The organism is Bacillus sp. BR3(2024), assembly GCF_039134555.1.
Lineage (GTDB): Bacteria > Bacillota > Bacilli > Bacillales > Bacillaceae_G > Bacillus_A > Bacillus_A cereus.
The window spans coordinates 2,465,859-2,581,201 of the sequence record NZ_CP152433.1; the positions used below are offsets into that span (position 1 = coordinate 2,465,859).

Below are 115,343 nucleotides of genomic sequence, written 5' to 3' on the forward strand. Positions count from 1 at the left end.
TGCGGATTCCTTTAATGTTACCAAGTTTGCATTAAAAGAAAATATATATAACGACATAACAATTGAAGACTTCACTTTTAAAAAATCATTTAATGAATCAGAGGTTTTCCACTTTAAATTAAACGACCGAAATATTATGCAGGTAATTGACGGGATGTATAGCAGTTTCGGGAAATTGCTTGCATCTTCCATTGATTATTATAAAAGAAAAAATAATAAACGCTTACTTATTAAAGGTGATTTTTTAAGAGCGCAAGATCCGGAAACCCAAGCGGCGATTGATGAAATGTTTGAAGGGCAGTTGAAAAATTGGTTTAACGCAGATAAAGCTGGCTCAGCTTTTCAATTACAAGATGGTTATGTAATCGAAGATATGAGCGATAGCAAAAATGGCGTATCAAATAATAGTACAAGTCGTGATGTTAGCGATTTGATTAATGACATATTTAATTATGTAGCCATTGCCTTCCATGTTCCAATCGGGATTTTGAAAGGTGATGTCGCGGATATTGAGAAACAAATGGATTCATTTTTAGCTTTTTGTATTAATCCGATTGCTGAATTGATTCAAGATGAATTTAACCGGAAGATGTATAGCAAAGAAGAGTATATAGAACGCACATATTTAAAGATTGATACAACGAAAATTAAGGTTGTTGATATTACGAAACTAGCAACAGCATTAGATAAGCTCTTTGCAATTGGTGGTTTATCTATCAATGATATCTTAATTATTCTTGGTAGAGAGCCAATTGAAGAGGAATGGGCAAATAAACGCTTTGTTACAAAGAATTATCAAGAAGCCGATTCTTTGGAAGGAGGTGAGGAGAATGGAGGTAACTAAGATGTATAAAAATGATGCATTTAAAAAGTACTTAAACTTGGAAAAACCAAAGAATGAAGGAGAAAATGATATTTATGTTTACGGTACAATCGGTGAAAGTTGGTGGGAAGAATCCGTTTCGGCTAATGCGATTAAACGTAAATTAAATAATGTCAAAGATGGCGACATTCATCTATATATTAATTCATTTGGCGGTAGCGTATTTGATGGTATATCAATTTACAACCAATTAAAAAGGCATTCCTCAAAAGTCATTGTTCATGTTGATGGTATTGCAGCGTCGGCAGCATCATTAATTGCTATGGCTGGGGATGAAATTATTATGCCAGCGAATGCAATGCTAATGGTCCATCGGGCGTCTACATTTGCATGGGGTAATAGAGAAGTATTTGAACAACAATTAAATGCACTTGATAAGATCGATCAGTCCGTTACAAATACTTACATGAAACGTTTTGTAGGTGAACGTTCTGAAATGGAAGACTTATTAAAAAATGAAACATGGTTAACCGCAGAAGAGTGTAAGGCGTTTGGTTTGTGTGATGAAATTGCGGATGAAACAGAAGAGCCTAACGAAGAACCAAGTCCAGAAGATGTGAAAAATAATTTACTTCAGAAATACACAGCAAAGGCAGGACAAAAAACGTCAAATCAAGTTGAAGGCGTTGAAGAGCCTAAAAAACCAATAACTAATATGATGATGAACTACTTGGAAAATAACAAGTAGTTCTTTTATTTTGGAGGGAGAATCATTTATGACGATTAAAAATCTAGATCGTGTAGATAACAGTATGGAAGACGTGAAAGACGAATTTAAAGCAGCAATTGAAAAGAATGATAATGAAGCATATGCAAAAGCCATGACGAAAATGGCAAATGTAATTCAAACAAACATTTTGAATGAAGTTACGCCAGCGGTTCAAACTGAAATTGCAAGTAATTTAAATAATCAAGCGGTATTAAACTCCCGTGGATTACATGCTTTAACTAACGAAGAGCGCTCATACTACAATGAAGTAATCGCAAGTGGTGAAGCATTTGCAGGAGTCGAAAAATTAATTCCAGCGACAGTTATTGATCGCGTGTTTGAAGAGTTAGTAAGAAATCGTCCTTTACTTCAAGCAATTGATTTTATTAATGTAACAGGATTAACAGAATGGATTATGAAGAAAGGAGAAATTCCAGCAGCATGGTGGGGGAAATTATGCGATGACATTAAACAGGTCATTGATGAAGGATTTGAGAAAGTTCAATTAAACCTTTATAAATTAAGCGCATATATTCCTGTTTGTAAAGCGATGTTAGATTTAGGTCCAGAATGGTTGGATCGTTATGTTCGTACAGTTTTGATGGAATCTATGTATATTGCTCTTGAACAAGCTGTAATTAGTGGTACGGGTAAGGAACAACCTATTGGCATGATGAAAAATTTAGACGGGGCTGTAGTTGGTGGGATTTATCCAGATAAAACAGCAGTTGCATTAAATGATTTATCGCCCAAAACATTAGGTAAAGAAATTATGGCCCCTCTAACAAACAACGGAAAACGAAATGTAGCAAATGTAATTATGGTTGTAAATCCTATGGATTATTGGGCACGTATTTTTCCATCTATTACTTTCCAAAATGCGAATGGAGAATATGTTCAAAACACAGCTATTCCTATTCAATTTATTCAATCAACAGAAGTTCCTAATGGAAAAGCGGTAACTGGGATGGCGAAAGATTACTTTCTAGGAGTGGGCTCTACACAAAAAATTGAATTCTCAGATGAAGTGAAATTCATCGAAGACGAGCGTGTATATATTGGTAAACAATATGCAAATGGTCGTCCGAAGGATAATAAATCGTTCCTTGTGTTTGATATTAGTAAATTAGGAGAGAAAGCAAGTACTACAACGGCTTAATGGTTAGAAGGTGATGCAAATGGATAATCTTTTGCAAGAATTAAAAGACGTTCTTAAAATCACATGGAATGAAGAGGATGCTAGTTTAATAAAACTTTTGGAAAAAGGAGAGGCGTATTTGTTGGGTTTAACAAATGCGTCTTTTGATTTTTCAAAGGAGCTAACACCGAAAGATTTGTTGTTAGAACGGTGTCGGTATGTCTATAACAATGCAGGTGATGAGTTTGAAAAGAATTATAAAAATGAATTATCCAGGCTTATTTTAGATGTGGCTTTAGGAAAAGTTGGTGTAATCAATGGTTCTAAAATCGTATAGAGAAACCTTAAATGACGGATTTCTACAATATGGATATAAAAAAACAGAGCGTTCAGAAGAGGGAAAAAGAATAGGTGAGAAGTTTCGTGAAGAAGGAAAGCTTGCCTATAAAGTGATGTCTTTACGGGACAGTGATTATAAAATGGTGGGCGTTTTAACAACGGGATTAGATTTAAAAGTTAAAACACTGTATCCACCTTCCTTTAGAAAGATAAATAAAAATAAACTTAAGGTATTAATGGATGGAATCGAATATGACGTGATTAAAGCGGATCATGATTCTAACAAACAATACCTTTTCTTTTATTTGCAGCAGGCGGTGAAATCTCGTGAATGAAAAATCTAAAAAGCTTATGAAGGAGCAGAGAAGTGGCATTAAAAAAGCTCTTGAAGACGGATTTAAGCTTTTAGTTGTTGAGGATGAACTAGCAGAAGATGAGGAATCGCAATTAACAGAAGAGGGATACAACTGTTTTATTTTGGAATATGGTGAGTTTCAACCGTCGTCTAATGAGCGTACAATTTCTCAAAGCATATATGTTAGTTATTTATCGGAAAATCAATCGAATTTAGATGAGCAGGTCATTGATATTATTTCGTGGGTTGGCAAGGTGAAAATGGTATCCTTTGTAGTTTCTAAAAGCGATCGCCTTCAAGTGAAAGATACAGATCGTTTTATTGATCGTGTTGTTTTTACATTTAAGAGGGTGATTCCAATTGAGTGCATTTGAGCTTGAATATGAAGCAATAGAAAAGCTTGAAGAAAAAATGCGGTTATTACCAAATAAGATGGAACCTACAATCAATACCATCCTCCACACAGACGGTATACGAATTGCAATAGAAGAGATTACAAAGCTGATTCCGGTATCTCGTTCTAAATGGAGTGTTCGAAATAAAACCCATGCCAAAGATAGCAACTGGTCCAAAAGCGAAAAGATGAATTTAGGTTTTAGGATATTAGCCCGTGGTGGAGCAGCTAATAAAAAAGGATCGTTTGGTTATCTAGTATTCCCGAACGAAGGAAGGGGTTCACATAATCCCTTAGAACAACGATTTGCGGAGCGTGGGATTGTAAACGCTAGGCCAAGAATTTTAGAAGATCTACACAAAGGTGTAGATAAAGTATTGGAGGAGGAATTTTAAATGGTTAAAGTAATTGAAGAATTTGATTCCGTGTCGATTGCGAATGCAAGTATTCAATTTAAGAAGAAAGGAACGCAAGAGCCAGGAACAAAATTTGGATGTGTAGGATCAATTGAAGGGGAACCAGAAAACAAGGAAATGAAAAAAACATGTGGTGGCGTGACGTTGAAAAAGAAATCGAAAACCACGGAACTTAAAGTTACTGTTTCAGCGCATATTCCTGTTAAAGTAGCAAGAGATTATTTTGGTTTTAATACAACTGGATTAAAGCCGGGTGTATGGGCGTTCGGTATTGATTCAAAGGGATATGATTTTGTATTTACGGCTGATGTAGTAGATGAGTATCAAGATGTTGTAAAACTTATTGCGTTTCCAAATTGCTCAAACTCCACCGGTTTTAAATTTGCTATTGCGAATGGTGAAGAAGAATTGGCAATGATGGAATTAGAATTCACAGCCTTACCAGACGACTTAAAGAATTTCTATTATGAAGCGTTTGTGGATGAATTAGCAGATGCAACAGTGGCTCAAAAGTGGCATACACAATTTAATTCAGCTCTTGTTAAAGGAACAACTTCAGCTTAAAGCCCTAGTTTTATATAGGGCTTTTTCTTTTGGATTTAAATGAGAAGAAAATGAAAGTGAGGAAATAGCAGATGAAAGTTCAAAAAATAACATTAAAAGAAGTGGAATTTAAAAAAGTAGATGGTGAGTATGAAAAGAGTTTTGTTAACGACCAGGACTATCCAGCATTTTTAACAAATTACGCTTTGAAAAAGGGCCAAGAAGAAGGGCTTATTACTAGTTCGATTATTGCTGATATCGTGAAATTCCAAGCATTAGATGGATTAAGAAATGAGGATAATAAAGATTTATCAGCTTTAGAACAAATCGATCAAACAAGTATTCATAAAGTGATTTATATGGCGTTTAAAGGCGCAAACCCAAAAGAGAAGTTAACATTTGATGATTTCTTAAAGAAGTATCATGATTCATTAGCAGAATCTATTGAACTATATACGAAACTTGTTGTAGATGTAATCAGTCAAGATCCAAATCAATTTGCCGCAGCACTGAAAAAAAGTACAAATAGCGGCGGTAACGGTGAAAAAAAGTAAAAAATCCAGACATTAAAATTGAATGTGTGGAAGATAAATACGTCTTGTATTGTCTAGTCTCTGGAATAGATCCAGAGACTTTTTGGCATGAGCCAATTTCGTCTGTTGAGCGTATTTACGCAGGGATTACAGCATTTGAAGCGTGGCGTAACAATCCCAAGTAAAGGTAGGTGAGATAATGGCAAGAAATAATTCGGAAGTTGAAGTTATATTTAAAGCGCAAAATAAAGATTTTAATGATGCTATGAAGGGCATGAATCAGGAAACTAAAAAACTTCGTCAAGAAATGAAATTACAAGAAGAGCAGATGAAGTTAAATGCTACTGATTCAGAAAAACTACAAGCAAAGCTTCAAAACCTTTCCCAACAGTATGCAGTTGCACAAAAGGCGACGCAAGCAACGGCGGAACATTTACAACGTGCTAAAGAATTGTACGGAGAAAATTCTACTGTTGTAGCAAAGTTGGAATCAAAATTACGAAGTCAACAAATAACAGAACAACAGTTAGCAAATAGTATTAAACAAACTTCTGAAAGTTTAAAACAGGCGAGAGATGCTGAACAGGAAAGAACAAGTGAAACAGCTAAAGCAGCTCAAAAACTGAAAGACCTAAAAGGACAGGAAGAACAGTTACAATCTTCTCTTTCTAAGTTAAATGCTCAATACGAGTTGCAAAAAGCAACGCTTGGTGAGAATGCTTCAGAAATAGAGAAGTTACGTCTAAAAATAGATAACCTTGGAGAGCAACATACTGTTGCAGCTAGTAAAGTACAAAACTATCAGAAACAGTTAGATCAAGCCAAACAGCAGTATGGTGAAAATGCTAGTGAAATCCAAAGATATGAAACGCAGCTAATACAAGCTCGGACAGCAGAACAGCAGTTGCAGAATCAATTAAGTGCGACAAATAAAAGTTTGCAGGAACAAGAAAACGCAACGAAACAATTAAAGACATTCTTTGATGCGACTGAAACGAGTGTAGACCACTTTGCAAATGCATTAGGGAATAACCTTACAAACGCAATACGAAACAGTACAGCGACAGCTAGGCAGTTAGAACAAGCGATTCAAATCATTGGTCGTGAAGCATTAGGTTCAGAAGCAGATATTGAGAAATTACAGCGCTCTCTTCGTTCTATAGATGATGGGAACTCATTACAACAAGTTCGAAATGACTTGAGGGACATTTCACGAGAAGCAGAAAGAGCATCGCACAGTTTTAAAGAATTAGATATCGGTTTAGAAAATATTCTTGGTGGATTAATGGCTGGTGGTGGTATTTCAGGAGCCATTGAGCAAGCACTTGATACTTCTAAATTAAAAACAAAAATTGACGTTTCTTTTGAAGTTCCAGCATCCTCTAAAAAATCGGTAGAAGAAGCGGTTCGTGGTGTAGAAGCCTATGGTGTTGATGTAGAGGAAGCGCTGGAGGGTACACGTAGACAATGGGCGTTAAATCAAACTGTCAGTGATAAAGCTAATGCTTCCATTGTAAAAGGAGCAGGAGCCATTGCAAGTGCTTATGCAGGTATAGATTTTACCGAGTTAATTCAAGAAGCGAATGAAATCGGTAATGAGTTAGGGATAACTAGTGATACGGCTTTAGGTCTAACAAATCGTCTGTTAAAAATCGGTTTCCCTCCTGAGCAATTGGACATTATCGCTGAATATGGTGGCCAGTTAACACGAGCTGGATATCGAGCTGAAGAAGTACAAGCTATTATGGAAGCTGGAGTTGAAACAGGTACTTGGAATATTGATAATTTGCTAGATGGATTGAAGGAAGGGCGAATTAAAGCCGCTGAATTTGGTAAAGAAGTTCCTAAAGCACTTCAAGATTTACTTAAGGGCACAAAAATTTCTACTGAACAAATGCAAAAGTGGGGTAAAGCTGTTGCTGAAGGTGGTAGAGGCGGTTCTCAAGCCATGACGGAAATTGCAAAGGCTCTAGATGGTGTTGAAGATGCAACACAGAAAAATTTAATAGGTGCTCAAATTTTCGGGACAATGTACGAAGATCAAGGACAAAACATTACGAATACACTTATTGGAGCTCAAGACAAAGTTGTTGATCTAAACAAGAATCAAGAACAGCTAAATGAAACGATAAAGAAAATGGATGCCAGCCCAGCAGTGAAATTTAAAAAGGCTATGAACGACTTGAAAATGGCGCTTGAGCCTGTTCTGGGCGTCATCGCGGATGTAATTAGTGCTTTTGCGGGGTTTGTTTCAGAACATCCAGCATTAGCGGCAGCTATAACAACAATTGTAACCGCGCTTGGAATCCTTGTTGGAGCATGCATGGCGTTAGCCCCAGTGTTTGTCACCTTATCCAGTATAGCTGGTATATTGGGTGTAAGTATTGGGGCTGTTGCTGGTCCAGTTGCATTAGTAGCAGGTGGAGTGATAGCTGCATCGGCGGCTATTGCTGGATTGATTATTTGGATGCGAAATTTATGGCAAACCAATGAAGGGTTCAAAAATAGCATTACGAATGTAATTGAAAGCGTTCAAAACTTTGGACACGCATTATCTTCACTAGGTAAATATCTATTCTATACGGCTGTTGATGGAGATTATTTAAATGATTGGATTACTCATTTGCCAAAAGGATTTCAAGATGCGGCTGAAATGATAGGATTGGCAGTTAGTAAGATACGTGAAGCATGCCTTCATCTTTTTGATGCAGTAAAAGCGGTCTTTTCGGGAGATTTTAGCCAGTTAGGTGAAATTTTTAAGATGATTGGCCCTACAATCGCAGGAGCAATTATTGGTGGGCTTCCTGGTGTGCTCGTCTCGGTATCTCGTTATTTACCAGCTATAGCGGAGTATTTGAATGCAAACTCAGGGATTATTCTTGAAACTATTACAAATATTTTTACCAATATAGCTAACTTCGTAACAACAGTATTACCGCAATTTCTTGAAGCAGGATCACAAATGATTTCAAACCTTGTGAATGGTTTGGTTGTAGCGGCTCCAATTATGCTCGAAGCCATCGTTGGGATTATAAATACAATTTCGCAGATGATTGCTACCTATCTCCCTATGATTGTTCAAATGGGAATACAAATCATTCAAACTTTAATTTCTGGGATTGTACAAGTCTTACCTACTCTGATAGAAACAGGACTTCAATTGATTATGACTTTAATAAATGGAATTATGCAGATGCTCCCACAGTTAATCCAAATAGCTGTAACGATTATTCAAACTATTATTAATGGAATTATGTCATTTTTACCTCAGTTAATTGAAATGGGAATAAATTTATTAGTTTCATTAATTACAGGAATTACACAAGCTTTACCGATGATTGCTTTAGCGATTATTACAGTCATTACAACTTTAATTGAAGCCATTACAGCGAATTTACCTATGATTATTGAAGCTGGTGTTAAGGTTTTAACTAGCTTAATAGACGGAATCATTAAAATGCTACCGCAACTTATTGATTTAGCGATAAATCTTATCACCAAAGTGGCGGATACTTTATTAACAAACTTACCTAAAATAATTGAATCCGGTGTAAAGATTTTAATGGCCATTATTGATGGAATTGTAAAAGTGTTACCACAGCTTATTAATGCAGCATTAGATTTAATTGTCAAAATAGCATCCACATTAATTGCAAACTTGCCGAAGATACTTGAAGCTGGTGTGAAAATTTTACTTATGCTGATTGCTGGAATTGTAAAGGTGATACCGGAATTAATTGCAGCCGCATTAAAGCTAATTGTTACTTTAGCAGGAGAGTTAATTAAGAATTTACCTAAAATCCTTGAAGCTGGTGTTCAACTAATTTGGGCTTTAATAAAAGGGATTGTCAGCATGGTAGGGCAATTAGGTTCAACAATTGTAACAGATATTGTACCGAAAATCGTTGACACATTAAGAAAAATCGATCTATTTAAGATAGGTAAAGATATCATAAGTGGATTGATAGATGGTCTAGGTAGCATGGCTGGTAAAGTGTTAAGTAAGGTGAAGTCTATAGGTAACGATATTCTTGATGGTTTTACTTCCTTCTTCGACATCCATAGTCCATCTCGAAAAATGAGGGATCAGGTTGGTAAACAAGTTGGTGCGGGGCTTGCTGTTGGTATGGAACAATCAATGTCAACAGTTCTTGCGGCAGCTAAAAACTTAGCAAATTCAGTGTATACGGTATTAGAAACTACGTTAAATACTTTCAATAGTTCCACTTTAAACGACATGAATAATAATAATCCTCTTCGGAGTTATTTTGAGGCAATACTGGAAGATGGAGACTATCTTAATGATTGGATTACTCATTTACCAGTTGATATGAGGGATGCATTAAAAGCAGTTGGTAAAGAACTTGAAGGTTATGATGTTAATAGCGGTATGAGCGAAAACAATCCGGTTGCTCGTTATATTCGTAGTGTATTAGAGAGTGGAGATCCTTTTCAAAAGATATTAGAAGAGGAATTTGTAGAGTCTGGAAAGTGGTTGGAGATAGGCAAGAAAGTAGCTGGTTTCAGAGAGCAGATTTTTAAAGATTTTTATAATGCTCCAAACCAAAAGTCAACCAAAGGTAACGTGTTACAATCCGCACTTAATAACATTTCAAACATGGTTGATGATACTTTTAAAAAGTTAAATTTATATGGAATAAATAAACAAGATAACATCGCCTCTAATCTGTCCACATTAGCGACAAGAGCAGTTCAACCGATTGTTCAACAAATTGACAGTGGTCCTGTAGAAATTAATTTTTATAACACAATCAATAATGAACGTGATGTGGATCGTATGTTTGAAAAGGCAAATGATTGGTTTGCTGAGCGTGGTCGTAATGTAAAAATAGGAATAGGGAGGACTTAAATTGCTAGACATAGGTATCGATAATCAGTTAGCAAGTGACTATGGAATATGTATGGTAGAACGCCCTGTTATTCCTACAGCAGAACAGGAAGTAGAACATATTGAAGTGCCCGGTAGACATGGTTCACTTACAAAAAAAGGGGCGTTTAAAGACGTTCCTTTAAAAATAAAGTTCAATATGCTTGAAGAAGAGAATATTAAGCCATTAGTTCGGCGCATGAAGGCTTGGTTGATGAATGGCAAGACACTATATTTTACAGATGATGATGTGTATCGAAAAATTAAAAATGTTGTAGTAGGTGATATTGCAAATGAAATCGAAGAACATGGTGAGTTTGAAGTCGACTTTACGCTTGACCCGTTTGAGTATACAGAAGATGCAAATATAATGTTGAGTACTCCTGGATCTATTTATAATCCAGGTACAATGGAATCAACTCCAATGTTGTTCGTTGCAGGGAATGGTACATTTCGAATTTTCATTAATGATGTTTCTTTTCAGATTAAAGATGTAAATGGTTCTGTTGTAATAGATTCAGAATTATTAGAGGCATACAGTGGTACAGTATCGATGAATGATAAGATGATTGGTGGTTTTCCAGAATTCCAAATAGGAGAAAATAAAATAGAGTGGTCAGGTGCTATTCAATTTATTTCAATTCAACCAAGATGGAGATATAAATAATGATTACTTTATATAAACCAAATGAAACAGATTTTACGCATAACGGAATTGGTGTTTTAGATAAACATATTTATAGTGCAACTGTTGAGGAAGAACTCAACGGTTTATTTGTTTTTAATTTTAATTATCCTTTATTTGCTCCATATGGAACGAAGATTGACGGAATGAGCATCATAAAAGTTCCTACTCCTGATGGGGATCAGTTATTTCGCGTGGTGACTCCTAAAGTGAGCATGGGAGAAATCAAAGCGGTTTGTTATCACATTTTTTATGATTTAACGGAAAACTTGATTGAAGATATATTTATACAGCCTACAAATGGTACTGGGGCTATGGCTAGGTTATCATCAGGTTGTCAATATAAGCATCCGTTTACTTTTTATTCTGACGTAACGAATATATCCACCGCACGTATTGTTCGAAAGAATCCAGTGGAAGCAATGTTGGATACGAGCCAAGATAACTCATTCGTGAATCGATGGGGCGGGGAATTAAAAAGAGACAACTTCGATGTTAAAATGCTGAAAAACCGAGGAGCTAATCGTGGAGTAGTAATAAGACATAAAAAAGATTTGTTAGGTTATGAAGGAAGTGTGGACTGGAAAAGCCCTACTACCAGAATTATGCCGCAAGGGTTTGACGGATTGTTATTACCAGAAAAATATGTAGATAGTCCACTGATTCATAAGTATCCACATCCGAGAATACGAGTTATTGAATTTAATCATATAAAAGCAGCTATTGGTAAAAATGCAAATGATGAAGACGCATTACCTGTAGAAGAAGCATATAACAGGTTACGTCAAGCCGCTAAAGCTATGTTTGATATTCAGATGGTAGATCAACCAAAAGCGACATATAAGGTTGAATTTCAAGAGTTGTCTCAAACAGAGGAGTATAAAGAATATAAAATTTTGCAGCGTGTCTGGATGGGCGATATTGTAACAGTTAAACATGAGGAAGATGGTATTGATATTCAAGCAAAAGTTATTGCGTATAAATATGATCCGATTAAAGAGGAATATATCAATGTAACCATTGGAAACTTTAAAGAATCTTTTACAGACATGGCGGGTAAAGTAGATCAAATCCAACAAGATTTATCCAATATGCCAGGATCTTTACTGGATGCAGCGAAAGAAAATGCCACAAAATTAATCAATTCGGGATTTGGTGGAAATGTACGTGTATATCCAGACCGAATTTTAATTATGGATACCAAAAATGAAATGACAGCTTCAAAAGTGTGGCAGTGGAACATAAACGGATTAGGGTATTCATCAAACGGGGTAAATGGTCCTTATGAAATAGCAATGACAAAAGATGGGCGTATTGTTGCGGATTTTATTACAACTGGAGTATTGAATGGAAATTTGATTCGAGGCGGAGAAATAACAGGAACTACTCTTAGAACTGCCAATGATTCTAATTATGTCTCTATTTCCAAACAGTTTATTAGGTTAATGGAATCGTATATCACTCGGATTTTCATGGGCTATTATATAAATCAAAGTAATATCATGCAACCCACTATTGTATTAGGTGGCAACAATGATATAACAGCAACGCAGGGTGCAGTGTTAGTTTACCAACTCGAAAGTTCTCCCAAGTCAGGAGGAATCGGAATATCAAATGGATACCTAAATGGTGATCCAAACAGAGTCTATTTTTCAGCGGGCCTTGCGTTTAATCAAAATGGACATGCAGAACTAAGAGCGGATCAAAGCCTAGAACTAGAGTCAAAAGCATCCTATGCTTCTTTGAGAAGCCAAAATAATCTTTTTCTGGAAAGTAGAACAGGTGGTGCTTATTTCACTGCAAAAGAAGGGTTTAATTTCCGCCAAAATGGAGATCGAGTTGTTGATTTGAAGTTGACACCTGGTGGAGATAGTGACATCGTATTTCAGAACATCTTATTACGGAACAATAGAAATTATGAAAATACCTATGTGCAAGTGAAAAGTGCTGGGGGAACTTATTTCAACGGTGTTTTAGCAGCAGATTTTAAAGTATCTTCTAAAAAGAAATATAAAACAAATATACGTGATATTAAATTTGATGCGTTAGAGAAGGTAATGGGCTGGGAAATTAAACAGTACAACCTTAAGACAGAAGTAGCCGAGTTGTATGATATGCGTATGAAACGTAAAGAAGGAGATCCAATCCTTACAACAAACGATATTACAACACACTATGGAGTTGTACTTCCGGATGAATCAAAAGAAAATGGTGTTGGCTTATATGGGATGATTTCGCAGACTGTTAAAGCATTTCAGGAGTATGTAACTAAAACAGATGCTAGAATCGAAGAATTAGACCCGATAAAGCCTAAAGGAAATATAAAACACAGGAACAAAGTAAAACGTCAAAGAAGACCGCCTAGACGTGTGAAAAGGAATAGTTAGAGAGAGGTGTAGTCATGCGAAATGAGGAAATTATCATAGATTTAGCAGATCCTGTGTTTACCAAAACAATTCGTTCGAGGCAAAATGATAAAAACGGATTGAAGATTACTGTAAATGTAAGAGAAAAGGGGCAACTTGTTGATTTAACAGGGTATGCAGTGAAGTACGAAGCGATTAATCAAGTCGGACTGTTCGTTCGGGATGATGCCCAAATAGTTGATGCAAAGAATGGCGTATTTTCATACACATTGTCCTCGCAAGCTGTTTCCACATCGGATGATTGGACAGCTTATTTTGTTATGGAAAAAAGTACAGAACGAATGAGTACACCAGACATTCGGATTACATTAAGACGTGATGTGAAAGAAGGAAATATTAAAATCGAAAACTATATTTCTGAGTTTGAGATTATTAAGAAAACATTAGATGAGTTGCAGAGGAAATTAAATGCTATGGATGTTGTTAGGAAAAGCGGAGACACCATGCCTGGCAACCTCTTGTTTGACAGGGCAGGTACAGCCAATACTAACAAAATAGCATTCTCTACAGCGGGAGTTGAAGAGCTCAACTTCTACCAAACAGGGGATGGTTATTATGGGATTAGGGATGTTAAAGGAAATCAAGGCGTTTGGGATTATAATCGTAACAATAAAACGTTTAATGTTTCCGCTAATACAAACCTTGTTAAGAAAGCCGGCGACATCATAAATGGATTACTTGAATTTAAGATTGATAACGCAATTGTGCTAGGAAGTCGTTCTTATAAATCAGTTATTCATAAGGGTTCACAGGGAGAGCTGATATTTGCTCCTTCTACAAAAGAACAAGGTGATTCTTGGGATTGGTCCAAACGAGTAGAATTTCGAACTGATGGGACAATTAGACAAGCAAATGATACAGGTTGGATTAACCTTCCTACAACTGGTGTAGAGACCATTGCTGATAGGATAATGAAGTACAAGAGAAGTGGGGAGCAGATATCTGTCATTGGATCAGTTAAATATCTAGCAAATACAACAGTATTTGCAACCCTTCCGGCTGGATTTCGCCCTGTACAAAATATTGCTTTCCCAGCACTTGCATATGGCAATGGACCAACAGTTTGTGAAGTTACAGTTAAAAGTGATGGTGGAATTTTCTTGAATGGTGTTCAAAATGGAAATGTCATTCATATTGCGATGAGCTTTTTAATTTAGTTATTACAAATCAAGCGTGCAAAAGCAGGCTTTTTTATTTTCAGAAAAGGAGTGAAAAGATGGAACGTGTGGATGTATTAATAAAAACATTTATAGCTACGTTTGGTGGCTTCTGTGGGTATTTCTTGGGGGGATGGGATGCAACATTGAAAATCTTAGTGACGATGGCAGTTATTGATTATTTAACTGGCATGATTGCAGCAGGATATAACGGAGAATTAAAAAGTAAAGTTGGTTTCAAAGGCATCGCCAAAAAGGTGGTGCTTTTTCTTTTGGTCGGAGCGGCCGCACAACTAGATTCAGCATTGGGAAGTAACAGCGCAATTCGTGAAGCGACTATTTTCTTTTTCATGGGCAATGAGTTACTTTCACTTTTAGAAAACGCTGGTCGTATGGGAATTCCCTTACCTTCAGCGTTAACAAATGCAGTTGAAATTTTAGGTGGTAAACAAAAACAAGAAGAGAAAAAGGGAGATGTTCAATAATGGAAATCAGAAAAAAATTAGTTGACCCAATTAAATATGGTACAAAGTGTCCGTATACAATGAATCCAGAATTTATCACAGTTCATAATACGTATAATGATGCTACAGCAGAAAATGAAGTATCTTATATGATTCGCAATGATAACCAAGTATCGTTTCATATTGCGGTAGATGATAAAGAAGCTGTACAAGGAATTCCTTTAGAGCGTAACGCATGGCATTGCGGTGATGGTGGAGGAAATGGCAATCGAAAGTCTATTGGGGTTGAGATTTGCTACTCTTTAAATGGTGGAGATCGATATTATAAAGCAGAAGATAATGCAGCTATCGTTGTAGCTCAACTCATGAAACAGTACAATATTCCAATTAGTAAAGTTCGCACACACCAATCATGGAGTGGAAAGTACTGTCCTCATCGTATGTTAGCAGAAGGACGTTGGAATAGCTTCATTGAAAGAGTCCAAAACGCATACAATGGAGGTGGTAAAGTAACTCCTACACCTATTCCGTCGTCAAATAACGGGAGAGGTATTGCGTATATTGAAGGGAATGGTGTTAACCTTCGTAAAGGTCCGGGTACTGGATACGGGGTTATTCGTCAATTAGGTAAAGGTGAATCCTACGAAGTATGGGGACAATCAAACGGGTGGTTAAACCTTGGTGGCGATCAGTGGGTTTATAATGATTCATCATACATTCGTTATACAGGAGAAGATGCACCAGCACCTTCTAAATCTTCAAATGATGGTATTGGTGTAGTGACTATTACAGCGGATGTATTACGTGTTCGTACTGGCCCAGGAACTAATTATGGCATTGTAAAAAATGTGTACCAAGGAGAACAGTATCAGTCGTGGGGATATAGAGATAGCTGGTATAATGTTGGTGGTAATCAATGGGTTTCAGGTGAATATGTGAAGTTTGAAAAGTAAAACATATTACTATACAAAAGAATAGTTTGATAGTGAAAATAGGAGCCGTCCTGTTGGGCGGCTTTTATTTTTGAATTAACAAATTCATCGAACAAAATAAAAGAAGCGTCCGATAAACGAACGCCCCAAACACAAGAAAGGTAAAACATACTATGTAATAGATAATGAAGCCTATGTATATGTGAATTAAAAGTATATTCTCTTGTGTGTGTATTAAAATTACTTAGTATTAGGAAGCGATCTTTTTCAGTATCTTCCTTAATTACAACAATTTGTGGTTGCTGATTTTATGAGACAAAATATTTTATATCTCAGGGATTTTATTTATTTGCTAATTTATTTAAGGTGTCTAAATCTTTTTCCAAGCGTTCTTGAGCTCTTTGGATTTCTTCAGATGTAAGGTCACCATTTTTCATTTTATATTCAAGCCATTCAATATATCCACTTCCTTCAGTGGGGGCAGGACAAATATTCTCAGTGGCTTTACCTATGGACATAATCGTATTATACGATTTACTATTATTAGCTTCTAGCTCATGAGCAAATAAATAAAGATTTCCTAGTTTGTCCATTGTTAAAGAATTATTATTAGAAAATGCCACCTTTGAAGAAGATAGATCAACTTTCCATTTGAGTGTACCATCAGGATTTAATACGTGTATACCATCATATCTCACCCCGGTATAGATTGTTCCATTATTATCTAGCAGTGGAGAAAGAGTAACGTAATCTTTTGTCGGGTATTTCCATTTGATAGATCCATCTATGTTTAATGCAAATAAATTTTTAGCACCACCAACATATATTATTCCGTCTTTTTGGGATACGACAGGGGTTCCGTATAAATTTTCATTTAAGCTCCATTCAGCTTGTATCGTCCCAGTTGGGGAGACAACAAGTAGTTTTTTAGAAAGGGTTATATAAATTTCTCCGTTTAACCCTAAAGAAAACCCGCCTTTTACTTGTTCACCTAGTCTTAGATTCCATTTTTCTTCGCCATTATTTTTATGTGCATATAAATAATTTCCAGTTATTGTATAGATTGTTCCATCAGCAGCAATTAAACTGCCTGTGGAATGTATACTATACTTCCCAGACATACTTTTAGATTTCCATTTTAATGAGCCATCAGGATTATAGGCTTGTAAACTAGCACTGTCACTGCTATAAGCATAAACAGTCCCTTCTTTTCCTATAGTAGGAGTTTGGAAAAAACCTCCATTTTTAGATTTCCATTTTAGTGAGCCGTCAGAATTTAGCGCATACAAACGTCCAGCAGAGAAATAGATAGTATTATTTGCCCCAATAGATGCTGAGGATTTTATATTAGATTCTTGAGATAAATATTCCCATTTAAGTGAACCATCAGGGTTTAACGCATATAGTTTGTGATTCAGGTTCCCAGCATAAATAGTTCCGTCATTTCCTATTACAGGTTGCCCTTGAAATGAATCCATAGCAGTTACCCTATATTTCCATCTTATTTTATTTACATCCGTGCCATTATATGGTGAGTTGTTGGACCAATTATAAGCTAAGGGTTGATGTGCTCTAGTATCATATTCTCCTTGTTCATATTGAGAGCCTTGTGGGAATAAATTCTCATATTTTTCGTTTTCGGCATTAATATTAGCAGAATGCGTAAAAGAGGTTGTTAGCATTATCACTAAGCCTAGCAAGATAAATTTCATTTTTTTCATAAATATACTCTCCTTTTTTATTTTAATACTTACATTTTAACATTTTTATATAATGATTTATATAAGTTTTATCTAAAGGAGAAAGCACTGAGAATTTTATTTTTTAACTGCACGGGAATATCAATAAAAAAAGTGCTAACAAGTTTGCAAACGAACTTGCTAACACCAATACAAAATAGACATAAATTATCGCTGATATGTCGTCTTTGAAAATAGTTTTAATTAATGAAATTACTCTTATACGATATGCTCAAAAAATCATTCTTGATATCTAAATTTAATAATCTGTGTTTCTATGATGCTCCATCTTGGCAGGATAAAGATGTGGCTGGAACTATAGAAAAAGGATTAGGCTTTGAAGTTATTGATAAGGTAACAGCAAATGAATCGTCACAGTATAAAGTGAAAAATTCTCGTGGTAATGTGTTTTATCTTACAGCTAGTTCATACTATGTGCGAGTGAAATAAAAAGAGTGTTATTTGAATATAACACTCTTTTTATTTAGATAATTTCAAGTAAATTATAATTTCGCTTCTCATAAAGGTGAGTCTAGTTATTTCATTAAATCAAATTAGATTGGAAAGTATGGGGGTAATTGGCAATATTTTATACTAAGAAGTCTATAAATATGTTAATATAAAAGAAAAAGCATCCTAATCACAGGATGCAAAAGCGTAGTAAGCAGGTAAATATGCTTATTTATTTATGATAGCATATCTAATATATGTTGTACATATGAACCTGCTATAATAAAAAGGAAAGGCAGGTGCTTCCTATTTCTTACATAAATGTTGCTGATAAATATATTAATAAATTAGCAAGAAGTAACGGTATAAAATCACGTAGTAGAGATAGAGAAGAAGTGATAGAGGAATTAATACAAAAAGGACATAAGGAAAAACTGGATTATTTATCATTGAATTTTCAGTACGATGGAAAGTATTTCACCTTATGTAAAACAGAACAACATTTTCCAGAAATAGCCAATACCGCTCAGAAATTTTTAAGAAAATTAGTAGATGAAAGACGCATTACTGAGCAACAAATAGGAAGTGAGTGGAGACCTTCATTAAATTTCGATATACAAATGTGCGCTGTTAAAGAAGACGGTGGTACTGTTTATTTAAAATTAGTAGAAGGAAAGAAAACAACAGTTCCTAGTTCAGATGGATATAGTTCTAGACCGGGTGTTTATCCTAAATTCACAGTAATTATTATTCATTTTAATAATGAGGATCCTATTATTGAATTGAGATGTGCTACAAGTGAACAAGAAAAATACATGAATTATACAATGGGAATATTGGGTTTTGGTAAACCTTATAAATGGCATAAAATTCCTAAACTAACTAAGGAAATAGTAAGTAGGCTGTATGAAATATTAAGTGCAGGTGTAGCATCAAGACATATAAGTATTCCTACTGGAGTAGGTAGTATTCAAATAAATGGCCAAAAAGGTGTTAATTTAGATCAGGATGGCACATATACTGCTATGATGGATGCTATTGCTGGATTAGATATTCCAACAGATGATACAATGGACGAGACTTGTTATTTTACATATACTGACCCAGTTAGTGGATTGGTATATGAAGCATCAGTTTGTATTGATATAAGAAATAGCTTTTTTACTTTTAATAGTAAAGTACCAGATTTTGTTGTTAAGCATGTTATGGAAGGGATTTGGGCAGTAATTCTAGAAATAGAAAGAAGTCCTATGGCACAAGCAGCAGCAGGAAATGAGTAGTACCAAGAATTTTAAGGAGGGATGATACCTTGGCTATTCCATATATTGAAATTAATAATGTTTTGCAAAAATGGGCAGCTAATGATCCTCCTATAGAAGGTTTTACTGTTGAAAATGTATTAGCGAGTGTTAATCTATCAATCTCTAAATATGAAGAAGTAATGAACTTTTTAATGAGAAAACAAGGATATGAATTAATTCCGTTAAAAATGCTTTTATGTCCTAAAAATCATAAAGGTCCTGTTTTTCCATTAGATGAACCGATTGATGATGAGGAAATTTTCGAGTGTTTTTGTGGTGAAGATTATTACTATGAACCTGAAAGAGTACTTTTAGTGTTTAATTTTACAGATGATTTTAAGAAAGAGGCATTAAAAAAAAAGTTCATTTTCAAAGAAGTAGTATTGACACTAGTGTAGTACATTCACCTAAATTAATGCATGAAATTGAAGCGTTTAAAGATCAAGGAAAAGGGGTATTTGTATACATGGATAACAGAAGTATCAATTTAGGAAGTATTTCAGGTAACAATACGGTAACCTTAAATACTGGTGATCATGTGAAGCAAGAAGTAAAGGTGGCGCAGGGAGAAACCAGTGATGTGTTTCAACAATTAATTGAAGAGATTCAAAAAATACAAGATCCAGAAGAAAAACAAGATACAGTAGAAAATGTTCAAAAATTACAGGAATCAGTTGCAAAAGGAAATAAATCAAGGGCACAAAAAATTTTCGGGTGGCTTCCTGAAATAATTCAGACAAGTAAAGCTGCACTTGAAGTTTATGCACAAATTGAAAAATTATCTCAATAAAGGAGCTGGCTCTAATGAGTCGGCTTTTTTACGTTATAATATTTAAAATTTGTTTTTAGATTATGCTTTTAATATAGGATTAATCATTTTACTTAATAAACGGAATACCCTAAATGTTGACCCAGCAACATTCATCGTATCATCCCCTTAAATTAAGTGGATTATATCAATTAATAATGTGTATGAGAAGTAATTCTTAGAAAATAAAAATAGAAGAAATATAAAAAAGTGCTAACAAGTTTGCAAACGAACTTGCTAACACTTATACAGAATAGACATAAATTATCGCTGATATGTCTTCTTTCAAAATAGCTTAAATCAGTTAAACCACACTTATACGAACTGCTCATAAAAACATTCTTAATATCAAGAATATAATCATCCAGATATTCCTTTACTTTTAAGACGAAAACGAGGCATGATATTGATTTCTACCTCAGAGTTTGCGTCAAATAATAAAAAAATACGGTTTGTAAAACTAAAAATACAACAAGCTACAACCGGCATGAAATGGATTAAGATATTTAGAAATTTAAAAGATGATTTTCAAATAGGGGGAGAGGTGGATTTAGACCATATTCTCCAATATCCGAAAGATTATATTGTAGGAGAAAATAAAAGGGTGTTATTTCCATACAATGAGAGAATTTATAAAGTTCAAGGTACTAAAATAGAACCGGGTATAACAGTAAAGGAAAGAGAGTATTTATTTAAAGAATTTCAGCGTAAATTCTCTTATTTCACAATACTTCCAGAATGTAAAAAGGTAGCAACAAATAACAAAAATGAATTATTTCCTTTATTTGCACCAAAAGGATTAGAGACATTAACATTAGAAGTTTGGTCTGAAAATATAGCGCTGGAAATAGAACAAGCATTACTTGATAGCGAAATTGTTTTGACTAAAGTTGGTGAAAATTCGTATGTATTGAATACAGATTTTCCAGTGTTATTAAAGATTGTGAGATACAATATTGAAAAGGTGTTACAAAATCCATATAAAATGCAATATTGCCAAAAATATAAAACAAATCTTGTAGATGATGTTAAGAAAGCTGTCTATACTACCGCGGGTAAGCGCAGTGATGCGACATTAGCATTAATCGCGATGAAGAATTGTGATGGACGCGAAAAAATTGATCCAAAACAAATCATTAGAGAGGGATTTGCACGAACAAACCGTATTTCAACATTTATTAATTTATTTATAGGACAAAATGTATCTCGTAAAACAATTGTAAATAGTATTTTTAGTCTATTAGAACAAAAAGGATTTTTGAGGCGTAGTTGGAATAAGATAAATTTACCTTGTACATATGTTAGTTTATCAATTGAACGAATATCGAAATTCGATTTCTTACCTATTTTTTCAAAAATAAAAGGAAAAGAAATTTTATATAAATTATATGGGAATACAGAATGGCAAACGATTGATTACGTATTATTAAATATAAATAAACATAATGCATTTTTACCACAACCATCAAAGAGAAATGATATGGGAGCTCTTTTTAAACAATATGTTTCCGAAACATTAATGGAAATTGTACAATATGCAAAAGAACAAAATGAACAAGTTTATTTCATTGTAGATGCAAATTTGAGAAGGTATTGGATAAAAGAGTTACAAAATAAAGAAATTAATACAGATATTTTACCTGATATTGTTCCAGAGGTGTTAAAGGTTCCAAATTTAAATATTATTAGAATAAATACAGGTTTTGATGTACCAAGTTACGGTGTAATAGAATGTGATGATGCTCTAGATAGCATTGGCTTATATGCAGATCAAAAAGGGATGTATTATAGCACTGGTGAATATTCACTTAATTGTAGTGGGATTTTTCAGCGATATATACTTGAAATTCTACCATTAGGTGTAAAACCTGTAGAAAGGGATTATATCGCTAAAATGATACATTACATGTGCTGTAATTCTAGTATGCTTTCGAAAAAGAATGTACACATTACATATTCCATGCATATGGAAAAAGTAATAAAGAGTTATATTACTGACATAGATGCAAGAGAGTTTAAAGAATTTGATGATGAATTGGATGTAGATGTAGTAAAAGTAGAAAAGAAAGATTCAATTATTCTACTTTAAATACTAGTAAACAAATCCTGCTCGTTATATCGATCAGGATTTGTCATTTTTTTATGTAAATAAGGATATCCTTTGTCAAGTATCTTTTCGTTTACATATTTACTTTATGTGCAGACAGGATTAATATGTTTTTTAGAAATACAAAAACTATTTCATATGGAAAAACGATTTTTATTAATTGAAAAAATTTGAAAGGAATGGGGAATTGTGAAGAAATTAGATGTGCTCTTAATGCTACTGAGCGGCCTCTTTCCAATTGCAGGACTTACAAAGCAAATCCCTCTAGAACAATCTATATATATTGGAGGGCTTTTATTTTTTACTAGTTTCGGTAGTTATTTTGCTAAAAAGATGTATTCACGTATATGCAGTTGGATAGCGTATGCGCCATTTATAACACTACTGTTAGTTATTTGGCATCAAGATGTTGCAACAAGCTCAATCATAGCAAATGCGAAAATTGCTGCATGTGTCGCGTTAATTCCATGTTTATTCCGTTTTCGTACATATGGACTTACTTTGGGCTTATTCTCATTATGGGCCGCTTTACTATGGGATATAAAAGAAGTACAGTCGTTAGTCATACTTGAACGCATAATGAGTTTAATGACAAGCCATTATGTATATATATTACTATTAATTGGAGGACTTGTAATAGGAGGATTACTTGCGATGTTCATTCACCGCAAAGAGAAAGATAATAATAAAGAAAATATAAATCTACTTGGACCAAAAAAGAAACGCAAAAGATTATCAATTAAGATTCGACTTCCAAGATTGCCGAAATTAAAGATGAAACTATTTAAGTTTGGTGGGAAAGAATCTAAAAGTAAAATGCCAGAAAAGATCCATGAGTATAAGTACGAAGAACCAGTTGCAACATATGAAATGACAGAGCAAATAGATCCATACAAAGAAAATGCAGTTCAAGGTCAAACAAGGATGGAACGCCGAAGAAATAGGTATAATGCATAATGAGGTTTAATAACCCCGTAATGACTTATCTTAATATTGATAAATCATTACGGTTTTTTTATGTAATGAAATGAAGGTTGCTAATGTGGGGGGAACAGCATATTTTATAGGTGGGAACCAAAATGAAATAAGGGGAGGATAAAATGCTTATCATTACATATATATCTGCTTGTATATTATTCTTAGTTAGTTTTTTACATGTATATTGGGCTTTCGGAGGTAATTGGGGGACAAATAGTGTTATTCCAACTAAAGCAGGGGAAAAGGCGTTTACACCTCGTGCCGGAATGACATTGGTCATTGCATTATTATTAAGTATGGCAGCAATAATTTTGTTGCAACAAGCAAATATTGTTCATTTTGCAGTTCCTAATGTTATTATTCAAGTCGGTTCCTGGATTTGTATGATCGTCTTTTCTATTAGAGTAATTGGTGAATTTAACTATTTTGGTATCTTTAAACGACAAAAAGATACGCACTTTGCAAGAATGGATACCGGTTTATATATTCCACTTTGTGTATTGTTATCTTTATCTTTCTTATTAGCAATAATTTTGTGAGTAAATAATAGTAGTTTCTTTTCTCAAAATATATGTAAACTTGAGAAATCTAAGAGTAAATAAAAAGGATGTAAGCGCCTTCTTGTCGAAATGTAAATTATTATGAAAGGCGGTGACACTATGAAGTATGTAAAAGTTAGTATGAATGGTGGAAGTGAACACAAATTCTCAATGACTTTAGATCGGTTTGAAGAACTTATTACTACAGAGAATGGGATATTAGAAAATAAATTAGTATGTATTGAAAATGTAATGATTAATCCTACTAATATATCTTCTGTAGTTGAAAAAATTGGTGTACCGGCTAAGTTTATGGAAGCTTAAAATCGTTAGATAAAAAACATCCATTGAGGATGTTTTTTTAATTTATAATTATGAAATTGTGCAGTGAAATTTTGAGTAGATTTTTTAGCAATGACTATGCATATATTAAGTACCTGAACATGGTGCTTAATACATGCACGAAATAATAAGTACAAGCATATATTATGTAGTAGGACAAGATCTTCGTGTCCTACTTAATACTCAGAAAAAACCTCTAATCACATAAGAGCAGCCAATTGCAGGGTGCTCTTATTTTTTATGAAAATCTACTATGAGCCTTATTTTATAGTAGGATGCAATAATAAAGGGCTATTTTGAAATAGTGTTTTTTAGCCTTTAATTTTAAATTTATCTTTAACGTTAATAAATATTAAAAATAATATGATAGCAGAAATTAAGTTAGATAAGTAGAAATTTTGATGAAACAGTAGTTCAAAGATGACATCGAAAGTAACGAATAAGGCAATAGCAGGTAGTATGCAAATAAATATAAATCTCCAATTTTTTAAGTAATGTTTATAATTTGTAAGTACTTTATCCATAAATATAGCTCCTATATTTTTGTTTTTATATAATTATACATTTAGATACAAGGATTTTCAAAGTAAAAATATTTAGCAATTCAAAAATATAAGGAGAGCTTTTGTTGAAAATCCAGATTGCTGTAGTAATCTGGATTTGACTTTAAAGAACTATACTAAAATGATACACTATAATCTACGTTATTTTTGAAATGAATAGAGGGATTTGTGTGATAGATAAAATTAAAAATGCTGTAGAGGATATGTACGAAGATGAGGCTAAAGATTTACTTCAAAGTATTCTCATACAGTTAAACTTATTAGAAGAAAACTATAGTGAAGATACAATTAAAAATTTGATGGATATTCCGAAACAATTAACAAGTAATCCTACTTATAAAAGGAATGTAAAAGAAAGTACGCACGTACATATTGCTTTTGATGATTCAACGGCTGGTTGCTTGAAATATATGTTAAGTCAAGAAGAATTATTTGAAGAGAGTGTTGTTGCTTTTTCGGAATTCTTTTCAATTGGACCGATATATAAGTTGCATACGAATAAGGGGCAACTAGCAAGACAGAAGTGGTTAATAAATAACTTAACTGCATATGATAGTTATTTTGAAGAAGAATATTTATTAAGATTTATAGCAACTATAGAAGAACTACATACTATTCCTGTTGAAACGCCTATTACAATTTGGAGGGCTGATAATGCACATGAACATGTAGGTCTAAGTTTTGTAATAGCACAATTAAAGGATAAGAAAAACATTCGAATAATTAATACGTCTGAAGCAAGCAGAGAAATATTAAAACAAGAGTATGATATTCGTGGAACGGGAGAATTACCACCTGAAAGTTTAGCTCTATTCCAAAAAAGTTTTATAAAGTTACCTTATTTAACTGAAGAGAAGCGCATGAAGTTTGAACATGAGTGGAATAGATTATCGGAAAGCATAGAATGTTTAAGAGTGTGGAAAGAAAATGAAGTGCATTCTGTACAGGAAGATTATTTTGATCAATTTATAATTGAATGCGCGAAAAGTGTGGGTGCTGATCGAGAGTTCCTCAAAGCTCCTAGAGTAATTGGTGAAGCACTTGGTCTTGTTGAACAATTGGTTGGAGATACTTTCTTAGAATATCGCTTGAAACAATTAATTAAACAAGAAGTATTTGAATTTGAAGGTTCGTTAGATGAAATGCGTTTTTATAGTGTGAAGTTAAGGAGATGATAAAAATATTCTATTTTTGAAAAACTCGTATTTTTAATAATAGGAGCTTTTTAAGTTGAATTTGGGCTATACATAAGCTTCCCAGAGAGGGCATATCACATATGAATGATAAAGGTAATGAATGAAAAGAAGGTGATTTGTTAATATGTATAACCAACAAAATTATCCATATGATCAAGCGATGTATTATAATCCACATGACTACGGGTATGAACCTACAAATGAAGTGAGAGATATTGAACAAGAAGATTACAGACCAGATGATGCGGAGGATGCTCCAACGTCACCACCACCGTCACAAGCGCCATCGTTACCGTCTACATTTGCTTCTCCAGCACAACCAGGCAATATGAAATCATGGATGTGTAACTGTTTAGGAAGATGGGGCTATTTACGTTTACATCGTCCTGGACCTTTTGGAAGGGATTTATGGTTCTTTCCGACTGAAGTGAGAAGAAACGGAGTATCAGGTTACACTTGGCAAGGTGGTCGTCGTCGTAAAGTAAGTTATCGCTATCAACAAATTAGTAATTTTATGTGCTTCGCATAAAGAGAGGTGGGAGAGTAAAACGATTGTACTCTCTCACTTTTTTATTTTTCAATATACGAAGTAAGATTTTGATTAAAAATTTACAATTTTCACGTTTTTATTAGAGTATAATGCATATGTTGGTTGGTTTTCAAAAACAAATGAGAGTGAGGGAATACAATGTCAATGAAAAACAAAGTTGGGTTAAGCATAGAGGATGGCATTAATTTAGCTTCAGCACAGTTTAAAGAAGATGCGTATGAAATTTATAAAGAATCGCGAAAAAAACAACCTATATTATTTGTAAACCAAGTTGAAATCGGTAAAGAATGGCTCATTACTAGATATGAAGATGCTCTGCCACTTTTAAAAGATAATCGTTTAAAAAAAGATTGGACAAATGTGTTTTCTCAAGATATAAAGAACATGTATCTTTCCGTTGATAATAGTGACCACTTAACAACACATATGCTAAATTCAGATCCACCTAACCACAGTCGTTTACGATCTTTAGTTCAAAAAGCTTTTACACCGAAGATGATTGCACAATTAGACGGAAGAATTCAGAGAATAGCAGATGATTTGATAAGTGATATAGAGCGAAAAGGTATATTAAATCTTGTGGATGATTATTCATTTCCATTACCAATTATTGTAATAAGCGAGATGCTCGGTATTCCAAAAGAAGATCAAGCGAAATTTAGGATTTGGTCTCATGCTGTTATTGCATCACCAGAAACACCTGAAGAAATAAAAGAGACTGAAAAACAACTATCTGAATTTATTACATATCTTCAATATTTAGTTGATATTAAAAGAAAAGAGCCAAAAGAAGACTTGGTGAGTGCTTTAATACTTGCAGAGAGTGAAGGGCATAAACTTAGCGCTCGGGAACTATATTCAATGATAATGCTATTAATTGTCGCAGGACATGAGACGACAGTGAATTTAATTACAAATACGGTATTAGCACTTCTTGAAAATCCAAATCAATTACAGTTATTAAAAGATAATCCAAAACTAATTGATTCGGCTATTGAGGAAGGATTGCGTTATTATTCTCCAGTTGAGGTTACAACTGCAAGATGGGCAGCGGAACCTTTTCAAATTCACGACCGAACAATCGAAAAAGGAGATATGGTTGTCATTGCCTTAGCTTCTGCAAACCGTGATGAAACTGTATTTGAAAACCCAGAAGTATTCGATATTACTCGGGAAAATAATCGTCATATTGCCTTTGGTCATGGTAGCCATTTCTGTTTAGGCGCTCCACTTGCGAGGTTAGAAGCAAAGATTGCTATTACTACTTTGTTTAATCGAATGCCTGAACTACAAATAAAAGGGAATCGTGAAGAAATTAAATGGCAAGGTAACTATTTAATGCGTTCTTTAGAGGAATTGCCTTTAACTTTCTAGAATAGTTAAAAGGAGACATGCATACATCGAAAATGATTTACATAGAGTATGTATGTGTTATTTAAATTCGAAACGGAAGGGTGAAGACATCCCAATGATCAACTAATTCTATTTGTAAGAGATCTTCGTTAAAAAACGAAATATTCTTCTGAATAGGGTTAGTCTGTACATTTATAGAAAAGGGATGTATTTCGCTCTGCGAATATATTGTCTTTTTATATGATTTGTGCTGCCTCCTGTTCAGAACATGAAATAGGAGGCTTTTTTATGTCGACAAATGTAGTAACGAAACAAAACAATGGGGTATCACAAGTATTAAAAAATCGGTTTGTTCAAGGGATTTTAGCATCAGCATTATTTTTACAAATAGGAATATGGGTTCGAAACTTTGCGGTATTACTATATGTAATGGAAATGACAAAAGGTGATGCTTTTGCTATTTCTATGATTTCAGTTGCTGAATTCGCTCCAATTTTTATTTTTTCATTTATTGGCGGTACCTTTGCTGATAGGTGGAAGCCAAAGAAGACAATGATATGGTGTGAAACGTTAAGTTCCATTTCAGTATTCGCTGTATTAATTACGCTTATGTTTGGAACGTGGAAAATTGTGTTTTTTGTGACACTCATCTCTGCAATCCTTTCACAGTTTTCACAACCATCTGGAATGAAGTTGTTTAAACAACATTTATCAACGGAACAAATTCAATTAGCGATGTCTATATATCAAACGATATTTGCAATATTTATGGTATTAGGACCAATTCTAGGGACATTTATCTTTCATAGTTTTGGAATTTATATTTCAATCATCATAACAGGTATCTCGTTTTTACTTGCGGCAGTTGTATTGTTATTTCTTCCGAAAGATCTTGAAAACGACGTAGAAAAGAAAGATATCACTCTGCTGCAGGAGATGAAGGATGGTATTAAGTATGTCAAAAAGAAAAAAACATTAACTTTGCTAGGGCTTTGTTTTATGGCTGCAGGACTAGGTATAGGATTAATTCAGCCATTAGGTATATTTATTGTGACTGAGCAGTTAGGATTATCAAAAGAGAGTTTACAGTGGCTACTAACAGTAAATGGTGCGGGAATGATTGTTGGCGGAGCATTAGCAATGGTATTTGCGAAAAATGTTGCTCCGCAAAAGATGTTAATTATCGGTATGCTTGGTCAAGCAATTGGTATTGGCATTATAGGATATTCTACAAATTTATGGGTGACACTTACGGCGCAGCTTTTTAGTGGTTTAGCTCTTCCTTGTATCCAAATTGGTATTAATACGCTTATTATTCAAAATAGCGATACCGATTTTATAGGTCGTGTAAATGGTATTTTAAGTCCGCTTTTTACCGGTTCAATGGTAGTAACGATGAGTATAGCTGGTTCATTAAAAGAGATGTTTTCATTAAGTATGATGTATGAAGGGACGGCTTTACTTTTTATAATTGGATTATTGTTTATTTTACCTATATACAATTTAAAGCCAGTAATAGCGGTAGAAAGTGAAATAAGTGGTAAAGGAAGTGCCGTACAAAATGAATCCTAATCCAAATGTTAAATACCCTATTGAAGGAAATCAAAACGTTCAATTTATAAAAAATATAATAACAAAACCTAATATACTTGTTGGTGACTATTCTTATTTTGATGCAAAAGATGGAGAAACATTTGAAAATCGAGTATTACATCATTATGAATTTCTTGGAGATCGCCTTATTATTGGAAAGTTTTGTTGTATTGCATCTGGAGTTAACTTTATTATGAACGGAGCCAATCATCGGATGGATGGATTTTCGGCATATCCATTTAATATATTTGGAAATGGGTGGGAGAAGTATACACCTAGTTTGTCTGATTTATCTTATAAAGGTGATACAGTTATAGGAAATGACGTTTGGATTGGTATGGATACAACAATTATGCCCGGAATAAAAATAGGGGATGGTGCAATCATTGCAGCTAAATCTGTTGTGACTAGAGACGTCGCACCATATACAATTGTTGGTGGAAACCCTGCAAATAAAATAAAAGAGAGATTTTCAAATGAAATAATTCAAGAATTATTGCAAATTCAATGGTGGCATTTTGATATTGAAAAAATAACTGGAAATATTGATGCTATTGTATGTGGAGATATTGAACCATTAAGAAAGCTAAAAAGGGAATAAAAAATGGATGACAAATAGTATCATACCTCCGAATTTTGTTAATGATAATAGAACAAGGAGGTGTGATACTATGGCACAAGACGTTTTATGTGAAGTAAATAACTGTAAATTTTGGGCGAACGGTAATAAATGTAGTGCAGAGGCAATTTACGTAGTAAGTCATAAAGGTAAACATGCATCTACAACGGAAGAAACAGATTGCAAAACTTTCGATCCAGAAGTGTAAATGTTTGAAGGGTAGCCAAATCGTGGTTGCCCTTTTATTAATTATAGTATTGATAATAAATATCATTTTCATTCATTGTTTTTAACTTTTCTTGTTATTTTTTCATATTTTTTTCATAAGTGATGTAATCCAACTCAATTCATGTTCAATTCGTGATTTACTAAATTCAATGACTTCAGTAATAAAAGATGAGGTAACATCTAGAGACTGAATAGCAGTAAGCTGATTATATAGTACGTTTTGACGTACAGTCAAAATCTCTTTTCTATCCTCATAGTCAAGTTTTTCAAATAGCGCAATACGAACAAGAAATTCTGTATTGTTTGTCGCAAGTTTTTCGGGAAACTCTCGTAACATTTCAGAAAAAATTTCTTCTCCTGTTTCTGTTATATCGTACATATTTCGGTTTGGTTTTCCGACTTGTTTATGTATTTTTTTCGTTATAGCACCCATATTTTCAAAGCGCCGAAGAGCAGGATAAAGCATGTTGTGATTTAATTCGAAATTTTCACCTAAACGATTTTGAACATTTTTTTTAATTTCATATCCATGTTTTGGTCCTGTCGTTAATTCTGCTAGTAGTAAAATGTCAACGTACATAAAAATCCCCCTTATATATTTCTCAAGTTCTCTAATGAAAAATCTCCTTTGGTATATGTTAAAATAACATATGATAGTTTATACAACTTTGGACTGCCGACCTATCACTTTTATTGTAAAAGAAAAGGGAGGAAAGAACTATGGCTTCACCTGAAAATGTTATTTTAGTTCATGAAATTTCAAAGCTGAAAACAAAAGAAGAATTATGGAATCCATATGAATGGTATCGTTTGATGAGGGATAATCACCCAGTTCATTATGATGAAGAGCAGGATGTATGGAATGTTTTTTTATATGATGATGTAAATCGTGTTTTATCAGATTATCGCTTATTTTCAAGTAGAAGGGAGCGCAGACAATTCTCAATCCCTCCTTTAGAAACTAGAATAAATATAAACTCTACAGATCCACCAGAACATCGCAATGTACGTTCCATTGTTTCTAAGGCATTTACTCCAAGAAGTTTAGAACAGTGGAAACCTCGAATACAGGCTATCGCAGATGAACTTGTACAACATATCGAAAAATGTAGTGAAGTTAATATCGTTGAACAGTTTGCTGCACCTTTACCTGTTACCGTTATTTCCGATTTATTAGGAGTCCCAACAACAGATCGTAAAAAAATTAAAGAATGGTCTGATATTTTATTTATGCCGTATAGTAAAGAAAAGTTTAATGATCTGGATGCCGAGAAAGGGATAGCATTAAATGAATTCAAAGCATACCTTCTACCGATTGTTCAGGAAAAGAGATATCATTTAACCGATGATATCATATCTGATTTAATTCGAGCTGAATATGAAGACGAAAGATTAACCGATGAGGAAATTGTAACCTTTTCATTAGGTTTACTAGCGGCTGGGAATGAAACCACTACAAATTTAATTATTAATAGCTTTTATTGCTTTTTAGTAGATTCACCTGGAATTTATGAAGAGTTAAGAAAAGAACCTAACTTAATTTCAAAAGCGATTGAGGAAGTATTACGCTATCGCTTTCCTGTTACATTGGCCCGGAGGATTACAGAGGATACAAATATATTTGGTCCTTTAATGAAAAAGGATCAGATGATTGTTGCGTGGGTTAGTGCAGCGAATTTAGACGAGAAAAAATTTTCACAAGCCTCTCAATTTAATGTACATCGAACAGGAAATGAAAAGCATTTAACCTTTGGGAAAGGTCCTCACTTTTGCTTAGGAGCACCACTTGCACGTTTAGAGGCTGAGATTGCATTAACTACCTTTATAAATACTTTTGAAAAAATAGAACTATCTCCATCTTTCTGTTTAGAAAAATGTATATTGGAAAATGAACAAACATTAAAATACTTACCTATTCGATTGAAAGCTAAATAAAAATCTTAACAAGGTGCATACATTTGCATCTTGTTTTTTGTTTCTCAATTGTGAGTTTTCCGAAATTACCTTAATATGGAATTGTATAAAACGTAGAGGAGGATTCTTATGTTGACTTGTAATGGAAGTAAATCATTTCAAAAGTTTATTAAAGGTGTTACAGATCTTATGGAAAACGGTTTATTTGAAGAAGAAATAGTGTGTGGCATTGAAAAGTTACTAGAAGAACTTTTAGAAAAGAAAACATGGCTTCCGTTAGATAAACAGAAGGCCAATTTGACTCAATATGCACGACATTTATTGTATGAAGATCCGCTCAAACGTTTTGAAGTACTAGCTCTCGTATGGAAAGATGGACAATCTACACCTTTACATGATCATGACGGCACATGGGGAGTAGAAGGCGTTTTTTCAGGAAGGATAATGGTGCAGAACTTTATACAAACGAAACAACTTGGAAATTCACTTGTTTATTTAACACATACAGGAAATCTTTATTTGGGAGAAGGAGAAACTGATAAAGTAATTCCACCAGCAGATTGTCATATTCTTGAAATTAGCACAAATGAAAGCGTTATTACGATTCATGTCTATGGAAAACGGTTAGAAAAGTTTAAAGTATATATCCCAACTGAAGAAAAAAATGTGTACATGTATGAGACAAAATACATTAGTTATAATTCATAGTTTAAAATCCAAAGCTTTTTAAAAAGAAAAGCTTTGGATTTTATTTTTAATTATTTCTTGACCTGAAACGCTTTTCATAAATTATAAATAAGAAGTACCACACGAGGATTGTATGAAAACGATACCTAATAATTAATTAGAACTCGTGTATTTATAGAAAGTGGTGAAGAAATAATGAAATTAATCGCAATTGATTTAGATGGAACTCTTCTTTCAGGGAATAAAATGATAAGTAAAGAAAATGCAGAAGCAATTCGAACATGTCAAGAAGCTGGCCATGTTGTAGCAATTTGTACAGGACGTTCTATTGTTGACATTGAGCGATTATTGTTAGAAGTTAATTTAGAGTGTCCAATCATTGCAGAAAATGGGGCTCTTATATATAAGGATAAAAAAATGATGAAGAGATATCCAATTCAAAATATGCAGGCACTTGAAATTGTAGCATATCTTGAAGAGAATGGTTTATATTATCAGCTTTATACTGATAAAGGTGTGTATGTACCGGATTATGGAGTAGAGAGTGTACGTAATGAAATTGAGTATGTGAAGAATTCAAAAGAAAATTTCGACTTGAAAGAGTTAGAAACAATCGCAGCATTATATCTTGAGCATACAGCGTTTCATAGTGCGGAAAGTTGTAAACCAATTGTAGAAACAGATATACATGTGCATAAACTATTACCATTTTCTTATGATATTGAGAAATTAAAAAAACTAAAAGAAACATTTCTTCATAATACAGATTTAGCAATTACATCTTCATATTGGCACAATTTAGAGATTAATCATCGAGATGCTCAAAAAGGGAATGGATTATATACTTTAGCAGAACATCTTAATATTCCGGTTGAAAACACTGTAGCGATAGGTGATGGACTAAACGATGTTTCTATGATGGAAAAAGCGAATATATCAATTGCAATGGGAAATGCAGTTGAAGAAATAAAAGCAATGTGTAAATACGAAACGTTATCAAATGAAGAACATGGTGTGGCACATGCTTTATATAAATATGTAATGTAATTAAAAAAAGAAAAAAGAATCCAAATGGATTCTTTTTTCTTTTTTATTAGGGGTAAGGTATTCTATGAGATTCATAGAAGCCTTATTACATTTTATTATATAGAATATATTGGAATAAATGTTTATATTTTTCATGGGAAATGTGAATATTTTATGAACTTTATACTTATTGCATGTTTATAACGCTATTAGTAACGTGTATGAATCTCGAGTAAAAATTCAGTGAATGTAAGGAGGAATTCAAGTTATCTAGATAATAAGTGAGGAATCAACGAAATATATACTAATTAAAGGTATATTCAGTATATATATTCTTTTCTTGTTTTAATTGAAAAATAAAATTTGTTCGAATAATTATTCTACAGCTATATACCTACACTAGCTTTCTTCGTATAATGGAGAAGTATGAATTTTAGATTTGTATTAATTTTACATATTGAGGTGAAAAAGGAATGAATTCGCGGCTAATGGAACTTATTGATGTGAGTACAATAGAAACCATGGCAGAACAATTTTATAAATTAACTAACATATCACATCAACTTCTTGATGCTGAAAAAGAGTGTGTTTTTTCATTCGGAATGAATGAGATAAAAAAGAGTAAACTTCCAAAGATTGAAATCCCCATTTTCTTATACAATCAACATTTAGGATCTTTTGTTGTATGGTCCAAAAAAAGTGAAATTTTCAGTTGTCAAAAATACTTTGAAATGCTCTCAAGTTTAATTTTAGATAGTGCAATAAAAGTATTTCAAAGTAAAAATACAACGTTGCTTTCTCAGAAAGAGGAGGAACTACATACGATTTTACAAAACATGCCTGTTATGGTCGATGCGCTTGATTATAATGGAGATTTTGTTTTGTGGAATCGAGAATGCGAAATTGTAACAGGTTATACCGCTGAAGAAATAATTGGAAATCCCAATGCACTGCAATTATTGTATCCTGATCATAATTATCGCCATCAAATACAAAAGAAATTTTTAACTTGTGGAAAAAATTTCAGAGATTGGGAAATGCACTTAACATGTAAAAATGGTGAAATCAAAACAATAATGTGGTCGAATATATCAGAACAGTTTCCTGTAACAGGATATAGTTATTGGGCTGTTGGTGTAGATATTACACATTTAAAAGCGATAGAAGAGCAGTTAAAACAACAAACATCTGAACTGGAATTAATTTTTAAAGCTTTACCAGATTTATGTTTCTTAACAGAAGATGATGGCACAATTATAGATTACAAGGCAGGATCTCCTACAAAGTTTTACGTACCCGCAGAAGCTTTTATGGGAAAAAAGTTTTACGAAGTATTACCAACGTCAGTAGCACAGCAGTTTCAGGAAGCCATTAATCAAGTTAAGGAAAAAGGAACGAATGTAATTGTAGAATATCCACTCACACTTAATGGAAGTATTGATTTCTTTGAGGCTAGGTGCTTACCATTATTACATGATAAAATTATGATTATTGTACGCGACATTACAGAGCGAAAAAAGACAGAAGAATTGCTAAATAAATCAGATACGCTTGCAGCAATTGGTCAATTAGCAGCTGGCGTGGCTCATGAAGTAAGAAATCCTTTAACTGTAATTAAAGGTTTTATACAGTTATTTCAAATTAATAAAGAAGATCAAGAAAAATATTTTGATCTTATGCTCTCTGAAATTGAAAGGATAGAAGCGATCCTGCAAGAATTTCTGGCAATTGCTAAAACAGATGAGATAAATACAGAAAAGAAAAATATTTATCAAATTTTTAAAAATGTCGTATCGTTGATGAACACAAAAGCAATTATGACAAATATTCAAGTTGAACTATTTACGGATGACAAAGATATAATTATTGAATGCTCAGAAAATCAATTGAAACAAGTATTTATTAATATTTTGCAAAATTCAATCGAAGCTATGCCAAATGGTGGGGGAATTTCAATTCACATAAAAGAAATAAATGATGATGGTGTCATCATTCATGTAATAGATGAAGGAATAGGAATACCTGAAGAAAGAATTAAGAGATTAGGTGAACCTTTTTATAGTACGAAAGAAAAAGGGACTGGTATTGGATTAATGTTAAGTTATAAAATTATTGAAAGTCATCAAGGGACAATTAGTATCATGAGCGAGGTTGGTGTCGGGACAACAGTAGCTATTTACTTACCGAAAGTATTAAGTAAACAATCTCTTTCTAATTGTGACGACAAATGTATAGCAATACGCACTAGTAGTAATTCTTAAATCAATTAATACCCAATAACAAAGCGATTAGTGAAAACTAAGCTTTTTGTTATTGGGTATTTTTTATATTTAATTTAGTAAACTTTACCTTTTCTTTACCTTTGTTTTAATTTCTATTAAGTTTTAAACATTATATTAATATTTGTACAAAGCAATGTATAGAAATTGTACATTACTTTTAATATAGAAATGTGATTATTATTTGAAATATTGTAAGGAGGAGATTATGACAAGGTGAAAAAGCAAGAGAAGAAAAGTGGTAGAGTAGTACCTCTCCGGTTAAATATTTTATTCCTTTGTGTATTTTTATTATTTTCTGGCATTATTATTCAGTTAGGGAAAGTGCAAATTTTTGATGGAGAAACATATAAAAATGAAGTAGAGAAGAGAGAAAATGCAACCGTGGGCCTTTCTGTACCACGTGGGAAAATATTTGATCGTGAAGGAAATCCAGTAGTTGATAATAAGTCTTTACGTACGATTACATATACAAAGTTGAAAGGTGTAAAACAAGAAGAAATATTAAAATCAGCAAGACAACTTGCAGATATTATTGAAATGCCGCAAGAAGATATAGATAAGTTAACTGAGACTGATAAGAAAGACTTTTGGATGCAATTAAATCCAGAACTTGCTCAAGACTTAGTATCAAAAAAAGAAATAGATAAGTTCCGAGATAAGGATATTACCGGAAAAGAGCTAGACAAAAAAATAGAAGATTTAAAAAGGAAACGCGTTACAGATAAAAATCTTCAAGAACTAACGGCTAAAGATATAGAAGTGTTAGCTATTAAAAGTAAAATGACCTCAGGTTTTCAAATGGCACCTCAAATTATTAAAAAGGACGTTAGTGAACAGGAATATGCGGTGATTAGTGAAAATTTAGCGAACCTTCCAGGAGTAGACGCATCAGTTGATTGGGAGAGAATCTATGTAAATGATGGATTATTCCGTTCTGTCCTTGGTAACGTTTCAAATGCTGATGAAGGATTGCCACGTGAACGATTAGATTATTATTTAGTGCGTGATTATAGCCGAAATGATAGGGTCGGCAAAAGTTATATCGAACAGCAATACGAAGATGTACTTCATGGTACAAAAAAAGAAGTAAGAAGCATTGCTGATAAACAAGGAAATACTATTAGAACGGAAACGGTTTCGGAAGGGAAAAGCGGTAAAAATTTAACTTTAACAATAGATATGGAATTGCAAAAAAAAGTAGAGGAGAGCATAGAAAAAATATTAAAACAATATAAAGGATCAGAATCAATGTTAGACCGTGCTTTCGTAGTAATGATGAATCCGAAAAATGGCCAAGTATTATCGATGGCTGGGAAAAGGCTTGCAGAAAAAGACGGGAAAATGGAAGTTGAAGATTATGCTTTAGGCACGCTGACAAGTTCATATGAGCTTGGATCAACGGTTAAAGGTGCGACAGTGTTAACAGGGTTTGAAACAAATGCAATAACTCCTGGAACACATTTTTATGATGCACCTATGAAATTTAAAGGAACTAAGGAAAAGAAGTCTTGGAAAAATTTTGGTGATATAGACGATCTAAGAGCGTTACAAGTTTCTTCAAACGTTTATATGTTTAATATAGCATTAAAAATTGCTGGCGTGGGTTATGTGAAAAATAGTTCACTAGATATTAAACAAGAATATTTTGATAAAATGAGGTATTATTTCAGGCAATTTGGACTAGGCGTACAAACTGGTATTGATTTACCAAATGAAACCGCAGGGCAAATTGGAAGAAAAGATAATCAGCCTGGTTTCTTATTAGATTATTCTATTGGACAATATGATACGTATACACCACTTCAGCTTGCACAATATATTTCGACTATCGCAAATGGAGGGTATCGAATGAAACCACAAATTGTTCAAGAGATTAGAGAACAAACCGTTCAAAAAGATGAGGTTGGTAAAGTAGTACAATCAATAGAACCCGTTGTTTTAAATAGAATCGATATGAAACAAGAATATATTAATCAAGTAAAAGAAGGATTTAGAAAAGTATTTCAAGAGGGAGATGGAACGGGAGTAAGAGCATTCCAAAAAGCACCATATAAACCAGCTGGTAAAACAGGGACCGCACAAACTGTATATGGTGGAGAAAATGAAATTGGGCGAAATGCGAAAGGTGATCGTAGAGAATGTTATAACTTAACATTGGCTGGATATGCGCCATATGATGATCCAGAAGTAGCATTTTCTGTTGTAGTACCATGGGTTGAAAATGATAAATCGGGAATTAACTCCGATATTGGAAAAGAAGTTTTAGATGCTTATTTTGATTTGAAAAATAAGCGATTAACTGGTGAAGCGCCAAAAACAGATGCCTCTAAAGAGAATTAAAATGTACGAAACGTCTCTAGTATTTCTGTAAACTAGAGGCGTTTTTATCTGGGAATAGATTGGAAATGAGGTATATATGAAGCTGTTTATTCTAAAATATTGGCGGAACATATGTAGCTACATATTCATTATAATAGGGGTTATTTTTATTAATAAATCCTTTTTATTTTGTATGGTAGAAGGAATTTCTATGCAACCTACTTTGAATGAAAAAGATTATATACTTGTTAATAAGGTAAACGTCTGTTTATCGTCTTTTCATCATGGAGATGTTGTCATTATAAAAAAAGAAGACGAGCCTACTTACTATGTGAAACGAATTATTGGATTATCGGGGGATAACATACAACTAAAAGAGGATGAGGTATTTATTAACAGTAAAAAGCGTGAGGAGTCGTATATACATTTAGATATGTCGCAAGTATCCAATCGTTTTTCAAATTTTAGAGAAATAAAAGTTCCTACGCATAAATTATTTGTGTTAGGTGATAATCGTAATCATAGTAAAGATAGTAGGAATACACTTGGACTTATTGATGAATCAAATATAATAGGTAAAGTAGAAATGGTATTTTATCCATTTGATCATATAAAATGGATAAAATAATTCTATTAACGATTCACATTTTATAAAATAAATCATATATTGATAGCATAGGACAAGCAGAAACGCTTGTTCTAACCTCACAGAACACTCCTTATCACGGTTAGGCATCTACATAGGTAGATGCTTTTTTTATGTTGATGACTGAAAATTATTTATCAATATAATGTAGCAAGCATATTAGGACTATTAGGGGAAGATTACTTGTACAAATAACAGTATGCTTAATTAAAACAGTGAAATGTAAGGAGTGAGGAATAAGTGCTAAATATTTTAGTAGTTAATTTTCCAGCAGAGGGGCATGTAAACCCTACATTAAATTTAGTAAAAGCCTTTACTGAACGAGGGGATAACGTACATTATATTACAACGGCAAACTTTAAGGATAGAATTGAAGATTTAGGAGCTACTGTACATACTCATCCGGATCTATTAAAAGAGATTTCTATTGATGCTGAAACCTCATCTGGGTTAAATGCTTTCTTTCATGTGCATGTTCAAACTTCTTTATATATATTAGAAATTACGAAACAATTATATGAAAGTATAAATTTTGATTTCGTAATTTATGATATATTTGGCGCAGGAGAGTTAGTAAAGGAATATTTACAAGTTCCAGGTGTAGTGTCCTCACCTATATTTTTAATTCCGCCAGAATTTTTGAAGACATTACCTTTTCATCCAAATGCAGATATGCCATTTCAACCAGAGGAAATCTCTGAAAAATTACTAAATCAGATGGAACATAAATTTGGAGTAAAACCAAAGAATAATCTTCAATTTATGAATAATAAGGGTGATGTTTGTCTCGTATACACAAGTCGTTATTTCCAACCTAATAGCGAATCGTTCGGGGAAAATAACATTTTTATGGGACCGAGTATTTCAAAGCGTAAAATAAATATAAAGTTTCCACTGGAATCACTTAAAGAAAAGAAAGTTATTTATATTTCAATGGGAACACTGCTTGAAGGACTCGAACCATTCTTTAATACTTGTATTGATACTTTTTCAGATTTTGATGGGATAGTTGTAATGGCAATTGGTGATAGAAATGATATTTCTAAAATTAAGGAAGCACCAGATAATTTTATAATTGCTCCATACGTACCTCAATCAGAAATATTAAATGAAGCAGATGTTTTTATTACACATGGCGGTATGAATAGTGTACACGATGCCATTCATTATAATGTCCCATTTGTAATAATACCGCATGATAAAGATCAGCCAATGATAGCGCAAAGATTAACTGAGCTTGAAGCGGCACATAGACTATTGAAAGAACATGTTAATGTACACACTTTAAAAGAGGCCGTAACAGATGTACTTTCAAATGAAAAGTATAAATATGGTATAAGAAAACTTAATGATAGCTTTTTAGAATGTGGTGGTTCAAAAGAAGCGATTGCAGTTATTGAATCTCTTTTAAATAAAGTAAAACTTTAATTGGTGGGGCTTTACTGCCTGCAAATAGCGGGATAATTAGTCGTAACTGTATACAAGCATAGAGGTTCTCACCTTTATGCTTGTGTATTCTTATCCAGCAAATTGTACAGCAGTATTTGCATGTAAAAAAGCAGTATCAAAAACGGGAACAGTAAGATCATTTTGGGAGATGAGTAAAGGTATTTCAGTGCAGCCTAATAATATACCTTCAGCGCCGTTTTGAATTAATGATTTTGTAATTTGTAATAACCTTTTTTTAGATGTTTCTGAAATGATCCCTCTACTTAATTCATCTAATATGACATGGTGGATAAAAGTTCTTTCCTCGTCATTTGGGATAATTGTCTCAATGTTATATTTCGCTAATCGTGATTTATAGAAATCTTGCTCCATCGTTTGTTTTGTTCCTAATAGTCCGATACGTTTTATATTCTGTTCTACCATTTCTTTAGCACTTACATCACCAATGTGAAGAAGCGGGATAGATATTGCTTGTTCTACCTCCTCGGCAAATAGATGTACAGTATTTGAACACATTAATAAACATTCAGCCCCAGATTTTTCAACTTTCTTTGCAACTGTAACTAGTTCATTTTTCACTTCTTCATATTGATGGTTTTGTAATAAAGTAGTTACTTCACCAAAGTCCATACTATATAAAATTAGCTTCGCATTTTGATCGTATTGAGAGAGTGTAAGTGTATTAATATGTTTATAGTATAATGATGTAGATTCCCAACTTAATCCTCCAATCAAACCAATAACTTTCATAATGCATTCCTCCCGAAACGATTTTGAATTCATTATTTCATAATTCCGATAAGAATACAATGATTTAAATGTGCTATTTAATAAAAAATAAAAATAGTAAGAAAAGTGTTGAAATTTACATTCTTTAGTGCCATAATACGAATTACAAATTAATACTTATCCAGAGAGGTGGAGGGAACGGCCCTAAGAAACCTCAGCAACCCCTATGCAATTTTATAGGAAGGTGCTAATTCCGCAGAGGACACGATGTGTTTTTTGAAAGATAAGAGGATTCTTGAAAGTGAAAGAAAGTGACCTCTTATGTAAGAGGTCATTTTTTTGTTGTATAGAAAGGGAGTGTCGATGCATAATTCATTTTTAAATTAAATATAGAGTAATAAAAGTTGACTAATATGAGAGGGGAATTGTCATGAATAAATTATCAACAAAGTTAGTAGTAGCAATCGGTATTGGAGCAGCATTATACGGGATATTAGGACTTTGGGGATTTTCTATTGCACCGAATACATTTATTAAACCAGCATTAGCTATATTAACTGTTTTTGGAGCATTATTTGGTCCAGTGGCAGGACTGTTAATCGGACTTATCGGTCATACCGTAACAGATACGATTGCTGGATGGGGTATTTGGTGGGGATGGGTTATTAGTTCAGGAATTATTGGTTTTTCAATGGGGCTTATTCAAAAAAGAGTTGGTTTTAGTGTGAAAAACGGGTCGTTTAACAAGGGGGATATTTCTTATTTAGCAATTACTGGGCTAGTTGGTATTGTCATTGCTATTATATTTGCTGGGGCATTCGATATTATTGTGATGGGAGAACCATTTGACAAAATTGTTATACAAGTATTAGGAGCAACAATTTCCGATGTCATCGTTTTCTTAGTACTTGGATTGCCACTTACAATTGGTTTGGCGAAATCCAATAAGAAACATACACATTTAAAAATTGAAAAGTAGGGATGTTAACATGCAACCAATTATTTCGTTTGAACAATTCACCTTTCAATATGGGCATGCTGCGCAGCCTACTTTAAGTGATATTACCTTTCATATATACCCTGGGGAAAAAGTGCTAATTGCTGGACGAAGTGGTTCAGGAAAGTCGACATTAGCTCATTGTATAAATGGGCTAATCCCATTTTCTTACGAAGGGAATAGCACAGGTAACGTTTTAATTGCCGGTAAAGACCCAAGGGAAGGAAGTATTTTTGAACAAAGTAAACAGGTAGGAACAATTTTACAAGATCAAGATGCTCAATTTATTGGTCTGACAGTAGAAGAAGATGTAGCTTTTTATTTAGAAAATGAATGTGTAAAGCAAGATAACATGAAAAAGATTGTTTCGGACTCATTAAGAAAGGTGAAGATGCATACGTTTCATAAACAAAGTCCACATGAATTATCAGGAGGTCAAAAGCAAACAGTTTCTCTTGCTGGTTTATTAACAACAAATGCGGATATATTATTGTTCGATGAACCATTAGCGAACTTAGATCCACTAAGCGCCATACATACGATAGAACTTATGAAAGATATACATGAGCAGTATAATAAAACGATTGTTATTATCGAACATAGGATAGAAGAAATTTTAAAACTGGATTTAGACAAAGTTATATTAATTGATGAAGGTAAAGTCATTGCGATGGGAACACCAAAAGAAATCTTAGCGTCAAATATATTACCACGTATTGGCTTAAGAGAGCCTATTTACATCGAAGCATTAAAGAGATTACATTTTGATCGTAATAATGACGTAATATATCCAATGGAAAACCTTCAAAAAGAAAAGGTAAGAAACGTTATAAAAGAGTGGATGGAGAAACAAGTCATATTAGAAAGGAATGCTAAAAACAAGGAATTACTTAAAGTGGAGAATTTATCATTTTCATACCCTAATAAACAAAAAGTATTAGAAAATGTAAACCTTTTAATATATGAAGGAGAAATTGTGGCACTGTTAGGACATAATGGAGCAGGGAAATCAACATTAGCTCATAGTCTTATAGGTATAAACAAAATGAAAAATGGGAAAATTGCGTTAAAAGGTAAAGATATTAGTTCTTGGTCTATTCGTAAACGTGGGGAAATCATATCTTACGTGATGCAAAATCCAAATCATATGATTACACAGCCTACTGTTTTTGAAGAAGTTTCATTTACATTAACATTACATAATTTTTCTAAGGAAGAAATTAAGAATAAAGTAGAAGGGATTTTAAAAATTTGTGGTTTATATCCATTTCGTAATTGGCCAATTCAAGCACTAAGCTATGGGCAAAAAAAGAGACTAACAATCGCATCTGTATTAACAACAAATCCTAAGCTTATCATATTAGATGAACCGACAGCGGGACAAGATTATTATCATTATAAACAATTTATGTCGTTTATTAAAAACCTAGCTAAAAAGGGAATTTCATTTGTTTTTATCACTCACGATATGAATCTCGCGCTAGAATATACAGACCGTGCAGTAGTTCTACATGAAGGGAAAATTATTGCGGATAATACAGTGTTTGATGTATTAGGCGATCAAGAAACGTTACAAAGAGCCAACTTAAGAGAGAGTTCTTTAACCAAGCTTATTAAATTTAGTGGGATTGCATGTCCAGAAAAATTTATGGAGCTTTATTTAGACAGTAATAGGAGGGAGGAAGGTGCATAGTACATATTTTCATCGTATGGATGGGGTAGTGAAATTGTTTTTATTTATTTTTTGTATGACGCTTACTTTTTTGTTTTTTGATTTTCGGGTGTTGCTAATATTATTTATTATTGGGTGTATCGGACTCAGCATTGCTAAAATTCCATTTCGTAAAATTTTAATTGTTTTTAGTGTCATATTTACATTTAGTTTATTAAACTCTGTCATGATTTTATTTATTACACCAACTCATGGATCTGAATTAACTGAATCATATACCGCGTTTTTACATGTTGGATATGCAACGATTACATATGAAACATTATTTTATGCAGCTACACTTTCATTAAAGTATTTTACGTTATTACCATTTACACTTCTTTTTATTTACACGACAGATCCAAGCGAATTTGTAAGTAGCTTAAGTAAACTTGGTATTCATTATAAGATTACATATGCAATAAATATTGCACTACGTTATATTCCTGACATCCAGTCTGAGTATAAAATTATTAAACACGCGCAAGAAGCAAGAGGAGTGGCTTTTGAAAAAGGAGAAGCAAGTTTATGGGTTCGTATGAAGAACCGTGTTTTAATTTTCTGGCCACTAATCATTCATTCTCTAGAAAGAATAGATACGGTTTCAAATGCAATGGATTTAAGAGGATTTGGAAAGAAGGATAAACGTACATGGTTTTATACAAGTAAGGCGAAACGTGAAGATTTCATCGCTTTATTTGCCGGTATTTTCATATTTATTGTTGCGGTATATTTAAAATTAAACGTATTTCAAAACTTTTGGTATCCATTTTAAAGCACTCTTTAAACGAGTGCTTTTACTTATTTTTATGTAGACATGCTCAAAAAAGGGATATATACATAATGTATAATACGAACCAGTTAAAATGATCAACTACCTATTAGTTTTCAAACCAAAAGGAGGAGAAAATATGAGTTACGGTGGTTCTTGTGGTTTTGGTGGAGGTTTCGCTTTACTAGTTGTGTTATTCATTCTATTAATAATTGTAGGATGCAGCTGCTGGGGCGGAGGATACTAATTTTTAATTAGTCTTCACAAATGTAAACTAAAAAAACATTGAAGATACTTATGTATCGAAACAAATAAAAAAGGAGCAACTATGCTCCTTTTTTATTTGTTTAAATGCGTATTCTCACTATATTTCGGGAACGTAATCGTTAAAGTCGTTCCTTTACTAACGATACTTCGGATTTTTAAACTTCCATGCATCGTCTCAATAATCTTAACAGCAACCATTGTACCTAAACCAGTTCCTTTTGTTTTTGTACTAAAATACGGTTCACCGAATCGATGTATTTGCTCCTGTGACATTCCAACTCCGCTATCTTCAATTCGTATTTCAACTTTACTATTATTAATAGATGAGGAAATATTTAAGGTACCACCATTAGGCATTGCTTCAATACTGTTTTTTATTAAGTTTAAAAAACATTGTTGAAAGTGCTGTTTATTACCAACAATGGTTGCCTCAGAAAAATCCTGTGTAATATGTATCGTATTCATATTACACAATGGCAATATCATATTAATAACTCGATTTAACTCTTGTTTTACTGAAATTTGATCTAATTTTTCTGGAGCAGGTTTGGCAAACGTTAAGTAATCATCGATAATTTCTTGGGCACGATTTAACTCTTCAAGTATATGTTTAATATATTCGTCTCTTGATTCAGGAGTTAAATTTTGTGTTTTTAAAAGCTGTGTAAATCCTTTTACAACCGTTAAGGGATTCCTTACTTCGTGCGATATACTTGCAGCGAGTTGGCTAACAATCTCCATTTTTTCCATTTTAATTAATTTAGAGCGCATTAATACAGCATCCTTTATAACTTCATTTATATAAACAATAAATAACATTAAAGTAGTCGGTAATACCATGAAATAAATAATATACAAATTATTCACTTCAAAATCTGATAAAGTTAATACAATTAAAGTTGTAAATATTGCTAGGAAAAAGGTTAAAAACATGGAAAAAGCTACTTTAAGTTTTCTATTATATGTATTAAATTTTGAAGATGCGAGTGCTGTAACGATGAACATTATTCCGTAAACAACGACTGTTAGCATATTAAATCCATAAAATATAAATCTTGTAATTAATAAAATTGTAAACAATATGATACCGACAGGGAATCCACCATAAAGCGTAGCTATTATGACCGGAATTTGTCTTAAATCATGAATACAACTTTCATCCATATAGATAGGGTATCGCATACATAAAATAAGCGGAATACTAGAACAAAGGGTAATCAGTAGTATTTTATATTTCTTTAAATAGTGCCGGCTATCATATATGAAATAAAAAACAAATATACTACATAGAATGTATAGAAGATTATTTAACACGTTTTGATTAATATAAACAAAGTCCATAATATTTGCCTCGTTATTCTGAATTTACTTAACATATGTATTATACATGATAACATATGTTAAAGTGAATAAACCTTGTTAATACAAGATTTGTTTGGCTTTTTGATATAAAATGCAAACATTCTGCAAACGTTAGCTATCCAAAGATATTTTCACCAAAATTTTTTACTCCTTCTTCCTGCATGCTCGGTAAAACATGAGAATAAATCCTAAGAGTTAATGAATACACGGAGATTTCAAAGAGTTGTAGACAAGTTTTCCAATTGGGATACAGCTGAAGAATTGTGTAAGGCAGTGAGGGATAAAAAAGAAATAATTCCAGTAAGGGTTTATTTGGGAAGTGGCTTTAAAACTGATGTTGTCGAGTACATGCGGTAGTAAAAGGGAGATGGACATTTGAAAAAAGTAGAAATTGATGTTGGTAGCAACAAACTTTTAATAGTGAAGGGCGGAAATGTAACAGTAGTCAATCCACCAATGAGTGGATTTGGTGAGCAAGTCGCGGTTTGGATAAACGGTAAAGTTGATCGTGTAGATGTGAAGTGAAAATCGTAATAAAAAAGAGCCATGAGTGGAAAGGCTCATAGCTCTTTGTATAAGGGTAATAATTTTATAGGTAAATATTATCATGTAATTCCAAAAAAATCAATTTCAGTAAATTGATTGGTATTTGATTTGGATTTTATAGAAAGAGAGCAGCTAACAACAGCTAGCGGCTCGGCAGGTTCTGTAAGACAAAACAGAAAAGAATATTAACAGAATATAGAGGTTTATCCTGGTTGTTTGAACGTAGTTAAAGAAAGAATATCACATACTATCAATGTTAATAAAAACTATCTGTGGCTTTCATTTCTTTATTTTATTCACAAATAGTTCCAGTAGCTATTCCGGTTGGAGCGACACCTACTGGGATAGTAGTGATAATAGTATTCGTAGCAATATCAATAACGGAAACAGTATTACTAGCTTGATTTGTAACATATGCTCGAGTGCCATCAGGTATGATGGTTACTTGATCAGGAGATAAACCAACAGAAATTGTATCAATTACAGTATTTGTCGCCACATTTATTACAGATACATTATTACTAACTTTATTTACAACGTAAATAAGATTTCCACCCGGTGTAATATCTATACCAACAGGTTCGATACCTACGTTAATTGTATTAATAACTGCATTGGTAGCGGTGTTAATAACAGAAACAGTATTGCTGTTTTGATTTGTGACATAAGCACGAGTACCATCTAGTGTGAAGACGATTATTCTAGGACGAATACCGACAGGAATGGTAGCGATAACTGCATTGGTAGCAGTATTAATAACAGAAATTGTGTTGCTTAATTCGTTTGCAACATATGCAAAGGTCCCATTTGGTGAAACAGTGATTCCTTGTGGAGCGAGGCCAACAGGAATGGTAGCGATAACTGCATTGGTAGCTGCATTAATAACAGAAACAGTATTATTACCATGATTTCCAACATAAACAGTTGTGTTATCTGGAGAAACAGCTACACCGATTGGATCAGTTCCAACGGGAATGGTAGCGATAACAGTATTCGAAGCAGTATCAATAACGGAAACGGTATCAGAAAAAATATTAGTAACATAGGCACGAGCTCCATTTGGTGAAACCGTTACTTCAAGTGGTGCATTACCTACAGTAATTGTATCAACTACTATATTTGTTCCGGTGTTAATTACAGATACTGTATCATTTGTAGGGTCATCTATGAGTCCTGCATTTGTAGCATATACTAGGAAATTACATGCAGGTCCGGTTGGCCCAGTAGGTCCGGTCGGTCCAGTAGGTCCCGGTGGACAATCACAATCTCCGGTAGGTCCCGGTGGCCCTTCCGGCCCTTGGATTCCTTGCACACCTTGAGGTCCAGTGGCTCCTGGTGGTCCTTCCGGCCCTTGAATTCCTGGCACACCCTGAAGTCCAGTGGCTCCTTCCGGTCCTTCCGGCCCTTGAATTCCTTGTACACCCTGAGGTCCAGTGGGCCCTTCCGGTCCTTCCGGTCCTTGAATCCCTTGGATACCCTGAGGCCCAGTAGGTCCCGGTGGTCCAGGAATTCCCATTCCGGTCCCTGAACCAGTAGGCCCAGGTGGTCCTGGTGGTCCTTGAATCCCTTGTACACCTTGAGGTCCTTCCGGTCCTTCTGGTCCTTCCGGCCCCTGAAGTCCTTCTACACCTTGAGGTCCTTGAGGCCCTTCCGGCCCTTCCGGTCCCTGAATCCCTGGCACACCTTGAGGTCCTTCCGGTCCTTCTGGTCCTTCCGGCCCCTGAATTCCTTGCACACCTTGAGAACCCTGAGCGCCTCTAGGTCCAGGAAATCCTCTAGGTCCAGTGGCTCCAGTCGGCCCCGGTGTTCCGATGTTACTTAATAGCGAACTATTTAAGATTCCTTGTAAAATTAAGTTGAATGTTTGCTGTAATAAGGGGTCCGATATATTTGAACAACTTATAAGTGAAGACAAGCTTTGGAATAGAAATTGGAATAATGCTGAGATTTGAGTGAGAGATGCGGTAGGTAAAGAATTAATTAATTGATTTATAGTTCTTATAACTAAATTTCTATTTGGTGTATTTGGTTGTACTGCTATTAATAAATCATTTAATGCCTGTAATGCTGATTGGAGTATTTGTATAGTTGTTGGATTTGGTGTTGTGAAAAAAGAAAGGATGGCTTGATTTAATTGATTTATTATTTGCAATAATTCTTGTTGTTGAGCATTCGAGAAAAAAACAGGTGTACAGCAATTACTTTGATCACAAGGGGATATAGAAACAAAGCAGGGTTGCTGAAATTTATCACACGAATTTGATTTTCGATTATATCTCATAAATACCTCCTTTAAAAAATTAAATGTTAAGTAATTTTTGGTAAATTATTAGCAACTGAATTTGTAGGTATATGTTTAATTGAAATGTTTTTTCCTTCAAAGTATATGCCAATAAAATTGAGGTGTTCATATGGGGGATATAGCCAATACTTGGTTGCTAGGAGGAAATTGTAATCATAGGAAAGGAAATGAAGGTTACAAAGTTTATAGAAAAACGATTGTATTTAAAAAAAGCGTTATTGTAATAAAAGTTGAAGTTTATTAAAAAGAAGGAATGAAGGAAGTTGTAAAAGATTTTGAAAGATCCATAAAAAAAGAATTCAGTGAAACTCTGAATTCTTCTACACGTATTTTTATTTGTTAATCCATTTAGAAATAATAGGATAATGAAAGTTTTTTTCTTGTAGCACATATAAAATTCCTTTTATAGGTCCAAAAATTAACAAGAGAAACAGTATTAGATATAAAGGAGCTACCCCGAAAATAATTAAAGTGTTATTTGAAGCCAAGTCTAAATTAGACCAAAATAGCATTAAGATTCTTATTATGAAAAGATTCCAAATTACTGTAATTATCCAAATGAATAGTTGGTAAAAAACAGCTTCAAGGATATTTTTCCGAATGTTTTGTGATTTACATACAAAATAGAAAACCAAAGGTATATAAAAAATTGTGACACTAAAGAAAATAAGAATAAAAAAAGATAATAATGTAAGAAAATGCATAATTAATTTTATGTTCTTTTCTTGAGTTAGGATCATTAAGGTCCTCCTATATTTATGAGATTTGTTGTGCCTATTAAAATATGTACTGTTGGTAATTATAACATGAAAATGAATTGTAATAGAATAATGCATAAAAAAGAACAAGTAATAAATTAAATAAAAGCTTTATTTTGTTATAGATAAATAGGTGACTCAGCAATTGTGCTAGTCGAGTCACCTATTACTATCGAACCAAATAATGTTCTTTTTCTATATGTAGTTATGTTGAGTTCCTAGAGGCTAACCCAAAAAACAGTTAAAGGACAAAGAAAATCATTGTAGAGAGTTTTACATTTTATTATGTCAATGCTACAACAGCAAGAGTTAAGCCCAACGTATTTAATGTATTAGAATATGGTCCTACATTAACAGTAAGAGTACTTGTTATACCTGGAGGTGTAGTGAAAATTGCGGGGGCTGATACAGAAGTGAATCCGGCTGTATATCCTAGAGAAGTACCTGATCCAATGATTGGATTATTATTCAGATACATAGTGATACCTGCCGAATTACCTCCTGGTTGAATGATAACTTGCACTTCATAGATTGCCAAATAGGTTCTTCCACCTTCAAGTAAAACAGTTGTTGGTGGTGTGAATGAGATTGCCGTGCCATTAGAATTTACCACAGTATCTAGTGGAATCGCAGAGTTTACAGAAACTATTGATGGGGTAGTTTGAACAACATTTAAACTGTTAGCCGTGGGAGATGGACAAGAACAAGGTTTGTGAATGTTAGAGTTGTTATCATTTTGATAATTCACAAATAATCAAGCTCCTTTACGTAAGATAATTTTTTATCCGATATAAAACGTAGCTTTTTTGTATCTAAGTTATTTTTAATAAGTTTTTAAAGATAATTCGAATATTATTGGTCAGTCAACTCTTAAAAGTATTTGATACTCTGGGATTTAAAAGTGCATCTGATAAATATATATGAATGTTTTTTAAGGACATTACTGTAAGTTAGGAAACATAATAAAATCGTTATTTTAATAAAAAACGGGAAAATGAGGGGAGTAAAAGGAAAAGAACCCTTTATATAAAGGGTTTTTCTGGTGATTTAATCTATCAATTACATTCTTGGTAATATTCATCACATGAATCGTTATTATCGTTACAGCATATACAAAATGTTTTTTGAACAAATAAACTAACTACACTAGTAGAACCTTCCTGCTTTGTAAGAGTAAGACCTTGAAAATCTTCAACTTGAAATATTTTTGTTTGAACAGGTTGTAATGTAGTAGTAATTGGTACGCTAGATCTTCTTGTTAGAATAGTTACTTGAACGGGTGCACTCATACCGACAACGAATAACTGAATTAATGTTTTGTTATGATTGTTTGTAAAATCCTCAAATACAGTTTGTGGAGCGGTGGTTTCAAGGAAAACTGACACAGGTATATTTCCATTTTCATTTTCTGCAGAACCAGCTATCGTATGAGTTTCAATAAAACAGTTATTTTTTTGATTGTTGGAATGTGATTGGTTTTTATAATATTTTTTACCATCTTTATAAAAGTAATCAGCCATATGAATTTAAAGCTCCCTTCTTTTAAATATCTATATAGTCTATTTAATAAAGTGAAGTAGTGCTTGTACAACATAATAAAATCCGCTCTCGTAATTATCTAAAAATGTTATTTGGAAATTAAAGAGCGCCATTCAAGGCGCTCTCGGATAAACATTAATATTGAAAAAGAATACCACATTATATTTTATGCATGTTCTTAATAAATGTGTAGTTTTTTAGCAAAATCCTTATTTGAAAACAAGAAGCCCTAGAGTTAGGGCTCTAGGGCTTCTTATTTTGGTATTCTCACATGGTTTTTCAAAAAGAATAGAACATATTGAAGATAACATGTGAATGTTTCATAAATGTATCAAAAAAGTGAACAAAATTGCTAGTGGAGAAGAAGCAGAAATGAAGTTTCTAATACGTAAGTACGTGAAAGGTATTATTTCCAATGAATAAAATGCGCATGGGACACCTAATCATTATTTTATCGGGGGAAAAGAATATGTTATGAACTTGGTTGAATGAAAAAATGAAAATTTTACTTTTAGAGTGAAACTAAACAAAAACGCTATTTTATTAGAAAAGGAGGATGAAAATGGAGGTCCAGTTAATTCACGAACAAACATATAAAAGTCAGTATGATTTAGAAAATGCAGTAGAAAAATTCTACGATAGTCTCCCAGAAGAATTCGGAATGTTAGAGGACGAGGATATCAAGAAATTTGATCATATAAGCGGAGTATTTGAGGCGACGGCCGTAATGAAGAATGGTTTGAAATTGAAGGTAGAAATATTCTTTGCGGATTGACGCAGACGAAGATGAATCATGGGTTTGTAAAGCTTATCAAGTAGCTTAATAAAAACTTCATTTGAAAGGAAAGTGATCAAGGTGGAAGTTCAATACGATGCGCAGGGCCGAATGAAGTACCAACCGATTACCATCCGAATCATAAGAAGCCGTATACAACGAAAGAATTAGCCTACATATGTAAGTATTATGGATTCGGAAAGATGAAGGGAATTGCTTTAGCATTAGGAAGAACGGAATTAACGATAAGGCAGCTAGTAAATACTCTCCGGAAGAATGGAATATTTGAAAAATATAAAACTATGGGTGAGTAATTACAATAAAAATTTCATTTTATAGAAATAAAAACCCTAGTTTCCTAGGGTAATGGTATAACAGCCAAATATATTTTATTCGTTTATATTGTAACTTAATATTACGTTAAATACATCAGGTAAATGAAACCAATTGTAGAAAATAAGAGCAGTTAGCAAAAGCTAACTGCTCTTCTCCAAGGGGGAACAAGGAGAAAATCTAATGTCATATATAGTATTGACGTAATATTTAGTTTTATTCGTGAAGAATTACGTTTAACTTAATGCATAACCAACGATTAAAGTTAGTGTTAAAAACACTGATAATAACAATGTTAGTAGAACTGTTACTATGCTTCTAAGCATTGCTATCCAATTACCTGCTTTAGAGAATCCTTTAATACCAGCAAAAAAAGTTCCTATTGAAAAAATGAGTACAAAAAATAAAGGGTGAAAATAAACGATATTTATAAACGACGTATTCATTTCAGGTGTGCATACTTCAAGATATAAAAGAAAAAAAGCAATGCAAACTAATGAAAAAAAAGACCATAGATTTATATTATGCTTCATAGGTTGCTCCTTTGTTATCAAAATATTGCTATTAAATTTTAATGGAAAATATAAGAAAAATATAGTGGTTATAAATTGGAATGAATTTTTAAACAAAATAATCCTTTTGTTTAAAGAAAAACAAGCTACCACGTTACAATGATTGGAGATATTTTCCGATATATCCTTAAGAGGGTGGGAATAGAAAGAATATCTTCGAGAGGAAAGGAATTAATTTATATTAGGAAATTGGTTGGGTAAATTAAAATAACCTAAATGTATACAAAGATATAAACTTATTAATAGTCATGACAATGAAGATTTTAAAACTGGTAAGATGGGGATATTTAGTTATTGTAAATGTGAAAAGTGCTGGAATTGTTCTAAAGGAAGGAATATCTGAAATATAAATATAATTGAGGGGAGTGAAATAATAATGGAAACTAGTACTTTTTTAGGGCTGTTCTGGGGATGGATGACGGTTATCGTATCGGGAATACTTTTCGTCCGTCCATCTGTGCTACGTGACTTAAAAAAATTAGTGGTTGAAGACAGAGGATTTGGTATTATGTATGGTTTTCTATCGATTTTCCTAGGATTAGGTACTGTAATTCTACATAATGTATGGGTATTCAACTGGCAGGGATTCCTAACGGTTATTGCATGGCTTGCATTATTAAAGGGAATTTACATAATTGCATATCCTGAACCCTCCAAGAAAACAGACTTTGAAGTAAGGATACTATCAACACGTATAGTACTCGCTATCATTGGTGCTTTGGCTTTATGGATGCTTATAGTAATCTATATAAAATAATCTTTTTTTAATAAATAAAAGAGCCTGATATGAGAGAAAAGGCCTTTTCAAAAATTGCATATGAGGAAAATCAATGTCAATAGTTTAATACCAATAAATTAGAATTAATTCCAGGTATTAAGTATTGAGAAATAAAAAATATTTAACGCAACAAAGTGGTTAACTTTATGAGCTAACCACCTGTTCCACAAAAGAAAATTAGGCCCTACAAGTAATAGATGTGTAATTTAAAGTTACAGTTATAGTGTAGGCGAGATTGAAAATGTTATACGAAAGTAATTTTGTTTAAAAGTTTTATTTTGTCATAAATAAAAGAGCATTTAGCCCAGCCTAACTGCTCGATACAGAGGTAATAGTCTAGCTACATAGATATTATATGCTGAGTTATTGATTTTATTTGTGTAAAACACAAAAGAGCAGCTAACAAAACCTAGCCGCTCTAAACAGTGATGTGTCTCTAGATGTAGTTGTAGTATAAACAGAACGTTGAGTTTTATTCATAGGGAGGTAGAGATGGGCTTGAAAATAGAATATAGTCCGGCTAGAAAACTAGAGGACACCAATTTTTAGAACTGCGATAAAATTGTTTTAAGAAATGGTGTTCTCTTTATTTTGAAAGGGGATTTGGGAAATGAAGGTATTAGAATAGAAATGGTTAATAAACGCATAGATTGATAAAAAGTAAAGGGAAAATCCCTTATGAGAATAAGGAATATCATCATTTTCGTTACCATTTTCTTCTATATTTATATATAATTAATTTGTATTTTATATATAAATTAGGAGGGAATTTATGACTACAAATAAGGACTACATTCGTTATATCCGGGGAAAAGTAGGGCATGATTTAATATTTCTTAATTTTGCTGGAGGTATTGTTTATAACGAACGAAATGAAATTCTTTTACAAAAACGGGGAGATAGAAATGAATGGGGTATTCCAGGTGGTGCTATGGAACTTGGAGAATCTCTTGAAGAAACCGCTAAACGAGAAATATTTGAGGAGACAGGATTAAATGTTGAAGTTGAACATCTTATAGGTGTCTATTCTAAATATTCTGGTGAGTTTCCGAACGGAGATAAAGCTCAGACTATCACTCATTGTTTTCAATGTAAGCCAATTGGTGGAGAACTTACTGTAGATGGTATTGAGACTTTGGATTTAAAATACTTCCCAATAGACCAAACGACTTAAGAACATAAAATAAAATTTAGATGAGCAAAGCTATTTCAAGTGAATAGAATCCATTCTTTAAGAATACATAAAAAATATATATACAAGCGTAGTCTAATCACTACATCATTGGTGAAAGTAGAATTCTATAAATTTTTTGGAGGAAGAGATATGCAAAAAAAGGTTCTCCTGTTTACAGATTTAGGGATTGATGATGCCTTTGCTATACTGTACATCTTTTTTCGTAAAGACATTCAACTTGTAGGAATTGTGGCCGATTATGGAAATGTATCAAGAGAAAATGTAATAAGAAATATAAACTATTTAAAGTACATTGCGGGAAGAGAAGAAATACCTGTATTCCTTGGTGCTTCTGTACCGTTGACAGGTATATTAATTCAGTATTTCCCTGAGGTACATGGAAAAGTTGGATTAGGACCTATTATTCCACCTGAAATTTCATATCCAGTTTATCCTTTAAATGATATTTATCAAATTATAGAATCAAATTTAGAAGATCTTACCATTATCAATTTAGGAAGACTTTCTTCGCTAGCTACGACTTTTGTATTAAATTTAGAAACAATGCGAAATGTAAGAGAATGCATTTGCATGGGGGGAGCTTTTTTCTATCCAGGTAACGTAACTGCTGTGGCTGAAGCTAATTTTTACGCAGATCCTTATGCAGCAAACTTAATTTTACAGCATGCAAAGAACTTGACGATTATTCCTTTAAATGTGACTCAACATGCGATTGTTACACCCGAAATGGTCCAACAAATTGATGCATTTCATCGGAATACACAGGATCTTGCAGGACTCATCATCAAACCTATGTTAGATTATTATTATAATTTCTACTCCAAGTCTAATCCTGGTATAAGTGGAAGTCCTATGCATGATTTTGTAACGGTATGGTATTTGCTGAATCAAGAGGCTGTTAGTCTTTCAAGGGTACCCATTAAAGTAATTCCTGATCAAGGGGAAGGATTTGGTCAAAGCATTGCAGACTTTCGTTTTGTTACAAATCCAGGCTATAAAACGCATAATGTAGCTTTTCAGTTTGATTATGAATGGTTCAAGAAGGATATTATGGAAACGTTCCTAAAGAAGAGAGTGTAACAGACTTTATTCACTTTACTTAACGTATAGGAATCCGACTTTTTTAGGTTGAAATTCTCTAACATACAAAGCTTCCTAATTGTTGGTACATTAAACTTTTAACTTGATGACTATGTTATTCTACCCCATTCTATACAGTTACTCATTTTTAATGTGTTGTGTAACTCAAAAGAGGAAGTGTTATGAAGCTATGAATATCAAGGGCTGTAGCATTTAAATTAGTTACACAAAATATAAGATATGGGTAAGTGAAGAAAAGGTATAAAAAAGAGCGTAGTTTGTCCAATAGATGTAATGCTCTATTACTATTAAGTTAAGAAATTCATTGTTTCCGATTAATTGCATCCGTTTTTTGTGATTGTTATTGATTTTAAAAAATAAAAAATCGCCTTATTAAAGGCGGTTCATTTTGCATTCTTTTGATAAATAAATATCTTTTAAAATTAAATACAATGTTCTACATTAACATGTTTCTGGATCTTTGTCTTTTTTTCTAAGACCAAATAATCCTAGTACTCCCAATAAACCAAGCCAAGCCCAATTATTATTTTTATTCTGATTATCATTTAAATCATTTGTCGTATTTACATTTCGAGTTCTCACATCATTATTAACTCTATTCATGTTATAGTCATTAACTCGAGTTATAATTAGTACGAAACGTTCATAAAACCATTTTTAATATACATGATAATAGTATAAACTCTATATTTCTTTTAATAATTTAGGGTTATATCCTTTCCGCATTAGCCGCTTTTAACCACGCTTCATAGAATTCTATAACTGATGCATACCGTTCTGCCCGATTGGCATTTACAGCACGATACGCTACCTCATATAATTCCTTACTTGCTTCCCATTTTAGAAAAGAACGATCTTTTTCGCCGCCTAAAAGTGAGAAAGCCATTGCTCCCATATTAAATACATTTGTTCTTTCATCAATTATTGCGTTTAGTTCAAATTCCTCTGGTGACATAAAACGGGAGGAACCCCATAGCCGGCCCATTCTATTTATGTAAGGTTTTTTACTGTATAAATCTATATCACAAATTTTTGTTTCGTTTGTATTAAAATTATATAAAATACTACCGTCATAAAAATCTATTGCTACATAGTTTTTCTTTTCTACATAACTATGGAAAGAAAAAATGGAATGTAAGGAATGAATTCGTTCTATAGCAGATAAATGCCTAAATTTATAAAATGGTGAGTTTGGATTTTTATATTTTTCAGGAGGTGGGAAACTCCAATGCGAATGAAGACATTCACCATCAAACCAATCGAAAATTAATACATATCCAGATTGGACTGGAAAATGATTAATTAGTCTTATGAGCGATTCATGCTTTAAATCTTCATAGATAGTAACTGAATTTTTTAGCCTTTTAATAGCATCACCCGTTGTTCCTTCATATGCAATTGTTTGTGCTCCTGCGTATTTGATAAATTTCTTATGCCCATCTTTTTCTACACCAAAACTTATATTCCCTGAATCTTGCTGGTCAAAAACTGCAAATACGGTCCCTAATTTAATAAGCCAATCAAAATTATGATATTCTTTTAATTGGAATGTTACGTTATTTAACTGAATTTCGACTGAATTATCTTTCATAGATTACCTCACATTTAATATAATTAAGTTGTACATTCCACTATTCGACATATTTTATGGAAATCCTATGCTAATAATATAAAATTTTATAAATATAATGATAAATACTTATAAAGAGGTGAATACAATGGATCAACAAATTGTTATTAAAGCATATCAAAAAGACTGGGGTGAAGAGTATATAAAAGAAAAAGAGAAATTTTGTTCCTTGTTAGGACAAGAAATAATTGCTGTTGAACATATAGGGAGCACAGCAGTAGAAGGATTAGGAGCTAAACCTCTTATTGATATGATGATTGGCGTAACAGAATTGCAAATAGCTGAAAAGTGGATTGAAGTTCTATCGGAAATTGGATATGAGTATGTTCCAAAAGATGCAACGAATTGGCGTTTTTTTAGAAAGGGAAAATGGAGAGCGGGTACTCATCATTTGCATATTTATATTTATAATAGTGATGAGTGGAGAAACAATATTTTATTTCGTGACTTTCTAATAAGCCATGAATGGGCACGTAAAGAATATAGAGAATTAAAAGAGAGGCTTGCTATTACATATGCTTTTGATCGTGTTTCATATACAAAGGCAAAAGCGCCGTTTATTCGAAAAATATTAGAATTGGCTAGAATTCAATAAATTTATAGATTCTTATCTAACTAGTTTTGAAACCTCTTCCTATACTTTTTATAGGGAGAGGATTTTTTTCATAACAAAATATATAATTTCTAATTATTGGAGGCAAACTATTTTATTTATTTTGATATTTCTAGTACATTGGAAATATTAAGGGGGAATTAAGCAATGAAAGCTATTGTACATCAATATGAAAAAGGATTAGAGGGGTTAGAATATAAATTTTCACCTGAGATAAGTCCTAATGCAGGTGAAGTGAAAATAAAGTTAAAAGCTGCAGGGTTGAATCATAGGGATTTATTTATTATAAACAATAGAAAAGAAATGGATCTACCATTAGTAATAGGTTCAGATGGCTCAGGAATTGTTACAGAAATAGGAGAAGGAGTTTCAAATATTACACTACATACAGAAGTTATTATTAATCCTAGTATTGGATGGGAACATGCTACTGAAGTACCGGAGTTACCGGAAGTACTAGGTGGGCCAAAAGATGGAACGTTTGCTGAATATGTAATTGTACCAGCTAAAAATGTAGTAGAAAAGCCGTCATATATTACTTGGGAAGAATCAGGTGTTTTATCTTTATCTGCATTAACTGCATATAGAGCGCTTTTTACAAAAGGGAGATTGAAGTGCGGTGAACACGTTTTAATTCCGGGAATAGGCGGTGGTGTTGCTACATTTGCCATGTTATTCGCGAAAGCAATTGGCGCTAAAGTGAGTGTTACTTCAAGGGTAGAGAATAAAAGGAAACTTGCTGCAAAATATGGTGCAGATATTTCTTTTCATAGTTCTGGAAATTGGGAAGAGAGCTTACAAGGTGAAAAAGTAGATTTAATAATAGATAGTATAGGTCCAGCAACTTTTTTGAAATATTTTGATGTATTAAAACCAAACGGAACAATCGTGAATTTTGGTGCAAGCTCAGGAGATAAAATTGAATTACCATTACGCGCGCTATTTTACAATCAAATTGATATTATGGGAACATCCATGGGTAGCCGTGAGGAATTTAATGAGATGATAAAGTTTATAGAAAAACATCAAATTAAACCAATTATTGATAAAGTTTACTCGTTAGAAGAGGCAATTCGAGCACTTAGCCGTATGGAACATGGAGAACAATTTGGAAATATTGTACTTAAAATGAATTAAAAAATATGATTTTGCAATTAGTATATTTAAATGAACATGTTATGTATTTCAAATATGAAAAAAATACGAACCGCCTTATTATAAAGGCTTACCGGCTTTATACATAAATAGCGTATAAAATTTGTTTTATAATTGTCACATGAGTAATAGTAAAATGAGAATTAGATGAAAAAAGTTTAAGCCTATTTTCATAATGGTATTGTATACTGTGTAAATCAAGAACACTTGTATGTAAGGAGAGAGTTTAATGAATTACACAGTATTTCAGTGGTTTAATAATTTTGCTGATTCATCCAAACTATTAGATACGTTAATGATTGCTATTACAAATAGCGCTGCATACGTAGCCGTTCTATTTATGTTTATCTTATGGTTTAATAATGGAAAGAAAGAAAAGGCAATTAGAAAACAATATACAGTTTTATATACGACGCTTTCGGTTATTATTGCATTAGTAGTAAATGTTCTTATACACGCGGTATATTACCATCCGCGTCCGTTCGTATCACATGATGTACATCAATTAGTACCACATGCAGCAGATTCATCATTCGTTAGTGATCATTCTGTACTTGTATTTTCAATCGCCTTCGTATTTATTTTTAGAGGAGAAAAACTGAAATATATCGCGCTATTATGGGCAGTACTAGTCGGTATATCACGTATGTACGTAGGTGTTCATTATCCTTTAGATATACTGGGTGCAGCATTCTTAACACTTATTACGAGCGCTTTAGTAATGCAAAGTACACGTATGTTTGAACCAATAGCGAAACTTGTATTCAAAATGTATGCATTAGTAGCGAGACGAATTCCTTTCTTAGCGAAATATAACCATATCGCATAATTTTCCTATAAAAATTCCCCTTTGGACATCCAGAGGGGAATTTTTTTATAGGAAATACGAAAAGAGTTTAGAGTGCTCTGTAATCAAGTTGTACTAATTAATATTCTGAAATTTCACGCACCGTATTTAAAATATATAAAATAATGACACAAAATAACAACAGTTAGTTTTGCATTGTTTTAAAGGAATTAAAAAGAAAACTTCGAAACATATAGTATCGCAAACAAAAACTACAAATTTTAAAACGGATCTTCGTACGAATCCATTCCAAAAGAGAGGAGATAAGTATGCAAAAACTCCAAACGAATAAAGGCGCTCGATATATGATGATTGCTTTTATTGTTTTGTTTCTTATTATGATTTTGCGTATATTCTATATTCAGGCAGTAGGAGTCGTGCATAATGTGAATGTAAAGGATCTCGCGAATGAACAACATAATAAAAAAGGTGTTTTAGAAGCGAATCGTGGCACTATCTATGACCAAACGGGAAAGGTGTTAGTACAAGATTCTACAACGTATCGAGTTGTTGTGAATTTAAAAGGAAAAGATAAAGTGAAAAATAAAGATGAAACCGCACAACAATTAGCCGATGCGCTTGAAATTGATAAAGAAGAAGTATTAAAAAACTTTCATGAAGGGCGTACGCAAGTTGAAATTGGGAAAATTGGTCGGAACTTATCTAGGGAAAAGAAGGAAAAAATTAATGATTTAAAAATACCAGGTGTATCTTTTATGTCGGAAAAAGCAAGAGTGTATCCGAATGAAGACTTTGCATCCTATATACTTGGTTTTGCTAGACCAGATGATAAAGGGAATACGGAAGGAAAGTTTGGGCTTGAAAAGAGTTTGGATAAATATTTGCGCTCTACAAACGGGAATATAGAATATGTGGGTACACGAAGAGGGATTCCGCTTACAAATGATATAGGTAAAGTAGAACCTGCTAAAAATGGAAATAACGTATATTTAACACTTGATAAACAAATTAATAGCTTTTTAGAAGAAGCGATGAACAAAGCACAAGAGCATTATGATCCGTCTATGTTAATTGGAATTATTGCTGATCCAAAAACAGGAAAGGTTTTAGCGATGTCTAGTAAACCTAGTTACAATCCTAATGTAGGTGATATCGAATACTTTTTAAATGATCCGATTGCAAATGCATATGAACCAGGTTCAACAATGAAAGTTTTTACGTTAGCAGCTGCCATTAATGAAGGTGTATATAACGGCAAAGAATATTTTCAATCTGGAAAATATTCCGTTGGTTCATCTGATATAAAAGATCATAATGGTGGATTTGGATGGGGATCAATTACATTTGATGAAGGTTTTGAAAGGTCATCAAACGTAGCTTTTTCTATTTTAGAAGATCAGTTACTGAAACCAAATAAATTTAAACAATATATGAATAAATTTGGATTCAATCAAAAAACAGGAATAGATTTACCTGGAGAAAGTAAAAATACTTTATTATTAAATACGCAAATTCAACAGGTTACAACTTCTTTTGGTCAAGGTTCTACAGTAACTCCAATTCAATTAATCCAAGCGGCTACTGCTATAGCAAATGACGGGAAAATGATGCAACCATATATCGTTGATAAAGTTGTAAATCCAACAAACAAGGAAGTTATTATGGAAAATCAACCGAAAGAAATTGGGAATCCGATAAAAAAAGAAACAGCGGACAAAGTTAGAAGCTTAATGGAGCGTGTTATAACATCTTCAAAAGGAACTGGTACAATGTATAAAGTGGATGGTTATCCAATTGGAGGTAAGACAGGAACAGCACAAATACCGAATCCTGAAAACGGCCGATATATGGAAGGGAAAGAGAATTACATTTTCTCCTTTTTAGGAATGGCTCCAATTGATGATCCGGAGTTAATCGTATACTTAGCTATTAAGCAGCCAAAGTTAAAAGGAGATGAGTATGGAGCTCAGCCTCTTGCTGAAATATTTAAACCTGTTATAAAAAACAGCCTTGAATATTTAAAGGTGAAACCGTATACAGAAAAACAAATAGCTGATGCAACGAAACAATCTCAATTAAAAGTACAAAATTATGTAAATCAATCGATGGGTACAGTAGAGAAAAGTGTAGAAAAAGAGAAGCTACAGCCAGTAATTTTAGGAGAAGGAAAAATAATAAAACAATATCCACAGTCTGGCGAGGTAATGAGTGAAGGTGATCGTATATTTTTATTAGGGAATAACGCACAAATGCCAAATGTAAAAGGTTGGTCCATGCGTGATATTATGTATTTCTCCAAGCTTTTGAAATTAGATTTGAAAACTTCGGGTACGGGTTATGTAACGAGCCAAAGTATTGAAAAAGGACAAGATTTACGAGAAGGAGATACACTAGAACTAGAATTAGAACCGCCGTTACAACCGTTAGCTGAGGCAAATACGAATTAATTCAAACTTGTTGAAGAACCTACATCCAATAGGTTCTTTTTTAAAAATTTATGAGTAATTTCACGCACCGTATTTTTCAGAAAAAATAATAAATAAAATGCTTAACAGTTACTAAAACAAAAAAACTTACATATATTGAAATTAGAACGATTGTTCAATTTTTGTATTAAACGATGGAAGGAGTCTACATTGAATAAAAGACGATATGATAGTGATTTAGCCAAAGAAATAATAGCAGAAAAAGCGATAGAGTTATTTTCCTTAAAAGGGTATACAAGAACCTCCATTGATAACATTGCTAAAGCCTCTGGTTATAGTAAAGGACATATATATTATCATTATAAAAATAAAGAAGAATTATTTGTTTATTTAGCTAAAGACAGTATGAAAAACTGGCATGATAAATGGGAAATAGCAGAAAAACAGTATACAAACGCAACTGAAAAATTATATGGAATGGCTAAATTTGTACTTTATAATTACAAAACGCCGTTATTAAGAGCGGGGCAAGAACTTGCCTCTGATCCGAGCACGAATCCTTCTACAGTTCAACAACTTTATGGTTTAGCTGTTGTCCCTTTAAAGGCATATCAACAAATTTTAGATGAAGGTATAAAAAGTGGTGAGTTTTATATGAAAAATGTTGAGGGTTCATGCCTTTTATTAGGTTCATGGCTAGGTGGATTATGTCAATTCATTCATTCAATTGAAAAGGAGAAATTAGAAGTTTTATTTGAAGAAGCTATTAAAATTTTTTTACTCTCTATTTCAAACAAATTTATGTAGCGTGACACGCGAATTAGAACGATTGTTCAAATCCTTACACTCGTCCGTTTTCATTATATGTATAAACAACAGGAGGTTATTTATATGGATGAGCAAAAAATCGCAATTATAACTGGCGGCGCTTCTGGTATTGGTAAAGCTTTAGCCATTCAATTAGCAAATAAAGATATATTTGTAATTATCGCTGATATTAATGAAACTTGTGGCCAAGACCTTGTGAATAATATAAAAAATAATAATCAATTAGCTAGGTTCGAATATTTAGATGTTACTAACGCTGGATCCGTAGAAGAACTTATTATAAAAATAGTTAATGAGTTTGGTAGAATTGATTATATGTTTAATAATGCAGGAATTGCTATGTATGGAGAAGTATTCGATATGTCTTTGGATGATTGGAAACATATTATTGAAATAAATTTATTAGGAGTAATTTACGGAACACAATTGGCTTACCAATTCATGAAAAAACAAGGATTTGGTCATATCATTAATACTGCTTCTGCAACTGGTTTAGGACCAGCTCCCCTTTGTACCGCGTATGCAACAACCAAACATGCTATCGTAGGTTTAACAACTTCATTACATTATGAGGCGGAAGAATACGGTGTAAATGTAAGTGTGCTTTGTCCAACTTTTGTAGATACACCCATATTTGAAAAATCAATTGCAATTAATATGAATAAGAATCAAATTATAAAACAACTAAAAACAAATAAGCCAATTTCAGCTGACAAATTCGCTGAAATTGCACTGAAAGCTATTCATAAAAATAAATTAGTAATTTGTCCAATGCCATTAAAAAAAACGATGGACGTATTCTTCACTTTATTTCCTTATCTTCATAAAAAGCTAATGCGTTTCGTATGTCAAATTGGTCGTAAAGCAAAAATGACGAAAATATAAATATCTGATTATTTTTTATTTACAGTTAAATGTATATGTGATAATATGGAAAAAATCAAATGCAGTGAAGAGAAGAGTAAATAAAATGAATTTTTCACAGAGAGCCCCATTTAGCTGAAAAGGAGTAAAAATTCTTTATTGAACCAAGCCTCTGAGCAGCTCATCGGAACCTATTATTAGGGGATGGTGTGACGGGAGCTCCCGTTATAGAGCTATGGTATAAGCATGAATTAGAATGCAGTACCTGATAAGGTTAGTATGGTGACATATTAACAAACTAGGGTGGCACCGCGATGATAAATCTCGTCCCTAAGATTAAAAGTCTTGGGGGTGGGATTTTTTTATTGTTGTAAAACAATTTTGAAAGCGGGGGCCAAAAATGAAAAATTTACTTAAAGATTGGAAATATCCTTTATTACTATTGTCCGGAGTTGGTATTGCGAATTTAGGGGCATGGATTTACTTAATAGCACTGAATGTACTTGTCTATAATATGGGTGGCTCAGCCTTAGCTGTTGCTACTTTATATGTAATAAAACCATTAGCCACTTTATTTACAAACGCTTGGTCTGGGAGTATGATTGATCGTTTAAATAAACGGAAATTAATGATTCACCTCGATATATATCGTGCGTTATTTATCGCTATTTTACCTTTACTTCCGTCACTTTGGATTGTTTATGTATTCGTATTCTTTATAAGTATGGCCAGTGCAATTTATGAGCCAACTGCTATGACATATATGACGAAATTAATTCCAGTAGAGCAAAGACAACGTTTTAACTCATTACGCAGTTTAATAGGATCTGGTGCATTTTTAATTGGTCCAGCGATAGCGGGGGTTTTATTAATTGCGAGTACACCAGAGTTTGCTATATATATGAATGCTATAGCATTTCTCTTATCAGGATTCATTACATTACTTTTACCGAATCTTGATAAGAAAGAAGATTCGGATACAACTAGTAATACATTATCACTTACAGTATTAAAAAAAGATTGGAACACTGTTATAAATTTTAGTAGAAAACATGTGTATGTCGTATGTGTGTATTTCTTATTTCAAAGTATGTTCGTATTAGCAACTGCTACTGATTCACTTGAACTATCGTTTGCGAAAGAGGTATTACTACTAACAGATAGTGAATACGGTTTTCTAGTTAGTATAGCTGGTGCAGGATTTATTTTAGGTGCCGTAACAAATACAATTTTGTCAAAAAAATTAGCACCTTCATTTCTAATTGGAATAGGATCATTATTCATCGCAATTGGTTATTTAATTTATGCTTTTTCAAATGTATTTTTAATAGCTGCTATTGGATTCTTTATTTTATCTTTCTCTATGGCATATGCAAATACAGGATTTTATACATTTTACCAAAATAATGTTCCCGTTCATATAATGGGACGGATCGGGAGCATATATGGACTTGTTATTGCGTTAGTAACAATCTTTATTACAATACTATCTGGTGTTGCGACTCAGTTCATTTCTATACAACTTGTAGTTATTGTAGGGTCATTAATAATGTTATTTATTACTATCGTCTTGTGTGTGTTTACTTTATTCCCATCACAATCTAAGTTGTATTCTACTGAGTCAATAAAGTGAAATTTTAATCAGGGGAGCATCCCCCACTGATTATCAGCCCTCACCAATCGGGCTTTTACGGGCAGCAGGGTCCCCACTTAACTTCTTTGCTTTCGCTGAATTTTGAGATGGGGGTCCTACTGCCCACAAATAGCGGAATACATTCGAAATGAACTTTGTGTTCTCATTAACAATTTATCGTATTTAATAAAAGGGTTCTTTCTCTTTTATATGGAAAAATTAATAAGGGTAAAGAACAATACCGAAAGACAAGGGTGGTTGTCGTGATAAAAACAAAAGATGAAATTAATAGAATTGTAAAAGAAATACAAAAGAAAATAGATTTCTCTGGAGTAGTTTTTGTAAAAAAAGAAAAAGACTTAATCTATGAAAAAGCAATGGGTTACGCAAACAAAAGTGAATGTATAAACAATACGATACAAACAAGATTCGGCATTGCCTCAGGATGTAAAATCTTCACTGCAATTGGCATCTGTCAACTTGTTGAAAAAGGTGTTATTTCTTTTCATACAAAATTAAAAGATTGTCTAGAGATAAAATTTCCAAACTTCGATGAAGATATTACAATACATCAACTACTAACGCATAGTGCTGGTATACCAGATTATTTTGATGAAAGTATTATGGATAACTTCGAAGACCTTTGGAAACAAACACCTATGTATCTACTAAAGAGCGTAAAAGACTTTTTACCATTATTTCAAAACAATAATATGATGTTTGCACCTGGAAATAAGTTTCACTACAACAACGCAGGTTTTATTATACTTGGATTAATAATAGAAGAACAGACGGGACTTAAATTCACGGAGTATATAGAAACAAACATTTTTAATCCTGTTGGTATGAATGATTCTGGCTATTTTTCGTTAGATAGATTACCAAGACATACAGCTCTAGGATATATAAAGGACGAAACCAACCAAAATTGGAGAACAAACGTCTACTCTATACCAATAAAAGGAGGAGCTGATGGAGGTGCATATGTTACTGCACCAGACATGCTGAAATTTTGGGCGGCACTATTTAATAATGAAATTTTAGGAAAGGAATATACAAGGTTACTTTTAACTCCCCACATTCAAGTAAATGATAAACAATCTTACGGATATGGAATATGGATTGAAACACGAGAAAACAAGGTATTCAAATATCATGTAATGGGATATGATCCAGGCGTCAGTTTTCGCTCGGCTATATATCCAGAATTAGGAATCACTTTAGTTATTCCATCGAATAAAGGGGCAGGACCCGAAAAATTAATGACAGAAATAGAAAGAGCTTTTTAATTATATGGATATAAAAGAAGAGATACGAAAATAATTTAAACGGGTTCATGCTTGTTTCTGTTTTGAAAAATATTTTAGTTAACGAGGAACCCTTTATTTATTAAATAAGGGGTTTTTGTAATTCTGCACAATTACATATAATTATATGGATTTTTAAATTAAAAAACATTACTATATAATTGTAAATTTTAATTATTACTTCATATGAAAGGATGTGTTAACAATTTGTATATGATCAACGGTAGTTTGTTTATTATTTTAGGGGTTATTTGTTATTTAATTGTACGTGGAATATTAATTGGTACCAAAAATAAAAAACATGTGATTTGGTGGAAAGAAATAGTAAGTTTTTTATTCGTGGTTTACATTTGTATGGTTGTTGCAGTAACTTTATTCCCTTTACCAATCGGTTTTCCTTCTAATATTGAAAATCTGAATCGCTCGGTCAATATAATTCCATTTGCATCAATTATTAAAGACATCAATCAAATTGGTAGTGCTTATGATGGGGATGCCCTATTTATGATTGGTCTAATTGTAAGAAATGTAGGCGGGAATATTTTATTATTAATGCCTTTAGGATTTTTAGCACCAATTTTATGGGATAAATATAAAAAGTTCAAAAATACTATTTTATTAGGATTTACTATATCAGTTAGTATTGAATTGCTACAATTAATTCAGTCTTTATTTAGTGGAGTGGGACGTATTACTGATATTGATGATGTAATATGTAACGTTATAGGTTGTATTCTTGGATACTTTATTTATAAAATCACTATAATGCTAGCTGCTAAATTTAACATTCAAGTATTTAATGAGACGGATTCTAAAAGAATAGAAACTATTGATAACTAACAATTCATACGTGTTAAAGTATACATTTATTTTGAATAAAGATGATAAAAGACGTACGAAAAAGTACGTCTTTTTACTTTTATAGATAAGCTTATGGCTATTACATGGTGTAATATAATAAATAGACAATAGTATAATTGGAAATGAATAATACATTAATAAAAAAGTATAAATACATTCATCCCTTGTTTATCAATGCTGTGAACGGTAATACTAAATAACATTGAACTTTTATAACAAGGGATGATCATATGATATTCATTTACACGGATTTCGGCGGAACGCATTCAACTGCACTTGCAGCAGCTTATCATTTAAATAAATTACCAACGGATCGTAAGCTAACAAAAGAAGAAATATTAAATGTAGATTACTTTAATAAATTGAAAACTGAAGATATAGGGAAAATTATTTTTCATGGAGTAGATGAAAATGGTAACCCGGTTTATACGATTGGATGCGGCGCATCAAAAATCGTTGTACCTGCGATGAAGCATTTAGGAGAGATTCTGCAAAAACATTATCAAAGTCATGAAAAGATTATTTTTTCTAATACATCACCAACAGTACCTTTACCAATGACTTTTGGCGGTCTGTTTTCTAGAAGATTTCACATCGACTTTATTGGTGTACCATTACTTGTATGGGGTGCAAAACTTAGCTGTGATAATGTACAAAGACTTGTTAGTTATACGAAAGAAGCCGGACGATTAACAAATGATTATGTTGTAATTTTAGATAATGAAACTTTTAAATAATGTAAGATAAAAGGAAAATCAAGCAAATTTCTTGATTTTCTTTTTAATTTGTGAAAAAGACAAGAAATATTCACATTTATCATCTATCTACTATAGCCAAAACAATAAAGTCCTGTTACTATTACAGGGATATTCTCTTTTCATAACATAAATATATAGAAAAATTAGAAAAGAGGAATTGAATTAAGGGAGGAACAACATGAAGCGTGTTGCTTGGATTACTGATAGTACAACTGCGAGTTTTACAACAGAAGGAGATAACTTTGTTATCCCAATTGAAGTTATTATTGATGGTGTGTCGTACAAAGATTGTGAAGAAGGTGTGCGTGAGCGCGTTTATAATGCTTTAAACGAAGGTAAAACTGTCACTACATCACAACCTAACATAGGGGAAATGGTAGAGTTATTTTCGAAATGCAAAGAAGAATATGAAGAAGGATTTGCAGTTGCTATTAGCGGAAAAGTAAGTGGAACCTATCAAAACATGAAGTTAGCTGCAGAAATGGCAGGTTTCCCATTAACGGTATTAGATAGCGAAACAACAAGTTATCCAATGGATGAACTAATTAGAAAAGCGAAATCGTTATACAATGATGGTATGACTTTACAAGATATACACAAAACATTAGTAGATGAAAAAAGAAGACCTTTCCATGTATTCCCGAAAAGTTTAAAAGGCCTTTATGCAAGTGGACGTGTAAAGGGAGTTCAATTTTTACTTGGAAGTTTATTAAGTGTCAACTTAATATTAGAAGTAAAAGGTGGAGAGCTTTTACTTGAAAAGAAAGTACGTAAAATCCAAAAATGCCGAGAATACATTAAAAATGAACTTGAAAAAGAATTGCCAAAAGTACTTCACATGTTCCATGCTAACGATAAAGATGGAGCTGAAGAATGGATTGCAGATATTAGACAAGCATTCCCTGAAATGGATTTCAAACTATATCCATTACCAATTTCATTTGCAGTTCATGCAGGTGAAGGTACAATAGCAATTAGTTATTAAGAAGAAAACCCGTGAATGATACGCGGGTTTTTTTATTTATAAATGGTGCATACCACGCCACCATCAAGTTGAAGTTTTATAGCGCTCTAGAACGAAATTTGTGTTAACTCGAAACAAAAATCTTATTTTATCATTTTTGGGGAGCAACCACAATTTCTTGACTTGATTTGAGATTAAAAATATAAACCTTTTCCTACTGGCTGAACAGTTTCTAGTACAATATCAACCATTTCTTCATTAAGTAGGGTCCTTATAATCCAAGCTGATAGTTCTTGAGCAGCAAAACAACCTGCAGCAGTCGAGATATTTCCTTCGTTTACGAAACTTTTCTCAATAACGTCTACACCAAATTCTTTAAGTTGTTCTACTGCTGAGGGATATGTAGTAGCTTTTTTACCAGTTAGTAATTTTTTAGCCCCTAATAGTAGTGAACCAGAACACATAGATCCTATTAATTGTCTTTGAGGATCTACATGAATGCTATTAATATATTGTTGATTTTTATATAAATCCTTTACACCTTTACCACTTGCAAATATTACAGCGTCGGCAAAAGGGATATCAGATATGCTTCCTGTCATGGGAATACGCAAGCCAGACATAGATATATGAGTTTCTTCTGTTCCTAAAAGCTGTACATCCCAATCAGAAAGACCACCGACTAAACGTACACGATTTAATAAATCCCATGGTAGAAAAACATCTATATCAGTAAAGTTATCGAAGCAGACTATTGCAATTTTCATTTTCTAACCCTCCACTTATGTATATCATTTTATTTATAATATAAACACCTCCTTTTTATGTTCTATATCAAGTTATAAATCCCTGTATATTACACGTATATGAAGGAGGTGTAGTGATTTTTTAATTCCTCTAAACATAAAAAGATATAAAATCATTTTCTTGGTTTCTATCGATTTTTTGTACAAAACCAAGACCCGTAGCAACAACTCGTATGGTATTGGGGATGAGGATTTTTAAAATTCTCAAGGAAATAGGTGTAATTTATCACACATACAAATAGAAATAAAAACGTCATCCTTTCTTATAAATTCACAGATAGAAACACGTTTTTCGCTTTTAGGGGGCATTGTTTCAGTAGTTTACTAATCTATATATAATATGATTTTTATAATTTCCGTAAAATAATTTTGACGTATTTATTTTTTCAATATAAAATAATATTCATACATCCAAATTTAACCAATAGTATATAAAAGATATATCTTTAGTTTCAAGGGGAAAGGTTAATATAAAAGTAAGGAAACTAGTTACGCTTGCAGTACCATTTATGCTATTATACGTGTCAGTTCAATTAACCAGAATTCTTCAAGGCAATTTCAGCAACTGAACGAAATCAGAATGGATATTATTTTTGAAGAAAAAGTTTAAGGAACAATTGATGAGTTATACCGAAAATCGGAAATTTATAATAGAAAATAAGTTTCATATAGAGGTGAAATTATATGCCTAAAATTGACAATATGTTAGCAATTCTTTGGATGCTTCGTTCAGGTGAAAAAATTACTGCAAAACAAATTTCAGAAAAGTTAGAGATGAATATAAGGACTGTGTATCGTTATATTGATACAATTTCAACTAGTGGAGTACCTATAATTTCAGAACCAGGACATAACGGCGGATACACTTTATTGAACAATTTTATTGAAGCCCCTCTTTTTTTTGATTTTGAGGAGCAAACTTCACTATTTCATGCTGCTGTTTTTGCAGAAGAAGCCGGGTATTATGGAGGTGAAGCATTAAATAGGGCCATTTCAAAACTAAGTAAATACTCAAATCAAGAGCAGGAAACAAAGATAAATCAACATTTAACTAGTCTTGAAGTAATAAGTCGATTAAGTCCGCTCTCTATAGAAACTTTTTTGAAGGAGTTGGAGCAGGCCGTAGCTGACGGGTACTCAGTAAAAATTCTTTACCATAAAAATGGTGAAAAGAAATTAAATTATAGATTGGTCGATCCATACAGAATTATCTATTGGAATAATAAATGGTATGTGATTGGATTTTGTCATCTTAGGAATGATATCCGTAGTTTTAGAGTAGATCGAATTGAAAGTTTAATGCTAACGGAAAATAAGTTTAACCGGCCAGAAAATTTTTCAGCACGGGACTTTTTTATAAAAAGTCTTCTTCCAACTATAGAAGATAAGAAAGATATTATTTCTTTGGTTATTAATGGGGATAAAAATGTATTAGCTGATATTTGCCAACATTGGTTTTTAGGACATTATTTACAAGAACGGACTTCAAATCAAGCAGTTTTTCTTCTTGAAAAAGATATGATACATACATATGTACCTTATTTACTTTTACCGTACAATAAATCTATTAAAGTTATTGAGCCAATAAGTCTTAAGAAAAGACTTATTGAAGTTCTGTCGGAATTAATAAAATTTCATCAAGTATGATAACTTCCCTGACGTTAACTGTCAGGGAAGTTATATTATAATAGCTATATAAATTGTGATTGGAGTGTTATTGGATGCAAACAAAAAAAGTTTTGCTATATGTATTTAATACAATGTCGGACTGGGAATATGGATATTTAATTGCTGAACTAAACTCAGGAAGATATTTCAAAAAAGATTTAGCACCTTTAAAAGTAATTACAGTAGGAGCTAATAAAGAAATGATTACTACTATGGGAGGACTGAGCATAAAACCAGATATTTCCCTTGATGAATGTACTCTTGAGAGTAAAGATCTTTTAATTTTATCAGGAGGGACTACTTGGAGCGAAGAAATTCATCAACCTACCTTGGAAAGAATTGGCCAAGCTCTAAAGATTGGCACTATTGTTGCTGCAATTTGTGGTGCAACTGATGCCCTAGCGAATATGGGATACTTGGATACTAGAAAGCATACAAGTAATAACTTAGAATATACTAAAATGGTATGTCCTAACTATAAAGGAGAAAAGTTTTATGAGTTGGGATCTGCGGTATCTGATGCGAATTTAGTTACTGCATCAGGAATAGCTCCTCTGGAATTTGCAAGGGAGGTACTGAAAAAAATAGATGTATTTACACCAGATGCATTACATTCATGGTATAACCTAAATAAGACTCATAAACCTGAATACTTCTTCCAGTTAATGAATTCAATAAAGAAATGAAATAATTAAAAAGCGCAATTTCTCTGTTTTGATTTGCAGAGAAATTGCGCTTTTTAATTTGGAATTCCCTTATCATTGTAAATCGGCATTTTCCTGACGCTCCCCCTATGTAACCTTCTATAGTAATCCTACTCCAACAATTCAATAAAGCGATGCTATAATGTCCGTTTATAGGTACACTTCATTAAGTAGAGAGTAATAAATCTATTTAGGTTTAATAATTTTGATACTGACAATTTAACATACATAAAACCAAAAGTTGCATGTTATATTATTAGGCACAACAATATAAATAATACTATTTGTTTATTCCGTAAATAATGCTGATAAAAAAAGGTGAAAGGATTTTTAAAGGTAAAAATAGAAATCTATATAAAAAAATATTTAAATGGTAGGGATATTATGAAAATCGGTAAGTTTGGTAAAGTAAATAACATAAGTATTGATACAATTAGACATTATATGGATCTCAGTCTCATTATTCCTGAAAAAAAAGGAGGGCACTATTTTTTTGATGAGTATTGTCAAAGAGATTTAGAACTTATATTACATTACAAAGATTTAGGGTTTAGCTTGAATGAAATTAAAGAACTATTTTTTTATAAAAATTTAGCGAAATCTATGAATTACGAAAAAATTACCTTTTACCAATCTTTATTTAAACTAAAATATGACGAAATGGAACAGGAAATAGAACTTTTGGAGAAGAAACGGGATAAATTAAAGGAAGTGTTACATAATTTATCTATAGAAACTGAAATTTCGAGTTCAATTTTAGGGGTAGATTTAAAAGTACTTCATTTATTTAAATGTGTTAAGTGTAACGGAAATTTAATTCTTGAAGATGGCATTATTAATAAAAATCAAATTGTTGAGGGGAAATTAATTTGTAATTGTGGTGAAGAATACGCGATTACTTCCGGAGTTTTAACAGCTGGAAAATTATTTGAGGTGTATAAGAGGAAATCACTTGAAGATTCTATTTCAGATTATATCCATGAAACGGATACTGCTTTTTTGGAAAATGTTCAAAGAGGAGGAGAATGGGCGAAAAAGAAACTAATGCAATTAGATTTAAATGAAAAAATACTACTTGATTTAGGGTCTGGTATTGGGTTCTTTTTACGAAATATTTATGAAGAACTACCGGAAGAGTGTTTATATATTGCTGTTGATCGAGATTTGAATAAACTTTTACTTTTAAAAGATGTAATTGAGAGAAGAAATTTGAAAAGAAATATTGTATTTATCTGTGCTGACTTTCTAAACATTCCTATTCAGAATTATTCTGCTGATATTGTAATCGATCAATCAGGTACAAGTAATTATAGTTTTGAACATGAGGAGTTCTTATTGTGCGAATTAAATTCCCTTTTTAAACACAATTGTTATTTATTAAGTTCATTTATTTTATTTAATAAATTTAGTATAAATAGCCAAATTGCACCTAGACTCAGAGAGAATTTTACATCTGCAAAAGTAACAAAAGAAATCGGAAATTTACAGTTTCAATCTATTGATGAAAGTACTTCAAATTATTTGATACGAGGGGGAAGATACGAGGATTTCTTTGTTCAAGGAGAAGAAATTTATACATATTCATTTTTCGGAAAAAGATGGGGTTAACCCCATCTTTTATTTATTTCCCCTTAAAACTTTTCAAATAGTACATATTGCTATTGGGTTGACCCAAGAACTTACAATGTACGTAACACAAAGTTAGGCAGGGGGAAAAGTGATGGGAAGTTTACGATTATATATAGAAAATAAAAAAAGAAACCAAGAACTAAGAAATATTTATTTATATTCAATTGCAAAAACAGTATCACTATTTGGTAGCTCTATTTATAGTTTTGCATTAGGATTGTATGTTTTACAAATAACCGGATCTGCGTTAAATTTTGCAATTTCGCTCATATTAGGAACGATTCCAATGATTGTTATGAATCCATTTGCCGGTGTCATTGCTGATAAGGTTGATAAAAAGAAACTGGTTATTTGTATGGATTTACTAAGCGGATTCTTATTAATAACTGTTTATATATTAAGCAGCTATTATGGATTAAACTTATTCATCATTTATACTACTACCTTTCTTATGACAGTATTTACAACTTTTTTTGGAATAGGTTTAGAGGCCGTAAAACCGAATATGGTCACTAAAGAGTGGTTAATGAGTATTAATTCTATAAGTAAAATTATCGATTCTATATCTTTAATTCTAGGGCCTATGTTAGGGGGGTTGTTTTTGCAGTCTTTGATATTAAAATTTTTATAATTATAAATGGTATTTCATTTATCCTTTCGGCTATTTCCATATTGTTTATTAACTTTAAATTGTTTGAGCAAAACATAAATGAGGAATGTTCAATTAGAGAAATTAATTTTATCGAAGATATAAAGGAGGGATACTCTTACTTATTGGAGCGGAAAAGCTTAAAAAATACTTTTAGTATTTTAATTTCTCTTAATTTCTTTTTAGGCTTTGCTGTAACTGTTCCGTTGCCATACATTATTAACACAGTTCTCAATCTTAGTTCTAAGCAATTTGGTTTGATTCAAGGGACTTTTCCAGTAGGTATGATAATTGGTGCGATTTTAGTGAAAAAGATAACCGATCGTTTTTCTTACGCTTATCTTTTGAAAAAGTTAAGTTTTATGTTGGCGGTTTTTATGATAATTTCAGGGATACCTGTTTTATTTAAATCTATTGTAGTAAATAATTTGGTATATGTTACTACGTATTGCATGATTATGTTCTTTTTAGGATTTATGATAGCACAAATTGATATTCCTTTAATGTATTTCATGCAAAATGAGATTCCTGAAGAATATAGAGGAAGAGTTCTTAGTATTGGATTAAGCTTAGGTAAAATAATGCAGCCAATAGCACTTGCAATATCAGGACTATTATTAAATTTCATTCCAGCCTACACGCTTCCCATTGCAGGGGGGATTGTATTTTTTACTTTGAATAAAATTTTAGCAAATAAGTTAAATTTAGAAATTCATTCAAAAGATTATAGTGTTTAACGTAACTTAAAAAGCACAGGATGCTGATCCTGCGCTTTTCTATCGTAATTCAGCGGTTTTTCTAATGACAATCTTATCAATATCATCTTCTTCATCACCAATAAATAATCCGCGTTCTTTTAAATACGCTTCAAAATATAAATCTGCTTCAGCGCGTTCGTCATATGGCTTTACAGAGAGAACGAAACCTAATTTGTTTTGTTCTTCTAAGTGAGAAGTGGAGATGTAAGCCGGTACATTATGGCGTAAAAAGAGTTCTTTAACCGGAATAATCATATCTTTCATTAATTTCGTTAGCATACCCATTTCAAACTCGAAATTAAAGCGATCTATACTAGATAAATCAGCGAATACTACACCGATAAAACCTGTATTAAATACTTCTTGATATTCTACATCTTCATCATGGCCGCCATAAAAATTCTTTTCGATTAAATAATTTACAAAATAAGCAATGCCATCACTTTGTTCAAATGGTTTCGTTGAAAGAACAAAACCAATTTTCTTTTGTTTATGTAAATACACACATGACATGTATGCTGAAATGTTATGTTCTTTAAATAAAGCACTTGTTGCTCCAGAGAGACCATCTAGTACGTGATGAACAATTTGAAGTTTTTTACGAGCGAAATAATAGGATTTCTTTTGTAACTCCAATGTATCAATAAAGACAGAGCCGATAAAGCCTGTATTTGAAATAATAGGTGCTTGCTTTTTTCTTCCTCTGCGCTTTAATGGAGCCATTGTTAAAATCATCCCTTCATGTACGTTTAAAATAAAAAAGAACGTTTGTTCGTATATCTATATTTTACTATTAAAACGCTATAAAGTAAAGGGTTTTTGATGAAAATATAACAAAAAAGACACCTTATAAAAGGTGCCTTAAACGCTGTAAGGGATAGGGTTTACCCTAACTATTTATATTATGATACAGAAACAATCTCTTCTGTATCTTCTACATCTAAATGACAGTCCATAGTACGAACATCTTGATCTTCATGACTTCCGAAATAAATAGTAATTTTCATATGTATCGCTCCTTTATTCTAGGAATACCTAAAATAATTACTAGTAATGTTAATATTTATTATATACCACTTTTTTCATTCCGACAACGTTATATCATTTTTAATTATTTTAAACTATAGAGCACAATTTAAAGAGGTACTTTTTATAGAAAATGGTAAATTTCTAATATGTTATATTTAATATAGAAAAATTCGAGTGTTACTTTTTATGAAAAGGAGAACTATTGATGAATTATAAACAACTACTACTAGATAACTTTGCATTTAAAACTTCATATGTTGCACAATTTGTGCCCGGAATGAGTATAAAAAAAACGAAAGATTATATTGCTGTTGATTGTGGATTACCTGCCGATACATTTAATATCATCACTCTACTAAACAATAATTTAACGGAAGGGATCGAGAAATTATATAAAGAGGTAGAATACTATTATCAAAGAAATTTTCCAATGAGTGTTTGGTTATGGGATGAGGAGCAAGAGCGGGATATAAAAAGTGAGTTAATTAAAATCGGTTTAAAAGAAGTGGAACAGAATATTGCGATGGTAGCAGACTTAAAAACAATTTCCCCAACAATAAACATGCCAGTAAGTTTTACTATTCAACAAGCATCTTCACCTGGACAAATAAATAAATTTGGAGAAACGTTAGCTGATCTATTCGGCACATCAGAAGAAGGTATACATGTACAAGCATTCTATAATCAAATTTCTAATCTTGATATATGTAACAGTGAGAATATGAAATTATTTTTAGGGTTATATGAAGGTGAAGTCGTAACTGTTGGTTCATTGATATGTTCAAAAGATAGTATTGGTATTTATGACATAGCAACGAAAGAAGGAATGAGAGGACGAGGGTACGGATCTGCTATGTTCAATTTCCTGCTGCAAGAAGCACATAAATTTAAAAATACGTATTGTGTATTACAAGCTTCACCCGATGGAATCAATATTTATAAAAAATCGGGATTTCAAGCTATCGGCAAAATGACTGTATTGGAAAATCGACATTTAATTGAGTAAATCATTCAAGTTAAATCGTCTTTATATAGGAGCTTATAAATCGTTATGAAAAAGATATATCTCGTTACAATAATTTGTGCCTTTATAATAATAAGTATCTTTGTTTTTCAGAAAATTAATGAACATAAGTATACTAAAGCTATGAATCAATCAAATCATATAAAAAATATCGCACATAGAGGTGCTTCTGCGTTCGCGCCTGAACATACAATAGCAGCATATCAATTAGGACAAAAAATAAATGGAGATTATATAGAAATTGATCTCCAAATGACAAAAGATGGGCATTTAGTGGCAATGCATGACGAAACCTTAAACCGTACAACAAATGGTACTGGGCTAGTGAAAGAGCATACATTAGAAGAAATAAAGCAACTAAATGCTGGTTCTTTTTTTAATGAAAAATATCCGAACTTAGCAAAGAAAGAATTTGAAAATGTTAAAGTCCCAACATTAACAGAAATTATTAAAACGTTTGGGCATAATGCGAACTATTATATCGAAACAAAATCACCTAATGAATATCCAGGAATGGAAGAAAAATTATTAGAAATTATTAATCATTATGAAATACAGGATAAAGTTATTATTCAATCGTTTAGTGAAGAAAGTCTACAAAAGATTCATGGCTTAAATAGTAATATATCCTTAGTACAATTATTACCTTATAAAAAAGCAGTTCAATTAACAGAATTAGAGATAGAAAAGTATAAAACGTACTGCATAGGTCTTGGTATGAATTACAAATATATTGATTCAGATTATGTAAAGAAAATAAAGAAAAGCGGATTAGAAGTTCATCCATTTACAGTAGATAATGAAAAAGATATGAAAAAGTTACTTTCATGGGGAGTCGATGGGATGTTTACTAATTATCCGGATCGTTTACATTCAATATTATTGGATTTGAAAAGTCATGAATAAGAAGTGTTATTCATAAAGGAAAAATTTACAAAACCTGCATATTAGGATTATCAATGCAAGAAGGCATGTAGCATATAAAAAGAAAATACCAAAAATCGCAACTTGAAGACTTAGGTTGTGGTTTTTTTATTGCTTCGATTTCAACTTACAAAGTTTGAAGCTAGAAGTGAAAACCTTTTTAGCTGAATTGGCTTCCTATGTATTTGTACTTCGTATCGTTCTAGGTATATGTACAACCCGTGAGACGAGTTTTGCATAGGATAATAGAAAAGGAGATGTTGCATATTGAAATACCACAATAGAAATGTAAGTAATCTGAATAAATTAGCGGATAATACGAAAGCTGCAGCTTTTAAGTGGTATCAGTACTGTATCGACAATGGAATTGAAGTATTAATTTATGAAACAATCCGTACGGTCGAGCAACAACGTGAATATGTTCGTAAAGGAGCATCACAAACGATGCGCTCATATCACTTAGTAGGACAGGCATTAGATTTTGTTCCAATTCAGTCGAATGGTACAGAAGATTGGAATGGCTATAATAAAGAACCGTGGGCTTCAGCAATTCGTTATGCTAAACAAATTGGTTTCGAATGGGGCGGTGACTGGAAAGGATTTGTGGATAGCCCGCATTTGCAATATAACTACAAAGGGTATGGAACGGATACTTTTGGAAAAGGTGCTCAAAACGTAGTGACTCCTCCCACGTCGAATGATAATGTAGGGGTTGCTTATATTAACGGTAGTAATGTAAATTTACGAAAAGGACCTGGTACTGGATATGGCGTTATTCGTCAATTAGGGAAGGAGAGTCCTACAAAGTATTTGGACAATCAAATGGCTGGTTAAATCTAGGTGGCGATCAGTGGGTTTATAACGATCCATCATACATTCGTTATACGGGAGGAAATGTACCAGCAACTTCACAATCATCAAATGATGGTGTAGGTGTAGTTACTATAATCGCGGATGTATTACGTGTTCGTACCGGCCCTGGAACAAATTACGGCATTGTGAAAAACGTGTATCAAGGTGAAAAATATCAATCGTTTGGATATAAAGATGGTTGGTATAATGTTGGTGGAAATCAATGGGTTTCTGGTGAATATGTTACGTTTGTAAAGTGAAAATAAGAGCCGTCCAGTTGGGCGGCACTTTATTTTAAATATTCATAGGGCGAACACTTATAATATCATTCGTGATACATAGAGTATAATTTTCATTCTAATAATCAGAAAGTAATCAAAATGTAATTAATTTCAACTACGCTTTTTATATTTTTTTGATACACTGGCTACGAGGGGGATACCAATTAAGGTCGGTAAAAACCAAAACCATATTGGCGGAAGTAAATTTATAATGGGAATATGGATGCCGACATTTACTAAAAGCGCGGTGACTGCACCAATATAAGAACCTAACATGCCTCTAATGTGGTGATGGAGCCAATTTTTCCAACGTTTTTTTCGTGCAAGGTATCCATAAATCGCAAATGAATAAGAGAAGATTGCTACATAAAATAAATATGCGATTTTATCCCAGTTGATAATGGATAATATTATTGCTGTAAGGGTAATGACAACATAGGATGCATGATATATTTCGCCCCATTCGGTATGTTTTCCTTTCTTCTTTTGGGCAACCATCGCTACAATACCAGTGATTAAGCATATTGTTCCAAATAGGATGTGTATGGTTAAAAGAATGTTAAAAATGCTCATAATAATTCCTCCTTTTTTATTTTTATAGTATTGCAGTATAGGAGAAAAGTTGAAAAATATAGTTAGTTCGGCTTAATATATTGAAATAAAGGTACTCCTAGAACAAAACCCAATGATTTTAATATTTAGTGAGATGATTATTATGTTAAATGAAGGAGAGACTTCTATGTTTACATCTATTACATATTTACAATCTGGCAATGAGAAACAACAAAAAATATATGATGTTTTGAATAGCCTAAACATAATGGAGGATTTAGCTTTATATAATCCCGTTCTTTGCGGGACAATCCCTATAAGAATTGATACTCCTCAATCTGACTTAGATATTGTAATGGAAGTATATAATTTTGATGTTTTTGAGCAGGAAATGAGATCTTTATATGGTTCTTATGGAGGGTTCAACATAAAAAAGAAAAAAATTAAAGGTACTGAATCGATAAAGGTGAATTTTGAATTCGAAGGTTTTGAATTTGAATTATTTGCTCAACCGAAGCCAGTGCGTAATCAAAATGCATATAGACACATGATAGTGGAGCACATGCTATTAATGCAGCATCCCCATATAAGGGAAGAAGTTATTCGCTTAAAGGAACAAGGTTTAAAAACAGAACCTGCTTTTGCTCAAGTATTAAATATTGACGGAGATCCTTATGAAGAACTTATTTTATTAGGGCAGGAAATGAAATTGTGGTAAATAAGATACATAAAAAAATCCTCCAAAAACAAAAGAGGATTTTTTTATGCTGTTAACTTCCGAATTAATTCACTGAGCAATTTAATTCCGTTAGTCATTTGTTCTGGAGTAGCATATCCATATGATAAACGAATGTACTGATCTGATTCTTCTTCATAAATACGTCCCGGATTTAAAAGAATTCCTTTTGATAGTGCCTCTGAAAATAGTTTTTTCATCGGAATGTTATGTACAACCTTTAGCCATATAAAAAATCCACCACTAGGAATATCCCATGATGCAATATCTGCACAATATTTATTTAAAGCTCGTATCATTATTTGTCTTCGTTCTTTCAGGTGCATTCTTACGTTTGCTACATGTGCTTCATAAAAACCTTCATTTATCCATTCAGCAGCTACTCTTTGAGATAAAGAGCTGGATCCATAGTCTGTTTGCATTTTTATATCTGACAATCTATCAATAACAGGTTCTGGTCCGATTATCCATCCAATTCTAAGTCCTGGGCTAAGTGTTTTAGAGAGACTACCAATATATAATACATGTCCATGTTTATCCATCGACTTTAAAGGAGCTGGAGGTGATTCATCAAGCCATAACTCTCGGTAAATATCATCCTCGATGATAGGCAATTGCTCTTTTTCACATATTTTTAATATTTCTTTTCTTCGCTCTTTGGACATCAATAGCCCCGTTGGATTTTGAAAACAAGGGATTGAATATAAAATATTATTCTTTTGACTATATTTAATTCGTTTTAATAAGTCGTTAGGTAAAATACCGTGATGATCCATTGATATACCTGATAAATTTATATTTGCTGATTGAAAAACATGAAGTGAATATAAGTAAGAAGGTTGCTCAAGTAAAACAGTTGATTTTCTATGTAAAAGACCAATCGATATTAATTGTAATGCTTGGAGTGCACCAGAGACTATTAATATAGAATCCGGTGATGCATGTATTCCAAATGATCTTACATATTTGCTTATTGCTTCACGTAACGGATAAATACCTTTTTGTTCTTCGTATCCGAAATAATCTAATTCCTCACTGACGTTTTTTATTATAGATTGCATAGTTTCGAGCGGGAAAAGATGAGGTGCAAGTTCACCTTTACTAAGATGGATAAGCGTTTTATTTGCTTCTGCTTCATTTATTTCTCGCACCATTAACTTACTTGGTTTATGAATACCGGCTTTTACATATTCACTCCAATCGGGCGGAGGATTAGTTGCTAATAATGACCATGTATTATTCATTACAATTGTTCCTGCTCCGATTTGTCCTTGAATTAAACCATCTGCTATAAGTTCATCTAGCGCAGTAATTACAGTACTTCGATTTACATGAAATAATTTTGCTAACTGCCGCTGACTAGGGATTTTACTTCCAATTGGCCATTCTCCGTTTTCAATTTTTTCTTTCATATAGTCTATTATCTGCTGATATTTGGGCACTTTTTTATCGGTCGTCATATAAAAAACTCCTTCGTTTATTTAAAAGATTCAAAGTGGTTGGTTTTTCCGATAAATAACTGGTTGAAGACATTGTATCAACTATTAAATATGATGAAAAGAAATAATTGGTAATTTAAAAATGGTTGGTTTTTTAGGGAAGGAGAGAAAATATGCATAATAAAAAATGGGATTTACGCATTATATGTGCTCACGCTTTTACAATTCTTATATGGGGAACTGCTTTTCCAGCAATTCGTATGGGGCTTGAATCTTATACGCCTGAACACCTTACTTTACTACGCTTATTAATCGCCTCATTTATACTTTTGTTATTTTCATTTATATACAAACTACGACTACCGGATTTAAAGGATATCCCAGCAATTTTTATATTTGGTGCTTTAGGGTTTACTATTTATCACATCGCATTAAATTACGGCGAAAAAACAGTAAATGCTGGATCTGCAAGTTTAATAATTTCAGTCACTCCAATAGTAACGGCAATTCTTGCTTCTGTTTTTTTGAATGAAAAAATGAAATTAAATGGTTGGCTTGGTGGTGTAATTAGTTTTGCAGGAATTGCCTTAATTTCATTTAGCCAGGGCGATGCTATTCAATTGAATAGCGGGGGATTATTTATATTATTAGCGGCGATTTCAGAAAGTCTATTTTTCGTTTTCCAAACATCTTACTTAGAAAAATACGGCTTCTTACCATTTACCATATATACAATTTTGTCTAGTACTGTATGTATGCTTATTTTCTTACCCGGAGTTTATCAAGAAATACTAGCAGCTCCTCTTGAAGTTAACTTGAGCGTTATATATTTAGGTGTCTTTCCAACAGTACTCCCGTATATTGCATTGGCCTATATTATATCTCGTGCTGGTGCTTCTGAAGCAACAAGTTCTCTATATTTAACGCCAATAACTGCGTGTTTCATTGCTTGGATATGGTTAGGAGAAGTGCCAACTTTAGTTTCGATAATTGGCGGAGGAATTACTATACTTGGAATTGTGATTGCTCATATACCAATATTAAGAAAAGAAAAACATAGGAATTTAGCAAATAATCAATCCGTATAATGTAATTCAATAATAATTTTATGATACTTTTTTATATAGTTTCTTTCTTATGTTGATAAATATAATATTTTGTATTTCAGTTAAATATTGTATGTTACATTTTATGTAGTAAGCATTTTAAAAGGAGCTGACAACATAATGAATGGAAAAAGAAATATTTTTACATGTATTTCTATTGTAGGAATCGGACTAGCTAGTTTTTCTAATTCTAGTTTCGCAGCAAGTGTAACGGACAATTCAATACAAAATTCTATTCCCGTAGTTAATCAACAAGTAGCTGCTGCAAAGGAAATGAAACCATTTCCCCAGCAAGTTAATTATGCAGGTGTTATAAAACCGAATCATGTTACACAGGAAAGTTTAAATGCTTCTGTAAGAAGTTACTACGATAATTGGAAAAAGAAATATTTGAAAAATGATTTATCTTCTTTACCTGGTGGTTATTACGTAAAAGGAGAGATTACAGGTGATGCGGATGGGTTTAAGCCACTTGGAACTTCAGAAGGTCAAGGGTATGGGATGATAATTACAGTATTAATGGCTGGTTATGATTCGAATGCTCAAAAAATATATGACGGATTATTTAAAACAGCAAGAACTTTTAAAAGCTCTCAAAATCCTAATTTAATGGGATGGGTTGTCGCAGATAGTAAAAAAGCACAAGGTCATTTTGATTCTGCTACTGATGGAGATTTAGATATTGCGTATTCTCTTCTTCTTGCTCATAAGCAGTGGGGATCTAATGGAACAGTTAATTATTTGAAAGAAGCACAAGACATGATTACAAAAGGTATTAAAGCTAGTAATGTTACAAATAATAACCGACTAAATTTAGGAGATTGGGATTCTAAAAGTTCACTTGATACGAGACCATCTGATTGGATGATGTCACACCTTAGAGCATTTTATGAATTTACAGGTGATAAAACTTGGCTTACTGTTATTAATAATTTGTACGATGTTTATACGCAATTTAGTAATAAGTACTCTCCAAATACAGGACTTATTTCAGATTTCGTTGTAAAAAACCCACCACAACCCGCACCTAAAGACTTCTTAGATGAGTCAGAATATACAAATGCATATTATTATAATGCTAGTCGAGTACCTTTAAGAATTGTAATGGACTATGCAATGTACGGCGAGAAGCGAAGTAAAGTCATTTCTGATAAAGTCTCTTCATGGATTCAAAATAAAACGAATGGAAATCCTTCTAAAATTGTGGATGGTTATCAATTAAATGGATCCAATATTGGTAGTTATCCAACTGCTGTATTTGTTTCACCGTTTATTGCTGCAAGTATAACGAGTAGCAATAATCAAAAGTGGGTAAATAGTGGTTGGGATTGGATGAAGAATAAGAGAGAAAGTTATTTTAGTGATAGTTATAATTTATTAACTATGTTATTTATTACAGGAAATTGGTGGAAGCCTGTACCTGATGATAAAAAAACACAAAATCTAATAAATGATGCAATTTATGAAGGATACGATAATTAATTAAATTTGAGAATGGTTACTGAAGAAAGGAATTAGCATTCGCTAGTTCCTTTTTAATGTTTTGTAAAACATTATCCATTCTAAAATTCGCATAGATATACTTGCTTTTTTCATATACATAGTTATTGATGACTCTATGTTTTTATGAAGGGAGAGTATTTCTTGGAAAAAGTATTATTTTTCGGAGATCCAGGTATTGATGACTCATTTGCCATTATGTATGGTTTACTGCATCCCGAAATTGAAATTGTCGGTATTGTAACCGGATACGGAAATGTTGAGCATATACATGCTGCACATAATGCAGCGTATATTTTACAGTTAGCAAATAGACAAAACATTCCTGTCATTAGTGGTGCAACAAAACCACTGACAGAAGAAATCACTACGTACTATCCTGAAATTCACGGAGCAGAAGGATTAGGGCCCATCCATGTTCCAGGAAATATATTATCTATTCCAATATATAATTTCGGCAGTATTGCTGCGATTCTTATAAAGTACGGAAAAGATTTAACGATTGTTGATGTAGGAAGATCTACCTCGTTAGCAATTGCTTTTAATTTATGGAATGATTTAATGCTAAATGTAAAAGGAATCTATTTCATGGGTGGTGTTTTTTTAGAAGTAGGAAACGTTACGCCATTAGCAGAGGCAAACGTGTATGGAGATCCGATAGCAAGTAAAATTGTTTTCCATCAAGCAAAGAATTTATTCATATTCCCTTTAAATGTAACAAACAAAGCTGTGTTAACACCAAATGTATTTAACTATATTCAAGCTAATGCAAAGAATCCATTTCATATGATAATGAAACCAATGTATGACTACTATCTATCCGCATACCAAAAACTTAATCCATCTATGGAAGGACCTTTGCTACATGATGTGGTTGCAATAAGCGGATTAGTAAATCCAAGTTTTTTTGAATTTGTGCATCGTACAGTAAATGTAGATACATACGGAGATACGAAAGGACAAACATTTGCTGATTTTCGCCCTAACTCTAAATCTGAAGGAGCCCGTATAGCTTTAGAAATAGATGCAGAAAAATTCATTCAAGATTTTATAAAAATTATGTTATAAGTTGCTGTCGAAAAAGGGAATTATTTCAATGCGTTGAATATAAAAATACATCCTCTAGATAAAGGAGCTTACAATATTGAATGTCCAGTTAAAGGTTGTTACGAGAGACAATTGGGAAGATGCATTAAAGTTACAAGTTAAAGAAGATCAAAGAAAATTTGTCCCCGCTGTAGCAGTTTCACTTGCTAAAGTATATATAAAACCAGATGGTGACAATGTAGAGTACATACCATTCGCTATATACGATGGTGACCTTATGGTTGGTTTTGTTATGCATGCTGTTGTAATAGAGACATCGGATATGTATTGGATTAACGGATTTATTATTGATCAATCGCAACAAGGTAATGGTTATGGAAAAGCAGCATTACAAGAAAGTATTGATATAATAAAAAATACTTTTAAATCGTGTAAAGAAATAAGATTAACCGTACATAAAGATAATCTCTCTGCAAAGAAATTATATGAACGATATGGTTTCATATCATTAGGACAGGAGTATGATGGTGAGCAAGTATACCGTTTATTTGTTTAACTATTAAGAAGTAAAGGTGTGAAATGAAATATGCAATTTACTGAAGTGAAAATTGAAGTGTTCATTCCTGAAGAATATATTGAAACATTAAGGGATGAATTAAATAAAATTGGAGCATGTAAAACGGGCGAATATGACCATTGTCTTTCCTATAGTTCAGTGAAAGGATATTGGAGACCTTTAGAAGAGGCATCTCCTTTTAATGGAGAAATTGGTCAAATATGCGAAGGACAAGAATGTAAAGTTGAAATAAAGTGTAAACGAGAACTTGTAAAAGATGCTCTTGAAGTTATTAATGATATTCATCCGTATGAAACACCTATGATTTATATTATACCAATACTAAATGACTATTTTGAGAAACTATACATTAAATAACTAGGAGGAATATCAATTGAAAAGTAAATTTCATCATATTGTACGAGCAGTCATGATAAAAGATGAAAAATTATTAGTTGCTGAATATATCGGCCATCATTATTTTTTACCTGGTGGCCATGTTGAAATTGGAGAATCAGCAGAGAATGCATTAAAAAGAGAGTTAAGAGAAGAACTTGGAGTAAACTGTAGTATACAACAATTTTTAGGCGTCATAGAAAATCAATGGCAAGATAAAGAAGTGCTTCATCATGAAATTAACCACATTTTTGAAGTAGAGTCACAAGATTTACATACGGACTTAACACCGAAATCTAGCGAGTCTCATTTAGCATTTCACTGGATAGATTATAATAAAGAAGCCTTAAATCATTATGAAATCATGCCAATGCCTTTAGTGAAGGAATTACTAGAAAGAAAGTTAAGTGATGAACTACTAAATTGTTGGATTAGTAATTTTTAAATCACTTTATTTATAGTAAATACGTCCATCGAATGAATATAAAGAAAATAGGCTGAAAAACAAGGTACATCACCTAGTGTAAGTTCATATTTTGTTGATGTACGCATTTAGTCTATAGTCTTGTTTCTACTTTGTTTAAAAGAATTTATTAACTTTAATATTTGGACGGAATTTACATTTATAAATGGAGGGTTTCATAATGAATCAGTTTCAACAAGAACTACAATCATTAAACCTTAATGATTATCAAACTGGCAATGTTGTGTATTGGGATCAACAACAAAGTCAATATCCATACTATTACATTCAAGACGATGCACGTCGTTGCGGCGGATGTGGCGGTTGTGGTGGACGTTGCGGTGGATGTGGCGGTAGATGTGGTGGTTGTGCAGGTCGTTGTGGCGGATGCATAGGATGCGCAGGATGTTTCAGTTGCTTTAATTGCTGGAACTGGTGGATTATTTAAGTATAGAAAATTCAAGTTATTTTATATGAAAGAAAGGTGTAAAAACTATTTTGCACTTTTCTTTCATGCTGTAATTTTGATGTGTATTAAGGGGGGATTTATTTGTATACATATGATAAGTTGATTTCTTGGGTAGAGGATATAAAAGAAAAAAATCATAGTTCTGCTACAGCACTTTGTATTATAAAAGATAATAAAATCGTACTAGAGCATTATAGTGGTTATCACTCAAATACATCTACAACCAAGAGAATAACAGCATCTTCACAATTTAACGTTGCTTCTGCTAGAAAAAGTTATTTAGGATTAATGATAGCGTATGCGCTTTATGAGGGGAAAATAAACTCTATTGATGATGAAGCGATAAAATATTTTAAAGACTTTGATCCTGCATTGCTTAGTAAAACGACGATAAGACATTTAGTAACACATTCGCACGGATTAGAAGAAACGAATGACAGGACAATTTTTCGTGAATTTGCACCGGGACAATCATGGGCGTATAGAGATATTAATGTAAGAATGATGACACGTCTTATTTATCAGCTATATAACAAAAGTTTTCCTGAATTGTTAAAGGAGCGTGTGTTTAAGCCTGCTAATTTTCAAGAAACAGGTTGGAGAGTTCAGCGAGATGAAAATTTAGTTGACGTTGTTAATAATCCAAATGAAGACGCAATTAGTGAAATTGGTACGGTAGATGACGGTACTGAAAAAAATTTGTTTGTCTCAGCTAGAGAATTTGCGCAGTGGGGCAATCTTCATTTAAATCAAGGTGGGATAGATGATAAACAAATTGTTCCAAAAGAAGTTATAAAAATCGCTACGAGTTTGCAGAGTCCAACATATATAAACAAAGAGCTACCACAAAATGGATTGTTTTGGTTCATCCAAAATGAGCCTGCGCAATTAAGCGAACTTGGTGAACGTGTTCCAAAAGGGTCGTATCAAATATTAGGGATTACTGGACCGACCATTTTAGTAATACCTGAATATAATGTAGTTGTTGCAAAAATGTATAACAAAAGATATAACTACGGCGGTGATAATTACTTATATTATTTACGTGAATTTAGTAATTTAGTCGCTGATACATTTAGTAACGGTAATAGGGCATAATTACTCCTATAACAAAAAGGAGTGATTGAAAGTGAAAGATAAAGTGAACAAAAATAAAAAACAAAATATAAAAGATGTAAATACAGAGCAAAATGCGATTTATAGCGATCCTAAAGATGCAGCTAATATGCAAACTGTACCGCAGCCGAAGGATTTTGATGAAATCGAATATTAATTTTTCATCCGACTATATGATGAATGAAAAATACGTCTTAAGTCTCATCACATATAAGAAATTATTTGATAACATATATACATAAGCATTTGAAAATGGCTTATCTTAACAAAGCTTTCTTTAGAAACATCTGATATAACCTGCAAAAGGCACTTCTTTATGAAGTGTCTTTTTGTGTATATGAACTTAATTACCATTTTCCGTACAGTATCTTGCAATTTATGATGGATATACTAACTGTGAAAATTCATGTCAAGATAAAAGAAGGGGACAGTTAGTATGAAACAAACTTCTATAAATCCGTTACTAATTGTTCTAGGTACAATCATTGTTCAAATTGGACTTGGAACAATTTATACATGGAGTTTATTTAATCAACCCCTTGTAAGTAAGTTTGGATGGAATCTTAATGCAGTAGCGATAACTTTCTCTATAACAAGTTTTTCTTTATCATTCTCAACTTTATTTGCAGCAAAGTTACAGAAAAAATTAGGACTTCGGAAACTTATTGCTACTGCAGGAATTGTTTTAGGACTCGGCTTAATACTTAGTTCTCAAGTTTCTTCTTTACCACTATTATATTTATTAGCTGGTGTCGTTGTTGGTTATGCGGATGGAACAGCTTATATTACATCACTATCTAATTTAATTAAATGGTTTCCAAATCGGAAAGGGCTTATTTCAGGTATATCTGTATCAGCGTATGGAATGGGCAGCTTAATCTTTAGATATATAAACGGAAATCTTATCGATAACCTTGGTGTATCACAAGCATTCTTATATTGGGGTATTATCGTGTTACTTTTAGTGTTAATCGGATCGTTCTTCTTACGTGAGGCAATTGTAAGTAATGCTGTAACTGAAACATTACACAATGACTATACTCCGCGTGAAATGATGCGAACGAAACAAGTATATCTGCTATTTTTTATGTTATTCACCTCGTGTATGGGTGGTTTGTATTTAATCAGTATGGTAAAAGATATCGGTGTACAACTCGTTGGACTTAGCGCAGCAACCGCTGCAAACGCCGTTGCTATGATTGCGATCTTTAATACAGTAGGTAGAATCATTCTTGGGACGTTATCAGATAAAATCGGCCGAATGAAAATTGTCTCTGCAACGTTTATTATTATAGGTTTGTCAGTCTTTACTTTAAGTTTTATTCCGCTAAATTACGGAATCTATTTTGCTTGTGTAGCAAGTGTCGCCTTTTGCTTCGGCGGTAATATAACTATATTCCCAGCTATTGTCGGAGATTTCTTTGGATTAAAAAACCATAGTACAAATTACGGGATTGTCTACCAAGGTTTTGGATTTGGTGCGCTTGCAGGATCATTTATTGGAGCGATACTCGGGGGATTTCAACCAACTTTCATTATAATTGGTGTTTTAAGTGTTATTTCCTTCATTATTTCAATATTAATCCGTCCACCAACTGCAGAGAAGAAAAAGGAACTAAAACATTTACATCGGAAAGTGGCGTAATACTAAAAAGAGTCCTAATATAGGGCTCTTTTTAGTATAGAGAGAATAGAGTTATTTAATTTAAAATGAAATGATTTGAGAAGCCTCGATTCGTTCTAACAAAAGTAATGAAGTCATTGATAACACTTCTGAGTCATTATTTAAAGTAGCTACGATTACATTGGCTAATGGAGCTGACAATATCTCAATTTATATACCAATGTTCGCTAGTCAATCCTTGGAAGCAAATATCGTTACATTAATAATCTTTTTTTCCATGATAGCGATATGGTGTTTTATTAGCTACAAATTGATAAGAACTCCTATTCTAGTTAAAGTACTTGAGAACAATTGTCATATTATTGTTCCAATTGTTCTAATTGGTTTAGGAATGTTCATTCTTTTTCGCAGTGATACAATTGAATTATTGTACTAATATGTTGAAACTTGAATTAAAAAGAATCAAACGCGGTAAAAAGCCATACTACAGATAAAATGTAGTACGGTTTTTTAAAATTTTAGTGAAATGAAACAGTGCACTACGACTATTAAGTTAGACAGGATATTACGATTATTAAATTGAATAGATACTTTAAAAGGAGCGTGATAATTAAAATGAAAATAGTAAAACAATGGGTCCAAGAAGATAGTGATTACATAAGAGAAAAAGTAATTGAATATAACCAAAAACATATTTCAGATGAAGAGAAAAAGCCTTCAGAAAAAATTAGTTTTATAGTGAGAAATGAAAAGGGAAAAATTGTAGGTGGAATAACTGCAATTACATTTTGGCACCATATACACGTTGACTTTCTATGGGTTTCTGAAGAATATAGACATGAAGGTTACGGAACCAAGTTAATAAAACTTATTGAAGAATTTGCAATTGAAAAAGGGTGTAGGTTAATTAATTTAGATACTTTATTCTAAAACTGCAAGAACGTACTTTGGATAATCTTCCTAAGGTACGTTCTTTTTTTATATCAGTAGCCTATTCTTATTAACTCCACTAATAGTGGTAAAGGCAAGACTTAACTAACTTATATATATTAAAAGGAGTTAATGGTAGAATGAATAGAAGACAGAAAATTCCTTTTATTAAAAATAGAGGAGGTACATATGAAAAAAGTTAATGTTACATACGCGATTTTGTACGATAAAACTAATGAAAAGATTTTAATGGTAAAAAACAAAGGGGAAAATGGTTCTTATTATACATTACCAGGTGGCGCAGTTAAATTAGGAGAAACATTGGAAGAAGCAGTAATTCGAGAAGTAAAAGAAGAAACAGGGTTACATATAAACGTAAAAGGGATTTGTTCTATCAGCGAAGCCTTTTTCGAGGAAAGAGATCATCATGCAATTTTCTTTAATTTTCTAGGTGAAATAATTGGCGGAGAGACATATATATCAAGGCCGAAAGAAATTGAAGAGATTACTTGGATGGAATTACATATAGCAGCTCCATATTTACGCATACCAGAACATTTATTAGATTTATTACAAAAGAAGGAAACAGTACCTTATTTTTTTAACGGAACAATCGTTCATCAATCTTCATAAAAATATTATCTCATGTAAGGCGGGGAAAAAATGGAGTTTATCGTTAATCACAAACAATTCACTCAAGCACTTTCAGAAGTCAACAAAGCAATATCAACAAAATCTTTAATTCCTATATTATCTGGTATAAAAATAACTGCAGATCAATCTGGAATTACTTTAATTGCAAGTAACTCGAATATTTTTATTGAAAAATTCATTCCTGTTTTAATTGAAGACGAAAAGATTGCAACTATTTTAAAGGCAGGAACTATTGTTGTACCTGCAAAGTATTTTATTGAAATAATAAAGAAAATGCCAAGTGATATAGCAATAAAAAGTAAGAATGAGCAAATTATTAAGATACAATCAGAAGAAATCACATTAAGTTTAAATGGATTTCCTGCAGATGAGTTTCCGAATGTACCGCTTATAGACAATCATGCAGAAATCAAAGTAGAAACAGAGCAATTGATTGAAGTATTTAAACAAACAGTCTTTGCGGTAGCAAAAAATGAATCTAGACCTGTTCTTACTGGGGTGCATATAGAGTTATCTAATAATAAGTTTATTTGTGCTGCAACTGACTCACATAGACTAGCGATACGTGAAACGCGACTTTCCTCAGATGTAAAAGCAAATTGTATTGTACCAAGCGCAACCATTAATGAACTTCTAAAATTAATGAACAGCAATTCGAAATTCGTATATATCTACCTTTCAGAGAGTCATATTATATTTACGCTCGGAACAACTACATTATATTCAAGACTAATTGAAGGGAAATATCCTAATATTTCTAACCTTATTCCAAATGATTTTAAAACGATTATTAACTTAGATAGAAAAAAGATATTACAAGGTGTAGACCGATCAAGTTTATTAGCAAGTGAATGGGCCAATAACAATGTTAACTTAGAAATCATAAACGAATCCACAATTAAAATTTCTTCAAACGCTTCTCAAATTGGGAAAATATCCGAAACGCAACAAATAGATGCGATTCAAGGTGAAAAACAATTAAATATATCTTTCGATGGGCGTTTTATGGTTGATGCTTTACGAGCAATAAAAGAAGAAACGATTACTTTAAGCTTTGGCGGTTCTATGAGACCGATATTGATTGAAGCAGGAGAACAATCTGCAGCAGTACATCTTATATCACCAGTAAGAGCTTATTAGGGATAGAGGAAGGAATTACATTATGTACAAGCAGACTTTTGTTTTATGAAATCATAAATCAATACATTATAAGAATGATGTATTAGTAAAGCAAACAGTTTACTAAATCCTACATAATATAATTCAATCATAGACAAAGCAGCAATGGTAATCTGAAATACAAAGCAAAATAATAATAACCTCAATATAAAAGCCATAGATTAATCGATATGGGGTGAGTATGATGAAGAAAATAATTGTTTTACTCATTGGTATAGTTTTAATTACTTTTGCTTTTTATCAATACAATAAAAAAGACTATGCAGCTAAAAGTACTAACTTGTATGTAGAAAACTTTAAAGGGGAAAATGATTCAATAAAAATACAATCTGCTATTAATAAAGCAGAATCTAGTAAAATTAAAACGGTATTACTTGATGATAAGAAGTATAAAATTACGTCACCAATCATTGTTAAAAAAGGTGTGAAATTATTATTTGGTTATGGATCCCAATTTGTAGTTGAGGGAAACTTTAGAGTTCTAGAACTGGAGAACAACGCATCCATTGAAGGAGCGTATATAGCTATTGACGATCCTAAATTTAGCTCTGAAGTTATTTATTTAGACGGTAAAAATAAATATTATAACACTTGGAACAAAACACAAATAAAAGATATAAATATTATCAATTGGACGGAAACGAATAAAGGTACCGGAATTTCTTTATACTCTGCTGGAAAAGAAAATGAAATTTCGTTTGTTAACTTCGAAAACATTAAAATTGTAGGAATGGAAACCGGACTAAAATTAGTAGCAAAAAAACCGAGCACCGGACAAGCTTGGATAAATGCCAATCGTTTTATGAACTTTTCTTTAGAAGACTGTGTGAATATGATTTATATGGATAGTCAAGTAACTACGCCAAATGAAATTAGTGGGAATCAATTTACAAATCTTCAAATACAGCCTTCAAATAAAACAAAAAGCATTATAAAAGTAAGTGGTCAGTATAATGAATTTCATGGGATGGTGTGGGATTTAAATAAAATAAAACATGAAAACGAACTCATTGAACTAACTGATAAAAGTATGAATACAGTGATTGAAATGTCCAGTGTACCAGCAAATAGAGTTTTAGATAGTGGGAAATCCAATATTGTGAAATAAGTTTAAATACAGAAAAAAGAGCGAATTCTTTATAAGAGGATTCGCTCTTTTTATATTTTAAAATTAAATTTCCTTCCACCAAGCGGATGAAGGATAATTTGTAGATTTTAACGTAATAGATTCACCAATTTGAGGCGTTGTAATTTTAACTCCTAAACGGTTAGCTTCTTTCGTAATACGTTCTATCGGGTCACTCCATTCGTGTAATGCTAACGTAAAGGCACCCCAATGAATCGGAAGAAGTAATTCTCCTTTAACATCAATATGAGCTTGTACCGTTTCTTCAGGCAACATATGAATAGCAGACCACCTCGGATCATATTGCCCGCATTCCATTAATGTAAGATCGAATGGACCGTATTTATCACCAATTTCCTTAAAGTGAGGGGCATAACCGCTATCACCACTAAAGAAAATTTTAGTCTCTTGACCAAGAATAAGCCATGAACACCATAATGAACGATCTCTATCTGTCATACCACGTCCCGAGAAATGCCTTGCAGGCGCACATACTAACTTAATATTATCAAACGTAATTTCGTCCCACCAATTATGTTCACTAATTTTACTAGGCGAAACACCCCATTTAATAAGATATTGTGCAACTCCAGTTGGAACATAAAAGTGCTTTGCGCGATCTTTTAACTGCATAATACTTTTGTAATTCAAATGATCATAGTGATTATGAGAAATGATAATCGCATCAATTTCTTGAAGGTCATCACGTTCTAAAGAAAAAGTACCACTATAGCGTTTACTATTAAACAAAGGAAATGGGGAAGAGGCATCTCCAAACATAGGGTCCAATAATAGTTTTTTACCTTCTATTTTCAAAAGAGAAGCAGAATGGCCAAACCATGTAACACTCTCTAACGATTCATTATCTTTATTTGATAAAACGATAGGCAAATCCTTTATAGGACGCAGCTTTGATTTTATTTTAAAGTAATCCGTCATTAAACTTATAATATCTTTCGGTTTAAAACTCATATCAGTATGAATTTGATTTGTATATTTCTTATTCATTCGTTCTCCTTTTTACGATTAACAATTTATGTATGTTGTTATTGTAGCTATTTGTAGTTTAAACTATATTATTTTACCTTTCATCTAAATTGCCTTGTATTTCATAAATTCGTCAAATTCATTATTTGTATCTATAAAGTACAAATTGCACAGTGGCAGCTAAAACAAATATTAAGTACATGTAAATTGTTTTTATTTAGTAAATTCCTTCTTATACGCAACAAAGAACATACGTTTCGTTGTATGTTATAGAAGAAAATATGTCTCTAATAAAAGAAAGGAAGGAGAGGATGTAAGTGCACATAGAGCGAAAAAAGAAATCAAAATGTAAACTATCAAAATCTGAAATCATGCATTTGTATACTGAAGGGAAGAGCACCTCAGAAATCGTCATGCTTGCTAATGTGTCTGCAAGGTATATTCGTATGGTTTTATCAGACAATAACGTACCAAGACGCGCTATAGGGAGTTGGAAGAGAAAGTATGACATAACAGAAGATTATTTTAAAACGTGGTCAAACAATATGGCTTATATTTTAGGGTTTATAGCAGCAGATGGTGTTATACAGAAAGAAAAGCAATGTGTCAGTATATCTCAAAAAGAAAGTTATATTTTAGAAGATATAAAAAAAGAACTAAAAACAAACCAGCCACTTTATCAAAACAAAAAAACAGGCGTATATATGCTAAACATTAATAGTAAAGTAATAAAAGACGATCTAATGAATATTCACGGAATCATGCCATGTAAATCTTTTAACATTGAATTTCCTTTAGTACCAGAAGAATATTTACATCATTTTGTTCGTGGATATTTTGATGGGGATGGTTACGTCAAGTATGAAACTTATACAGTTAATTTCGTAGGTGGATCATATAACTTTATGAATTCTTTACATCAAATTCTTCAAAATCGCAATTTACGAGCCGATTTACTAAATCAAAACAAACATTATCGTGTTATTTTATCTGGAAGAAAATCAATACAACTATTTTCAAATTGGATTTATAAAGACAAAGATATTTATTTGCATAGAAAATATGAAGTGTTTCAGAAAGAAAGTCTGAGTTTAGATCAATTACAAGATCGAAAATTAAAACAAACTCAAACTGCTGTTAAGCAAAGAAAACAAAGTTTCCTTGAAGAATATATGAAAAATAAATGTAATGCTATAACTTGTTCAAATTTAGAAATAAGCGAATCGGCTTTCAAACGTTGGCTAAAAAATGATAATCAATTTAAAAGAGATTATGAAAAGATTAATTTAACAATGTCCACTAGCGATAACTAAATATAAAATCCTAAAAAACCTTAGAATAGGTATGAAGATAGCTATTCTAAGGTTTTTTATTTTTAAATCATAAAGGATTCTTAATTTTATTGATTGAATATAGTAAATACATAGATTTTACAATTGTCTTGATAAAAAAGGAGAGAGACACCTTGCAAAAGAAATTTATCAATCCAGAAACGATGCCACCAACTTCTGGATATTCACATGTAGTGGAAGTTAGTAACGCTAAACGAACAATTTACATATCTGGACAAGTAGCGATTAACACTGATGGTCAAATAGTTGGCATTGGTGATTTAGCTACACAAACGCGACAAGTTTTCGAAAATATTAAAAGTGCATTAGAAACTTCGGAATTAAGATTTAATGATGTAGTAAAATTAACATTATTAAATCTTAATTCCGATTTCCTAACAGATATTTCTCAAATGGCCACTGTTAGAGATATACGAGATCAATACATTGATACTAAAAATCCACCAGCAAGTTCAGCTGTAGAAGTTAGAAAGTTAATTAACGATAACTTTTTAATTGAAATCGAAGCAATTGCTGTAGCAAACTAATTTTAAAAACTTATTATGAATCATATCAATGCAATTCGTTTAATGTGTTCAGTTAAAACGAATTGCATTTTTTATTGTCTTAAATATAATTTATATCTGGAGACATTTTCATCAACAACTTATAAAATAAATAACTAAACAATCCATCACACAGAATGATTAAAAAGAACGAGGGGAGGCTAATCACAAAAACTAACTTACCTATAATAAGTTTATTATTTAAAGTTAGTTAACATAATATATATTATAGGCAGTTATAGAAACAAAGCAATACCAGGTATCAAAACCCAAGTAAACTATACTTAATGAGACGAAACGGAGATTTTTGGTGAGATTTACATTAAATCTTATCTAAACAAATTTCTTCAGTTTTTATCGTTTTTATTTGTTATAAATTCATCACAGCAAATCTTAATCAATAATCGCTTAAGATTTAACGAATTAAAAACATTTTTGATTGGCAAGAAATTTTTATACAGAAAAATTATTTCTATACAAAATATAAATTAGTAATTTTATTTTATGTTTTACTTAATGAATTAATTGCTATTTGCACATGTTTTACAACTTTACATTATTTGTTGTTATTTCTGTCATTTAGACTTGACTTTCATTACACTCATTGTTTTTTATTCTAGTTAACATAACGCTTATTTTTAACATAAAAAAATCCTCCTCACCTTCAGGAAGATTTTTTGTTTGCTATTATTTTATTTATATCTTCTAGTAACAATCCCAATTGTAAATGACATTGGAAAAATCTAGATTTAACAAATCTTCCTTACGTATAAAGAAATTAGCAACCCCAGAATCACCCCACATAATATTTAATGAATCGTCTGTATCGATTTGCATCAATAATATGTCATGTTGCTGGTATTTTTCTTCCCATTCCCTTGGATCTGTCTGTGTGAAAAATGGATAACCACCAATTTTATGTCCTTGATCCTTACATAAATCATCATACAGTTCGCCTAATTCTGTATTATTTTCTTCATCAACAATTTCTTCCCAATCAATGTTATCATTAAAAATCATTTCAAATCGATAATCTCTTGGTGTTACTGGTTGATATGCCAACTCAAACTTTAGTTTTGCTGCTTTGGGTATGATAAAATTCTCTAAATCTAAAGTGTTTAAATAACTAAAATCAGTAATCACCTTAGTTAAATCCGCTGTGATTGTAGAATGATAAACAATTCGAAAGTCTTTTTGGGTTGTGGGATGATCAAAATCTGCTCCAAAAAGATCTTCTTCAGCACTTATGAAAAACTGTAACATTCCATGTTGAGGCATATGTTCAATGTTTGGTATTTCTTCAAGGTTTAACTGCGCAAGTAGCATCATAGGTTGTCCGTTTGAGTCTTTAGGATGCTCTTGATCTATAGGTAAATACGGATATCCACCAAACTTACTTTCAAAAAGCGTTGTCTCTGCTTGCGTTCCAGACACTTTAACATACGGTTTCACACTTTCTTCTAAAATACTACGATACTGTTCTAGTTCTTTCGGAATTTGAAGTTGATACGTATTCTTCACTATATTTGCCTCCTTTTAGTAATGAATTGAAAATGCCTAACTTAATTATATAGTAAGCGATAGCTTAATTGAAAATCGTTAAAAATCCATTTTCACCCTCATTTTTTGCGCGCTTGGTGGACAAAGTAGATTATGTTCTAATACCTTTTTATTAATAGTTCGAATTAAATCCGCTGCTTCTGCAGTATTTGTATTTTCTTTTAGCTTTTCTTTTAAATCGTCAATTTCTTTTGAAAGCTCAATCCACCTAGGTAAAACGTGATTATTTGCTAAAGTTCTATAAAGTTGCTTTTCAGGATTGTACGAAAGATCTTTATCAAGATTAAGAGGTTTCCCTTTACCAGGTAAATTATCAAAAGACCCTTTCTTTTCTGCTTCTTTAACGATAGAACTAATATGATCTTCATACGTATAGGACCAAACTTTCTCATCTTTTACTAAAATCTCTTGCTTTTTTAGTTTTTTATCTAGTTCTTCTTGATTCATAGATTCTCTCTCCTTTTTATTTTCTAATGTCGTTTTTGTAAATTCTAATGCCCTTAATCCATCGAATAGCTTTTCTCGCCACCATACGCTATCATGTCCGCCTTGAAACTCTTCTTAAGTGGTTTGTGGTGTTTCATTTCTTCTAAAGCTTTATATAGCCGTCTATTAGCCGTTAAAAGAGGTTCGTTTTCGAGTTCACCTACTGCTATGTAAGAATGTAGATGAGTCGTATTAGAATTTATTGATAAAATTTGATTTTCAATCCAAGGAATTGTATTTTCATAATTATCCTTTTTCCAATGTACGGATCCAGACATTGACAACACATTTCCGAAAACATGTGGATTTTGAAGTGCTGCATAAAAAGCTGCTAAGCCACCAAGACTGAAACCAGCAATTGTTGTATGATTCCTTTCTTGATAAACGTGATACTTAGATTGAATCCACGGAAGTAATTCCTTTGTTAAAAATGTATTCATTTTATCGTTATAAGTTAGCTCTTCTAATCGATCGACAGGATCTATAGCAACAGCAATGCAAGATGGGATTTCTTTTTCGTAAATTAAATAATTAAGTGTTTTTTCAATTAAAAGGCTCTGAATGAATGAATTCCCATCAAATACAATGAGAAGTTCTTGAAGATGTGGAGTGTGAGAATAATCATGAGGCGTATAAATATGAATTTTACGTGTGTTATTTAAAATCGAACTATGAAAAGAATATGTTTCAATTCTCCCAGATGGATAATGATTTGAAGGGAAACGACTGCTATACTGCATGTCCATACTTATTTTTAACACAGACGCTTTATTGGTACCTTCTCCAAATGTATTTTTATTAAATGGGTCTAATCGATACTGTTCACTACGCTTTATCCAATTATTTTCGAAAAAATCATTTACTGTAAAATAATAAGTTGAAATAAAACTCTTATTTGTTCTAAACGTAACATACCAAATATCTGTCTGTAACAATCGTTGTAATTGATTTACAGACAGATCCCAACCAGGAAAACTACCGAATACATAAACATTTTCAGTATTTTGATTGCCTAACCATATATACGTTATAAGTTTATACTGATTATCTATAGGGCATAGTTCTATTAGTAGTGTATGATTTGATTTCATGCAAAAAAGTATAAAGAGCTTTTTCGTTTCCATTCTTTAATTGATTTTTAAGCTGCTCTAACTTATGACTAATGATCGAAGTCACCTCTCTTCCTCTTTTGTAGTACTCTATATGTAGTTTTTTCATTAGAATCCCTATATAAAAGTAGTCGTAAGTAATGTGTTTAGAGAAGTTATTGATTAGAGAAATGATCAATCGCTTGAATAGAAAGTTCCAATGATTTTATTCTTCTTTCTAAAAGTGTTCTTTGAGGACTCCCAAGCTTTGACTTATCGTAAATCTTTTCAATTGATGGAAGCAAACCAATCAGAACATTACGAGCTTCTGCTAAATCTTCCTGAGTATAATGATGAGTTTCTTGCTTCCAAACACTTTCTAACATAGCTAAGCCGATACTAGCTGCTTTGAGTCTTTTTTTCACTAAAGTAGTATTTGAGCCCTTTTGAGTCATCTGTGATAAGGCATTTTCAAGTTTACGGATTGTTGACTGTAAAGATTTTATTGATTCCAATTTATCTATTTTTGATACGTTTTCCATGTTAATGTTGTCCCTTCTGCATTGTTGACTTATTTTGTTTAAAGCTTGATTTCACTCGAAATATATTAACATAAATAACTAACTGTATTCGAGTTGGACAATAACTTAAAGTAAAACAGCTATTCCTCTCTCCTCCCTGTATCATTCTATTATATGTACTTCTTTCTTCTCATTAGAATTCCTATATAAACTAGTTGTTAATATTGAATGTTTTATGAACAAAAAAACGTACAAGTAATGTAACCTGTACGTTTTCGCTTTTATTCAGTAAGATAATAAAGTAATAGCTTCCTGGTCTTCTCATAACTTATGAAATCTCTATACAAAATGGGATAATTCACAATTTCTGTTTCTAGAAAACGATATTACGGAAACCACTCAAAAAACGATTTTCTTAACCACTTTATTTGTTGAAACGTAATGTTCTGTTCGTTTCCATTTAGTATAGAATTTAAAGTAGCTGCTGTATGCATCCAATAATGATTAAAATCAGCGTTTATACAGTCATCTTCGGTAAATTTACTTTTTAGGTCTCGTTGCAATTTTGCTGTAGCACGATAAGGAAACGGTTTATGAAGTGGACTATGCATTTTCTGCAATTCCTTAAAAATAATTTGTTTTCCTAACTTCAACTTTCTCCTCCTTTATTTCTCTATCCAATTTAATAAGTTTTCATAATGATATTGAGCATCGATATACCCAAGATTATATAGATTAACAAGCTTTTCCTTATTTCTTTCTATTCCGCTTATAGGAAGCTGTACACTTGGCTGAATTACATAAAAATTATCTTTTTGTTCTTCTTGATTCATATAAGATATCGTCTCATTATAAAAACGATAATGGTTTACTAAATTCTCTGCGATTTTCGGATATTTTCTATATAAAATTTTAGCCAGGCCTGAAAATTTATTTCGCTGCTTCTCATATCCTTCTGGCTTTGTCATAATTACAACGTTCTTTTCATAACCATCCTTTTGGGCTTTCAAAACAGGTATAGGGTCTATAATCCCTCCATCTAATAATTTTCGATTATTATATTCTACAGCAGGTGCTATAAACGGCACAGAGCTAGATGCACGAATGATTTTTAAAATATCATTTCCGTGTTCTGCTTTATTATAATAAATGGCTTGTCCTGATTCGCAATCAGTTGTCCCTATAACAAACTGTTCATTACAGTTTAAGAAAGTTTGAAAATCAAATGGTACAATTTTATTAGGTACTTCATCAAATAAAAAATCCATTCCGAATAATTCACGTTTTCGAATTAAGTTTCGATAAGATATATACCTGTAATCTGATACTAGCTCTGTATTTACTTTCTTATTTCTCCCTTGTTGACGCGACAAATAGGTTGCTCCCATACAAGCTCCAGCGGATACGCCAACTACATAAGGGAAGAATAAGTTCTTTTCCATGAAATATTCGAGTACGCCTGCAGTATATAAACCTTTCATTCCTCCGCCTTCTAATACTAAACCGATATTTTTCATACTATATCCCTCTGCTTCTCTTTTCTTAATTTCATATTAGCATAAGATATTAGGATGAAGTTATATAAATGAATTACAACAATAACCAGAAACTACTAAAGTAATGTCATAATATCTTTGTGAGTAACATGTTACAATATAAGTAATTCATTCCACATATATTAAAGGAGGAATTTAATATGGGTTTATTTAGCGGTATTTTAGGAAATGCATCAAATACGAGTTCTGAAAGTGTAGAACGTGATTTAGAGAAGATTATGCTAGACGATGAAAAAGTAGAGCATGCTTATAAATTAATTCGTGATCTAATCGTATTTACAAATCGTCGTCTTATATTAGTAGATAAACAAGGAGTAACTGGCAAAAAAACAGAATACCATTCTATTCCTTATAAAAGTATTACACAATATAGCATCGAAACGGCTGGGCATTTTGATTTAGATGCAGAACTTAAAATTTGGGTGTCTAGTATGGAGGAACCAATTACGAAAGAATTTAAAGGTGACGATAGTATTTTAAGCATTCAAAAAGCGCTAGTAACCTTTACGACAAAGTAGTGTTTTTTGTATCTTTATTCATTTTCGAAATTACTAACCCGAGTATCTTGGAAGAACATACATTGTTTTTGTATATTTAATCTAAAATAACATAAAAAGGTAAAGCGTATTTTAAATGCTTTACCTTTCTTTTTTGTAATAAACAAGTGTAGTTTTATCATTTAATTTCTTTATTACTTCTGTTCTTTTATACCCCATTTTCTCGTATAGAAAACAATTTCTTTCTTCTTCTAAAATCGTAGCAAGTTCAAAACTTCGTGCTTCTGGAAACATTTCTTCAATTAAAATAAGTACCTTCTGAGCAATTCCTTTCCCTTGATAGATTGGATGAATAAACATTGGACTAATCCAAAATTTATAAGGTAGTTCTTTTGCGGATATACATATCGCTCCAACAAGTTTCGAATCTATTATCACCTTATAAAAATTACTGCTGGGATTATTTATTCTAAAAATAGTTTTTTCAATAGTTTCATTTGCTGGATTTGTTTCATAGTCTTTATATTTATGTAATAAAGAGCTAAATGAGTCTATTTGCATTTGAAATATAACTTCTGCATCAGTTTCTGTCGCCTTCTCTAATGTAATCTCCATGTTACCAATTTAGTCGCTTTCTTAATGAAGTTATATGAGCTGTATGATGCCGTCCGTGCCATGCGTATAGTCCTATTGCAACAGCAAGTTTTGTTTCACCAGTTTCAGGATGGTTAAATGTCTTTTCTAAATCTTCAATTTCTAGAGAATATAAAAGGTTAACCCATCTTTTATGTAATGAATCTAGCATTACTAGTGAAACATCTACCGGTAATTTTGAATCGGGTAACTCTGCCCACTTCTCTTCTTTATACGGCTTAATAGTGGGATTCTTTTCTGTCAGTGCTAATTTAAAGCGTATGTAGCTATTCATATGACTATCAACGACGTGATGAACTACTTGACGTACAGTCCAACCTCCAACGCGATATGGTGTATCTAACTGCTTCTGATCTAAATCTTTAATTGCCTTTGTTAGTTCATTTGGTAAATCTTCAATTTCTTGAATCCATGTATCAATCATTTCTTCAGTTATAGGACGTTTGTATGTAAATTGGCCAATTGGATAACGTAAATCATTCATGAATAAGTCCTCCTTATTATAAGCGTGAAGTATTTCTCCAAATATAGTGTACAAACTTCACATGTTCTCCATTTAATTCTACAGAAGTTGTATCTGATTCGTTTTGATAAGAAGAAAATCCGCTTTTTTCTAGTACAATTTGTGATGCGAGATTATTAGTAGTTGTTTTAGCATGAACTTCAGTAATTTCATTATTTTTCGCTACATCTAAAATTAATTTTACGGCTGCTGTAGCAACTCCTTTTTTAGTAAATTTTTCTCCGACCCGATACCCCAGCGAACTAATTTGAGTTTCCGTATCTATATCTACTAAATTAATTCGCCCTACAATTTCTTTTTCTTCATTACGAATTAAATAAAAATAAGAATCTCCATCTGCTTGTTCTATTAATAAATCGTCTAGTAGTTTTTGGAAATATTCAAATTCAAAATATTTTGAGCCACGATTTGGCACCATTGTTTCAAAAAAAGATTTATTCGTAAGTTCAAACGTAAATAAATCCTTAGCATCTTGTTTCTTTAGTTGCTCTATGTATATTTCCATCCCGTATTCTCCTTCTAGATTTACTAACTGTTATACATTCTTTTTTAATCAATTATATTCCTGCTATTACTTTCGATTAAGTAATACAGATAGTAGCACTTTCGGATGAAAAAGATGAAATGGACTACGAATTAAATTCATCACTCGTACTAACCGAATATAAACATCAGAATTACTTGCGGATAGTCGATATATTTGTTTCGTATACCATAGCTGAAATTTTTGTTTTGTAGTTAATTCTCTCTTTAGTTGCGGATGACGTGATATTTCCGTTGTTGTCATATCCCATGGGGTTTCTATTATATTAGCTGCCTTTTTATAAAATTGTTGTGTAAATGTTTTATCAAGTTGTTTTCTACCTTGCAGAAGTAATTGCAACTGGTGAGCCTCCATAGCAGCAACTGATACGCCTTGGCCGAAAACGGGATCAAAACGACATTGCGCATCTCCAACAACTAATAAGCCTTCTGGTACATTATTTACTAAATCAAATCGCCGGCGTACTTGATAGGGAATTTTGTATGTCTTTATATCAGTAATTCCCTCAGCCTTGTTTAGGAAGTCTGTAACATTAGAAATTGATAGGTTTTCAGCAAAATCATAAAACTCATCATCTGTTTGTGGTGCTTTCTCGTTTGCGTATCCACTGAAAGTAACAAAATAACGATTATCTTCTATCGTTTGAATAAGAACGCCATAAGGGTTATCAGGGAAACTCGGAGACATTAGCACATTGCAACAGTCTAATTTCTCATTTTCTTTAAGTTTGAACATTTTCGTTGCGTAAAATAAATCAATACGAACTTTCTCTTCTTCTACTTCAATTTCGTATTCTCGTAACCACTCTATACTTTTTGAGCCAAATCCACTCGCATCAACTACAAGGTCTGCATGAACTTCTTCTTGTATGTCTGTCTCTAAATATTTAACTTTTACTCCACACACTTTGTTAAGCTTTTCATCTACCAATAACCCTTTAACCAATGTTTCATATTTAATAGTAATATTTGAAATTTGATGTATTCGTTTTTGAATATGCCATTCTAGTAAAGGACGACTTTGTTGAATCATATGTACTTCCCCTATGAACGGTTGTTTCCATAGACCGAATTGATGCCATTTCAAATCACGTGTAAAGTTGTTTATAATACTACCCGCTTCTATTAATTCATTCGTAATAGTAGGAAACAATTCTTCAATTGCTTTTTCTCCACCTTTTAATAACACGTGAGGATGATTACTTTGTGGAACTCTTTTTCTTGAAGCTTTTCCATCCCATTTTTCACCGACTTCTAAAATGATTACTTCTTTAAAAAAAGTTGATAATGCTTTTGCTGCAAACTTTCCTGCCATACTTCCACCAATAACGATAGCCTTATTAAACATATTTTCCCCCTTAATAAAAAGAGATCCTGCCTTGTATGAATGAAACAGGATCTTAAACTAATTAACTTCTTTATCATTATACTTAAAATACATCAGTAAATTGCAAAGTTAAAATTAAAATACCTAATCCCCATACGTAATACGCGAATACTTTTAAGGAGTGACGTTTTAAATATTGAATCATCCATGAAACGGCTATGTATCCAAAAAACGCTGCTGATAACGTTCCGACAATTAAAGATGTACTAGAAATAGATTCTGCTTTCCCTTGAAAAACGTCTACAAATTGCAAAATGATAGCTCCAACAATGGCTGGTGTCGAAAGTAAAAAAGAAAAGTAAGCAGCTGTTTCACGATCTAATTTTCTCCATAATGCAGCGACAATTGTCATTCCAGAACGAGAAATGGCTGGAAAAATAGCAGCAGCTTGAAATGAACCGATAATTAATGCGTCTTTATATGTTATGTCATCCATTTTTTTACGACCATTCTTTTGTTTATCTGCCATGTAGAGAAAGAATCCGGTCACTAAAAACTCCCAACCGATCGTGATTCCTGTTTTTGAAATATCTTCAAAGAAGTCTTTAAACAATAAACCAATAACAACTGCGGGTATTGTCCCAACGATAAGTAATAACATGAGCTTTGAAAATGGGTTTTTAATTAAATATATAAATTCTTTTTTGTAATAAATAAAAACCGCAAGTAAAGTCCCAATATGCAGCATCGTATCTAAAAATAAGCCAGCCTCATCTAATCGGAACAAATGCCTTCCTAAATAAAGATGTCCGGTACTACTGATTGGTAAAAATTCTGTTAAACCTTGAATTATACCTAGTATGAAAGCTTCTAACCAATTCATGATGGTCTCCTTTCTCTTTTGCTTGTACCAATATATGAGGGTTAAATTTTCGATATGAAAAAAACTATATTTCTCTATGAATTTACTTTTCATTTATGGATATATATGTAAAGAGGGTTAAGGAGGGTTATTATGTGGAAGCACACAAAATTCGGTAATGTATTACTTTGGGTGGGCCCTATCCTTGTATTTTTAGGACTATGTATGACAAATGTTATTTCAGATATTCCTTTCTTTGAGGGAAAACATAAAACGGTTGGTATTGTACTTATATTTATAGGTGTAATCTGTTTTGTTGCTGCTAATCATTTGAAAAAAGGAGAAAGATATGAAGAATAAATCTAAATAAAAAACAATCCTGGCATATTAGCTAGGATTGTTTTTTATTAATGTTGATTATTTGTAAAATACTTTATCAACGTTATATTTCGCTTTGTATTCATTAATGATATATGTTTCGTAAATTTCTCTTTCTGTTGGATCTTCTACGATACATGCATCAATGCGGTATACTTCATCACGGTGATTTTTAATTGGTGAAACATTATCTTCAAAATGCTTCTTAATACGTTGTCTAATTTTACGAGCTTTACCTACGAAAAGAAGTTCGTCATTAATATTGTAAAACATAAAAATGCCGCCTTTATCTCTAGGGAACAAGTGGAAATCGATAAATCCATTAATTGGAGTAATGATTGGCTCGTCTCCTTTAATAACTTGTTTACGTTCAGTAATTGAAACATCAGCTTCAGGAATATTAATTTTAATCAAGTTCATTCACGTCCTCTTTTATTATAAAGATAAATAATAGCATACATAAGTAAGAAAAGCTATGTTCAGAGGCATATTTCATTTTATAATTCAAATATTATAGGTGTATCATGTAAACTTTTCTTCCAAATCATATGATCGCTGGATTTTCCCCAGTAATCTTTCAATACATAGCTAGGTTTTCCAAACTTTTTCGTCCATATACTTTGCGCATTTTTATATCCACTATCTAAACAATATTCTGTTATCCCTCTGCTAAGTAATGTAAGAAACATTGTATGTAGTAATAAACTCCCTATTCCCTTTCTCTGATACTCCGGAAGTATGAATACAGTTCCTATTTCATACAAATTTTTAAGTACACCACCTGTACAACTATTAATCAATGTACTTGCTGGACCGATTTCGATTGTTCCAATGATTTTATCGTTACTTGTATCAATTGCTAATAAAAAGTAACGACCTTCTCCGTTACTATCAAAATCACTTTTCAAATACTGCTTTTTTGAGTTAATTTCATTTTCTATGTCATCCAATGATTGTGACAATCCTTCATTTTTGTATGTATTCGTAATAACGATACGGAAAAATAAATATAGTTCATCTACATCATTCAAATTCGGTCTTCTAACTGCAACGTTAGTCATGAATTCAATCTCCAATCCTCATTATGCCATTGTCAATACAACACTTTATATAATCTATTCATCATTATTCTGCAAAAACCTGCATAAATCCAGCAATATAGAAAGCTCAGTATAAATATTAATAAAATAATTTTCATGTCCATAGTTGTATGAACAGTAGGACCAAGTACCGGAAAACGGAAAACATCGAGAACGATCATAATACCTATAAGTAGACACGTTGCTGAAAAAGAAACTATCCAAATTCTCCTCTTAAATTTTAAAAAGGCTAGTCCTAAGGCTAGACCTAATAAGCCTGTAGTAAAAGGAAAGATAATTAGTTCACTTGGCTCAATAATAAATAATAGAAAAATAGTAAGAATATAAGAAAGTATTCCCTCACGAATAGAATAGAAAATAGCAAAAAAAATCGGTAATGTCGAAAATGGACTAATGAGCAAACCTATACCAGGAACTAGGTTTCCTGCTGCTTGAAACATGGTGGCTAATGTACTCATCAAAGCTGTAAGTACTAACTTATTCGCAAGGGACAATTTTCTTTTATGAACAAAGCTCGTATCATGTTCTATCATCAGTTGATACCAATAACGTACAAACCGATTCATTAAAATCCCCCCTAAAGACACCTCATTCATTACTTTCTATATTATTCGTACACATACGGTTTATGAGTTACTTTCTGCAAGTTAATAGATGCTCATACATTGAAGATTTTTAGGGGGATAAGTTAAGTCGTGCGTTTTGGGAACAGAATGAATTCCTTATATTATATTTTTAGACTGATAATTTGTATCGTATTAAGGGATAATTTCAAAAATGGTACCTTTGTTAAAATCAGTTACTTTCATAGAACCGTAAACTCCTAAATATAATTTAGTTTGATTCAAATTTGTTCCTAAACTCATATAATAAGCTGCTTGCGTACCAAAATCATAATTGGTTTCAATAGCATGAAAGTCAGTATGTTTACCGTCTGTACCTGCTCTAGTATAGGCTAAAACACCTTTAACTGGCGGTCGAGAATCTTCTTTCTTAGCAAGGTCAGTAAACACTACGCTACCTGTTAAATTTGGAATTGCATTTCCCATATATGGCTGAACTCCTGTAAGGGAAGTTCCTCCAAACTTATCGGGTCTGGAATCTTGATGAAAATAACTAAGTAGAGGCAGAATACGCCTCGCTGAAGTTTGTATTGTTTCATCATAATAAGTCATTGTTCTTTCATCCAAAGTCTGATTTTCGGAACAATGCCGTATAAAAGAAGTAGGTAAATCCCCTTCCCATCCTCTCCAACCAAAATTGATAAACCCATCTTGATTGGGAGTGAGCCTCATAAAATGCATTTGAACAAGTTCTGTAACCGGTATAGGTTTATATTGAACAAATGAAAAAATAGACTCTACAATATCTTGTCCGACATTTCCGGCGTATTTGATATATTGATTATAAAACCTTTGAAATGAAATGCCGGTTATATTACGTACTCCTTTTGCAATTACTGTAAGTGTTTCTTGTATAGATAAAGGAAGTTCATCGAAGCGTGTAACTACAGGAGGGTTATTTATAAATGTATTTTTACTTACATCGATTTCAATTATTTTACCTGCTATTTCTAAATCATCTTGGCTTAAATTAAATGGATCATAACCTGATCCGCCATCTCCATTTGTAAAAACAAGTTTTCCAGTCTCAGGTGAAAAGTTTAAACTATTGACTCCGTTATGATTAAAAAATGGTCTTCTTACATTCAGTAATGTTCGTCGCTTTTGAGCTTGACCATTAGATTGTAAAGTCCATTCTTCTACTGTATCAATGTGATCATATTGCGTATTTCTATTAACCCACTTTAAATTTAACGTTTTAGGGTCACAAGGATTCGGTTTAAATTGCTCAGAAAATGCACCTGGTCCTTGAGTTCCAGCTACTGAATAATGAAGATAAAATAACCCATTTTGATAAAATTGTGGATGGAACGCAAGTCCAAGCAATCCGCGTTCATCATAACCGCTACTAGAAACACCTTCTTCAAATGTACCTAATTTAATAATTAGGTGACGAATATCTAAAAATATCTTTATAACTCCATTCCCTATGTAAAAAATCTCTCCTAATTGGGTTGCGATAAATAGTCTTTCGGTCGATTCGCCTGGAAGTATTGTTGTTTTCAATACGGTTGGTAAATTTATATTATGAACAATGGGTCGTAAACTAACTTTAACTTTTGTCAATTAACTGTACACCCCTTTTTCTTCTTTTTATAGAAGAATATGATTAGAGTAGTTCTGTTAGTATCAAATAAGTCGTATTCCTTTTTATTACAATTTTGTATATAATATAATTATAAATAATATGGGGGACGAACTATGATAATCGTACTACAAATCATCTTACCACTAATTTTCGCAGTCTATTTATTTACCCTCTATCATAACGGGACGTATGGATCAGCTTCATTCATTTTAGCAGTCATGATAGGAATTTTCGGTTTAGAGAATATTTTTCAATATGCTAGTCTAACAGATCATGCTATTTATCCATATTGGGGCAGTTTGAAGGCTGTTGTTATCGTTTTATCAGTCGTATTTCTATTTAAAAAAGGTGGTTTAACAGGGAAATATTGATTTTTAATGCGTTACATATTTTCTTGTTAAATTGCTTTTATTTTATAAAAGCAGAAATATTTATGTAAAAACACGAAGGGATGTGTTACATATGTCTATAAATATTATTTCAATAGTATCTATCATAATATGGATTTTGTTAATTACAGAACTTATAAAACCTTCAAAAGAACAGAATGGACGAAAAATAGTAACTTTAGTAACTGCTGGTTCCGTATCAACACTTATTTAACGGTTTCATTTATTCAAAATATCCCGTTTTGGAATTGATAGTGATATAACTAACAAAAATATGTATAAATAAAAAGATTAGGATTCACTCCTAATCTTTTTATATTTTGAGGTAGCACCATATGCCCAGCAAGCTAAGGTCTTGAAGTAGCCCCTAAACAAAATTTTAAATTTTTCTAAAGTTATTTATGCGAATTCAAATCGTTTTCAGGAACATATGTGGTCCTTTTACAATTTGAATTTCTTTTTAAGTTTCTTATATTTTCTGTACGAACGTCTAACAATGTTTAACATAAAATACGGTATTTTAACCGGAAAAGGCAATTTATATATGAAAGGAAAATAAAAGGTGAAATATGCCTTTTCTAGGTCTCTCCACTTACTATCTTCTTTTGTTTTTAAGAAATCAGATACATCGACTACATATCCTCTTCCTTTTTCCATCATCACATTTTTCCCGTGAACATCACAAGGAGTTAACCCTTGTTCCCTCGCATACTCTAAAGCCTCATTAATATCAAGTATTACTTGCTTAGGAATTTTAATCCCCTTATGAATAGCATCGTATAAGGTAATTTCTTTTAAACGTTTCAATACTATGAAATTTTCTCCTTTATATATAAGCTTTGAATAAGAAGGATGATCTCCAATTCTTCGGTATACTTCTGACTCTTTTTCAATTCCTTCTCCTTCTCGCACGTAAACTTTCACTACCCAATCTTTGTATTCTTTGTGCATGAATACTGCGGCATAATTACCTGTTCCTAAACACTTCCAAAGTCTAGGAATATCTTTAACTACTACAGGCTCGAATTCATCCTCACTTCTGATACTTACCTCTTTTAATAATTCGTCATTTATCAATCCCACAAAACTATTTATACTCATCATTCCCACTCCGCTTTTGCTAAAAGGGGGCCCACCCACATTTTAACGAAAATATACACTAAGCGAATTTTAGCATAAAACGAGTCATTTTTCTTCTTAAAATAAAAAGCTAACTCGTTTTATTTAAACTGTTGAATACTTAATATTTATTCCGTTATTCATAGCCAAAAACCGTACGATATAAAAATATTTCTAATTATTTTCATTTTTTCAGAGTCAACTGTATAGGGCTTTTCTTAGTACAAGTTCTCTTCGTTCATTACCCATGCCAAATCTATAAAACATTGTTTAGAAGTGTAGCAAAGGTTTGTTAATGGTTCAATTCTTCTTCCACAACTATTTTTGTTAGCAAAAACTTTTATTGTTTTAATAGTCTTTTGTTTAATTCCCACAATGCTGTTTTGTTGCTATCCCATTTCAAAAGCGTTACTGCTTCCTCAAAGCATAACCATTTATAATTGAAGTGTTCTTTAGATAATGATATGTTTTTTGTAGGGACTTTAACTCCAAAAGAAAATTCTTTTATTACATAAACCTCTTCTCCCCAAAGGAATCCTCCAACTACATCCTCTACTGGTAGCGAAGACACAGAATCTAATTGTATATATGGACATTCTCTTGTAATACCAGCCTCTTCAAACGCTTCCCGTTTTGCTGATTCAATAGGAATCTCACCGTCTTCTCCGCCACCAGCTATTCCTTGCCAATAACCATAATCACTTCGGTTAAAAATGGCATATTGAATAGAATCGGCAGTTTTTATATAAGGAAATATCAATACTTGATATGGCGCTCTCATTACTTAACCTCCTCTCGAAAATAAGTTTTAAATCAATATGAATAAAGAGCCGCCATCACAATTCTACATTATTAATGCAGGTTTATAATGTCGGCCCTCTATTTTTAAATAATTTTATTTTTCATAAACAGGCTTACTCTTAACAGAGGAAAAACTACTTATTCTCTGTCGAATTTGTTTAGCATGGTTTTTCATAAATGTTAGCAGTACTCCATATTATTCAATTGCGCCAGCAACGTCATAATCATTTAAATCTAATTCAATCGGTTGTCCGAGCGCTAGTTTAGCAAGTTCCGCTCCTAAGTATGGACCAGCTGTTAAACCCGAAGCCCCTAATCCATTCGCAACGAGAATTCCTTCAAATTTAGGTAGTGGTCCGATAACAGGTAAGAATCCTGGTGTGAATGGTCTGAATCCAACTCTCGTTTCAAGCATTGTAGCATTTTCTAAGCCAGGTGCAACTGTTAATGCCTTATGAAATACTTCATGTAAACCACCTGCTGTTACACGATGATCGAAACCAGTATCATTCTCATGTGTTGCACCAATTACGACATGCCCATTGTCAAACGTTAAAATATATTGATCGTTCGGTGGCATAACAACTGGCATATTTTCTGTTGCTGTATTCTCGATTTGCAGATGAACAATTTGTCCTTTTTGGAATGTAACTAAGAAATTAATTCCTAATGGTTTCAAGATTTCATTCGCCCATGCGCCTGCAGTTACAATAACCTTTTCCGCTAAAATTGTTTCATCGTTTACTGTAACTCCCGTAATATGATTTCCTTCACGGACTAATATAGCATCGCCTTTTATGAAAGTTGCACCATGTTTTTTCGCAGCACTTATTAATGCATTGCGTAATAATCTTCCATTTACTCGTGCAGCACCACTAATATGAACAGAACTATATTCGTCTGATAATGCTGGGAATAATTTTTTTGTTTCTTCAGCTGATAAGCGAGTTATTTCACCAATCTCCGGGGCATCTTCACGTCGTTTATAAGCTCGCTCTTCCATTTGATCTAACTTTTTCTCGTCAGTATGTAAACTAATTGCACCTACACGATTATATCCTGTGTCAGTTTCACCGTCTTCTTCTAATTGCTGAATTAACGAAGAATAGTAACGTGCACCGCCTTTAACGATTTTATACCATGCTTTATTACGGCGTTGTGATAGCCATGGACATACAATACCTGCTCCTGCATCGGTTGCTTGCCCTAATTGTTGGCGATCCACGATAGTAACATTCGCACCTGCCTTAGCAAGATGATAAGCAGTAGACGCTCCTAAAATTCCTGATCCAACTACAATATACGATTTCATTTCAAACACCTTTTCTCTTTTGCTAATTATATAAATATAAGAACATTCCTTAGTATAATGGAAGGAATGCTTTTTTCAATGTACTCATCACAATTAATTGTTGCAGCATTGTGACTTCCTTAATCATTATTTTTTCTTCTTACGGAATAATTCAATTGTTTTATAGCCTTGTGAAAGGAT

Annotated in this window: 109 protein-coding genes, 11 pseudogenes, 1 riboswitch and 1 other annotated feature (2 of these 122 cut by a window edge); of the genes and pseudogenes, 85 read left to right on the top strand and 35 right to left on the bottom strand. The window is 32.5% G+C overall.

The annotated features are described in order from the left end of the window. The 15 genes from V7S45_RS12710 to V7S45_RS12780 form a co-directional block, all read left to right on the top strand. Positions 1-844: the 3' portion of a phage portal protein gene (locus tag V7S45_RS12710; protein WP_086396586.1), read on the top strand. 323 nt of this gene lie to the left of the window's left edge; only the last 844 of its 1,167 coding nucleotides appear in the window; the start codon falls outside the window, past its left edge; its stop codon occupies positions 842-844. Beyond that, positions 831-1,571, top strand: coding sequence for a head maturation protease, ClpP-related (locus tag V7S45_RS12715; RefSeq protein ID WP_309567871.1), 741 nt, complete (start codon positions 831-833; stop codon positions 1,569-1,571). The genes V7S45_RS12710 and V7S45_RS12715 overlap by 14 nt, the downstream gene beginning before the upstream one ends. A gap of 28 nt (positions 1,572-1,599) precedes the next feature. After that, a complete protein-coding gene (locus V7S45_RS12720; protein ID WP_342761872.1) occupies positions 1,600-2,751 on the top strand; it encodes a phage major capsid protein in 1,152 nt (383 codons plus the stop codon). Positions 2,752-2,770: 19 nt separating this feature from the next. Then, positions 2,771-3,067: a hypothetical protein gene (locus V7S45_RS12725; RefSeq protein ID WP_000369375.1), complete on the top strand. Its 297-nt coding sequence runs from the start codon at positions 2,771-2,773 to the stop codon at positions 3,065-3,067. Next, positions 3,048-3,404: a phage head closure protein gene (locus V7S45_RS12730; RefSeq protein WP_000243384.1), complete on the top strand. Its 357-nt coding sequence runs from the start codon at positions 3,048-3,050 to the stop codon at positions 3,402-3,404. Before V7S45_RS12725 ends, V7S45_RS12730 begins: the two co-directional genes overlap by 20 nt. Continuing rightward, positions 3,397-3,798 (top strand): hypothetical protein, encoded by a 402-nt coding sequence (locus tag V7S45_RS12735; protein ID WP_241676030.1) that lies wholly within the window; start codon positions 3,397-3,399, stop codon positions 3,796-3,798. Before V7S45_RS12730 ends, V7S45_RS12735 begins: the two co-directional genes overlap by 8 nt. Beyond that, positions 3,785-4,213 (top strand): hypothetical protein, encoded by a 429-nt coding sequence (locus V7S45_RS12740; RefSeq protein ID WP_342761873.1) that lies wholly within the window; start codon positions 3,785-3,787, stop codon positions 4,211-4,213. The genes V7S45_RS12735 and V7S45_RS12740 overlap by 14 nt, the downstream gene beginning before the upstream one ends. Further along, positions 4,214-4,798 carry a phage tail protein gene (locus V7S45_RS12745; RefSeq protein WP_342761874.1) on the top strand — a complete coding sequence of 195 codons (585 nt, stop codon included), beginning with the start codon at positions 4,214-4,216 and terminating at the stop codon, positions 4,796-4,798. It abuts the gene before it with no gap. A 71-nt stretch (positions 4,799-4,869) separates the two neighbouring features. After that, positions 4,870-5,331 carry a hypothetical protein gene (locus V7S45_RS12750; RefSeq protein WP_342761875.1) on the top strand — a complete coding sequence of 154 codons (462 nt, stop codon included), beginning with the start codon at positions 4,870-4,872 and terminating at the stop codon, positions 5,329-5,331. Positions 5,332-5,509: 178 nt separating this feature from the next. Continuing rightward, positions 5,510-10,180 (top strand): hypothetical protein, encoded by a 4,671-nt coding sequence (locus V7S45_RS12755; protein ID WP_342761876.1) that lies wholly within the window; start codon positions 5,510-5,512, stop codon positions 10,178-10,180. Between the two features lies 1 nt (position 10,181). Beyond that, positions 10,182-10,865 carry a distal tail protein Dit gene (locus V7S45_RS12760; protein WP_086396591.1) on the top strand — a complete coding sequence of 228 codons (684 nt, stop codon included), beginning with the start codon at positions 10,182-10,184 and terminating at the stop codon, positions 10,863-10,865. Beyond that, a complete protein-coding gene (locus V7S45_RS12765) occupies positions 10,865-13,270 on the top strand; it encodes a phage tail spike protein (RefSeq protein WP_342761877.1) in 2,406 nt (801 codons plus the stop codon). Before V7S45_RS12760 ends, V7S45_RS12765 begins: the two co-directional genes overlap by 1 nt. 14 nt (positions 13,271-13,284) lie before the next feature. Beyond that, positions 13,285-14,466, top strand: coding sequence for a BppU family phage baseplate upper protein (locus tag V7S45_RS12770; RefSeq protein WP_342761878.1), 1,182 nt, complete (start codon positions 13,285-13,287; stop codon positions 14,464-14,466). Positions 14,467-14,525: 59 nt separating this feature from the next. After that, the gene (locus V7S45_RS12775) at positions 14,526-14,951 is read left to right on the top strand and encodes a phage holin family protein (RefSeq protein WP_342761879.1); all 426 of its coding nucleotides are present in this window, start codon (positions 14,526-14,528) and stop codon (positions 14,949-14,951) included. Beyond that, entirely contained in the window at positions 14,951-15,883 is a 933-nt protein-coding gene (locus V7S45_RS12780; protein WP_342761880.1) for an N-acetylmuramoyl-L-alanine amidase, read from the top strand. The genes V7S45_RS12775 and V7S45_RS12780 overlap by 1 nt, the downstream gene beginning before the upstream one ends. 320 nt (positions 15,884-16,203) lie before the next feature. Here V7S45_RS12780 and V7S45_RS12785 read toward each other — a convergent pair whose 3' ends face one another. Next, positions 16,204-17,583 carry a PQQ-binding-like beta-propeller repeat protein gene (locus tag V7S45_RS12785; protein WP_342761881.1) on the bottom strand — a complete coding sequence of 460 codons (1,380 nt, stop codon included), beginning with the start codon at positions 17,581-17,583 and terminating at the stop codon, positions 16,204-16,206. A gap of 264 nt (positions 17,584-17,847) precedes the next feature. On the opposite strand from V7S45_RS12785, the pseudogene V7S45_RS12790 reads away from it, so the two are divergent. The 8 genes and pseudogenes from V7S45_RS12790 to V7S45_RS12825 all read left to right on the top strand — a co-directional run. Further along, positions 17,848-18,051 (top strand): annotated as a pseudogene (locus tag V7S45_RS12790) (N-acetylmuramoyl-L-alanine amidase); the annotation flags it as partial. A 299-nt stretch (positions 18,052-18,350) separates the two neighbouring features. After that, positions 18,351-19,331 carry a hypothetical protein gene (locus V7S45_RS12795; RefSeq protein WP_098229217.1) on the top strand — a complete coding sequence of 327 codons (981 nt, stop codon included), beginning with the start codon at positions 18,351-18,353 and terminating at the stop codon, positions 19,329-19,331. Positions 19,332-19,360: 29 nt separating this feature from the next. Next, positions 19,361-19,750: a hypothetical protein gene (locus V7S45_RS12800; RefSeq protein ID WP_098229218.1), complete on the top strand. Its 390-nt coding sequence runs from the start codon at positions 19,361-19,363 to the stop codon at positions 19,748-19,750. 68 nt (positions 19,751-19,818) lie between these two features. Then, positions 19,819-20,142 carry a hypothetical protein gene (locus V7S45_RS12805; RefSeq protein WP_342761882.1) on the top strand — a complete coding sequence of 108 codons (324 nt, stop codon included), beginning with the start codon at positions 19,819-19,821 and terminating at the stop codon, positions 20,140-20,142. Positions 20,143-20,566: 424 nt separating this feature from the next. After that, the gene (locus tag V7S45_RS12810) at positions 20,567-22,249 is read left to right on the top strand and encodes an RNaseH domain-containing protein (RefSeq protein WP_342761883.1); all 1,683 of its coding nucleotides are present in this window, start codon (positions 20,567-20,569) and stop codon (positions 22,247-22,249) included. A 207-nt stretch (positions 22,250-22,456) separates the two neighbouring features. Continuing rightward, positions 22,457-23,224 carry a DUF3959 family protein gene (locus V7S45_RS12815; RefSeq protein ID WP_342761884.1) on the top strand — a complete coding sequence of 256 codons (768 nt, stop codon included), beginning with the start codon at positions 22,457-22,459 and terminating at the stop codon, positions 23,222-23,224. A 143-nt stretch (positions 23,225-23,367) separates the two neighbouring features. Next, a complete protein-coding gene (locus V7S45_RS12820) occupies positions 23,368-23,784 on the top strand; it encodes a DUF3995 domain-containing protein (protein WP_000905569.1) in 417 nt (138 codons plus the stop codon). A gap of 120 nt (positions 23,785-23,904) precedes the next feature. Beyond that, a complete protein-coding gene (locus tag V7S45_RS12825) occupies positions 23,905-24,108 on the top strand; it encodes a hypothetical protein (RefSeq protein ID WP_000878369.1) in 204 nt (67 codons plus the stop codon). A gap of 329 nt (positions 24,109-24,437) precedes the next feature. Here the strand turns inward: V7S45_RS12825 and V7S45_RS12830 are convergent, their stop codons facing one another. Continuing rightward, positions 24,438-24,650, bottom strand: coding sequence for a hypothetical protein (locus V7S45_RS12830; RefSeq protein WP_000362067.1), 213 nt, complete (start codon positions 24,648-24,650; stop codon positions 24,438-24,440). A gap of 209 nt (positions 24,651-24,859) precedes the next feature. Here V7S45_RS12830 and V7S45_RS12835 point away from each other — a divergent pair, with 209 nt between their 5' ends. From V7S45_RS12835 to V7S45_RS12860, 6 genes are all read left to right on the top strand, one after another. Then, positions 24,860-25,864, top strand: coding sequence for a DUF1835 domain-containing protein (locus V7S45_RS12835; protein WP_088344668.1), 1,005 nt, complete (start codon positions 24,860-24,862; stop codon positions 25,862-25,864). A gap of 145 nt (positions 25,865-26,009) precedes the next feature. Continuing rightward, the gene (locus V7S45_RS12840; RefSeq protein WP_000282680.1) at positions 26,010-26,414 is read left to right on the top strand and encodes a hypothetical protein; all 405 of its coding nucleotides are present in this window, start codon (positions 26,010-26,012) and stop codon (positions 26,412-26,414) included. Between the two features lie 159 nt (positions 26,415-26,573). Further along, positions 26,574-27,809, top strand: a complete 1,236-nt coding sequence (locus tag V7S45_RS12845; protein WP_088344669.1) for a cytochrome P450 — start codon at positions 26,574-26,576, stop codon at positions 27,807-27,809. Positions 27,810-28,076: 267 nt separating this feature from the next. Further along, positions 28,077-29,360 (top strand): MFS transporter, encoded by a 1,284-nt coding sequence (locus V7S45_RS12850; protein WP_000106401.1) that lies wholly within the window; start codon positions 28,077-28,079, stop codon positions 29,358-29,360. After that, positions 29,350-29,982, top strand: coding sequence for a Vat family streptogramin A O-acetyltransferase (locus V7S45_RS12855; RefSeq protein WP_088344670.1), 633 nt, complete (start codon positions 29,350-29,352; stop codon positions 29,980-29,982). Before V7S45_RS12850 ends, V7S45_RS12855 begins: the two co-directional genes overlap by 11 nt. Before the next feature lie 70 nt (positions 29,983-30,052). Next, positions 30,053-30,208, top strand: a complete 156-nt coding sequence (locus V7S45_RS12860) for a DUF1540 domain-containing protein (RefSeq protein WP_000046095.1) — start codon at positions 30,053-30,055, stop codon at positions 30,206-30,208. 102 nt (positions 30,209-30,310) lie between these two features. Here the strand turns inward: V7S45_RS12860 and V7S45_RS12865 are convergent, their stop codons facing one another. Then, positions 30,311-30,808, bottom strand: a complete 498-nt coding sequence (locus V7S45_RS12865) for a PadR family transcriptional regulator (RefSeq protein ID WP_000289127.1) — start codon at positions 30,806-30,808, stop codon at positions 30,311-30,313. Between the two features lie 140 nt (positions 30,809-30,948). Between V7S45_RS12865 and V7S45_RS12870 the strand changes: the two genes are divergently transcribed. The 7 genes from V7S45_RS12870 to V7S45_RS12900 all read left to right on the top strand — a co-directional run bounded on the left by V7S45_RS12870 (position 30,949) and on the right by V7S45_RS12900 (position 40,530). Then, the gene (locus tag V7S45_RS12870; RefSeq protein WP_342761885.1) at positions 30,949-32,163 is read left to right on the top strand and encodes a cytochrome P450; all 1,215 of its coding nucleotides are present in this window, start codon (positions 30,949-30,951) and stop codon (positions 32,161-32,163) included. Between the two features lie 108 nt (positions 32,164-32,271). Next, positions 32,272-32,850: a cysteine dioxygenase family protein gene (locus V7S45_RS12875; RefSeq protein ID WP_000954438.1), complete on the top strand. Its 579-nt coding sequence runs from the start codon at positions 32,272-32,274 to the stop codon at positions 32,848-32,850. Between the two features lie 174 nt (positions 32,851-33,024). Next, positions 33,025-33,876, top strand: a complete 852-nt coding sequence (locus V7S45_RS12880; RefSeq protein ID WP_173600687.1) for a Cof-type HAD-IIB family hydrolase — start codon at positions 33,025-33,027, stop codon at positions 33,874-33,876. Between the two features lie 452 nt (positions 33,877-34,328). Then, a complete protein-coding gene (locus tag V7S45_RS12885) occupies positions 34,329-36,116 on the top strand; it encodes an ATP-binding protein (RefSeq protein ID WP_342761886.1) in 1,788 nt (595 codons plus the stop codon). Between the two features lie 234 nt (positions 36,117-36,350). Continuing rightward, positions 36,351-38,477, top strand: a complete 2,127-nt coding sequence (locus tag V7S45_RS12890; RefSeq protein ID WP_342761887.1) for a penicillin-binding protein 2 — start codon at positions 36,351-36,353, stop codon at positions 38,475-38,477. 76 nt (positions 38,478-38,553) lie between these two features. Next, entirely contained in the window at positions 38,554-39,084 is a 531-nt protein-coding gene (gene lepB / locus V7S45_RS12895) for a signal peptidase I (protein WP_342761888.1), read from the top strand. Between the two features lie 258 nt (positions 39,085-39,342). Next, positions 39,343-40,530, top strand: a complete 1,188-nt coding sequence (locus tag V7S45_RS12900) for a macrolide family glycosyltransferase (protein WP_322372855.1) — start codon at positions 39,343-39,345, stop codon at positions 40,528-40,530. Positions 40,531-40,620: 90 nt separating this feature from the next. Here V7S45_RS12900 and V7S45_RS12905 read toward each other — a convergent pair whose 3' ends face one another. Next, positions 40,621-41,301, bottom strand: a complete 681-nt coding sequence (locus V7S45_RS12905; RefSeq protein ID WP_000864372.1) for an aspartate/glutamate racemase family protein — start codon at positions 41,299-41,301, stop codon at positions 40,621-40,623. A gap of 153 nt (positions 41,302-41,454) precedes the next feature. After that, positions 41,455-41,570, top strand: a riboswitch (SAM riboswitch). A gap of 140 nt (positions 41,571-41,710) precedes the next feature. Between V7S45_RS12905 and V7S45_RS12910 the strand changes: the two genes are divergently transcribed. The 4 genes from V7S45_RS12910 to V7S45_RS12925 all read left to right on the top strand — a co-directional run bounded on the left by V7S45_RS12910 (position 41,711) and on the right by V7S45_RS12925 (position 45,007). Then, positions 41,711-42,259, top strand: coding sequence for an ECF-type riboflavin transporter substrate-binding protein (locus tag V7S45_RS12910; protein WP_001038210.1), 549 nt, complete (start codon positions 41,711-41,713; stop codon positions 42,257-42,259). Positions 42,260-42,269: 10 nt separating this feature from the next. Further along, positions 42,270-43,970, top strand: a complete 1,701-nt coding sequence (locus tag V7S45_RS12915) for an ABC transporter ATP-binding protein (protein WP_342761889.1) — start codon at positions 42,270-42,272, stop codon at positions 43,968-43,970. After that, positions 43,963-44,763: an energy-coupling factor transporter transmembrane component T gene (locus V7S45_RS12920; RefSeq protein WP_000556372.1), complete on the top strand. Its 801-nt coding sequence runs from the start codon at positions 43,963-43,965 to the stop codon at positions 44,761-44,763. Before V7S45_RS12915 ends, V7S45_RS12920 begins: the two co-directional genes overlap by 8 nt. A 136-nt stretch (positions 44,764-44,899) precedes the next feature. Then, on the top strand, positions 44,900-45,007 hold the full coding sequence (locus tag V7S45_RS12925; protein WP_000120182.1) for a YjcZ family sporulation protein: 108 nt from the start codon (positions 44,900-44,902) through the stop codon (positions 45,005-45,007). Positions 45,008-45,099: 92 nt separating this feature from the next. On the opposite strand, the gene V7S45_RS12930 is transcribed toward V7S45_RS12925, so the two are convergent. Beyond that, a complete protein-coding gene (locus V7S45_RS12930) occupies positions 45,100-46,368 on the bottom strand; it encodes a LytS/YhcK type 5TM receptor domain-containing protein (protein ID WP_000348330.1) in 1,269 nt (422 codons plus the stop codon). Between the two features lie 396 nt (positions 46,369-46,764). Here V7S45_RS12930 and V7S45_RS12935 point away from each other — a divergent pair, with 396 nt between their 5' ends. After that, positions 46,765-46,914: a DUF3954 domain-containing protein gene (locus V7S45_RS12935; protein ID WP_000754941.1), complete on the top strand. Its 150-nt coding sequence runs from the start codon at positions 46,765-46,767 to the stop codon at positions 46,912-46,914. Between the two features lie 313 nt (positions 46,915-47,227). Here V7S45_RS12935 and V7S45_RS12940 read toward each other — a convergent pair whose 3' ends face one another. The 4 genes from V7S45_RS12940 to V7S45_RS12955 all read right to left on the bottom strand — a co-directional run bounded on the left by V7S45_RS12940 (position 47,228) and on the right by V7S45_RS12955 (position 51,515). Then, positions 47,228-49,216: a beta-propeller fold lactonase family protein gene (locus tag V7S45_RS12940; RefSeq protein WP_025687415.1), complete on the bottom strand. Its 1,989-nt coding sequence runs from the start codon at positions 49,214-49,216 to the stop codon at positions 47,228-47,230. A gap of 353 nt (positions 49,217-49,569) precedes the next feature. Further along, positions 49,570-49,977: a DUF4870 domain-containing protein gene (locus tag V7S45_RS12945; protein WP_000604160.1), complete on the bottom strand. Its 408-nt coding sequence runs from the start codon at positions 49,975-49,977 to the stop codon at positions 49,570-49,572. 301 nt (positions 49,978-50,278) lie between these two features. Continuing rightward, entirely contained in the window at positions 50,279-50,743 is a 465-nt protein-coding gene (locus V7S45_RS12950) for a hypothetical protein (protein WP_001109242.1), read from the bottom strand. A gap of 307 nt (positions 50,744-51,050) precedes the next feature. Beyond that, positions 51,051-51,515, bottom strand: a complete 465-nt coding sequence (locus tag V7S45_RS12955; protein ID WP_000796392.1) for a hypothetical protein — start codon at positions 51,513-51,515, stop codon at positions 51,051-51,053. A 581-nt stretch (positions 51,516-52,096) separates the two neighbouring features. Between V7S45_RS12955 and V7S45_RS12960 the strand changes: the two are divergent. Beyond that, positions 52,097-52,358, top strand: a pseudogene (locus tag V7S45_RS12960) (hypothetical protein). A 32-nt stretch (positions 52,359-52,390) separates the two neighbouring features. After that, positions 52,391-52,623, top strand: a pseudogene (locus V7S45_RS12965) (DNA-entry nuclease). 255 nt (positions 52,624-52,878) lie between these two features. On the opposite strand, the gene V7S45_RS12970 reads toward V7S45_RS12965, so the two are convergent. Continuing rightward, a complete protein-coding gene (locus tag V7S45_RS12970; protein ID WP_000682204.1) occupies positions 52,879-53,175 on the bottom strand; it encodes a hypothetical protein in 297 nt (98 codons plus the stop codon). A gap of 415 nt (positions 53,176-53,590) precedes the next feature. Between V7S45_RS12970 and V7S45_RS12975 the strand changes: the two genes are divergently transcribed. The 3 genes and pseudogenes from V7S45_RS12975 (at position 53,591) to V7S45_RS12985 (ending at position 56,267) form a co-directional block, all read left to right on the top strand. Continuing rightward, a complete protein-coding gene (locus tag V7S45_RS12975) occupies positions 53,591-53,971 on the top strand; it encodes a hypothetical protein (protein WP_000450247.1) in 381 nt (126 codons plus the stop codon). Between the two features lie 793 nt (positions 53,972-54,764). Beyond that, a pseudogene (locus V7S45_RS12980) lies at positions 54,765-55,154 on the top strand (NUDIX domain-containing protein); the annotation flags it as partial. Positions 55,155-55,316: 162 nt separating this feature from the next. Beyond that, the gene (locus V7S45_RS12985; protein ID WP_001170283.1) at positions 55,317-56,267 is read left to right on the top strand and encodes a nucleoside hydrolase; all 951 of its coding nucleotides are present in this window, start codon (positions 55,317-55,319) and stop codon (positions 56,265-56,267) included. 462 nt (positions 56,268-56,729) lie between these two features. Here the strand turns inward: V7S45_RS12985 and V7S45_RS12990 are convergent. Together V7S45_RS12990 and V7S45_RS12995 are read right to left on the bottom strand one after the other, a co-directional pair. Continuing rightward, positions 56,730-56,912, bottom strand: a pseudogene (locus V7S45_RS12990) (WGxxGxxG family protein); the annotation flags it as partial. A gap of 85 nt (positions 56,913-56,997) precedes the next feature. Next, complete coding sequence (locus V7S45_RS12995; RefSeq protein ID WP_025689464.1) at positions 56,998-57,879, bottom strand: serine/threonine protein kinase; 882 nt, start codon at positions 57,877-57,879, stop codon at positions 56,998-57,000. Between the two features lie 127 nt (positions 57,880-58,006). Between V7S45_RS12995 and V7S45_RS13000 the strand changes: the two genes are divergently transcribed. The 11 genes from V7S45_RS13000 (at position 58,007) to V7S45_RS13050 (ending at position 70,156) form a co-directional block, all read left to right on the top strand. After that, positions 58,007-58,513, top strand: a complete 507-nt coding sequence (locus V7S45_RS13000; protein WP_000372673.1) for a GrpB family protein — start codon at positions 58,007-58,009, stop codon at positions 58,511-58,513. 165 nt (positions 58,514-58,678) lie between these two features. After that, entirely contained in the window at positions 58,679-59,668 is a 990-nt protein-coding gene (locus V7S45_RS13005) for a zinc-binding dehydrogenase (RefSeq protein WP_025687471.1), read from the top strand. Between the two features lie 247 nt (positions 59,669-59,915). After that, on the top strand, positions 59,916-60,515 hold the full coding sequence (locus tag V7S45_RS13010) for an undecaprenyl-diphosphatase (RefSeq protein ID WP_001110126.1): 600 nt from the start codon (positions 59,916-59,918) through the stop codon (positions 60,513-60,515). A gap of 287 nt (positions 60,516-60,802) precedes the next feature. After that, positions 60,803-62,941 carry a penicillin-binding protein gene (locus V7S45_RS13015; RefSeq protein WP_001170948.1) on the top strand — a complete coding sequence of 713 codons (2,139 nt, stop codon included), beginning with the start codon at positions 60,803-60,805 and terminating at the stop codon, positions 62,939-62,941. A 189-nt stretch (positions 62,942-63,130) separates the two neighbouring features. Continuing rightward, the gene (locus tag V7S45_RS13020) at positions 63,131-63,727 is read left to right on the top strand and encodes a TetR family transcriptional regulator C-terminal domain-containing protein (protein ID WP_342761890.1); all 597 of its coding nucleotides are present in this window, start codon (positions 63,131-63,133) and stop codon (positions 63,725-63,727) included. 84 nt (positions 63,728-63,811) lie between these two features. Continuing rightward, positions 63,812-64,633 (top strand): SDR family oxidoreductase, encoded by an 822-nt coding sequence (locus V7S45_RS13025; protein WP_000344275.1) that lies wholly within the window; start codon positions 63,812-63,814, stop codon positions 64,631-64,633. Between the two features lie 55 nt (positions 64,634-64,688). Next, positions 64,689-64,947 (top strand) — a binding site (T-box leader). Between the two features lie 65 nt (positions 64,948-65,012). Beyond that, positions 65,013-66,245, top strand: coding sequence for an MFS transporter (locus V7S45_RS13030; RefSeq protein WP_063245460.1), 1,233 nt, complete (start codon positions 65,013-65,015; stop codon positions 66,243-66,245). A gap of 263 nt (positions 66,246-66,508) precedes the next feature. Then, the gene (locus V7S45_RS13035; protein WP_342761891.1) at positions 66,509-67,534 is read left to right on the top strand and encodes a serine hydrolase; all 1,026 of its coding nucleotides are present in this window, start codon (positions 66,509-66,511) and stop codon (positions 67,532-67,534) included. A 225-nt stretch (positions 67,535-67,759) separates the two neighbouring features. After that, entirely contained in the window at positions 67,760-68,392 is a 633-nt protein-coding gene (locus tag V7S45_RS13040) for a VanZ family protein (RefSeq protein ID WP_242278171.1), read from the top strand. A 251-nt stretch (positions 68,393-68,643) separates the two neighbouring features. Next, a complete protein-coding gene (locus V7S45_RS13045; RefSeq protein WP_088338209.1) occupies positions 68,644-69,150 on the top strand; it encodes a DUF3189 family protein in 507 nt (168 codons plus the stop codon). Positions 69,151-69,349: 199 nt separating this feature from the next. Further along, positions 69,350-70,156, top strand: a complete 807-nt coding sequence (locus tag V7S45_RS13050; protein WP_000831945.1) for a DegV family protein — start codon at positions 69,350-69,352, stop codon at positions 70,154-70,156. 173 nt (positions 70,157-70,329) lie between these two features. On the opposite strand, the gene V7S45_RS13055 is transcribed toward V7S45_RS13050, so the two are convergent. After that, on the bottom strand, positions 70,330-70,902 hold the full coding sequence (locus V7S45_RS13055; RefSeq protein ID WP_000684454.1) for a DJ-1/PfpI family protein: 573 nt from the start codon (positions 70,900-70,902) through the stop codon (positions 70,330-70,332). 723 nt (positions 70,903-71,625) lie between these two features. On the opposite strand from V7S45_RS13055, the gene V7S45_RS13060 reads away from it, so the two are divergent. The 4 genes and pseudogenes from V7S45_RS13060 to V7S45_RS13075 all read left to right on the top strand — a co-directional run bounded on the left by V7S45_RS13060 (position 71,626) and on the right by V7S45_RS13075 (position 76,328). Beyond that, positions 71,626-72,588: a YafY family protein gene (locus V7S45_RS13060; RefSeq protein ID WP_001124128.1), complete on the top strand. Its 963-nt coding sequence runs from the start codon at positions 71,626-71,628 to the stop codon at positions 72,586-72,588. A gap of 74 nt (positions 72,589-72,662) precedes the next feature. Next, the gene (locus V7S45_RS13065; RefSeq protein ID WP_342761892.1) at positions 72,663-73,295 is read left to right on the top strand and encodes a type 1 glutamine amidotransferase family protein; all 633 of its coding nucleotides are present in this window, start codon (positions 72,663-72,665) and stop codon (positions 73,293-73,295) included. Positions 73,296-73,697: 402 nt separating this feature from the next. Beyond that, a complete protein-coding gene (locus V7S45_RS13070; protein ID WP_242278211.1) occupies positions 73,698-74,921 on the top strand; it encodes a methyltransferase domain-containing protein in 1,224 nt (407 codons plus the stop codon). 112 nt (positions 74,922-75,033) lie between these two features. Then, a pseudogene (locus tag V7S45_RS13075) lies at positions 75,034-76,328 on the top strand (MFS transporter). 39 nt (positions 76,329-76,367) lie between these two features. Here the strand turns inward: V7S45_RS13075 and V7S45_RS13080 are convergent. Beyond that, positions 76,368-77,072: a hypothetical protein gene (locus V7S45_RS13080; RefSeq protein WP_053564316.1), complete on the bottom strand. Its 705-nt coding sequence runs from the start codon at positions 77,070-77,072 to the stop codon at positions 76,368-76,370. Between the two features lie 511 nt (positions 77,073-77,583). Here V7S45_RS13080 and V7S45_RS13085 point away from each other — a divergent pair. The 3 genes and pseudogenes from V7S45_RS13085 (at position 77,584) to V7S45_RS13095 (ending at position 80,438) form a co-directional block, all read left to right on the top strand. After that, positions 77,584-78,384 carry a GNAT family N-acetyltransferase gene (locus tag V7S45_RS13085; protein ID WP_342761893.1) on the top strand — a complete coding sequence of 267 codons (801 nt, stop codon included), beginning with the start codon at positions 77,584-77,586 and terminating at the stop codon, positions 78,382-78,384. Positions 78,385-78,429: 45 nt separating this feature from the next. Then, positions 78,430-79,308, top strand: a complete 879-nt coding sequence (locus V7S45_RS13090) for a glycerophosphodiester phosphodiesterase (protein WP_000725645.1) — start codon at positions 78,430-78,432, stop codon at positions 79,306-79,308. A gap of 285 nt (positions 79,309-79,593) precedes the next feature. Beyond that, a pseudogene (locus V7S45_RS13095) lies at positions 79,594-80,438 on the top strand (M15 family metallopeptidase). 132 nt (positions 80,439-80,570) lie between these two features. Here V7S45_RS13095 and V7S45_RS13100 read toward each other — a convergent pair. After that, positions 80,571-81,032 carry a DUF2306 domain-containing protein gene (locus V7S45_RS13100; RefSeq protein ID WP_000021744.1) on the bottom strand — a complete coding sequence of 154 codons (462 nt, stop codon included), beginning with the start codon at positions 81,030-81,032 and terminating at the stop codon, positions 80,571-80,573. 166 nt (positions 81,033-81,198) lie between these two features. On the opposite strand from V7S45_RS13100, the gene V7S45_RS13105 reads away from it, so the two are divergent. Further along, positions 81,199-81,729 (top strand): DUF4269 domain-containing protein, encoded by a 531-nt coding sequence (locus V7S45_RS13105; protein WP_000495197.1) that lies wholly within the window; start codon positions 81,199-81,201, stop codon positions 81,727-81,729. Positions 81,730-81,773: 44 nt separating this feature from the next. Here V7S45_RS13105 and V7S45_RS13110 read toward each other — a convergent pair whose 3' ends face one another. Beyond that, positions 81,774-83,207 carry a PLP-dependent aminotransferase family protein gene (locus V7S45_RS13110; RefSeq protein ID WP_088362136.1) on the bottom strand — a complete coding sequence of 478 codons (1,434 nt, stop codon included), beginning with the start codon at positions 83,205-83,207 and terminating at the stop codon, positions 81,774-81,776. A gap of 152 nt (positions 83,208-83,359) precedes the next feature. Here V7S45_RS13110 and V7S45_RS13115 point away from each other — a divergent pair, with 152 nt between their 5' ends. The 15 genes and pseudogenes from V7S45_RS13115 to V7S45_RS13185 all read left to right on the top strand — a co-directional run bounded on the left by V7S45_RS13115 (position 83,360) and on the right by V7S45_RS13185 (position 95,334). Further along, entirely contained in the window at positions 83,360-84,274 is a 915-nt protein-coding gene (locus V7S45_RS13115) for a DMT family transporter (protein ID WP_000551622.1), read from the top strand. A gap of 138 nt (positions 84,275-84,412) precedes the next feature. Next, entirely contained in the window at positions 84,413-85,774 is a 1,362-nt protein-coding gene (locus tag V7S45_RS13120; protein WP_001013617.1) for a glycosyl hydrolase family 8, read from the top strand. Between the two features lie 162 nt (positions 85,775-85,936). Further along, positions 85,937-86,860 (top strand): nucleoside hydrolase, encoded by a 924-nt coding sequence (locus tag V7S45_RS13125; protein WP_342761894.1) that lies wholly within the window; start codon positions 85,937-85,939, stop codon positions 86,858-86,860. Between the two features lie 76 nt (positions 86,861-86,936). Continuing rightward, positions 86,937-87,395 carry a GNAT family N-acetyltransferase gene (locus V7S45_RS13130; protein WP_001102671.1) on the top strand — a complete coding sequence of 153 codons (459 nt, stop codon included), beginning with the start codon at positions 86,937-86,939 and terminating at the stop codon, positions 87,393-87,395. A 30-nt stretch (positions 87,396-87,425) separates the two neighbouring features. Further along, entirely contained in the window at positions 87,426-87,773 is a 348-nt protein-coding gene (gene cutA, locus V7S45_RS13135) for a divalent cation tolerance protein CutA (RefSeq protein WP_001160791.1), read from the top strand. Positions 87,774-87,789: 16 nt separating this feature from the next. Continuing rightward, on the top strand, positions 87,790-88,236 hold the full coding sequence (locus tag V7S45_RS13140) for an NUDIX domain-containing protein (protein WP_000836832.1): 447 nt from the start codon (positions 87,790-87,792) through the stop codon (positions 88,234-88,236). A gap of 199 nt (positions 88,237-88,435) precedes the next feature. Next, positions 88,436-88,702 (top strand): heterocycloanthracin/sonorensin family bacteriocin, encoded by a 267-nt coding sequence (locus V7S45_RS13145; RefSeq protein WP_001071389.1) that lies wholly within the window; start codon positions 88,436-88,438, stop codon positions 88,700-88,702. A gap of 102 nt (positions 88,703-88,804) precedes the next feature. Further along, on the top strand, positions 88,805-89,821 hold the full coding sequence (locus V7S45_RS13150) for a serine hydrolase domain-containing protein (RefSeq protein WP_342761895.1): 1,017 nt from the start codon (positions 88,805-88,807) through the stop codon (positions 89,819-89,821). A gap of 31 nt (positions 89,822-89,852) precedes the next feature. Next, the gene (locus tag V7S45_RS13155) at positions 89,853-89,996 is read left to right on the top strand and encodes a hypothetical protein (protein WP_000653680.1); all 144 of its coding nucleotides are present in this window, start codon (positions 89,853-89,855) and stop codon (positions 89,994-89,996) included. A gap of 279 nt (positions 89,997-90,275) precedes the next feature. Continuing rightward, positions 90,276-91,484, top strand: a complete 1,209-nt coding sequence (locus V7S45_RS13160) for an OFA family MFS transporter (protein ID WP_048538320.1) — start codon at positions 90,276-90,278, stop codon at positions 91,482-91,484. 85 nt (positions 91,485-91,569) lie between these two features. Then, positions 91,570-91,899, top strand: a pseudogene (locus tag V7S45_RS13165) (cadmium resistance transporter); the annotation flags it as partial. A 179-nt stretch (positions 91,900-92,078) separates the two neighbouring features. Further along, on the top strand, positions 92,079-92,393 hold the full coding sequence (locus tag V7S45_RS13170; protein WP_342761896.1) for a GNAT family N-acetyltransferase: 315 nt from the start codon (positions 92,079-92,081) through the stop codon (positions 92,391-92,393). A gap of 189 nt (positions 92,394-92,582) precedes the next feature. Beyond that, positions 92,583-93,026 carry an NUDIX hydrolase gene (locus V7S45_RS13175; protein WP_000757601.1) on the top strand — a complete coding sequence of 148 codons (444 nt, stop codon included), beginning with the start codon at positions 92,583-92,585 and terminating at the stop codon, positions 93,024-93,026. 30 nt (positions 93,027-93,056) lie between these two features. Continuing rightward, positions 93,057-94,187: a DNA polymerase III subunit beta gene (gene dnaN / locus V7S45_RS13180; protein ID WP_000394468.1), complete on the top strand. Its 1,131-nt coding sequence runs from the start codon at positions 93,057-93,059 to the stop codon at positions 94,185-94,187. A 223-nt stretch (positions 94,188-94,410) separates the two neighbouring features. Continuing rightward, on the top strand, positions 94,411-95,334 hold the full coding sequence (locus V7S45_RS13185; RefSeq protein WP_130055546.1) for a hypothetical protein: 924 nt from the start codon (positions 94,411-94,413) through the stop codon (positions 95,332-95,334). 63 nt (positions 95,335-95,397) lie between these two features. On the opposite strand, the gene V7S45_RS13190 is transcribed toward V7S45_RS13185, so the two are convergent. Beyond that, positions 95,398-96,360 (bottom strand): MBL fold metallo-hydrolase, encoded by a 963-nt coding sequence (locus V7S45_RS13190; protein ID WP_001037060.1) that lies wholly within the window; start codon positions 96,358-96,360, stop codon positions 95,398-95,400. A gap of 296 nt (positions 96,361-96,656) precedes the next feature. On the opposite strand from V7S45_RS13190, the gene V7S45_RS13195 reads away from it, so the two are divergent. Together V7S45_RS13195 and V7S45_RS13200 are read left to right on the top strand one after the other, a co-directional pair. After that, entirely contained in the window at positions 96,657-97,652 is a 996-nt protein-coding gene (locus tag V7S45_RS13195) for an LAGLIDADG family homing endonuclease (protein ID WP_342761897.1), read from the top strand. A 152-nt stretch (positions 97,653-97,804) separates the two neighbouring features. After that, positions 97,805-98,218 (top strand): RidA family protein, encoded by a 414-nt coding sequence (locus V7S45_RS13200; protein WP_342761898.1) that lies wholly within the window; start codon positions 97,805-97,807, stop codon positions 98,216-98,218. Positions 98,219-98,941: 723 nt separating this feature from the next. Here V7S45_RS13200 and V7S45_RS13205 read toward each other — a convergent pair. From V7S45_RS13205 to V7S45_RS13225, 5 genes and pseudogenes are all read right to left on the bottom strand, one after another. Continuing rightward, the gene (locus V7S45_RS13205; RefSeq protein ID WP_088344348.1) at positions 98,942-99,757 is read right to left on the bottom strand and encodes a YwqG family protein; all 816 of its coding nucleotides are present in this window, start codon (positions 99,755-99,757) and stop codon (positions 98,942-98,944) included. A 78-nt stretch (positions 99,758-99,835) separates the two neighbouring features. Continuing rightward, positions 99,836-101,458: pseudogene (locus V7S45_RS13210) on the bottom strand (DnaJ family domain-containing protein). An 88-nt stretch (positions 101,459-101,546) separates the two neighbouring features. Continuing rightward, positions 101,547-101,912, bottom strand: a complete 366-nt coding sequence (locus V7S45_RS13215) for a hypothetical protein (protein WP_000432659.1) — start codon at positions 101,910-101,912, stop codon at positions 101,547-101,549. 260 nt (positions 101,913-102,172) lie between these two features. After that, positions 102,173-102,544, bottom strand: a pseudogene (locus V7S45_RS13220) (YxiJ-like family protein). Between the two features lie 12 nt (positions 102,545-102,556). Continuing rightward, entirely contained in the window at positions 102,557-103,408 is an 852-nt protein-coding gene (locus V7S45_RS13225; RefSeq protein ID WP_088344344.1) for a patatin family protein, read from the bottom strand. A 179-nt stretch (positions 103,409-103,587) separates the two neighbouring features. On the opposite strand from V7S45_RS13225, the gene V7S45_RS13230 reads away from it, so the two are divergent. Then, a complete protein-coding gene (locus V7S45_RS13230) occupies positions 103,588-103,965 on the top strand; it encodes a PH domain-containing protein (protein ID WP_000522476.1) in 378 nt (125 codons plus the stop codon). Between the two features lie 120 nt (positions 103,966-104,085). On the opposite strand, the pseudogene V7S45_RS13235 reads toward V7S45_RS13230, so the two are convergent. From V7S45_RS13235 to V7S45_RS13255, 5 genes and pseudogenes are all read right to left on the bottom strand, one after another. Further along, positions 104,086-104,559: pseudogene (locus V7S45_RS13235) on the bottom strand (GNAT family N-acetyltransferase); the annotation flags it as partial. Between the two features lies 1 nt (position 104,560). Continuing rightward, positions 104,561-105,082 (bottom strand): YfiT family bacillithiol transferase, encoded by a 522-nt coding sequence (locus V7S45_RS13240; protein WP_000999070.1) that lies wholly within the window; start codon positions 105,080-105,082, stop codon positions 104,561-104,563. A 16-nt stretch (positions 105,083-105,098) separates the two neighbouring features. Next, the gene (locus V7S45_RS13245; RefSeq protein WP_000409236.1) at positions 105,099-105,626 is read right to left on the bottom strand and encodes a GNAT family N-acetyltransferase; all 528 of its coding nucleotides are present in this window, start codon (positions 105,624-105,626) and stop codon (positions 105,099-105,101) included. A gap of 66 nt (positions 105,627-105,692) precedes the next feature. After that, positions 105,693-107,012, bottom strand: a complete 1,320-nt coding sequence (locus tag V7S45_RS13250; protein ID WP_342761899.1) for an FAD-dependent monooxygenase — start codon at positions 107,010-107,012, stop codon at positions 105,693-105,695. A gap of 82 nt (positions 107,013-107,094) precedes the next feature. Further along, positions 107,095-107,874, bottom strand: a complete 780-nt coding sequence (locus V7S45_RS13255) for an undecaprenyl-diphosphate phosphatase (RefSeq protein WP_071713694.1) — start codon at positions 107,872-107,874, stop codon at positions 107,095-107,097. 132 nt (positions 107,875-108,006) lie between these two features. Here V7S45_RS13255 and V7S45_RS13260 point away from each other — a divergent pair, with 132 nt between their 5' ends. After that, positions 108,007-108,213 (top strand): hypothetical protein, encoded by a 207-nt coding sequence (locus V7S45_RS13260; protein ID WP_000265477.1) that lies wholly within the window; start codon positions 108,007-108,009, stop codon positions 108,211-108,213. A gap of 57 nt (positions 108,214-108,270) precedes the next feature. Here the strand turns inward: V7S45_RS13260 and V7S45_RS13265 are convergent, their stop codons facing one another. From V7S45_RS13265 to V7S45_RS13280, 4 genes are all read right to left on the bottom strand, one after another. Further along, complete coding sequence (locus V7S45_RS13265) at positions 108,271-108,651, bottom strand: nucleotide excision repair endonuclease (protein ID WP_001048941.1); 381 nt, start codon at positions 108,649-108,651, stop codon at positions 108,271-108,273. Positions 108,652-108,728: 77 nt separating this feature from the next. Beyond that, entirely contained in the window at positions 108,729-109,292 is a 564-nt protein-coding gene (locus V7S45_RS13270; RefSeq protein WP_088344341.1) for a GNAT family N-acetyltransferase, read from the bottom strand. 32 nt (positions 109,293-109,324) lie between these two features. Beyond that, positions 109,325-109,897, bottom strand: coding sequence for a hypothetical protein (locus V7S45_RS13275; RefSeq protein ID WP_088344340.1), 573 nt, complete (start codon positions 109,895-109,897; stop codon positions 109,325-109,327). Positions 109,898-110,089: 192 nt separating this feature from the next. Beyond that, positions 110,090-111,520, bottom strand: coding sequence for a PQQ-dependent sugar dehydrogenase (locus tag V7S45_RS13280; RefSeq protein ID WP_088344339.1), 1,431 nt, complete (start codon positions 111,518-111,520; stop codon positions 110,090-110,092). A 135-nt stretch (positions 111,521-111,655) separates the two neighbouring features. Here V7S45_RS13280 and V7S45_RS13285 point away from each other — a divergent pair, with 135 nt between their 5' ends. Beyond that, entirely contained in the window at positions 111,656-111,913 is a 258-nt protein-coding gene (locus V7S45_RS13285; protein WP_000587696.1) for a hypothetical protein, read from the top strand. A gap of 459 nt (positions 111,914-112,372) precedes the next feature. Here the strand turns inward: V7S45_RS13285 and V7S45_RS13290 are convergent, their stop codons facing one another. The 4 genes from V7S45_RS13290 to V7S45_RS13305 form a co-directional block, all read right to left on the bottom strand. Next, positions 112,373-113,032, bottom strand: coding sequence for a serine/threonine protein kinase (locus tag V7S45_RS13290; RefSeq protein ID WP_074047543.1), 660 nt, complete (start codon positions 113,030-113,032; stop codon positions 112,373-112,375). A 358-nt stretch (positions 113,033-113,390) separates the two neighbouring features. Then, a complete protein-coding gene (locus tag V7S45_RS13295) occupies positions 113,391-113,831 on the bottom strand; it encodes an NUDIX pyrophosphatase (protein ID WP_001202586.1) in 441 nt (146 codons plus the stop codon). A 216-nt stretch (positions 113,832-114,047) separates the two neighbouring features. Further along, positions 114,048-115,163: an FAD-binding oxidoreductase gene (locus tag V7S45_RS13300; RefSeq protein ID WP_074555115.1), complete on the bottom strand. Its 1,116-nt coding sequence runs from the start codon at positions 115,161-115,163 to the stop codon at positions 114,048-114,050. A 126-nt stretch (positions 115,164-115,289) separates the two neighbouring features. Further along, positions 115,290-115,343, bottom strand: partial view of a YdeI/OmpD-associated family protein gene (locus V7S45_RS13305; RefSeq protein ID WP_088344335.1) — the 3' end only. 600 nt of this gene lie beyond the right edge of the window; 54 of the gene's 654 nt are visible here — the last part of the coding sequence; its start codon lies beyond the right edge, outside the window; it ends in the stop codon at positions 115,290-115,292.

What these genes read in the sequence shown, in the direction of transcription:
- V7S45_RS13230 (WP_000522476.1), top strand. Translation starts at nt 103,588, where the DNA reads ATGGGTTTATTTAGCGGTATTTTAGGAAATGCATCAAATACGAGTTCT.
- V7S45_RS12780 (WP_342761880.1), top strand. Translation starts at nt 14,951, where the DNA reads ATGGAAATCAGAAAAAAATTAGTTGACCCAATTAAATATGGTACAAAG.
- V7S45_RS13115 (WP_000551622.1), top strand. Translation starts at nt 83,360, where the DNA reads ATGCATAATAAAAAATGGGATTTACGCATTATATGTGCTCACGCTTTT.
- V7S45_RS12870 (WP_342761885.1), top strand. Translation starts at nt 30,949, where the DNA reads ATGGCTTCACCTGAAAATGTTATTTTAGTTCATGAAATTTCAAAGCTG.
- cutA (WP_001160791.1), top strand. Translation starts at nt 87,426, where the DNA reads ATGCAATTTACTGAAGTGAAAATTGAAGTGTTCATTCCTGAAGAATAT.
- V7S45_RS13145 (WP_001071389.1), top strand. Translation starts at nt 88,436, where the DNA reads ATGAATCAGTTTCAACAAGAACTACAATCATTAAACCTTAATGATTAT.
- V7S45_RS13260 (WP_000265477.1), top strand. Translation starts at nt 108,007, where the DNA reads ATGTGGAAGCACACAAAATTCGGTAATGTATTACTTTGGGTGGGCCCT.
- V7S45_RS13290 (WP_074047543.1), bottom strand. Translation starts at nt 113,032, where the DNA reads ATGAGTATAAATAGTTTTGTGGGATTGATAAATGACGAATTATTAAAA.
- V7S45_RS13295 (WP_001202586.1), bottom strand. Translation starts at nt 113,831, where the DNA reads ATGAGAGCGCCATATCAAGTATTGATATTTCCTTATATAAAAACTGCC.
- V7S45_RS12875 (WP_000954438.1), top strand. Translation starts at nt 32,272, where the DNA reads ATGTTGACTTGTAATGGAAGTAAATCATTTCAAAAGTTTATTAAAGGT.
- V7S45_RS13245 (WP_000409236.1), bottom strand. Translation starts at nt 105,626, where the DNA reads ATGGAAATATACATAGAGCAACTAAAGAAACAAGATGCTAAGGATTTA.
- V7S45_RS13170 (WP_342761896.1), top strand. Translation starts at nt 92,079, where the DNA reads ATGAAAATAGTAAAACAATGGGTCCAAGAAGATAGTGATTACATAAGA.
- V7S45_RS13000 (WP_000372673.1), top strand. Translation starts at nt 58,007, where the DNA reads ATGGATCAACAAATTGTTATTAAAGCATATCAAAAAGACTGGGGTGAA.
- V7S45_RS13090 (WP_000725645.1), top strand. Translation starts at nt 78,430, where the DNA reads ATGAAAAAGATATATCTCGTTACAATAATTTGTGCCTTTATAATAATA.
- lepB (WP_342761888.1), top strand. Translation starts at nt 38,554, where the DNA reads ATGAAGCTGTTTATTCTAAAATATTGGCGGAACATATGTAGCTACATA.
- V7S45_RS13005 (WP_025687471.1), top strand. Translation starts at nt 58,679, where the DNA reads ATGAAAGCTATTGTACATCAATATGAAAAAGGATTAGAGGGGTTAGAA.
- V7S45_RS13015 (WP_001170948.1), top strand. Translation starts at nt 60,803, where the DNA reads ATGCAAAAACTCCAAACGAATAAAGGCGCTCGATATATGATGATTGCT.
- V7S45_RS12855 (WP_088344670.1), top strand. Translation starts at nt 29,350, where the DNA reads ATGAATCCTAATCCAAATGTTAAATACCCTATTGAAGGAAATCAAAAC.
- dnaN (WP_000394468.1), top strand. Translation starts at nt 93,057, where the DNA reads ATGGAGTTTATCGTTAATCACAAACAATTCACTCAAGCACTTTCAGAA.
- V7S45_RS13270 (WP_088344341.1), bottom strand. Translation starts at nt 109,292, where the DNA reads ATGACTAACGTTGCAGTTAGAAGACCGAATTTGAATGATGTAGATGAA.
- V7S45_RS12715 (WP_309567871.1), top strand. Translation starts at nt 831, where the DNA reads ATGGAGGTAACTAAGATGTATAAAAATGATGCATTTAAAAAGTACTTA.
- V7S45_RS12925 (WP_000120182.1), top strand. Translation starts at nt 44,900, where the DNA reads ATGAGTTACGGTGGTTCTTGTGGTTTTGGTGGAGGTTTCGCTTTACTA.
- V7S45_RS12840 (WP_000282680.1), top strand. Translation starts at nt 26,010, where the DNA reads ATGTATAACCAACAAAATTATCCATATGATCAAGCGATGTATTATAAT.
- V7S45_RS13055 (WP_000684454.1), bottom strand. Translation starts at nt 70,902, where the DNA reads ATGAAAATTGCAATAGTCTGCTTCGATAACTTTACTGATATAGATGTT.
- V7S45_RS12830 (WP_000362067.1), bottom strand. Translation starts at nt 24,650, where the DNA reads ATGGATAAAGTACTTACAAATTATAAACATTACTTAAAAAATTGGAGA.
- V7S45_RS12825 (WP_000878369.1), top strand. Translation starts at nt 23,905, where the DNA reads ATGAAGTATGTAAAAGTTAGTATGAATGGTGGAAGTGAACACAAATTC.
- V7S45_RS12930 (WP_000348330.1), bottom strand. Translation starts at nt 46,368, where the DNA reads ATGGACTTTGTTTATATTAATCAAAACGTGTTAAATAATCTTCTATAC.
- V7S45_RS12945 (WP_000604160.1), bottom strand. Translation starts at nt 49,977, where the DNA reads ATGATCCTAACTCAAGAAAAGAACATAAAATTAATTATGCATTTTCTT.
- V7S45_RS12880 (WP_173600687.1), top strand. Translation starts at nt 33,025, where the DNA reads ATGAAATTAATCGCAATTGATTTAGATGGAACTCTTCTTTCAGGGAAT.
- V7S45_RS12915 (WP_342761889.1), top strand. Translation starts at nt 42,270, where the DNA reads ATGCAACCAATTATTTCGTTTGAACAATTCACCTTTCAATATGGGCAT.
- V7S45_RS13030 (WP_063245460.1), top strand. Translation starts at nt 65,013, where the DNA reads ATGAAAAATTTACTTAAAGATTGGAAATATCCTTTATTACTATTGTCC.
- V7S45_RS13285 (WP_000587696.1), top strand. Translation starts at nt 111,656, where the DNA reads ATGATAATCGTACTACAAATCATCTTACCACTAATTTTCGCAGTCTAT.
- V7S45_RS12995 (WP_025689464.1), bottom strand. Translation starts at nt 57,879, where the DNA reads ATGAAAGATAATTCAGTCGAAATTCAGTTAAATAACGTAACATTCCAA.
- V7S45_RS13065 (WP_342761892.1), top strand. Translation starts at nt 72,663, where the DNA reads ATGCAAACAAAAAAAGTTTTGCTATATGTATTTAATACAATGTCGGAC.
- V7S45_RS12885 (WP_342761886.1), top strand. Translation starts at nt 34,329, where the DNA reads ATGAATTCGCGGCTAATGGAACTTATTGATGTGAGTACAATAGAAACC.
- V7S45_RS12785 (WP_342761881.1), bottom strand. Translation starts at nt 17,583, where the DNA reads ATGAAAAAAATGAAATTTATCTTGCTAGGCTTAGTGATAATGCTAACA.
- V7S45_RS13010 (WP_001110126.1), top strand. Translation starts at nt 59,916, where the DNA reads ATGAATTACACAGTATTTCAGTGGTTTAATAATTTTGCTGATTCATCC.
- V7S45_RS13070 (WP_242278211.1), top strand. Translation starts at nt 73,698, where the DNA reads ATGAAAATCGGTAAGTTTGGTAAAGTAAATAACATAAGTATTGATACA.
- V7S45_RS13045 (WP_088338209.1), top strand. Translation starts at nt 68,644, where the DNA reads ATGATATTCATTTACACGGATTTCGGCGGAACGCATTCAACTGCACTT.
- V7S45_RS12750 (WP_342761875.1), top strand. Translation starts at nt 4,870, where the DNA reads ATGAAAGTTCAAAAAATAACATTAAAAGAAGTGGAATTTAAAAAAGTA.
- V7S45_RS12770 (WP_342761878.1), top strand. Translation starts at nt 13,285, where the DNA reads ATGCGAAATGAGGAAATTATCATAGATTTAGCAGATCCTGTGTTTACC.
- V7S45_RS12985 (WP_001170283.1), top strand. Translation starts at nt 55,317, where the DNA reads ATGCAAAAAAAGGTTCTCCTGTTTACAGATTTAGGGATTGATGATGCC.
- V7S45_RS13215 (WP_000432659.1), bottom strand. Translation starts at nt 101,912, where the DNA reads ATGGAAAACGTATCAAAAATAGATAAATTGGAATCAATAAAATCTTTA.
- V7S45_RS12745 (WP_342761874.1), top strand. Translation starts at nt 4,214, where the DNA reads ATGGTTAAAGTAATTGAAGAATTTGATTCCGTGTCGATTGCGAATGCA.
- V7S45_RS12725 (WP_000369375.1), top strand. Translation starts at nt 2,771, where the DNA reads ATGGATAATCTTTTGCAAGAATTAAAAGACGTTCTTAAAATCACATGG.
- V7S45_RS13240 (WP_000999070.1), bottom strand. Translation starts at nt 105,082, where the DNA reads ATGAATGATTTACGTTATCCAATTGGCCAATTTACATACAAACGTCCT.
- V7S45_RS13100 (WP_000021744.1), bottom strand. Translation starts at nt 81,032, where the DNA reads ATGAGCATTTTTAACATTCTTTTAACCATACACATCCTATTTGGAACA.
- V7S45_RS13175 (WP_000757601.1), top strand. Translation starts at nt 92,583, where the DNA reads ATGAAAAAAGTTAATGTTACATACGCGATTTTGTACGATAAAACTAAT.
- V7S45_RS12730 (WP_000243384.1), top strand. Translation starts at nt 3,048, where the DNA reads ATGGTTCTAAAATCGTATAGAGAAACCTTAAATGACGGATTTCTACAA.
- V7S45_RS12910 (WP_001038210.1), top strand. Translation starts at nt 41,711, where the DNA reads ATGAATAAATTATCAACAAAGTTAGTAGTAGCAATCGGTATTGGAGCA.
- V7S45_RS12820 (WP_000905569.1), top strand. Translation starts at nt 23,368, where the DNA reads ATGCTTATCATTACATATATATCTGCTTGTATATTATTCTTAGTTAGT.
- V7S45_RS12755 (WP_342761876.1), top strand. Translation starts at nt 5,510, where the DNA reads ATGGCAAGAAATAATTCGGAAGTTGAAGTTATATTTAAAGCGCAAAAT.
- V7S45_RS13110 (WP_088362136.1), bottom strand. Translation starts at nt 83,207, where the DNA reads ATGACGACCGATAAAAAAGTGCCCAAATATCAGCAGATAATAGACTAT.
- V7S45_RS12905 (WP_000864372.1), bottom strand. Translation starts at nt 41,301, where the DNA reads ATGAAAGTTATTGGTTTGATTGGAGGATTAAGTTGGGAATCTACATCA.
- V7S45_RS12720 (WP_342761872.1), top strand. Translation starts at nt 1,600, where the DNA reads ATGACGATTAAAAATCTAGATCGTGTAGATAACAGTATGGAAGACGTG.
- V7S45_RS12975 (WP_000450247.1), top strand. Translation starts at nt 53,591, where the DNA reads ATGGAAACTAGTACTTTTTTAGGGCTGTTCTGGGGATGGATGACGGTT.
- V7S45_RS12865 (WP_000289127.1), bottom strand. Translation starts at nt 30,808, where the DNA reads ATGTACGTTGACATTTTACTACTAGCAGAATTAACGACAGGACCAAAA.
- V7S45_RS12845 (WP_088344669.1), top strand. Translation starts at nt 26,574, where the DNA reads ATGTCAATGAAAAACAAAGTTGGGTTAAGCATAGAGGATGGCATTAAT.
- V7S45_RS13120 (WP_001013617.1), top strand. Translation starts at nt 84,413, where the DNA reads ATGAATGGAAAAAGAAATATTTTTACATGTATTTCTATTGTAGGAATC.
- V7S45_RS13265 (WP_001048941.1), bottom strand. Translation starts at nt 108,651, where the DNA reads ATGAACTTGATTAAAATTAATATTCCTGAAGCTGATGTTTCAATTACT.
- V7S45_RS13300 (WP_074555115.1), bottom strand. Translation starts at nt 115,163, where the DNA reads ATGAAATCGTATATTGTAGTTGGATCAGGAATTTTAGGAGCGTCTACT.
- V7S45_RS12805 (WP_342761882.1), top strand. Translation starts at nt 19,819, where the DNA reads ATGGATAACAGAAGTATCAATTTAGGAAGTATTTCAGGTAACAATACG.
- V7S45_RS13255 (WP_071713694.1), bottom strand. Translation starts at nt 107,874, where the DNA reads ATGAATTGGTTAGAAGCTTTCATACTAGGTATAATTCAAGGTTTAACA.
- V7S45_RS12850 (WP_000106401.1), top strand. Translation starts at nt 28,077, where the DNA reads ATGTCGACAAATGTAGTAACGAAACAAAACAATGGGGTATCACAAGTA.
- V7S45_RS13105 (WP_000495197.1), top strand. Translation starts at nt 81,199, where the DNA reads ATGTTTACATCTATTACATATTTACAATCTGGCAATGAGAAACAACAA.
- V7S45_RS13025 (WP_000344275.1), top strand. Translation starts at nt 63,812, where the DNA reads ATGGATGAGCAAAAAATCGCAATTATAACTGGCGGCGCTTCTGGTATT.
- V7S45_RS13080 (WP_053564316.1), bottom strand. Translation starts at nt 77,072, where the DNA reads ATGGCTCCATTAAAGCGCAGAGGAAGAAAAAAGCAAGCACCTATTATT.
- V7S45_RS12970 (WP_000682204.1), bottom strand. Translation starts at nt 53,175, where the DNA reads ATGAAGCATAATATAAATCTATGGTCTTTTTTTTCATTAGTTTGCATT.
- V7S45_RS12940 (WP_025687415.1), bottom strand. Translation starts at nt 49,216, where the DNA reads ATGAGATATAATCGAAAATCAAATTCGTGTGATAAATTTCAGCAACCC.
- V7S45_RS13050 (WP_000831945.1), top strand. Translation starts at nt 69,350, where the DNA reads ATGAAGCGTGTTGCTTGGATTACTGATAGTACAACTGCGAGTTTTACA.
- V7S45_RS12955 (WP_000796392.1), bottom strand. Translation starts at nt 51,515, where the DNA reads ATGGCTGATTACTTTTATAAAGATGGTAAAAAATATTATAAAAACCAA.
- V7S45_RS13160 (WP_048538320.1), top strand. Translation starts at nt 90,276, where the DNA reads ATGAAACAAACTTCTATAAATCCGTTACTAATTGTTCTAGGTACAATC.
- V7S45_RS13250 (WP_342761899.1), bottom strand. Translation starts at nt 107,012, where the DNA reads ATGTTTAATAAGGCTATCGTTATTGGTGGAAGTATGGCAGGAAAGTTT.
- V7S45_RS13060 (WP_001124128.1), top strand. Translation starts at nt 71,626, where the DNA reads ATGCCTAAAATTGACAATATGTTAGCAATTCTTTGGATGCTTCGTTCA.
- V7S45_RS13275 (WP_088344340.1), bottom strand. Translation starts at nt 109,897, where the DNA reads ATGAATCGGTTTGTACGTTATTGGTATCAACTGATGATAGAACATGAT.
- V7S45_RS12775 (WP_342761879.1), top strand. Translation starts at nt 14,526, where the DNA reads ATGGAACGTGTGGATGTATTAATAAAAACATTTATAGCTACGTTTGGT.
- V7S45_RS12765 (WP_342761877.1), top strand. Translation starts at nt 10,865, where the DNA reads ATGATTACTTTATATAAACCAAATGAAACAGATTTTACGCATAACGGA.
- V7S45_RS13190 (WP_001037060.1), bottom strand. Translation starts at nt 96,360, where the DNA reads ATGAATAAGAAATATACAAATCAAATTCATACTGATATGAGTTTTAAA.
- V7S45_RS13225 (WP_088344344.1), bottom strand. Translation starts at nt 103,408, where the DNA reads ATGAAAAATATCGGTTTAGTATTAGAAGGCGGAGGAATGAAAGGTTTA.
- V7S45_RS12860 (WP_000046095.1), top strand. Translation starts at nt 30,053, where the DNA reads ATGGCACAAGACGTTTTATGTGAAGTAAATAACTGTAAATTTTGGGCG.
- V7S45_RS13185 (WP_130055546.1), top strand. Translation starts at nt 94,411, where the DNA reads ATGAAGAAAATAATTGTTTTACTCATTGGTATAGTTTTAATTACTTTT.
- V7S45_RS13085 (WP_342761893.1), top strand. Translation starts at nt 77,584, where the DNA reads ATGAATTATAAACAACTACTACTAGATAACTTTGCATTTAAAACTTCA.